This is a genomic window from Micromonospora sp. NPDC050200, from assembly GCF_040656135.1.
GTDB lineage: Bacteria > Actinomycetota > Actinomycetes > Mycobacteriales > Micromonosporaceae > Micromonospora.
This window is the reverse complement of the sequence record NZ_JBFALG010000011.1, coordinates 1-115,343: the sequence shown is the minus strand read 5'-3', so window position 1 is coordinate 115,343 and position 115,343 is coordinate 1. Positions and strand designations below refer to the sequence as shown.

Below are 115,343 nucleotides of genomic sequence, written 5' to 3'. Positions count from 1 at the left end.
TTCGTGCCCCGGGCCGGCTGTGAGGCCCGGGAGGGCCGGCAGTGAGGCCCGGGAGGGCCGGCAGTGAGGCCCGGGAGGGCCGGCAGTGAGGCCCGGGAGGGCCGTCTGTGGGGCCACCCGGCGGGCGGCGAACACCCGCGTCCGCCGAGCCGGCCGAGCAGCGCGTCGCCCCTGGCCTGCGGCCCGACCCGGGGCCGGGGGGCCGTACCGGCGGCCGGACCGGAACGCGAGTGTGTCACCGGTCACCGCGTATTGATCATCAGCAGCGGCGCCGGGCCGATCCGCGGCGTGCCCGCGTACGCTAGGAAGCCGACCAGCAACAGGGTCGCCTCGCCCGGCACCAGCAGACCGAAGATCACCGCGGTCTCCCCCGCGACGATGATCGCGGCGATCACATAGATCAGCAGGGACGGCAGGCCCTGCAGCGAGGTCAGCAGGTCATGCATCCGGTCCCCATGAACACCGGGGGCCAGCATGCCAGCCGCTGGAACGGTCGGAACAGCAGTTTCGGCAGAGATCCGGGCCATCCGGGGGTGACCCCGACGCGTGCCCCGGCAACCATGGACAGGAGTATGGAGGGTATGCAGCTTCGCACCGACCTCCGCAACGTCGCCATCATCGCCCACGTCGACCACGGCAAGACGACCTTGGTCGACGCCATGTTGCGGCAGGCCGGCGCCTACGGCGCCCGCGGCGAGGTAACCGAGCGGGTCATGGACTCGATGGACCTCGAACGGGAAAAGGGCATCACCATCCTCGCCAAGAACACCGGCGTGCGGTACATGCCGGCGGACGGCTCCGACCCGGTCACCATCAACATCATCGACACCCCCGGCCACGCCGACTTCGGCGGCGAGGTGGAGCGCGGCCTCACCATGGTCGACGGGGTGGTGCTGCTGGTCGACGCCAGCGAGGGCCCGCTGCCGCAGACCCGCTTCGTGCTCCGCAAGGCGCTCAAGGCGCGCATGCCGATCATCCTCGTGATCAACAAGGTGGACCGTCCGGACGCCCGGATCAAGGAGGTCGTGGACGACACCTACGAGCTCTTCCTCGACCTGGACGCCGACGAGGAGCAGATCGACTTCCCGATCGTCTACGCCTGCGCCCGCGACGGCATCGCCTCGCTGACCCAGCCGGCCGACGGCTCGGTGCCGGACGACAGCACCTCCCTGGAGCCGCTGTTCCGCACCCTGCTGGACACCATCCCGCCGCCCGCGTACGAGGAGGACGCGCCGCTGCAGGCGCACGTCACGAACCTCGACGCCTCCCCGTTCCTCGGCCGGCTGGCGCTGTGCCGGGTCCGGCAGGGCACCATCAGCAAGGGCCAGAGCGTCTCCTGGTGCCGCACCGACGGCAGCACCCAGCGGGTCCGCATCTCCGAGCTGCTGATGACCGAGGGCCTCGAGCGCAAGCCGGCCGACTCGGCCGGACCGGGCGACATCATCGCCGTCGCCGGCATCCCGGAGATCATGATCGGTGAGACGCTGGCCGACGCGGAGAACCCGATCCCGCTGCCGCTGATCACCGTCGACGAGCCGGCCATCTCGATGACCATCGGCACCAACACCTCGCCGCTGGTCGGCCGGGTCAAGGGCGCCAAGGTCACCGCCCGGATGGTCAAGGACCGGCTCGACAAGGAACTGGTCGGCAACGTCTCGCTGCGGGTGCTGCCGACCGAACGGCCGGACGCCTGGGAGGTGCAGGGCCGTGGTGAGCTGGCGCTGGCCATCCTGGTGGAGCAGATGCGCCGGGAGAACTTCGAGCTGACCGTCGGCAAGCCGCAGGTGGTCACCCGGGAGATCAACGGCCGGACCTGCGAGCCGGTGGAGCGGCTGACGATCGACGCCCCGGAGGAGTACCTGGGCGCGATCACCCAGCTGCTGGCCACCCGCAAGGGCCGGATGGAGCAGCTGGTCAACCACGGCACCGGCTGGATCCGGATGGAGTGGCTGGTCCCGGCGCGCGGCCTGATCGGCTTCCGCACCGAGTTCCTGACCGAGACCCGGGGCACCGGCATCCTGCACCACGTCTTCGAGTCGTACGAGCCGTGGTTCGGTGAGCTGCGGACCCGGCAGAACGGTTCGCTGGTCGCCGACCGGGCCGGCGCGGTCACCGCGTTCGCGATGACCAACCTCCAGGAGCGCGGCCAGCTCTTCGTCGAGCCGACCACCGAGGTGTACGAGGGCATGATCGTCGGGGAGAACTCCCGCTCCGACGACATGGACGTCAACATCACCAAGGAGAAGAAGCTCACCAACATGCGGGCCTCGACCTCCGACGAGACCGAGAAGCTGATCCCGCCGCGCAAGCTCTCCCTGGAGCAGGCGCTGGAGTTCTGCCGCGAGGACGAGTGCGTCGAGGTCACCCCGGCCGCGGTGCGGATCCGCAAGGTGGTGCTGGACCAGACGGTGCGCGGCCGGGCCGCCGCCCGCCGCAAGCACGCCGGCTGACCCACCGCACGGCACACCACCGGAGCCCGGACCGCCCCCAGCGGTCCGGGCTCCGCCCGTTCACGCCCCCTCACCTGCCGTCGATCGTGCGGTCGATGACGCCGTCCACCTCATGATCGACCGGGTTTGACGGCGTGCAGGGCGAAGAGATCCGGGATCGGACCGGAGCCGGACTCGGCGGTGCGGGTCAGGGTGAGGCCGGCGGCGGTGACCGCGTTGAGCAGGTCGGCGAGGGGTACGTGCCAGGCGCCGACCCGGGCCCGCACCCCGTGCGCGGACCAGACACGGAAGCTGCGCTCCCGCTCGGCGTAGCCGCCGTCGACGACGATCCGCCCGGGGTCGGACCGGTCGGCGAACGGGCCGATGAAGCACGGGTGCACGCCGACGTGGACGAAGCGACCGCCGGGCGCCAGCACCCGGGCCGCCTCGGCGATCACCGCCGGGTAGTCGGGCACGTCGGTGTGGGCGAGCACGCAGGCCACCGCGGGCAGCGCCGAGTCGGCGACCGGCAGCGCGGCCGCGTCGCCCCGGGCCACGGCCAGCCGCTGGCGGGCGTGCCGGAGCTGCCCGCCGGAGAGGTCGACGCCAACCGGGTCCCAGCCCAGCCGGCGCAGCTCGGCGGCGTGCGCCCCGGTGCCGCAGCACAGGTCGAGGCAGCGGCCGGGGCCGGGGCCGAGCAGGTCGGCGAGCTGCCGGCGGACCCGCGTCATGTAGTCGGCGGCGGTGTCGGAGGCGAACTCTTCATACCAGTCGGCGTGGGCGTCGTACGCGGCAACCGTCATGGCGGCACGTTAGGCGCTCCCGCCCGGGTCGCGCTGTCCCGCGCCGGCCGACGATCGGCTACGGTCACCGGCATGACCTGGGATGATCTCGACGCCCACCTGGACCGGGTGCCCGGCACCGTCTCGGCCTACGTGGGACGGCTGGGCGCGGCCCCGACCTGGACCCGCCAACCCGACGCCACCCACTATGCGGCCAGCACCATGAAGGTCGCCGTGCTGCTCGCGCTGCACCGGGCCGCCGAGGCGGGCGAGCTGGACCTCGACGCGCCGATCCCGGTGGTCAACGAGTTCGACTCGGCACAGCCCGGAGCACCCCGGTTCTCCTGCGCCCAGCACTACGACAACGACGACGCGGTGTGGGACCGAATGGGCGGGACCGCGCCGCTGCGCTGGCTCGCCGACCGGATGATCACCCGGTCCAGCAACCTGGCCACCAACATCGTGCTCGGCCGGGTGGGCCTGCCGGCGGTGGCCCGGGCCTGGGCGCTGGCCGGCGCCCGGCACGGCGTCACCGGCCGGGGCATCGAGGACTTCGCCGCCCGGGACGCCGGGATCACCAACCTGGTCACCGCCGCCGACCTGGCGGCGCTGCTCGGCGGGCTGGTCGCCGGGGCCGCGCGCCCCGGGCCGCTGGCCCCCCGCGCCGCCTGCGCGGCGATGGTGGACGTGCTGCTGGCCCAGGAACACCGCGAGGACCTGGCCGCCGGGCTGCCCGAGGGCACCCGGATCGCACACAAGAACGGCTGGGTACGGGGGGTCCGGCACGGCGCCGGCGTGGTCCTCCCGGAGGACGCCCCGCCGTACGTGATCGTCGTCTGCACCACCACGGGCCTGGCCGACGGCGGCGCGACCGGCGAGGAGGTCGAGGACGACGCCTGCCGGCTGATCGCGCACGTCTCGGCGACGGTCTGGGCGGCCCGGCACGAGCTGACCGGCTGAGCCGGCGCGTCACTCCAGCAGGGTGTCCCGCAGCGCGTCGCGCATCTCGTCGGTGACGCCCAGCCCGTCGCGCAGGTACGCGTCGAACGAGCCGTGCACCCGGCGCACCTCGTCGTACGCGGCGTCCAGGTACTCCGGGCGCACCTCCAGCACCGGGCGGACCGTTTCCGGGTCCAGTGCCGGCTGCCGCCGGACCATCGCCGCCAGCAGCACCTCGCGCAGGCTGACGGTCAGCTCGTTGTGGCACAGGTAGTCGGCCCGGATCGCCGCCGGGTCCACGCCCAGCGCGCTGAGCAGCACCACCGCCAGCCAGCCGGTGCGGTCCTTGCCGGCCGAGCAGTGGAACAGCAGCGGCAGATTGTCCACGCCGGCCGCCAGCCGCACCGCCGTGCCGAACCCCACCCGGGCGGACTCCCCGGTGACGAACCAGCGGTAGATCGCCGCCATCGCCGCCGGCGTACCCTCCCGGGCCAGCTCGTCGTACGCCTCCAGGTCGTGGCCGAGCAGCAGCGCCGAGACGTACGTGAAGACCGGGTGCGCCGGGTCGTGCACCGGCAGGTGCACCACCCGCGGCTCCCCCACCAGCCGGTCCTCCGGGGCGACCGACATCTCGGAGGCGTCCCGCAGGTCCACCACGCAGGCCGGGGCGAGCTTGCCCAGCACCGGCAGGTCGGCGTCGGTGAGCCGGCCCAGCGCCGGGGTGCGGATCAGCCGGCCGGCGCGTACCCGGCGCCCGTCGACGGCCGGTAGCCCGCCGAGGTCACGGGCGTTCGGCGCGCCCACCAGTTCCCAGTCCCGCCTGCCCATCCGGCCCTCCCCCTCAGCTGTCCGTCTGTATAGGGTGCCGCACATGACGATCGCCGCGGTACGCACCCACCGGCTTTCCGCTCCCCTCCACACCCCGTTCGTCACCGCGCTGCGCCGCACCACCACCGTGGACACCCTGGTGGTCGAGGTGATCGACTCGGACGGGCGGTCCGGCTTCGGCGAGGCGCCGCAGGTCTGGCAGGTGACCGGCGCGTCGGTCGCCGGGGCCGAGGCCTGCGTCCGCGACATGCTGGCCCCAGCGGTCGCCGGCCGCGACGCCGACGACCTGGTGGCCCGCTGCGCCGAGGTGCGCACGGCGGTGACCGGGAACGAGTCGGCCAAGGCGGCGCTCGACGTCGCGCTGCACGACCTGGCGGCGCGTCGGCTGGGCGTACCGCTGGCGCGGCTGCTCGGCGGCACCACGCTGCGCGTCCCGACGGACGTCACGCTGGCCGCCGGCGACGCGGTGGAGTTGGCGGCGGCGGCCAGGCAGCGCCGCGCCGAGGGTTTCGACGTGCTCAAGCTCAAGGTCGGCACGGACGCGGCGACCGACCTGGACCGGGTGCGCGCGGTCCGGGCGGCGGTCGGCCCCGGGGCGCGGATCCGGCTGGACGCCAACCAGGGCTGGACGCCGCGCGAGGCGGTGCGGGTGATCCGGGGCATCGCCGACGCCGGGCTCGACGTCGAACTGGTCGAGCAGCCGGTGCCCCGGTGGGACCTCGACGGTCTCGCCTGGGTCAGCGACCGGGTGGAGGTGCCGATCCTGGCCGACGAGTCCGTCTTCGGCGTCCGTGACCTGGTCGAGGTGATCCGCCGCCGGGCGGCCGACATGGTCAACGTCAAGCTGGCCAAGTGCGGGGGCCTGCACACCGCCCGCACCCTGCTCGACCTGGCCCGCGCCCACGACATGGGCACCATCGTCGGCTCCATGATGGAGAGCGCGATCGGCGTCGGGGCGGCCGCCAGCCTGGTCGCCGCGTACCGCACCACCGCCGTCTCCGACCTGGACGCCGCCTGGTGGCTGGCCTGGTCGCCGGTGCGGGGCGGGATCCGGTACGACGGCGCCATGCTCGTGCTGCCGGACGCGCCCGGGCTGGGCATCTCCTCGGTCACTGAAGCAAAGGTGCAGTCCCACGGTTGATGACCGTTGGTTTCTTTCATAGGGTCGCGATAGGCGCCCGCCCGAACCGGAGGTCGACATGAAGCTGCAACCGGGCCGCGAGGCCGTCGTCCGGGTCGCCGTCGCGACGCTCTGGGCCACCCCCGAGGCGGTACGCCCCGTCGACCGCCCCGCCCTCGCCCCACGCACCGACATCGCGGCCTGGATCGCCGGGATGGACACCGACCAGCGGGTCGGCGAGTGCGTGCTGAGCCAGCTGCTGCTCGGCGAGCGGGTGCTGGTCACCGAGCTGCGCCCGGACGGCTGGGCCCGGGTGGCCGCCGTCGAGCAGCCCGCGGCGGAGCTCGACGGGCGCGGCTACCCCGGCTGGCTGCCCACCGCCCACCTGGCCCCCGACGACCCGGTCACCCCCACCGGCGGGCCGCTGGTGGTCGACGCCGCGGTCAGCGCCCTGCATGCCGCGCCGGGCGGCCCGGTGGCCCTGCCCGGCGTCGTCCTCGGCACCCGGCTCTCCCCGGCCGGCAGCCCCGTCGACGGGTGGCGACCGGTCCACGCCCCCGGCCACCCCGGGCCGCTGTGGATCCCCGAGGCCGACGTGGTCCCGCTGCCCACCGGGCGGCCGCAGCCCGACGAGGTGCTGGCCGTCGCGGAGCGCCTGCGCGACGTGGCCTACATCTGGGGCGGGGTCTCCAGCCACGGCATCGACTGCTCGGGCCTGGTGCACCTGGCCTGGCGCCGGTTCGGGGTGACCCTGCCCCGGGACGCCGACGACCAGGCCGAGGCCACCGCGCCGGTGCCGCTGGGCGAGGAGCGCCCCGGCGACCTGTACTTCTTCGCCCGCCCCGGGCGCCCGATCCACCACGTCGGCATCGTCACCGCCGAGCCCGGTGGCGACCGCCGGATGCTGCACGCCTGCTACCGGCAACGGCGGGTGCTGGAGGAGCAGCTACCGGCCGAACGGGCCGCCACCCTGGTCGCAGTCCGCCGGGTCTGACCCGGTACGCGGGAAGGGGCACCCCGGCGGCCGAGGTGCCCCTTCTCGCGTACGCAGGTCGGTCAGCGCCGGGCCTCGGCCAACTCGCGGCGACGGTCCCGGGACGACTTGGCCAGGCTGGCGGCGGTGGCCGCGGCGAGGGTGCCGAGGATGACCGTCAGGGAGAGCCAGATCGGGATGTGCGGGGCCCAGGCGACGTGCTCGCCGCCGTTGATGAACGGCAGGTTGTTGTCGGCCAGGGCCTCCAGCACCAGCTTGACGCCGATGAAGCCGAGCACCGCCGCCAGGCCGTAGCTGAGGTAGATCAGCCGATCCAGCAGGCCACCGAGGAGGAAGTAGAGCTGCCGCAGCCCCATCAGCGCGAAGACGTTCGCGGTGAAGACGAGGTACGGCTCCTGGGTGATGCCGAAGATCGCCGGGATCGAGTCCAGCGCGAAGATCAGGTCGGTGGTGCCGATCGCGATCATCACGATCAGCATCGGGGTGAAGAGCCGCTTGCCGGCCTGGTACGTGGTCAGCTTCGCGCCGTCGTAGTCCTTGGAGATCGGCAACGCCTTGCGGCTCCACCGGATCAGCACGTTCTCGCTGAACTCGTCCTCGTCCGGCTCGCCCTGCCGGGCGAGGTTCACCGCGGTGTAGATCAGGAACGCGCCGAAGATGTAGAAGACCCAGGAGAACTGGGAGATCAGCGCCGCGCCGGCGGCGATGAAGCCGCCGCGCATGACCAGCGCCAGCACGATGCCGATGAGCAGCACCTTCTGCTGGTACTGCCGGGGCACCCCGAACCGGGCCATGATGATCACGAAAACGAAGAGGTTGTCCACCGAGAGGCTGTACTCGGTGAGCCAGCCCGTGTAGAACTGGCCGGCCACGCTCGCCCCGGAGGTGAGCCACAGCCCGGCGCCGAAGAGCAGGGCCAGGCCGACGTAGAGGCCGACCCACAGGCTCGACTCCCGGACACTGGGCTCGTGCGGTCGACGACCGATGATGAAGAGGTCGATGAGCAGGACCGCCGTCATCGCGACGAGGGTTGCGGCCCACACCAATCCGGACACGTTCAATCCATTCCTCCGGCAGACACGCCGCGTCGGGCACACCGTACGCCGAGTGACGGCGGGGTGGGCGACAACGCGAACTCTGGTGACTGTCGGAGGTCTCTTCCGCCAGCGACCCGCGAAGCGGGACGATGACCAACGGCGCCGGGTCGGGCCGCCGGGTTCGGCGGTCGACCGTGCTGACGACTCCGTCGCGGGGGAATACTCCCCTCCTCGGAGGCCATTGTTCCCCATCGAGGGCGGCCACCGCATCTCCAGGTACCGGGATTGCCGGCAGTATCACCTTCCGACACGGTGCGTGCCACATCCCGTAGAGCTGTCCTAGGAGGCTAGGTGCCAAGAATGATCTGATCGTGGGTCGCTGCCGGCCCGGTGGACGCGCCGGTCAGGCGGGCGGCACCAGCGGGTCGGCGAGCGGCCAGCCGGCGGCCAGCAGCGCGTCGCAGGTGGCCACCGCTCGGGCCAGCCGCTCCGGATGCGGCCCGGTGAGCTCCACCACCGGCACCCCGCAGCCGGCCAGCTCGGCCCGGAACCGGTCGGTCATCCAGGCCCGCAGGTGCGCGCCGTCCCGCGTCCACCGGGCGTCCGCCGAGCGCGGCCCGGAAGACCGCGCAGTGCGCGTCCCAGACCGCCGGGTCGGCGTAGTCCACCGGGTGGTCGTCGTAGCGGCCGACGAACCGGACCCAGGGGGTGTGCGCGTGCGCCTCGCGCAGCCAGTCCCGCCGCAGCTCCAGCGGGATGGACTCCCGGCGCGACGGCGCGACCACCACGGTGACGGCGGCGCAGCGGGCGGCGGCGGCCTCGATCAGGGCGTGGTGCCCGGCGTGCGGCGGATAGAACTTGCCGACCACCATGCCGTGCCGGAACTCCGGCCGGGCCGGGCCGGCGGTCCGGCCGCTCACGCGGTCGCCGGGGCCGGACCCGGCCACACCATCGTCGCGGTGCCCGCCCGCCGCAGGTCCGCCCGCCAGGCCCGCAGCCCGACCATGCAGAGCGCCAGGAAGACCAGGTAGAGCGCCCCGGTGAGCCAGAGCCCCTTGTACGCGTAGAGCGGGATGTAGACCAGGTCGGCGGCGATCCAGAGCCACCAGCTCTCCACCAGCTCGCGGGTCAGCCCGTACGTGGCCAGCAGCGACAGCGCGGTGGTGACCGCGTCACGGTCGAGTCGGTGGCCCGGCCCAGCAGGGCCCAGAGCCCGCCGGTGAGCAGCACCCCGGCCACCGCCAGCCCGGCCCACTCCCGCCCGCTCGTCCGGCTGACCGCGAGCCGGCTGCACCGCTCGCCGCCGAAGAGCCAGTGGTACCAGCCGTAGAGGCCGAGCAGCACGTAGACGACCTGGAGGCCGGCGTCGGCGTACAGGCCGGCGGTCCAGAACAGCAGCATCAGCAGCAGCACGTTGGCGATGCCGATCGGCCAGTTCACGATGTGCTGCCGGGCGACCAGCCAGACGTTGAGCACGCCGGTGGCGAAGCCGAGCAGTTCCGCCCAGGTCGTCCCGACACCCCCGACGGTGAACGCCGCGGTGGTCAACCAGTCCAGCATGATCCGCCCCTCCCCTGGCCCGAGCGATCACCCTGGGGCCGCGGAAGCCGGCGGACCAGACCCCGCCCCGCCGGTCCCACCGCCGGCCGTGCGAGGCTTCGGTCATGGTGCTTGAGGTCGCGCTCATCGACGTACTGCCCGGACACGAGGACGAATTCGCCGCCGCCTACGCGCAGGCGTACCGGATCATCACGGCAGCCGAGGGCTGCCGGTCGGCCCGGATGACCCGGGGCGTCGAGACCCCGACCCGGTTCGTGCTGCTCGTCGAGTGGGACTCGGTCGAGGCGCACGACCAGAACTTCCGGGCCACCGAGGCGTTCGGGAAGTGGCGGGCGCTGATCGGCCCGCACTTCGCCGGCCCGCCCCGGGTCGAGCACTTCGTCGACGTGCCGGCCTGAGCCGGCTGATCCACCCGCGTCGTTGTCGTACCCCCCGGTTACCGTGCGACGCACGCGCGGCACACCGGCCCCGACGCGTTCGGGGGCGCCGGGTCCGGTGAGCCGCGCGCCGAAAACCCTGGCGCCGGGTTGACTGTCGATCAGGCGGGTTGACTGTCGATCATGACCAATCGGGTCTTGGGCGGCTGGGTCACCGGCCAGGTGATCGACTCGGAGGGCGGCTTCCAGCGGCATCACTGAGCGCCCTCACCTCACCCGCCGCCGGCGTGACCCGCCGCGCCGGCTCCCCCTCGGCACCGGGCCCCGCGCCGTCGGCGGTCCCGGCGGCCCGTTGGCGCAGCAGTGCCCCGGTCTCCTCCGCGCCCAGCGCCACCGCCGACAGCCAACCGGTCATCCGCTCGTAGCGGGCGACGTCGGCGTCGCTCACCAGCCGCACGTCGCTGGTGAGCGTCTCCAGCATCACCGTGCGCGGGTCGGCCGGGTCGGGGAACGAGTAGCAGGAGTACCCGGTCAACGGGTGCACCGCGCCCGGCGGGCCGGCCGTGCCGGGAATGATCCGGATCGTCACGTTCGGCAGGTCGGCGACGGCGAGCAGGTGCGCCAACTGCTCCCGCCAGACCTCGACCGGGACGCCGGCCGGGTCGCAGACCCGCTCGTCGAGCAGCGCGGTGTAGCGCGGCGGGTCGGGGCGGCGCAGCACCTCCTGGCGGACGAGCCGGGCCCGCACGTCGGCCTCCACGTCGACGTCCGGGTGCAGCAACCGGCCCGCGAGGACCCGCAGCCGGGCGTACCCCGGCGCCTGGAGCAGACCGGGCACGACGGCTGGCTGGTATTCCACGATGGCCGCCGCCCCCGCCTCCAGTTCGGCGTAGGTGCGCTGCCGCTCGTGCATCTCGCCGAGCGCCTTCCACCAGCCACGGCTGGTCGCGGCGTCACGGGCGATGACGATCAGCGCGTCCCGCTGCGGCGACGGCACCTGGTAGACGTCCAACAGGTCGAGCACGTCGGCGAGATCCGGCCGGCTCTGCCCCAGCTCGATGCGGGACAGCTTCGAGGTGGACGCCCAACCGAGCAGCCCGCACACCTGTTCCAGGGTGAGCGCCTCCCGTCTGCGTAGCTGGCGCAACTCGGCGCCGAGTCGCGCACGTCGGATGACAGGACTCGATGGCAACGGCATCCCGGCCTCCCACGACGGAGGGTACGCAGGACCGTCACCCAGGGCAATACCTTGCTTGCGCACCGCAACCGCCCGGAGGTCGCCGGGGACAATTTCCCGCCCCCGCTGTCGAATCCGGCTGTCCCCGTTCGTCGGCGAGGCAGAGGCTGAACACCGATTCGAGGAGGACCTGATGCCCCAGTACGCGATCCTGATCCACTCGCCGGCGCCCGCCGACCCGATGGACCTCACGCCCGACTACGTGGCACTGCTGGAGCGGTACCCGGCCCAGGTGGAGGAGTTGGGCGGGCGCATCGTCACGGGGTTCGCGCTGCAGCCCAGCACCACCGCCACGTCGATCCGCGGCGATGTCGTCACGGACGGCCCGTTCGTCGAGGCCAAGGAGGTCGTCGCCGGGTTCTTCGTGCTGGAGGCGCCCGATCTGGACGTCGCCCTGCGGATCGCCAAGCTCAACCCGGCCACCCTGGACGGCGGCGTCGAGGTCCGGCCGCTGTTCGTGCCGCCGGCCGAGTGAGCGTCGGCGACCACGGCGGTACGGCCACGGTCGACGTCGCCGTGGCGGACGCCCACCGTCGCGAGTGGGCCTTCGTGCTCGCCGCGACGGCGCGCGTCGCCGGCGACCTCGACGTCGCCGAGGAGTGTGTCCAGGAGGCGTACGTCGCCGCGCTGGACGCCTGGGCCCGTGACGGCGTACCTCGCCGGCCCGGTGCCTGGCTCACCACCACCGCGAAACACAAGGCACTGGACGTCGTGCGCCGGGAACGCGTGTTCCGGTCGAAGATGCCCCTGCTCGTGGAACCGGACGAGGCCGAGATGGACGAGCCCGACGAGGACGCGATACCCGACGACCGGCTGCGCCTGATCTTCACCTGCTGCCATCCCGCGCTGGCCCGGGAGGCCCAGGTGGCGCTGACCCTGCGCCTGGTGTGCGGGGTGAACACCGGGGACATCGCCCGGGCGTTCCTCGTCTCCGAGCCGACGATGGCCGCGCGGCTCACCCGGGCCAAGAAGAAGATCTCCGCCGCCCGGATCCCGTACCGGGTGCCGGGCGCCGGCGAACTGCCCGAGCGGCTGGACGCGGTACTGACCGTCATCCACCTGCTCTACACGACCGGGCACACCGCGCCGTCCGGCACCGACCTGGTCCGCGCCGACCTGGTGGACCGCGCGTTGAGCCTGACCCGCATGCTGCTGGCCCTGATGCCCGACGAACCGGAACTGCGCGGGCTGCTCGCGCTGTTGCTGCTCACCGACGCCCGCCGGGCCACCCGGACCGACGCCGAGGGCCGGCTGCTGGTGCTCGAGGAGCAGGACCGCTCCGCCTGGGACCGGCCGCCATCGAGGAGGGTCGCCGGCTGACCGTCGAGGCGTTCCGCACCGGCCGGGTCGGCCGGTACGCGCTCCAGGCCGCCATCGCCTCCCTGCACGCCGTCGCCGGCAGCTACGCCGCCACCGACTGGCGGCAGGTGCTGCGGCTCTACGACGAGTTGCTGAAGGTCTGGCCCTCGCCGGTCGTCGCGCTCAACCGGGCCGTGGCGGTGTCGATGGTGCGCGGACCGCAGGCCGCCCTCGACGAGATCGAGGTCCTGGAACAGGACGGCCGGCCCGCCGGCTACCACTATCTGCCGGCCGTCCGAGCCGACCTGTGGCGCCGCCTCGGACGTTGGCGGGAGGCGGCGACCGCCTACCGCGCGGCGTTGGACCTCGCGGACAACGAGGCCGAGCGGGAATTCCTCACGGTCCGTCTCGCCGAGGCTGTCGACTCGGGACCCGGTCGCTCGTCGGAAAGGTAGCCGACGACACAACCGGAGGAGAACGACGATGGACACCACCCGCGCGGCCCGGCGGGAGTGACTGGGACTGGCGGTAATCGCGCTGCCCACCCTGCTGCTGTCCGTTGACGTCAGCGTGCTGTACCTGGCCCTGCCGCACCTGACCGTCTACCTGGGCGCGGACAGCGCCGAGCAGTTGTGGATCCTGGACATCTACTCGTTCATGCTGGCCTGTCTTCGTCGGCCTCGCCGTCTTCGTCGCGCTCACCTTCCGGCACGTGCCCCCCGCCGGGACGTCCCGGGACCAGGCCGACGCGGACCCAGCGCCGGCCGCGTCGACCGTGACGCCCTGACACCACCATGCCACACGTCCCGGCCCGGGGCCCGGTGCCGTACCGGGGCCGTGGCCGAGGGGTGGTCCTCCTCCCGGCCCGGCCGCCGGCCGTCGGGCGGTGACCCCGGTCAAGACGCGTCCGGGCCGGACCTGGCGGCGATCTTACCGTCGCCCGAGGTCAGGGCCGGTACGTGCCGAACGACCAGATGTTGCCGGCCAGGTCCCGGGCGGTGTAGTCGCGGGAGCCGTAGTCGGTGTCGAAGGGCTCCCGGACGATCTCCGCGCCGGCCGCCCTCGCCCGGTCGTGGTGGGCGTCGACATCGTCCACCGCCACGTAGACGACGTAGTCGTCGTCGGCCGGCCGGGCCCGGGGGCCACTGCCGGTGGCCAACATGATCAGATCGCCGCCGTAGCCGAGTTGCGCGTGCGCGACGGACCCGTCAGGCGCGTCGTGCACCTCGTGGACCTGGAAGCCGAACGCGGCGCAGAGCCAGTCGATGGCAGCACGGGCGTCGGGGTACCGGAAGACCGGGTAGATGCTTCGCATGAGGAGAGTCTGCCGCCGACCCGGTCAGCCGGGATTGGACGAAAGCGATCCGGACGAGGCCAGCAGGGCCGGGGTGGCGCCCGCGAACGCCCGGAAGTCCCGGATCAGGTGGGACTGGTCGTAGTAGCCGCAGCGCACGGCCAGCTCGGCCCAGCCGCCCGGCTCCCCGGCGGCGTCGGCGCCCGGGTGGGGGGCGAGGTCGCGGGCCAGCGTCGCGTACGCCCGCTGGAAGCGCAGCAGCCGGGCGGTGGCCTTCGGCGTCAGCCCGATCTCCGCGCGGAACCGGACGGCGAGATGTCGCCGGCTCCAGCCCAGCTCGTCGGCGAGCTCACCGACACCGATCCGCCCGCCGGTGCCGGCGAGCCGGCGCCAGGCCCGGACCAGCCGCGGGTCGATCGCGGCGGACCCGGCCAGCCGCGCGCCGACCGCCACGTCGAGCAGGGCGAACCGGCGCGACCAGTCCGGCGCGTCGGCCAGCCGGCACCGCAGCTGGTCCAGCCACGGATCGGGCAGGTCCCCGACCGCCACGGCCCGATTGGCCAGCTCGCCGAGCGGCAGGCCGAGGACCCGGCGGGCCGCCGGCGGGGTGAGCAGCAGCTGCACGCCGAGGCCCACCCCCACGGTCGAGGTGGTGCAGTAGCCGTCGAAGGGCCCGGCGACAAACGAATCCACCCCGTACGCACCGCGCCCCGCCGCGCGCGGGTCGACCACGTCGAGCGGGGCGCCCCAGCCGAGGACCAGCACCACGAAGGCGCCGGCCACCTCCCGGCGGATCAGCAGACGCGGCGCGGGCTCCCGGTAGCCGAGGTACCGGTCGACGAACGGGCGCAGGCGGGGGTCGGGCAGACCGACGACGACCTCGATCCCGCCCATCGCCCGGGCCCTACTTCACGCCTGCGGCGTCCATCCCGCGCAGCTCCTTCTTGAGGTCGGCGACCTCGTCCCGGATCCGGGCGGCCAACTCGAACTGCAGCTCCCGGGCGGCGGCCAGCATCTGGTCGTTGAGTTCCTGGATGAGCTGCGCCAGGTCGGCGCGGGCCATCCCCTCCCGGGACGGGCCGGCCGCGGTGGCCCGGCTGCGGCTGCGGGTCTCCTTGACCGGGGCCTTGCCCCGGGAGAGCTGGCGCACCGCCCCGCCGACCCGGCTGTTCTCGGTGTCCTCCGCCTCGCGGTAGATGTCGTCGAGGATGTCGTGGATCTTCTTGCGCAGCGGCTCCGGGCTGATGCCGTGCGCCTCGTTGTGCGCGATCTGCTTGGCCCGCCGCCGGTTGGTCTCGTCGATCGCGGCCGCCATCGACGGAGTGATCTTGTCGGCGTACATGTGGACCTGGCCGGAGACGTTCCGGGCGGCCCGGCCGATGGTCTGGATCAGCGACCGGCCGCTGCGCAGGAAGCCCTCCTTGTCGGCGTCGAGGATCGCCACCAGCGACACCTCGGGCAGGTCCAGGCCCTCCCGGAGCAGGTTGATGCCGACCAGCACGTCGTAGTCGCCCTTGCGCAGCTCGCGCAGCAGCTCCACCCGGCGCAGCGTGTCGACCTCGGAGTGCAGGTAGCGCACCCGGATGCCGTTCTCCAGGAGGTAGTCGGACAGGTCCTCGGCCATCTTCTTGGTCAGCGTGGTGACCAGCACCCGCTCGTCGCGCTCGGTGCGCAGCTTGATCTCGTGCATCAGGTCGTCGATCTGGCCCTTGGTGGGCTTGACGACGACCTCCGGGTCGATCAGGCCGGTCGGGCGGATCACCTGCTCGACGTACTCCCCCTGGGCCTGCTCCAGCTCCCACGGGCCCGGGGTGGCGGAGAGGTAGACCATCTGGCCGACCCGCTCCAGGAACTCGTCGAAGCGCAGCGGCCGGTTGTCGGCGGCGCTGGGCAGCCGGAAGCCGTGGTCGATCAGCATCCGCTTGCGGGACGCGTCGCCCTCGTACATGCCGCCGATCTGCGGGATGGTCACGTGCGACTCGTCGACCACGGTGAGGAAGTCGTCCGGGAAGTAGTCGAGCAGGCAGTGCGGCGGGCTGCCGGGCAGCCGGCCGTCGATGTGCATGGAGTAGTTCTCGATGCCGGAGCAGAAGCCGACCTGGCGCATCATCTCCAGGTCGTAGGTGGTGCGCATCCGCAGCCGCTGCGCCTCCAGCAGCTTGCCCTGCCGCTCCAGCTCGGCCAGCCGCTCGGCCAACTCGGTCTCGATGTCGCGGGTCGCCCGCTCCATCCGCTCCGGGCCCGCCGCGTAGTGGGTGGCCGGGAAGATCAGCAGGTGGTCGACCTCCTTGACCACGTCACCGGTGAGCGGGTTGAGGTAGTAGAGCTTCTCCACCTCGTCGCCGAAGAGCTCGATCCGAACCGCCAGCTCCTCGTACGCCGGGATGATCTCCAGCGTGTCGCCGCGGACCCGGAAGGTGCCCCGCTGGAAGGCCATGTCGTTGCGGGTGTACTGGATGTCGACCAGGCGGCGCAGCAGCTGGTCGCGGTCGAGCTCCTGCCCGACGGCGACCCGGACCGCGCGGTCCAGGTATTCCTCGGGGGTGCCCAGGCCGTAGATGGCGGAGACCGTGGCGACCACGATCACGTCGCGGCGGGTGAGCAGGGACATGGTGGCCGAGTGGCGCAGCCGCTCGACCTCCTCGTTGATCGAGGAGTCCTTCTCGATGTAGGTGTCGGTCTGCGGGATGTACGCCTCGGGCTGGTAGTAGTCGTAATACGAGACGAAGTACTCCACCGCGTTGTGCGGGAGCAGCTCGCTGAACTCCTTGGCCAGTTGGGCGCAGAGCGTCTTGTTGGGCGCGAGCACCAGCGTGGGGCGTTGCAGCCGCTCGACGAGCCACGCCGTGGTGGCGCTCTTGCCGGTGCCGGTCGCGCCGAGCAGCACGGTGTTGCGGTCGCCGCGCCGGACCCGACGCTCAAGCTCATCGATGGCCGCCGGCTGGTCGCCGGCCGGCTGGAACTCGCTGACGACCTGGAAGCGGCCGTCGAGCCGGGGAATGTCGAGCGCCATGACACCAACGGTACGCCGAGGGTCCGACACTCCGCCGCGACTACGGTCGGTCCGTGATCGGCTTCGATATTCCCATTGTGGGCCACATCTCGCCGCGCTAGCCTGGACACCGTAGGCCGCTCGCGGCGGCCGACCGGGCCGGTGGCCGGGCCCTCAGCGGGCTCCCACCCCCGGCACAGAAGGGTCGCAGCACCCGGACATCGCCGGCGTGCGCACCCGACGTGGTCGCGCCCAGGGCGCAGACCGGCCGCCGCGAGCGCCCCTATCTCGTCACCCTCTCCGCCACCAACCGTTCAACCACTCGTGGAGACCTCCCCCGACCGGCCGCCGCCGCCCGCCCCGACGGGCCCGCCCCCGGACCGCCCCGTCGACGCGCGGCCGGCGACGCACCCGTCCACCCGCACCCCCGCCCCCGGCGGCACCGGCGTCGGGCCCGGGTCCTGGCCGGCCGACCGGGCGGACCGGCGCCGCCGGCGGCCGGGCCGGCGACGGCGCGCACCCGCCCGGCACGCGCTCGCCCCCCCACCGGGCCTGATCGCCGTCATCACCTCCCCGGAGCAGCCCGCGCGTCGGCGCACCACCCTGGTCGCGCTCGGCGTGGTCGCCGCGGCCTCCGCCGCGGCCCTGGTCGCCGGCCTGCTGAGCTGGGGGCCCGCCGCCGGGGAACCGGCCCGGGCGCTGACCCAGGGCGAGGCCGAGCGGCTGGCCGCGACCCGGGTCACCAACTACCGCGACGTGCGCGCCGGGGTACGGGTCACCGTGGGGGCCGGCGCCACCCGCACCGACCTGGTCGGCTGGGTCGACTGGGCCCGGCCCCTGGCCTACCTCGACGTCGGCGGCCCGGGCGCGGGCGTCGACCGGGGGCTGGTGCAGGCGACGCACTCGGTCGTCGTGGTCCGCCCCGACCCCGCCGCGGTGCCCACGCCGGCGCCGCCGCCGCTGGTGCCGCCGACGGACCGCTGGCGGCTGCGCGACCTGCCCGCCGACCGGCCCCTCGCCGGGGTGCTCGACCTGCTCTTCGGACTGAGCGCGGACCGGGCGGAACCGGCCGACCCGCTGCGCCGCGGCGCGGGGCGGTGGGTGGGACGGGAGACGCTCGCCGGCGAGCCGGTGGACGTCCTCCAGGCCCCGCTGCCCGGGCCCACCGCCGCCGACCCCACCGCCAGCCCGCCCGCTCCGCCGGCTGCCGCTGACGGCGACCCCCGCTGGTGGGTCGACCGCGACGCCCGGCTGCGCCGGTGGGAGGGGCGGCTTCCCGGCGGGCAGGCGGTCGCCGTCGAGCTGCAACGCGGCAACCGGCCCACCATCTGGCCGGTCGACGCGCTGGGCGGCCGGCCCGGGCTGCCCCGCGCGCTCACCGACGCCGAGGCCGACCGGCTGGCCCAGGTCCCCGCCCGGCTGCGGGCCCAGCCCGGCGCCGCGGTCACCGTCGCGGTCCCGCTCGGCACCGCCGCCAACCTGCGCGGCTCGGGATGGCTGAGCTGGTCCGGCGGGGCCGCGTACCTGTCGGTGGCCGAGCTGGACACCCTCGGCCGGCGTACCCTGCTGCGGCACGATCGGGGCGGCTTCGCCCGCGCGGAGGTGCCGGTCGGGCCCGGCACCGACGGCGCCGGCGCCCCCACCGGCCCGCCGCTGCCACCGCCGGCCGGGGCCGGATGGCGGACCGGCGCACGCCCGCTGGACGACCTCGACCTGCTGGTCGATGCGGCGCTGCGGGCGGACACGACACCCGCCCGACCCCGCGCCGCCGTGCGCCTGCGCGCCGACCGGGTCGCCGGCCGGGTGGTGGACGTGGTCGAGCTGCGCGCCCAGGGCCTACGGCTGCGCTACTGGCTCGACCGCACGGGCCTGCCACGCCGGTTGGAGCTACGCACCCGGGCGGGCGCCTGGGCCCAGCTGGACCTCGCCCCCGGGCCGGTGCCGGCGGGGATCGTGCCGCCCCGACCCGGGCCGCCCACCCGCAAGGCGCCGGCGGCGCGGGCCGGCACGGCGGGGCGCCGCTGACCGGTCAGGGTCGCCAGCCGGTCTGCGCGGCCCACTCCTCGGCCCGCAGGTGCTCCTCGTCGAACCAGGGGTCCTTGGCCGTCGCGTACGCGCCGCTGTCCGGCGCCGCGGCCACCAGCTCCCGCTTCAGCAGCAGGTAGGCGGCCCGCTGGTCCGGGTCGGCGCGCAGGTGGTCGCGCATCAGCAGGGCGTACCGCCAGCCCGGCGAGTCGGCCACCCGCAGGTGGAGATGGACCGGGCGCCCCGGGTCGGCGCTGCCGTGCAGCCGCTTCTCCCACCGCCCGCTGCCGGCCGGACGCGGGTTGTCCCACCACTCGCCGGGCAACCGGGGGAAGCCCGCCCGGGCGAGCCGTTCGGCGAGCGGCCCGTCCGCCTCGTCCAACGACGGCACGGTCACCTGGACGTCGATCACGTCCTTGGCGGCCAGGCCGGGCACGGCGGTCGAGCCGATGTGGTCGATGCGCAGGTCCGCCGGGGCGACGGCGTGCCGGATCCGGGCGGCCACCCGGTCGTACTGCTGGGGCCAGGTCGGGTCCGGCTCGGTCAGCACCACCCGCTGCGGGCGGACCGCCCGCCGCTCGCGGACGTTGCGCTCATAGGGCAGCAGCCGGTCCCGCCAGAGGGCGTCCACGGCGGCGTGCAGCTGGTCGAGGGTGCCGTCGTTGGTGAGCACCACGTCCGCCGCCGCGCGCCGGCGGGCGTCGTCCGCCTGCGCGGCAATCCGCCGCTCCCCCTCCGCGCGGGGCATGCCCCGGTCGCGTTCCAGCCGCTCCAGCCGGGTGGCAACGGCCGCCTGCACGACAACCACCAGGTGGTACGTCGGCGCGAGCCCCACCTCGACCAGCAGCGGCACGTCGTTGACCACCACCGCGTCCGGGGGCGCCGCAGCGGCCAGCTCGGCGGTACGCGCCCGCACCCGGGGGTGGGTGATCGCCTCCAGCCGGCGGCGGGCCACCTCGTCGGCGAAGACCACCGCGCCCAGCGCCGCGCGGTCCAGCGCACCCCCGGCGTCGAGCACCCGGTCACCGAAGGCGGCGACGATCTCGGCCAGCCCCTCGGTGCCCGGGGCGACCACCTCGCGGGCGATCCGGTCGGCGTCGACGACCACCGCGCCCCGCTCGGCCAGCCGGGTCGTCACGGCGCTCTTGCCGGACCCGATCCCTCCGGTCAGTCCCACCATCAGCACCGGACCAGTCAACCGGATCTCCGCCCGCAGCACCAAACCGCTCGGGCGCCTCGGCGGCGGCACGGCGGGGCGGAGTCGCCCCGCCGGCGCCACAGGCCCGTCGGGCGTGGCCGGGGCCCGGGCCGGTGGGCGTGGGCCCGGGGACGGTGGCCGGACCGGAGACACGCGAGGGCCCCGCCCCCGACGACCCGGTGTCACACCGGATCGCGGGAACGGGGCCCGTCGTCGTCAGCGAGTCACTTGCCGCCGGCGAGCTTCTCCCGCAGAGCGGCGAGCGCCTCGTCGGTGGCCAGGGTGCCGGCCGGCTCCTCGGCCTGCCGGCTCGGGGCCGCGCTGGTCGAGGTGGTGGTGCCACCCGTGACGGCCGGAGCCGGGTTGGCAGCGGCCTCGGCGTCGGCGGCCCGGGAGGTCTGCACCTGCTTGGTGTGGGCCTCCCAGCGCTGACGCGCCTCGGCGTACTGGTTCTCCCAGGTCTCGCGCTGCTTGTCGTACCCCTCGAGCCACTCGCCCGTCTCCGGGTCGAAGCCCTCCGGGTAGATGTAGTTGCCCTCGGTGTCGTAGGTCGCGGCCATGCCGTAGAGGGTCGGGTCGAAGTGCTCCTCGCCCTCGACGAAGCCCTCGTTGGCCTGCTTGAGCGACAGCGAGATGCGGCGGCGCTCCAGGTCGATGTCGATGACCTTGACCATGACCTCGGAGCCGACCTGCACGACCTGCTCCGGGATCTCCACGTGGCGCTCGGCCAGCTCGGAGATGTGGACCAGGCCCTCGATGCCGTCGTCCACCCGGACGAAGGCGCCGAACGGCACCAGCTTGGTGACCTTACCCGGCACGATCTGCTGGATCGCGTGGGTGCGGGCGAACTGACGCCACGGGTCCTCCTGGGTCGCCTTCAGCGACAGCGAGACCCGCTCGCGGTCCAGGTCGACGTCCAGGACCTCGACCTCGACCTCCTGGCCCACCTCGACGACCTCGGACGGGTGGTCGATGTGCTTCCAGGACAGCTCGGAGACGTGCACCAGACCGTCCACGCCGCCGAGGTCGACGAACGCGCCGAAGTTGACGATCGAGGAGACGACGCCCTTGCGGACCTGGCCCTTCTGCAGCTTGTTGAGGAACTCGGTGCGCACCTCGGACTGCGTCTGCTCCAGCCACGCCCGACGGGACAGGACCACGTTGTTGCGGTTCTTGTCCAGCTCGATGATCTTGGCTTCGAGCTCGCGGCCGACGTACGGCTGCAGGTCACGCACCCGCCGCATCTCGACCAGGGAGGCGGGCAGGAAGCCGCGCAGCCCGATGTCGAGGATGAGGCCACCCTTGACCACCTCGATGACCGAACCGCGGACGACGCCGTCCTCGTCCTTGATCTTCTCGATCGTGCCCCAGGCCCGCTCGTACTGCGCCCGCTTCTTGGAGAGGATCAGACGACCCTCCTTGTCCTCCTTCTGGAGGACCAGGGCCTCGATGTGGTCACCGACCGAGACGACCTCGGCGGGGTCCACGTCGTGCTTGATCGACAACTCCCGAGAGGGGATGACGCCCTCGGTCTTGTAGCCGATGTCGAGCAGGACCTCGTCCCGATCGACCTTGACGACGGTGCCTTCGACAATGTCGCCGTCGTTGAAGTACTTGATGGTCTCGTCGATCGCGGCGAGGAAAGCCTCCTCGGAACCGAGATCGTCGTGGGTGACCCGGGTGGCGCTCGAGGGGGCCTCGATGCTGCTCGTCATGTGGGCGGTTGCTCCGGTCGGATGGGTTGTCACAGCAGGCGTGGTGTCGCGGTGACCATTTCGCGCCAGCGGATCCGCCGCCGGGCACACCGAACGATCGCCAAGTGAAGATCATTAGTGGCTCCGGTGACCGCGCACCTGCTCCCTGCCGAGGCACACGATCCGCGAGCGCATCGTCTAGCCTACCCGCTGCATTACCACAGCGTGCAAGGCCTCCCGGGTCCTCGCGACCTCATCAACTGCGAAAGCGGAGATTTCGGCGGTAAAGCGTCTCGCCTGTCTCCTGCGTCACACCCGCCCCACGTGCCGACAAGGTAGCGCATCGCCGGCCGGCCCGCCGACCGCCCTGCCCGTCCGCCACCGATCCCGCCGACGCTCCGTTCCGATCTCCGCCGTCCCGCCGGCCGGGCGCCGTCGTAGCCGACCGGGGCAGGGCCTAGCGTGAGCGGGTGGACGACGACAGGGTGACCCGACGGCGGGTCGGCGACGCGGAGACCCGCCGGGCCAACCGGGGCTGGTGGGACACCGACGCCGACGACTACCAGGCCGAGCACGGCGCGTTCCTCGGCGAGGTCGACTTCGTCTGGTGCCCGGAAGGGCTGCGCGAGGCCGACGCCCGGCTCCTCGGCGACGTCGCCGGGCGTCGGGTGCTGGAGGTCGGCTGCGGCGCGGCGGCCGGTGCCCGTTGGCTGGCCACCCAGGGCGCCCGGCCGGTCGCCTTCGACCTCTCCGCCGGCATGTTGCGGCACGCCGGGCACGCCGCCACCACCGGGGTACGCGTGCCGCTGGTACAGGCCGACGCGCTGGCGCTGCCCTTCGCCGACGGGGCGTTCGACATCGCCTGCACCGCCTTCGGCGCGATCCCCTTCGTCGACGACTCGGCCGCCCTGATGGCCGAGGTGGCGCGGGTGCTGCGCCCGGGCGGCCGCTGGGTGTTCTCGGTGACCCACCCGATGCGCTGGATCTTCCTCGACGACCCGGGCGAGGGTGGGCTCACCGCCGTGCACTCGTACTTCGACCGCTCCCCGTACGTCGAGCAGGACGAGCGCGGCGTGGCCACCTACGTCGAGCAGCACCGCACCCTGGGCGACCGGGTCCGCGAGCTGGTCGGGGCGGGGTTCCGCCTGGTCGACGTGGTGGAGCCGGAGTGGCCGGAGGGACACGAGGGGGTATGGGGGCAGTGGAGCCCGCTGCGCGGGCGGCTCTTCCCCGGCACCGCCATCTTCGTCGCCGAGAAGCCCGCCGAATGACCACGTCGCACTCGCGGTGCGGCCCCCACCCCATCGACGGGCGGTAGGCTCGCCCCATGAGCGCGGAGCCCATCCGAACACCACCTGGCCCCTGGTGTCCGGACCCGATGCGGCAGCAGCGCGCCGACTACACGGTCGAGGATCTGCTCAATCTGCCGGATGATGCCTCCCGCGTCGAACTCGTCGATGGAGTCATCCAGGTGACACCCTCCCCCACCCTGGGCCGCCAGGACATCTCCCTGCTACTCGCTCGCTGGCTGCTGCAGCACGCCCCCGGCGACCTCCGGGTCGCGCAAGCCATTGGTGTTGGGCTCAGCTTCAACACGAGCCGCCAGCCGGATGTCCTGTTGCGCCACGCCGAGGTGCCGTCCGATCGGTCCATGCTGCGGCCGGCGGACGTCGTCCTCGCCGTGGAGATCGTCTCGCCGGGCACCCGACGGATCGACCGCTTCGCCAAGCCCGGCGAGTACGCCGCCGCCGGCATCCCCTTCTACTGGCGGATCGAGCAGGACCCGGTGCACGTCTACGCGTACCGGATCGGCGACCGGGTGGGGCCCGGCGGTGAGCGCCAGTACGAGTTGGTGACCGACAGCGCCGACGTGATCGAGCTGTCCGAGCCCTTCGACATCAAGCTGCCAATCGGCGAGATCACCCCGTAGCGCCCTCCCCGGGGCCAGCCGTTTTGCCGAGGCAGGCACGGGTAGCCAGGGCGTATGGCCGAGCAGAGGGAATTCCGCGAGGGCGACCACGTCTCCTGGGCCAGTCACAGCGGCCGGGCACACGGCGTGGTCAAGGAGAAGATCACCGAGCGGACGCACGTACGCGGGCACGCCGTGAACGCGTCTCCGGACGACCCGCAGTACCGCATCCGCAACGACGACTCGGGGCGGGACGTCGCCCACCGGCCGGAGGCGCTGCGCCGTGAGTCGGAGTGAGGACCCGCAGCAGACCTACCGGGAGTTCACCGAGGCGGTGAACATGAAGCCCGGTGAGCTGTCCGGCTGGCTGCAGACCGACGAGTCCAAGCAGGTGGGCTGGCACAGGGGCGGCCGCTCCGGTGGTGGCGAGTCGGTCGGCCACGAGTCCGGCCGCAAGATCATCAGCCTGTTGCGGCGCAAGCGCTCCGAGCTCTCCGAGGGCGACTACAAGCACATGCGCAAGGTGGTCGGATACGTCCGCCGGCACCTGGCCCAGCGCCCCTCCGGCGACGTCCGCAGCACCAGGTGGCGCTGGTCGCTGATGAACTGGGGCCACGACCCCCTCAAGTAACCCGGCACGCCAACGAGATCAACAACAGAACAGCGCCGACCGCCCCGACCCGCGAGGGTTCCGGGGCAGCCCGACCCGCGCAGGGATCAAGCCTGACCGCCCGGAGCGGGTCGGGCTGCCCCGGAACCCCCACCACGAAGACAGCTCAGTGGTCGGCGCTGTTCCAGTCCCGACCTTCGCCCACCGAGACCTCCAGCGGCACCGACAGCGGGTACGCCCCACCCATCTCCCGGCGCACCAGCGCCTCCAGGGTCTCCCGCTCGCCCGGCGCCACCTCGAAGACCAGCTCGTCGTGCACCTGCAGCAGCATCCGGGAGCGCAGCCCGGCGTCGCGCAGCGCGGTGTCGACGTGCAGCATGGCCACCTTGATGATGTCGGCGGCGGAGCCCTGGATCGGGGCGTTGAGCGCCATCCGCTCGGCCATCTCCCGGCGCTGCCGGTTGTCGCTGACCAGGTCGGGCAGGTATCGCCGGCGGCCGAGGATGGTGGACGTGTAGCCGTCGTGCCGGGCCCGGGCCACCACCTCGTGCAGGTAGTCCCGGACCCCGCCGAACCCGGCGAAGTAGTTCTCCATCAACCCGCGCGCCTCCTCGGCGCTGATCCCGAGCTGCTGGGAGAGGCCGAACGCGCTCAGCCCGTACGCCAGGCCGTAGTTCATCGCCTTGATCTTGCGGCGCTGGTCGGGGGTGACCTCGGCGACTGGCACCGCGAAGACCGACGACGCGGTGGCGGCGTGGAAGTCGTGGCCGGAGTTGAACGCTTCGATCAGCGCGTCGTCCGACGACAGGTGCGCCATGATCCGCATCTCGATCTGGCTGTAGTCGGCGGTGAGCAGGCACTCGTAGCCCTCCCCCACCACGAAGGCCCGGCGGATCCGCCGCCCCTCCTCTGTGCGGATGGGGATGTTCTGCAGGTTGGGCTCGGTGGAGGAGAGCCGGCCGGTGGCGGCCACCGTCTGGTTGAAGGTGGTGTGGATCCGGCCGTCGTCGGAGACGGACTTGAGCAGGCCGTCCACCGTGGACTTGAGCTTGGCCACGTCCCGGTGGCGCAGCAGGTGCTCCAGCACCGGGTGCGGGTTCTGCGCGTAGAGCCACTGCAGGGCGTCGGCGTCCGTGGTGTAGCCGGTCTTGATCTTCTTGGTCTTGGGCAGGCCCAGCTCGCCGAAGAGGATCTCCTGCAGCTGCTTGGGCGAGCCGAGGTTGAACTCCCGGCCCACCGCCTCGTACGCGCCCTGCGCCGCGGCCTTCACCTCGGCGGCGAAGTGCGCCTCCAGCTCCGACAGGTATTGCGTGTCGGCGGCGATGCCGATCCGCTCCATGCTGGCGAGCACCCGCATCAGCGGCAACTCCACCCCGGCCATCAGCCGGGCGGACTGCTCGCCGTCACGGGACAGCTCCGCGTCGATCGCGTCGGCCAGGTCGAGGGTGGCCCGGGCCTGGAGCATGAGGTTCTGCTCGGCCTCGCCGTCGTTGCCCAGCCCGTCGAGGGTGAGCTGGCCGGTCTCCGGGGCGTCGACCCGCAGCTCCCGGTGCAGGTACCGCAGGGCCAGGTCGGTCAGGTCGTAGGAGCGCTGGTCGGGGCGGGCCAGGTAGGCGGCGATCTGGGTGTCCCGGACGATGCCGTCCAGCGACCAGCCGTGCGCGGCCAGCGCCAGCACCGCCGGCTTGCTGTCGTGCAGCACCTTGGGCCGCGCGGCGTCGGCCAGCCAGCCGGCCAGCGCCGTCTCGTCGGCCGGCTCCAGCCGGGCCGGGTCGCACCAGGCGGCGGCCCCGCCGGCGGTGGCCAGCGCCAGGCCGGTCACCGAGGCGGTGTGCCGGCGGTTGGGGCCCGTGTCGAGCTTGACCGCCAGGCCCACCGAAGTGCCGGCCGGGGCGTGCGTCTCCAGCCAGCCGGCCAGCGCGCCGGGCTCGGTCAGCACCTCGCCGGCCAGGTCGAACCCGGCCTCGGCCTCCGGCTCCACGGCCTCCAGGTACTGGTAGAGCCGGTCGCGCAGGATGCGGAACTGAAGGGTGTCGAAGACCTGGTGTACCGCTTCCCGGTCCCAGCCGGTCCAGCGGGCGTCCTCGGGGCGTACCGGCAGGTCGAGGTCGGAGACCAGGCAGTTGAGCTCGTAGTTGCGGATCACCCGGGACAGTTGGGCCCGCAGGTTGTCGCCGGCCTTGCCCTTGATCGCGTCGGCGTGCGCGATCACGCCCTCGACGCCGCCGTACAGGTTGATCCACTTGGCGGCGGTCTTGTCGCCGACTCCGTCGACGCCGATCAGGTTGTCGCTCTCCTCGCCCTTCAGCGCCGCCAGGTCGCGGTAGCGCTCCGGCCCCACGCCGTACTTGTCGAGGACGGCGGCGGGGTCCATCCGGGCCAGGTCGGAGACGCCCTTGCGCGGGTAGAGCACGGTGACCCGCTCGCCGACGAGCTGCAGGGCGTCCCGGTCGCCGCTGCTGATCAGCACCGACATGCCCTGCTCGGCGGCCTGACAGGCGAGAGTGGCGATGACGTCGTCGGCCTCGTACCCCTCCTTCTCGACCACCGGGACACGCAGCGCCGCCAGGACCTCCTTGATCAGGCTGACCTGGCCCTTGAAGTCGGCCGGGGTCTCCTTCCGGCCGCCCTTGTAGTCGGCGTACTTCTCGGTGCGGAAGGAGCGGCGGGAAACGTCGAAGGCGACGACGATGTGGGTGGGCTGCTCGTCGCGGAGCACGTTGATCAGCATCGAGGTGAAGCCGTAGACCGCGTTGGTCGGCTGCCCGGTCGTGGTGGAGAAGTTCTCCACCGGCAGGGCGTGGAACGCCCGGTATGCCATGGAATGTCCGTCGACGAGGAGCAGGCGCGGCATCGTAGCTGTCACGGCAGCGACTCTAGTCCGTACCGCCGACAACCCGGGGTGCCGGCACGGCCCAGGTCCCGGCCGGCCTGCCGCGGCAGGCCCGCGTACCCCTCGAAGACGCTCACCCCCGCCCGACCCCGGCGCGGCCACGCGGGCCGCGCCGGGGTCGCCGGTCAGAGCACCTTGGCGAGGAACGCCTTCGTCCGGTCGTGCCGCGGGTTCGCGATCACCTCGCGCGGGTCGCCGGACTCGACCACCACGCCGCCGTCCATGAAGACCAGCTTGTCGCCGACCTCCCGGGCGAAGCCGATCTCGTGGGTCACCACGATCATGGTCATGCCGTCGCGGGCCAGGTCCTTCATCACGTCGAGCACCTCGCCGACCAGCTCCGGGTCCAGCGCGCTGGTCGGCTCGTCGAAGAGCATCAACTTCGGCTGCATGGCCAGCGCCCGGGCGATCGCCACCCGCTGCTGCTGGCCCCCGGAGAGCTGCCCGGGGTACGCCCCGAGCTTGTCGCCGAGACCGACCCGCTCCAGCAGCTGCGCGGCCCGGTCCCGGGCCGCCGCCTTCTTCTCCCGGCCGAGCAGCACGGGCGCCTCGACGACGTTCTGCAGCACCGTCATGTGCGGGAAGAGGTTGAACCGCTGGAACACCATGCCGATCGCCCGGCGCTGCGCGGCCACCTCCTTCTCCCGCAGCTCGTGCAGCTTGCCGCCGCGCTCCCGGTAGCCGATCAGCTCGTCGTCGACCCAGATCCGACCGGCGTTGATCTTCTCCAGGTGGTTGATGCACCGCAGGAACGTCGACTTGCCGGAGCCGGACGGCCCCAGCAGGCAGCAGACCTCCCCGGCCCGGACCTCCAGGTCGATGCCCTTGAGCACCTCCAGCGGGCCGAACGACTTGTGCACCTGCTCGGCCCGGACCATCATTCCCGACTCGACCGTGGGTGGCTCGGCCTGGGCGGGAACGGTCAACTCGGTCATGGCGTCACCTTCCCCGCGTTGCCACCTGTTTCGGCGGTCATGCCACGCAGCCGCAGCCGGGCCCGCCCGGCCGGGCCGTACCCCTTGCCGAAATGCCGCTCCAGGAAGTACTGCCCGACCAGCAGGATGCTGGTCAGGAAGAGGTACCACAGGCACGCCGCGACGTACATCGGGAAGATCTGGAACGTACGCTTACCGACCGCGTCGAGCTGGAAGAAGAGCTCCACGCTCACCGGAACGTAGAGCAGCAGCGAGGTGTCCTTCAACATCGCGATGGTCTCGTTGCCGGTCGGCGGGATGATCACCCGCATCGCCTGCGGCAGCACCACCCTGCGCAACGTCTGGCCCCGGCTCAGGCCGAGCGCCTGGGCCGCCTCGGTCTGGCCGCCGTCCACCGACTGGATGCCGGCCCGGACGATCTCCGCCATGTACGCCGCCTCGGACAGCGCCAGACCGAGCAGACCAGCCATGAAGCCGGTCAGGAGGTCGCGCGAGGAGAAGCCGAACAGCCGCAGTTGCAGGTTGTCGATGCCGAACAGCTGACCGAGCTGGGTGTCGAACGGCACGCCGAACTCCACCCGGCTCCACAGGATGCCGATGTTGCCGAACACGGCCAGCAGCACCAACCGCGGCACCGCGCGGAAGAACCAGGTGAAGAGCCACGCCACACCGCGCAGGATCGGGTTGTCCGACAGCCGCATCACCGCGATCACCACGCCGAGCGTGACGCCGATGAGCATCGCGCTCACCGTCATCAGCACGGTGCCGCGCAGCAACCCCTCGATGATCGGCGGTCGGAACATGTTGTCGACCATGAACGCCCAGCCGAACGCGTCGTTCGTCACCAGCAGGTGCACGAACATCGCGGCGAGCACGGCGAGCACGGCCACGGCGAGCCAGCGGCCCGGGTGCCGTACGGGCACGGCCCGAATCGGTTCCGGCCGTGCCCGTACGGGGGTTGCTTCCTCGGTTGTCATGTCACGTTACGGGTTGATCGCGGGATCCGTGATCGCGCCGTCCCCAACCTTCCACTTGTCGAGCACCGTCTGGTACGACCCGTCCACGATGAGGGCCTTGGTGGCGTCCCGGATCGCCTCGGCGAACTGTGCCTGGTCCTTGGCCACCACGTAGCCGTACGGGGCCGCCTCGTACTGCTTCTCGAGCAGTTCCAGCGCGTCGTTGGACTGCGTCACCGCGTACACGCCGACCGGGTAGTCGGCGAGCATGGCGTCGTCCTTGCCGGACATCACCGCGGCGGTCGCCGCGTCCTGGCCGGGGAACTGCTCGACGGTGATCGCCGGCTTACCGGCGTCGGTGCACGCCTTGGACCGCTTGGTGATGTCCTCGACCTGGACGGTGTCCTTCTGCACGGCGATCTTCTTGCCGCAGGCGTTGTCCAGCGCCACCCCGGCCGGGTTGCCCTTCTTGGTCACCCACTGCGTACCGACCTGGAAGTAGCTGACCATGTTGGCCTGCGCCTTCCGCTCGTCGTTCACGGTGAACGAGGAGACGCCGATCTCGTACTTGCCGGAGTTGACGCCGGAGATGATGTCGCCGAACGGCGCGGAGACGAACTCGGCCTTCAGGCCGAGCTTGGCCGCCACCGCGTTGAACAGCTCGACGTCGAAACCGACGACCGTCTTGCCATCGTTGTCGAGGTACTCCGCCGGGGCGTACGTCGAATCGGTACCCACGACGATCTTGCCGTCGGACTTGATCGCATCCGGCACCTTCGCCGCCAGGCTGGTGTCCGCCGTGGCTGTCACGGAAGGGCCGGCACCGGGCTGGTCGGTGTTCTCCTTCTCGCCGCACGCGGTCAGCGAGAGGGCCAGCAGGCCCGCGCCGGCGGCGCCGAGCGCCGCCCGCCGGCCACCGTTGATGTTGAACATGTCGTGCACTCCTTGCGTGAGGGGGTGGCGGCCGGTCAGGCCACGCCGAGGTAGGCCTCTTTCACCGACGGGTCGTGCAGCAGCTCCGCACCGGTGCCGGTCTTGACGATGCGGCCGGTCTCCAGCACGTACGCGCGGTGCGCCCGGGCGAGGGCCTGCTGCGCGTTCTGCTCCACCAGCAGGATCGTGGTGCCCTGCTCGTTGATCTCGGTGATGATGTTGAAGATCTGCTGGATCAGCATCGGGGCCAGCCCCATCGACGGCTCGTCGAGCAGCAGCAGCTTGGGCCGGCTCATCAGCGCCCGGCCGACGGCGAGCATCTGCTGCTCACCGCCGGAAAGGGTGCCACCGGGCTGCTTGCGCCGCTCGGCCAGCCGGGGGAACAACTCCAGCACCCGGTTGAGGTCCTGGGCGATGCCGGCCCGGTCCCGCCGGGTGTAGGCGCCCATGTCGAGGTTCTCCAGCACGCTCATGCCCGGGAAGATGCCACGCCCCTCGGGGGCCTGGCACAGCCCGCGCCGGACCCGCAGGTCCGCCCGGAGCTTGGAGATGTCCTCCCCGTTGAACCGGATGCTGCCGGAGGCGATCGGCCGGATCCCGGAGATCGCCCGCATGGTGGTCGACTTGCCGGCGCCGTTGGCGCCGATCAGGGCGACGATCTCGCCCTCGTCCACGGTCAGGCTGATCCCGTGCAGCGCCTGGATGCGCCCGTACAGCAGGCTCACATCATCGATCTCAAGCAGCATCGTCCGGTACCCCCAGGTACGCCGCGATCACCTTCGGGTTGTCCCGCACCTCGGCGGGGAGCCCCTCGGCGATCTTCTTCCCGAACTCCAGCACCACGATCCGATCGGTGACGCCCATGACCAGCCGCATGTCGTGCTCGATCAGCAGCACGGTCACGCCGGTGTCCCGGATCTGCCGGATGAGCTGGAGCAGCTCCTCCTTCTCCGCCGGGTTGAACCCGGCGGCCGGCTCGTCCAGGCAGAGCAGCACCGGGTCGGTGGCGAGCGCCCGGGCGATCTCCAGCCGGCGCTGCTCGCCGTAGGAGAGGTTGCGGGCGAACTCGTGCAGCCGGTGCCGGATGCCGACGAACTCCAGCAGCCGCTCGGCCTTCTCCCGGCCCTCGCGCTCCTCGCGCCAGTGCCGGGGCAGCCGGAACAGCGCGGAGATCACGCTGGTCTTGTGGTGCGCGTCGGCACCGACCTGCACGTTCTCCAGCGCGGTCATCTCGGGGAAGAGGCGGATGTTCTGGAACGTCCGCGCCATGCCCATCCGGGTGATCTGGTGCCGCTTCCGGCCGCTGATCTTCTCGCCACGGAACCGGATCTGCCCCTCGCTGGGCTGGTAGATGCCGGTCATCGCGTTGAAGCAGGTGGTCTTGCCGGCACCGTTGGGGCCGATCAGGCCGAGGATCTCCCCCTTGTAGAGGGTGAAGTCCACGTCGTTCAGCGCCACCACGCCGCCGAAGCGCAGCGTGACGTGGTCGACCTCCAGCAGCGGCTCCCGCGTGGGCTCCGCCTCGAGGGCGGGCGCGCCCGCCTGGGCCGGTACGGCCGGCGTGGCCGGCGTCTGTTCGGTGTCACTCACCGACGATCACCTCCTTGCGACGGTCCTTGAACTCCGCCGCCCGTCGTCGGTTCGGGATCAGGCCCTGCGGCCGGAAGATCATCATCACCACGAGGACCAGGCCGAAGAAGAGGAACCGGTACTCGTACAGCTCCACGCCGAACAGCTCGATGCCGCGGAACCGCTCGATCATGTACGCCACCAGGCCACCGCCGACGATCGCGCCGACGATGTTGCCCGAACCGCCGAAGATGACCGCGGCCAGGATGATGATCGAGTTGAGCAGCTCGAAGTTCTGCGAGTTGACGAAGTTCTGCTTGCCGGCGAAGAGCGCGCCGGCCAGGCCGGCGATCGCCGCGCCCGAGGCGAACGCCCAGAGCTTGAACTTGAAGGTCGGCACGCCCATCAGCTGGGCGGCGTCCTCGTCCTCCCGGATCGAGATCCAGGCCCGGCCGACCCGGCTGTGGGTCAGGTTCCGCACCCCGAGCACCACCAGGATGATCAGCGTGAGCACCAGCCAGTAGTACGGGCGGGCGTCGAGCACCCCAAAGAACGGCTTGCCGTCGGCGTACTTGCCGGGCGGGTGCGGGATCTGGTTGAACCCGCGCTGTCCCTTGAGGAAGTCGGAGCTGACCGCCGCGATCCGGATCATCTCGGCGAAGCCGAGCGTCACCAGGGCCAGGTAGTCACCGCGCAGCCGCAGCGTCGGCGTGCCGAGCATGACGCCGGAGACCATGGTGAGCGCGATCGCGAGCGGCACCACCAGCAGCCAGGGCCAGAGCGTCTTGACGTTGCTGCTCGGCGAGGTCAGCACCGCCACGGTGTACGCGCCGACGGCGAAGAAGCCGAAGTAGCCGAGGTCGAGCAGGCCGGCGAAGCCGACCACGATGTTCAACCCGACCGCCAGCAGCACGTAAATCGAGACGGTGAAGAGCACCTGGGTGAAGTTCGCACCCGGGGTCGGGATCGGCCCCAGGTACTGGTAGAACTCCTTGTTCGGCAGCGCGTAGAAGAACACGATCAACGCGGCCAGCAGCGCCCAGCGCACCCAGCGCGGCGCCCCCCGCCAGCGCTCGCCGGCCGCCTCGCGGCCGCTGCGCACCCTTTCCAGGACGGTCGTCATGCCCGTGCCCTCCCCAGCGATTCACCCAGCAGACCGGTCGGCCGGAACATCAGCAGCACCACCAGCACGGCAAAGGCGGCAAAGTCCTTCCACTCGCTGCCGAACAGGCCGGACGCGTAGTTCTCCACCACGCCCAGCAGCAGGCCGCCCACCAGCGCTCCGCGCAGGTTGCCGATGCCGCCGAGCACCGCGGCGGTGAACGCCTTGAGGCCCAGCAGGAAGCCCACGCTGTAGGTCAGCGTCTGGATCCGCACGTCGTACAGCAGGCCGGCGACGCCGGCCATGCTGCCGCCGGCGATGAAGACCATCATGATGACCCGGTCCTTGTTCACGCCCATCAGCGCGGCGGTGTTGGGGTCCTGAGCGACCGCCCGGATACCCCGGCCGACCCGGCTGCGGTTGATGAACTGGTCCAGCGCGATCATCATCACCAGGGCGGCGCCGAGGGTGAGCAGTTGCACCCCGTCGATCGGCACACCGAAGAGGTGGAACACCGGCTTCTGGGTGACCAGCATCGGGGCGCCCTCCGGCCGCCGACGGGTGTAGATGCCGAACGCCTCGGAGATCGCGATCGAGGCGCCGATCGCGGTGATCAGGAAGGCCAGCGGCGGCGCGTTGCGCCTGCGCAGCGGCCGGTAGGCCACCCGCTCGATCACCGTCGCCGTGCCCGCCGAGGCGATAGCCGCGACGATCATGGCGACCAGCAGGTAGAACATGACCGAGCCGAGCCCGCTGACCGACGAGTCCTGGTCCAGGCCGAAGCCGTTCCAGGTCCAGATGGCGGCGAAGGCGCCGGCGATGAAAACCTCGGAGTGGGCGAAGTTGATGAGTCTGAGCACGCCGTAGACCAGCGTGTAGCCGAGCGCGACCAGGGCGTAGATCGCACCCTGTGTCAGGCCGGTCGTGGTGAGTTCCCCGAAGTTGGAGAACAGTCCATCGAAGTTCACGGGAGGGACGCTCCGTCAGGTCTGGAGAAAAAGGAGGTGCGGCCGGGAGCGAGCTCCCGGCCGCACCCGCGATCTGTCGTCAATCGCTCGCAGCGACCGTTGTCAGGGCTTCGGGATCTCCTGGTCCGGGACAACCTTGCCGCCCTGCACCTTGAACGCCCAGACCTTCACCTGGTCCGGGTCCAGCTCGCCGCCCTCGACGAACTTGTACTTGGACGCGACGCCCTCGCCGCTGTAGCCCTTCACGAACTCCAGCAGGTCGGCGCGGGTGGTCTTCTTGGCCTTGATGCCGGCGAGCAGGATGTTCGCGGCGTCGTAGGCGGTGTCGCTGTAGGTGCCCGGCTCGACGCCGTTGAGGGCCTTGTACTCCTCGACGAAGGTGCCCCGGGCCTCGGCGGCCGGCTGGCACGGGCAGGTCAGGATGGTGCCCTCGGCCGCGGCGGCGCCGGCGGAGGTGATGTAGGCGCCGTCGTTCACGCCGTCGCCGGCGACCAGCGGCGCGGTGACCCCGGCAGCGGTGAGCTGCTTACGGATCAGGCCGGCCTCCTGGTAGTAGCCGCCGTAGAAGATCGCCTTGACGTTGGCGGCCTTGGCCTTGGTCACCACGCCGGAGAACTCGGTCTGCTTGCCCTCACCCTGGACCTTGTCCGAGCCGACGACCGCGGAGCCGAGGACCTTCTTGACCTCGTCGGCCAGACCCGCGCCGTACGCGGACTGGTCGTCGATGACGAAGACCCGGTCGGCCTTCATCACGTTCTTGATGTAGTTGCCGGCCGCGGGGCCCTGGCTGAAGTCGTTGCCGACCGCGCGGAAGAAGGTCTTCCAGCCCTGCTTGGAGAGGCTGGGCCGGGTGGCGGAGGCGGTGATGTGCACCAGGCCGGCCTCGTTGAACAGCGGGCCGGCGGCCTCGGACTCGCCCGAGTACGCCGGGCCGACGATGCCCAGGATCTTGGTGTCGTCGATGGCCTTCTGGGCCAGACCGGGCGCCTGGTCCGGGCTGCCCTGCGAGTCGAGCTCGGCCAGCTCGACCTTGCAGTCGGCGTTCTCCTTGTTGTACTTCTCGACGGCGAGCTTGACGCCGTTCTTCTCGTTGATGCCCAGCGCCGCCGAGCTGCCGGTCAGCGCGCCGAAGAACGCGATCTTGCTGCCGCAGCCGTCCCCACCGGACGCCGTGTCGTCGCTGCCACTGGAGCAAGCGGTGCCGCCGGCGACGAGCGCCACCATGGCGACTCCACCGATCACGCGTGCGAGCTTCTGCCTCAAGGCCCGAACCCTCCTCCGTCGCATGGTCCGAACCACCCGCTGCCCATTGGCCCTTGCGGGGGGCGGACGAACCAGACCGTCGTCGCCGGTCTGGGCCGGGACGTTATCCCACGGGGGGCTGTGACGTAAGACCCAGAAAGCGGCGTTGACCGAACCGTTACACGCCGTGGCGGATTGGAAGCGATCGCTGTAAGAACCTTCGGGCACGAAGAACTTTCACCTTCTATTCGAAGGTAAGGGGCGCAACCGGGACCACCCGCTACCTATCGACCGTCGGCAACCTCCCCCACCAGGCACGGGACCCCCGACCGTCATCGGCCAGCAACAGTAATCGATCTTCCCCGGCAACCACCGTCAGCACCGTGTCACCACCGTCGGGAACCGCCACCGGCACCGTCACCGCCCGCCACGACGCGCCCCCGTCCGCCGACGCCCAGGCGCCGCGGACCGCCCCGTCGCCGGTCACCGCCACCAGCCAGCGCCCCGGCACCGCCAGACCCGCCACCGACAACACCCCCGGCCCGCCCGCGCCGAACCCCCCGGCCCGCCGCCACCCGGCGTCACCGTCGGCCCGCCACGCCGCGAAACCGTCCCGCACCGGGCCCACCGCCACCGCCACCCCGTCGAGCACGGCCACCCGCTCCGCCTGCCCCCGCCCGTCCGGGACCGGCAGCACCGCCCGCCGCCAGCTCCGCCCGTCCGCGGAGGTCCAGGCCAGCGGCGTCAAAGCGGTGCCGCCGGCCGGCAGCAACGCCCCCACCACCAGCCAGCCCGACCCCCGGGCCACCACGTCGTACGCCGCCGTGCGCCCCCGGGCGTCCCCGGCCAACTCCGCCGCGCCCGCCACCAGCGTGAAACCCTCCGCGTCCGGCGACGTCCAGACCGCCGCCCCGTCCACCCGCGCCCCGGCGATCAGCCAACCGCCCGGCCCCACCGCCAACCGGTTGACCGCCACCGCCCGCGGGCCACCGAACAGCTCGAACGCCGCCGGCACCTCGCGCAGCGCGCCGACGGCCCCCCGCACCCAGGTACCGGTACGCGGGTTGCCGTGCACCCCGCCGTTCTTCGCGCCCAGCGCCGCCATCCGACCGTCGACGCAGGCCACCGCGGAGAGCACGTGCTGCCGGCCGTAGAAGGTGCGCGCGTCGACCGGCACCGGCGCCCAGCTCTCGCCGTCCGCACTGGACCAGGCCGCCGGCCGGGTCGCCCCGAGGGCGCCGGCCACCGCGCCCACCAGGTACCACCGGTCACCGCAGAACGCCCCGGCGCGCAACACCAGCCGGCCCGGCGAACCGGGCGGTGCCGGCAGGCTCAGCTCCCGCCAGGCCGGGCGCAGCGGCTCCGACCGGGCATCCTCGCCCCTGGGGTCCATGCCCTGCCGGTCGGCGCCGCCCCGGGGGCCCGCGTCGGGCCGGTCGCCGCCGTCGCAGCCGGCGAGCAGCACGGCGAGCAGCCCGAGGACCGCGAGCGCACGCCGAGGGGACACGGATCCGATGCTATCGATCCCGCCCGGCCCGATGGGGAGTCCGACGCGCCGGCCGGCGTCGGCGGGTCCGGCGGCCCGGGGCGGCGGGCGCGCGGTCAGGCGGTCGGCTGGGCGACCTCGCCGCCGGCGGTCTCCGCGAGGATCCGCTCGGCGACCTCCTTCATGGTCATCCGGTGGTCCATCGCCGTGCGCTGGATCCACTTGAAAGCCTGCGGCTCGGTCATCCCGTACGTGGTCATCAGCGCGCCCTTGGCCCGCTCGACCGTCTTGCGGATCTCCAGCCGGTCGGTGAGCCCGGCGACCTCCGCCTCCAGGGCGGCGATCTCCGAGTAACGCGACAGGGCGATCTCCACCGCCGGCACCAGGTCGCTCTTCTGGAAGGGCTTCACCAGGTACGCCATCGCGCCCGCCGCCCGGGCCCGCTCCACCAGGTCACGCTGGCTGAACGCGGTCAGGATGATCACCGGGGCGATCCGGGCTCCGGCGATCCGCTCGGCGGCGGCCAGCCCGTCCATGATCGGCATCTTGATGTCGAGGATGACCAGGTCCGGCTTGAGCTCCTCGGCCAGCCGGACGGCGGTCTCGCCGTCGCCGGCCTCGCCGACGACCTCGTAGCCCTCCTCGACCAGCATCTCGGCCAGGTCCAGCCGGATGAGCGCCTCGTCCTCGGCGATCAGTACGCGCCTGCGCTCGGCATCCGTCTGCGTCTCGGCCACGAGCCACTCCCACCAGTCTGAGCCCGACACCCGCCGTCCCGGGTGTCGCCGGCCCTAGCCTAGTGGGTAGTCTGTCAAGGCCGAATTACGGAATCGCCCCCGTAGCCCAACTGGCATGAGGCAATGCACTCAAACTGCATAAAGTGTGGGTTCGAGTCCCACCGGGGGCACCGAAGATGTCGTACGAGTGTTCGAAGATGACGTCGTGCACCCGCTTGAGATCCGCTTCCGCGCTCGTCAGCAATACCTGGCAGGCAGCACTGTCGCGGAGGTCGCCCGCCACCTTGGTTTGCCCTATCCGACCGTTCGGCACTGGTGCAAGGACCGAACGGAGCCGAAGCAGCTCGGCAGCCAAGTGCGGTGCTTCCGTTGCCGGTCGGACGTCGACAATCCGACAGAACCAGCGGCCTACGCCTATCTCCTCGGCCTCTACCTGGGCGACGGCCATCTGGTCACTACCGCACGTGTCCCCGTCCTCCGCGTCTACTGCGCCGACGCATGGCCCAACCTGATCGAACTGTGCGACAAGGCGATGCGTGACGTCATGGCCAGTTCCGTCCAGCGGGTCCGAAAGCGCGGTTGCGTAGGAGTGCAGAGCTACGGGACCCACTGGCCCTGCCTGTTCCCTCAACACGGTCCGGGCAAGAAGCACGAGCGGCCAATCGTCCTCGCCGACTGGCAGCGCAAGATCGTCGAGCGCCATCCCGGTGACTTCCTGCGCGGCCTGTTCCACTCCGACGGGTGCCGGGTCAGCAACCGAGTCACGGTCCGCGGCAAGGGGTACGTCTATCCCCGCTACATGTTCACCAACGAGTCCGCCGACATCATGGGTCTCTGCCAGTGGGCGCTCGACGTGCTCGGCATCGCCTGGAAGATGAACCGCCACAACTCCCTGTCGGTCGCCCGCCGGGAGGCCGTCGCCGCCCTCGACCGCCACGTCGGCCCGAAGTCATGACACCCGTCGCACAGGCCGCCAGCAGGCGGCCGGAACCGCGGCCGTCGACAACGGCCACGACGAGCCGAAAGGCGAGGCCGGGTCAGATCGCGGCGAGCGCCCGCTCCAGATCCGCCCGCAGATCCTCCGGGTCCTCCAGCCCCACGGAGATCCGCAGCAGCCCGCCGCACGGCTTGGCCTCCCCCGCCACCGGTCGGTGGGTGAGCGAGGCCGGATGCTGGATCAGGGTGTCCACCCCGCCGAGCGACACCGCGTGGGTGATCAGCTGGCAGGCCGCGGCGACGGCCGCGGCGACGGGCGCGCCGCCGCGTACCTCGAAGGCGAGCAGGCTGCCGGTGCCGGACATCTGGCGGCCGACCAGGCCGGCCGGATCGTGGACCACGGGGTGGTGCACCCGGACGACGGCCGGGTGGCCGGCGAGCCAGCCGGCGAGCTTCTCCGCGCCGGCCTGCTGGGCGCGGACCCGCAGCGGCAGGGTCTGCAGGCCCCGGTGCAGCAGGTAGGCGCCGAGCGGGTGCAGGACGGCGCCGGTGACGGCGCGCACCTGGCGCAGCCGGGCGGCCCAGTCGGCGTCGCAGGCGACGACGCCGGCGAGCACGTCGCCGTGCCCGCCGATGCTCTTGGTGGCGCTGTGCAGCACGAGGGCGGCGCCGTGCCGGGCGGGCTGCTGGAGCACCGGGGTGGCGACGGTGTTGTCGACGAGCAGCGGGGCGTCGCCGGCGGCGGTGGCGAGCGCGGCGATGTCGACCAGGTCGAGGGTCGGGTTGGCGGGCGTCTCGACGATCACCAGGGCGGTGTCGGGGCGTACGGCGGCGGCGACCTCGTCGGGGCGGGCCCAGCTGACCTCGGTGCCGAGCAGCCCGGTGGCGAGGACGTGGTCGGTGCCGCCGTAGAGCGGGCGGACGGCGACGACGTGCCGCTTTCCGTCGCGGGTGGCGGCAAGGATGGTGGCGGTGAGGGCGGCCATGCCGCTGGCGAACGCGACCGCCGCAGCGGTGCCTTCGAGCTCGGCGAGGGCGGTCTCGAAGCGGGCCACCGTCGGGTTCCAGAGCCGCTGGTAGACGGCGCTGGCGCCGGGCGGGAGGGTGCCGCCGGTGGCGAGCAGCTCGTACGCGTCGCCGCCGCCCTCGACCGACGGCAGCGGGTTGGTGGTGGAGAGGTCGATCGGCGGCACGTGGACGCCGAGGGCTGCGAGGTCGTCGCGGCCGGCGTGCACGGCCCTGGTGTCCACGGTCGTCATGCCGGAAGCGTCGAACAATAGCCTGATCAAAGGCAAGGCTTCTGAAGATGATTCTGCATAAGTCGCTTTCGTTGTCGCAGAGTTCGCGGAAGGATGACCACATGCCCACTGCGCCGAATGATGTGCGGCCGTTCGCCGCGCTGGACGACGTCGACCGAGCGATCCTCACCGAGCTGGCCGCCGACGGCCGGCTGCCGAACAACGCCCTCGCCGAGCGGGTGGGGGTGGCCCCCTCGACCTGCCTGACGCGCACCCGGGCGCTGCGCGACTGCGGGGCGATCCGCGGTTTCCACGCCGAAGTGGACCCGGCGGCGGTGGGCTTGCCGTTGCAGGCCCTCGTGTCGGTCCGGCTGGCCGCGCACGAGCGGGCGGCGGTGGACGCCTTCCGGGCCCGGTCGGTGCGGCTGCCGGGGGTGGTGTCGGTGTTCCACGTGGCCGGCGCGGAGGACTACGTGCTGCACGTGCGGGCGGCGTCCGGGGACGCGCTGCGGGACTTCGTGCTCGACCATCTCGCGGTGGACCCGGCGGTGCAGCACACCCAGACCAGCCTGATCTTCGAGCAGGCTCGGGGCATGGGCTGACGGCTGGCCGGTAGGCAGGTCGGGTTCGGCCCCGCCCACCGGACGCCAGTCACGGTGCGTAGCGGTAGAGCTTGTGGTCGCTGTTGTAGTAGAGGTTGCCGTACTGGTCGACGGCGAGGTGGTCGACGGGGTGCTGCGTGTCGCCGGTGACCAGTCTCGTCACCTCCAGGGTCGTTTTGTTGATCTTGAACAACGTGTGGCCGATGACGCCGTACACGTTGGCCGTGTCCTGTGGGACGGTGGTGAGCTTGGCGTCCTCCCAGATGCCGTACTTGTAGTCGATCTCCAGGAACTTGTTGGTGGGGGGCGTGGTGAACTTCGCCGTGGCCGGGTCGAAGATGAACAGCTGCCCCTCGGCGAGGCCCCAGATCTTGCCGTCGACCACGGCGAGCGCGGTGAGGGCGGTGACGCCCGCCGGCATCGGGTACTCGGTCTTGGTGTTCGTGGCCGGGTCGTAGACGAAGAACCGCGCCTCGGTGGCGCGAGGGATGTTCTCCACCCCGAGGCCGCCCCGAATCGTGCTGCCGCCATAGAGCTTGCCGTTGTGGTACGCCAGCGCCACCACACCCTGGTCCTGGATGAAGTTCTGGTAGACCGTGGGCTCGCCCCTCGTGGTCAGGTCGTAGACGGAGAGGGCCCCGTTGAAGGCGCCGTACTTCGGCACCGTGCCGACGAAGAGCTTTCCGCCGCCGACGACGAGCGCGTACGGCCGGTCCTGGCCATACCCCGACAGGTAGAAGAGCCGGCTCGGGTTGACGCCCTTCTCCCAGGGAAGGGTCGGGTCGTACTCGTAGACCTGGGCGCTCGGGTAGGTGGCGAAGTAGGTCTTGCCGCCCTGAGTGGTGATGACCTCGGCCTGGGTGAGGCCCCACCGCACCGGCTCGTCCGGGACCGTGTCGTTGCCGTCGCCGCGCACCGGCTGGTACGCCCCGGTGCCGCCGACCAGGAACCCGCCGGTGTAGATCTTGCCGTCGGAGCCGGCGCCGATGGCGCTGATGTCCTGCGCGAGTCGGGGGGTGCCGGTGACCACCTTGGTCTCGCCCCGCCGGCCCGCCGTGTCGTACTTGAACAGGTAGGTGTCGCCGTCCGAGCCGTGGCCGACCATGACCAGCGTGGTGCCCGGCCAGGCGGCCTGGTCGGCGAGGTCCACCCAGCCGAAGCTGCTGGTGGTGATGGGGGTGGTGATGCCGAGCGGGGTGAACGTCTTCGCCGCGATGTCGTACTCCTGGAGCTGGCCGCGGCTCATCACGTAGACCTTGCCGTTGCGCTCGGGCGACACGGCGAGCGCGGACTTGTCCAGGTACGCCTCCTCGACCGCGGTCAGCGTGCCGTTGGAGCCCTCGACGATCCTGAGGACGGAGAGCGCCCCGCTGGCCATCACCATGAAGAGCCGACCGCCGGTCCAGGTGAGACCGCCGACCATGGTCTCCGGCGCGGTCGCGTACCGTGCCGGAAGGCCGATCTCCTGCTTCTTGGTCGTGATCCGGTTGTACGCGACGAGCGCGGCGCTGGTGCCCATGCCGAGGTACGTGGTCTCGGTCGCGGGGTCGAAGGCCAGGCTGCGCACGTACAGCTTGCCGGGCAGCATCGGCGCGCCGATGGTGACCACGTTGTACCCCGGCTGGTACGTGAAGTAGCCACCGCTGTCGTAGGTGCCGCCGTAGACCCGCCCGTTGAGGCCAGGGGTCAGATCCCAGACGACGGTGTCGCCGGCCACGGCCTGGCCCAGGTCGATGACGCCGGTGATGCCCGGGACGTGGCGGAACAGGTGGCCGTTCTGGGTGGTGCCGAAGTAGACCGAGCCGTCGGTGGCGGTGGTCGCGGCCCAGCCGACGGATGCGCCAGGCAGCTTGGTGGCGGAGCCGGTGACGACCGCGTTGGTGTCGACGTCGATCGTCGCGAACTGCGCGGGGTTGGCGACGACGTCGTTGGAGCTGGTGAAGACTCCGTACACCTTGTCCTGGTTGGCACCGAGGCCGAAGGTGCTGCCGTTGACCTGGGCGGAGTCGATCTGCTCACCCAGGTCGGTGAGCTGGGCGGAGACCGCGACCTCGTCGACGTAGAAGGAGCCGACGTTGTCCTTGGCAGAGTAGGGCAGCACGGTCATGCGGGTGGTGCCGGTCGGGGCCGACCCGCTGATCCGGACGTTGCTCCATGTCCCCGGTGCGCCGCTCGACACGGTGTAGAAGTTGCCGACCAGCGTGTTCGCCGCGTCGTAGAAACGCAGGTAGAGCGACGGCGTGCCGGACTCGGCGTAGAACCGGGCGAAGGCGGTGTAGCGGGTGCCCGCCTTCGCGGTCATCGAGCCGCTCTCCAGCCCGATGCTGCTGACGCCGCTGGAGTCGGTGATCCGAGCACTGCGCTGGCCGCTGGACACCGGGGCCGGGGACGTCGCCACCGTGGCGGTGGTGTTCGCGTCCCCGCCGAACTGCTTCCACCCGGCGAGATCGTTCTCGAAGCTGCCGTTGGTGAAGGCCAGGTCGGCGGCGTGCGCCGGCGACGAGGCCCCGGCCACCACCGCCAGCAGCAGCGCCGCGGCGGTCGCAACCGCCCGCCGGCCCAGATGAGGCCGACTTCGTACGTGACTCACTGCCATCACTGCCCCGTGTCACATTGATCGATGGACGGCTCACGATATGGCAGGATCGTCTTCCCCGCAGCCCCGCGACGGGGCTGCGCGCCGGCCGGGCCTGACCGGCGATGTGACGTGGATCAGGGCCGGAACAATCGGGGCCCGGGGTTGGTTGTTCACATCCGTGATCGACGTACCGGTGTCTGTTCTTGATCTTGCGCCCGTGGCCCGTGGGGCGTCCGCCGGGGAGGCCCTGCGGGCCACCACCGAGCTGGCGCGCCGCACCGAGGAGCTGGGCTACCGGCGGTTCTGGGTGGCCGAGCACCACAACATGCCGGCGATCGCCAGCTCCGCGCCGGCGGTGCTGCTGGCCCACCTGGCGGCGCACACCTCGACGATCCGGCTGGGCTCCGGTGGTGTGATGCTGCCCAACCACGCGCCGCTGGTGGTGGCCGAGCAGTTCGGCACGCTGGAGGCGCTGCACCCGGGCCGGATCGACCTGGGCATCGGCCGCGCGCCGGGCACCGACCAGGTGACCGCGCTGGCGCTGCGCCGCACCATGGAGGGGCTGTCGGCGGAGGGTTTCCCGCGCGAGCTGGCGGACCTGATGAACTACTTCAGCGGCGACGAGCCGGGGCAGATCACCGCCACCCCGGGGCTCGGCCAGTCCCCCTCGGTCTGGCTGCTCGGGTCCAGCGGCTTCAGCGCCCAGCTGGCCGGGCTGCTCGGGTTGCCGTTCTCGTTCGCGCACCACTTCAGCGCGCGGAACACGCTGCCCGCGTTGCAGCTGTACCGGCAGAACTTCCGCCCGTCGCGCTGGCTGGAGGAGCCGTACGCGATGGTCGCGGTCAACGTGGTCTGCGCGGAGACCGACGAGCGGGCCGAGTGGCTGGCCGGGCCGAGCGCGCTGTCGTTCCTCAAGCTGCGCTCCGGTCGGCCGGAGCCGCTCGCGACGCCCGAGGAGGCGGCGGCGTACCCGTACAACGAGTTCGAGCGCGAGTTCGTCCTGCAGCGCCGGGACGGGCAGGCGATGGGCTCGCCGGAGACGGTCCGCCGGCAGCTCGGCGACCTGGTGGCGCGCACCGGCGCGGACGAGCTGATGATCACGACCATGGTGTACGACGTGGCCGAGCGGGTGCGCTCGTTCGAGCTGGTCGCCGACGAGGTGGCCGGCGGGCTCACGCGGAATGCCTGAAACACGCTCTTCATGCCCACGTCACCCCACCGTCGCGCGGCGCCCCTAACTTGGTGACCGGTGGTGGTACGGCACTCCCGGTCGGGACGGGTCGGGGGTGCTGCGGTGTGGTGCACCGGGTCGCCAGCTGTGCGGATTCCGCGGCTGGCGACCCGGTGCCTGCTTTCCCGGCCCGCCCCGCGCGCAACGGCCGCCCGGCACCGAAGCCCCCTTGTCCGTACGGGATCGGTTTGGTCGACTCTTCGGATGGCTGAGCACATGGACCCGGAGGAGTTCCGCCGCGCCGGGTACGCCGTGGTGGACTGGATCGCCGACTACTGGACGACGCTCGGGAACCGACCGGTGACCTCGCAGGACCCGCCGGGCGCGGTGGCCGCGGCACTGCCCGCGGCCCCGCCCGAGCACGGCGAGCCGGTGGCGGCCGTGCTCGCCGACCTGGACACCCTGATCGCGCCCCGGCTGACCCACTGGCAGCACCCCGGGTTCTTCGGCTACTTCCCGGCCAACACCTCCGGCCCCAGCGTGCTCGGCGACCTGGTCAGCTCCGGGCTCGGCGTGCAGGGCATGCTCTGGGCCACCGGCCCGGCCTGCACCGAGCTGGAGACGGTGATGCTGGACTGGCTCGCCGGGCTGCTCGACCTGCCGGAGCGCTTCCGCTCGACCGGGCGGGGCGGCGGGGTGATCCAGGACTCCGCCTCCTCAGCCACCCTGGTCGCCACGCTGGGCGCGCTGCATCGGGCCGGCGGGGGCCGGTGGCGCACGGTGGGCGTCGACCGCCGGTACCGGGCGTACACGTCCACCCAGGGGCACTCGTCGATCGAGAAGGCGGCGCGGATCGCCGGGCTGGGCGAGGACGGGGTGCGCCCGATCGAGGTGGACCCGGAGACGCTGGCGATGCGCCCGGAGGCGCTGCGCGCGGCGATCGAGGCGGACCGGGCCGCCGGGGACGTACCGGCCATCGTGGTGGCCACCATCGGGACGACCTCCACGACCGCCGTCGACCCGCTGCCGGAGATCGGGGCCGTCTGCGCCGAGTACGGCGTCTGGCTGCACGTCGACGCCGCGTACGCGGGGGCGGCGGCGGTCTGCCCGGAGCTGCGCTGGTCGCACGCCGGGCTGGAGCACGCCGATTCGTACTGTTTCGATCCGCACAAGTGGCTGCTCACCGGCTTCGACTGCGACGCGTTCTGGGTGGCCGACCGGGGTGAGCTGATCGAGGCGTTGACGGTGATGCCGGAGTTCCTGCGCAACGCGGCGACCGAGTCCGGCGCGGTGATCGACTACCGGGACTGGCAGGTGCCGCTGGGGCGGCGCTTCCGCGCGCTGAAGCTCTGGTTCGTGCTGCGCTGGTACGGCGTCGAGGGGTTGCGGGCGCACATCCGTTCCGGCGTGGCGCTGGCCGACCGGTTCGCCGCCCGGGTGGCCGCCGACGAGCGCTTCGAGCTGGCCGCGCCGCACCCGTTCTCGCTGGTCTGCTTCCGGCTGGGAGCCGGCGACGAGGCGAGCGCCGCGCTGCTGGACCGGGTCAACGGCACCGGCCGGGTGCACCTGACGCACACCCGGATCGCCGGGCGGTACACGCTGCGGCTCGCGGTCGGCTCGCCGCTGACCGCCGAGGAGCACGTGGACGAGGCCTGGGAGCTGTTGGCGGCCGCGGCGACCGACCTCCTCGCCGGTTGACGCCGCCGGCCCCGCCTTCGCGGGGGCGCGGGTGACGCACGAGCGTGATACCTGAGAGGAATTTTGATGCCTCGGAGGTATCACGCTCATCGTGATGTCGCCTTGCCCGCCCCTCACGCTGCATCACGGCGAGGACGGCATCCGGCCGCCGGGGGCTCGGCGGGCATATCCCCGCCGGTGGTCAACGGTCGGCGGCGGCCAGCCGGGGCGCGGACCGGGCGGGCTCGGCGGTCGCGGGGTGGGCGGTCGCGGACAGGGCGGCGTCCACGGTGTCACGGGCCCGGCGGGTACGGCGCAGCGCGCGCACGGCCAGCGTCAGCGCGACCGCCCAGCCGACGGCGAGCAGTGCGTAGGCCGCCGGGCGGGCGGCGCCGCCCAGCTCGCCGGCGCGCAGCAGGGTGCGGGCGTTGGTCAGCACGATGACGCCGCCGATGGTCGCGCCGAGCAGTTGGGCCGGGACGACGCGGACCAGCCAGGCGGCGACCGGCGCGGCGATCAGGCCACCGACCAGCAGCGCGGCCACCGTGGGCAGCAGGAAGCCCTGGCTGCCCAGGCCGATCAGGAAGCCGATGCTGGCCGCGCCGGCGACCACGAACTCGGCGGTGTCGACGGAGCCGATCACCTTGCGCGGCTCCAGCCGGCCGGAGACCAGCAGCGCGGGCGTGGCGACCGGGCCCCATCCCCCGCCGCCGGTGGCGTCGACGAAGCCGGCGACCAGGCCGAGCGGGCCGAGGAACCGGCCGCGCAGCCGCCCGGCGGCCGGCCGGGGGCGCAGCGGCCGGGAGAAGCGGACCAGCAGGTACGCGCCGAGCACGAAGAGGATGCCCGCCATCCACGGCGCGGCCGACTCGGTGGAGATCGCGCTGAGGAAGGTGGCCCCGGCGAAGGCGCCGAGCGCGCCCGGCACGGCGATCCGGGCGACCACCCGCCAGTCGACGTTGCCGAAGCGCCAGTGCGCGACGCCGGCGGCGAGCGTGGTGCCGATCTCGGCCAGGTGCACCGAGGCGGAGGCGGCGGCCGGGGCGACCCCGGCGAAGAGCAGCAGGGTGGACGAGGTCAACCCGTACGCCATGCCGAGCGCCCCGTCGACGAGTTGGGCGGCCAGCCCGACCAGGGCGAGGACCAGAAGCTTGCGCACGCGCACCCCTCCGAACTTCTCGGCATCTCCTATCGACTTGGTCGACAATGCGGCACGACGGGGGCCGGGTCAAGTCCCCTGTCGGTGGGTGGGACGCGCCGGACGGGTGGGCCCGGGCTCAGCTCCAGGCGCGGGGGTCGGCGGCCAGCTCGGTGATCCGGTCCGGCAGCGCCCCGGCGGCGACGTCGCCGATGCTCACCTGCTCCAGGATCTCCCGCTCGCTGGCCCGCAGCGCGATCCAGACCTCCTGCAACGACCGGGCCGGGCCGTGGTAGCCGAGCTCCTCGGGGCGCTGCCCGCGCACGTGGGCCAGCGGCCCGTCGATGACCCGGATCACCTCCGCCAGCGAGATCTCGGCGGCGGGCCGGGCCAGCCAGTAGCCGCCCTCGGGCCCGCGCTGGGCGTGCACGATGCCACCCCGGCGCAGCTGGAGCAGGATGCTCTCCAGGAACTTCGGCGGGATTTCCTGGGCCCGGGCGATCTGCTCGGCGGTCACCGGGCGGGACCGCCCGGCACTCGCGCCGTCGGCGACCGAGGCCAGCTCGGCGGCCGCACGGAGGGCATAGTCGACCCGGGCGGAGAGGCGCATGACGGCAAGGCTAGTCGGCTGACCAGCCCGCCGGGTCGCCGCCCTCCACCGAACGGCCGACCGGTCCGGCGCCTCGCCGGCCGGCGCGCATCCCACAGTCGGCCGGGCGGCACCGCACGGTGGCGCGGCCATGGCACCATACCCGTGTCGCCGGCGTGGGTGCCGGAGGACCACCCACCCTCGCACACGCGAGCACCGCCGGCCGATAGGGGCAGCGACAGCGATGCCGGACGTAACGCCGCTGAATCCGCGGGACCCGCGGCAGGCCGGGCCGTACGAACTGCTCGGCCGGCTCGGCGCGGGCGGCCAGGGCGTGGTCTACCTGGGCCGCGACGCGCAGGGCCGGTGGGTCGCGGTCAAGGTGATCAACGTGGACCTGCACCAGCACCCGCGGGCAAAGTCCCAGTTCGCCAAGGAGATCGCCGCCGCCCGGCGGGTGGCGCCGTTCTGCACCGCGCAGATCCTCTTCGCCGACGTCGACGGCGACCTGCCGTACGTGGTGAGCGAGTTCATCGAGGGCGTCACCCTGCAACGGCACGTGCGGGAGCACGGCCCGGTCGCCGGGAACCCGCTGCACCGGCTGGCCGTGGGCACCGCCACCGCGCTCGCCGCGATCCACCAGTCCGACGTGGTGCACTGCGACCTCAAGCCGGACAACGTGATCCTCGGGGCCGACGGCCCCCGGGTGATCGACTTCGGCATCGCCCGGGCGCTCGACGTGACCGAGACGATGACCAGCCGAATCATGGGCACCGCCCCCTACATGGCGCCGGAGCGGTTCCGTGACGAGGAGGTCGGGCCGGCCAGCGACGTGTTCGCCTGGGCGGGCACCATCGCCTTCGCGGCGGCGGGGCGGCCGCCGTTCGGCACCGGGGCGGTGGCCGTGGTGATGCACCGGGTCCTGCACGACCCGCCCGAACTGACCGGGCTCTCCGGCCCGCTGGCCGACCTGATCGCGCAGTGCCTGGACAAGGACCACCGGGTCCGGCCCCGCGCCGAGGAGGTCCTGCTGCGGCTGCTCGGGGACGGCGCGCGCGCCGGGACGGACCTGCCGATCCAGTCCGTGCTGCGGGCCGGCAACGCCGCCGCCGCCACCCAGCCGGTGGCCCGCCCCCAACCGACACCGGCACCGGCACCGCCGGCGCCCACAGTGGTCGACCAGCCGCTCGCGCCGGCGCCCACAGTGGTCGACCAGCCGCTCGCACCGGCGCCGCGGCAGTCGGCGCCGGCCCCGAACCGCCCGCGGGACGGCCGGGCCGGGCCGGCCCGCCCGGACGGCTGGGCCCGGCGGCTGCGCCGGCAGTACGCCGACCCCTGGGGCGTCTCGACCGCGATCTTCCTCGGCTCGGTCGGCGCGGCCGCCGGGTACGTCGCGTCGACCGCCGTGGGCACCGCCACCGCCGTGGGCGCGGTCACCTTCGTCGTGGTCTACGGTGTCCGTCTGCTGGTCGCCGCCGCGCTGACCACAGCCGCCGAACCGGACGGTCCCCCGCCCGTCGCCACCGACCAGCCCGTGCCGGCACCCCGTACCGGCGCCTGACCCGCCGACCCCCCTGGAGGACCCGATGGTCACCGGTCAGCGTCCCGCCCGGCCGTGGCTGCCGTACGCGGCGGCCGTGGTCGCCGGACTCGCGGTCATCGCCGCGGCGTACCTGTTCGTCCGGCCGGCGCCCGACGCAAACCGGGCCGACTGCGTGGCGTTGGAGGTCAACTCCTCCACCGAGAAGAGCGAGCTGGTCGGGCGGCTCGCCGAGCGGTACAACGCCGCCGACCGGCGCTTCGGCGGACGCTGCGCCAAGGTGAGCGTGCACGGCCTGAACTCGGGCGAGGCGATGGAGGCGCTGGCCGGCGACTGGGCGCGCACCCGGTCGCAACTGCCGGCGCCGCAGGTGTGGCTGCCCACCTCGTCGCTGTGGACCGGGCAGCTGCGCATCCTCGACAAGGCGGCGGGCCGGGCCCCGCAGACTCCCGACCGGTACCCGTCGATCGCGAACAGTCCCCTGGTCATCGCCATGCCCCGGGACAAGGGCGAAGTGGTGCAGCAGCGCGGCCCGCTCGGCTGGGCGGACGTCCTCGGCCTCTCCGGCGACACCGGCTGGGCGGCGTTCGGGCGGCCCGAGTGGGGCCGGTTCACCTTCGGCAAGGACAACCCCCACCTGTCCACCTCGGGGCTGGCCGCCACCATCGCCACCTACTACGCGGCGGTCAACCGGACCAGCGACCTGATCGAGGAGGACCTCGCCCAGCCCGCGGTGACCCAGTTCGTCCGGCGGATCGAGGCCAACGTCTCGCACTACAGCGACGACTCGGTGGACCTGCTGCGCGACCTCGCCGAGGCGGACGCCGCCGCCACCACCGGCGGCGCCCCGGCCACCGACATGAGCGCGATCGTCCTCCAGGAGGAACTGGTCTACCTGTACAACCAGGGCCAGCTCAGCCCCACCCCGGGGCGCAAGCCCCGGGTTCCCCTGGTGGCGATCCACCCGAAGGAGGGGACGTTCAACCTCGACCACCCGTACGTGGTGCTGCCCTCGGCCGACCCGGCGCAGCGCGAGGCCGCCAAGGACTTCCTCGCCTTCCTCCAGGACGCCCCGCAGCAGCGCAGCTTCGCCGAGCTGGGCTTCCGGGACAAGGAACGCCGCCCCGCCGATTCGCTCCTGGCCGCGGTGCCCGGGCCGGGCGCCGACCCGCTCAACTACTTCGACCCGCCGGAGCCGGAGGTGGTCGACGCGATCCTCGACGGGTGGGACACCCTGCGCAAGAAGGCCAACATCCTGCTCGCCGTGGACACCTCGGGCTCGATGAAGGCCAGCGTCGGCGACCAGACCCGGTTCAAGGTGGCGACCGGCGCCGCCGGGAAGGCGATCGGCCTGCTGAACTCCGCCGACCAGGTGGCGCTCTGGTCGTTCTCCAGCGAGACCCCGCAGCGGCCGAAGAAGCCGTACAGCGAGGAGGTGCGGCTCTCGCCGCTCGACCGGGCGGCGTTCACCCGCAAGCTCGCCGGGCTGCGGATCGCGGGCAACACCGCCCTGTACGCGACGGTCCGCGCGGCGCACCGCAACCTGCTCGACAACTACGACCCGAACCGGATCAACGCGGTGGTCGTGCTCACCGACGGCAAGAACGAGTACCCGAAGGACAGCGACCTCGACCGGCTGCTGCGGGACATCGCGCTGGACCCGGAGCGGCCGGTCAAGGTCTTCTGCGTCGCCTTCGACCAGCAGTCCGACCTCGCCTCCCTCGACCGGATCGCCAAGGCGTCCGCCGGCAAGGCGTTCGACGCCAAGGACCCCGCCACGATCGACGAGGCGTTGGTGAAGGTGGTCAGCAGCTTCTGATCACGCGCCGACGCGGCGCAGCAGACCCTCCTGCACGGCGCTGGCGATGTGCCGGCCCTCGGTGGTGAACATCCGGCCGGTGGCCAGCCCCCGTGCGCCGGAGGCCGACGGGCTCCAGCAGTCGTAGAGGAACCACTCGTCGGCCCGGAACGACCGGTGGAACCACAGCGCGTGGTCGAGGCTCGCTCCGACCACGCCACCGGGACCCCAGACCTCGCCGTGCACCGAGAGCACCGAGTCGAGCAGGGTCAGGTCGGAGGCGTACGTGAGGGCGCACGCGTGCAGCAGCGGATCGTCCGGCAGCTTGCCGTCGATGCGCATCCAGACCCGCTGGTACGGGTCGGCGGGGCGGTCGCCGGGGCGTACCCAGCCGGGCTCGCCGACGTAGCGCACGTCGATGGGGCGCGGGATCTGCCCCCAGATGCCGAGCCGCTCCGGGTAGCGGGAGAGCCGGTCGGTCATGGTGGGCACGTCTTCCGGCCCGGGCACGTCCGGCGGCGTCGGGGCCTGGTGGTCCAGGCCCTCCTCCTGCCGCTGGAACGAGGCCGACATGAAGAAGATCGGCTTGCCGTGCTGGAGGGCGACCGAGCGGCGCACCGAGAAGGACCGGCCGTCGCGGACGTTCTCCACCTGGTACTCGATCGGCTCCGCCGGGTCGCCGGGGCGCACGAAGTAGCCGTGCAGCGAGTGCACGAAACGTTCGGGGTCGACGCTGCGTCCGGCGGCCACCAGGGCCTGGCCGGCGACCTGCCCGCCGTACACCCGCTGCGGACCGACCGGGGGGCTCATCCCCCGGAAGGTCATCTCGCCGGTGTGGTCGAGGTCGAGGACCTCCAGCAGCTGGTCGACCGCGGCCTGGCCGGCCGCCGGACGCTCGGTCACTGCAGGGCCCGCGCGGAGGCCGCGTCGACCAGCGAGCCGAGCTGGTGCACCCGCAGCGTGTTGGTGGAGCCCGGGGTGCCGGGCGGGCTGCCCGCCACGATCACCACGTAGTCGCCGGGATTGGCCCGGTTGAGGCCGAGCAGTGCCTGGTCGACCTGGCGGAACATGTCGTCGGTGTGCTCCACGAACGGCATCAGGAAGGTCTCCACGCCCCAGCAGAGGGCGAGCTGGTTGCGCACCTCGGGCACCGGGGTGAAGGCCAGCAGCGGCAGGTCGCAGTGCAGCCGGGAGAGCCGCTTTACGGTGTCGCCGGTCTGCGAGAAGGCGACCAGTGCCTTGGCGCCGATGGCCCGCGCGATCGAGGAGGCGGCGACGGTGAGCGCGCCGCCGTGGGTACGCGGGTCGTGCTGGAGCCGGGGCACCCCGATCGAGCCGGACTCGGTGGTGGTGACGATCTTCGCCATGGTGCTGACGGTGAGCACCGGGTACTTGCCGACGCTGGTCTCGCCGGAGAGCATCACCGCGTCCGCGCCGTCGAGCACCGCGTTGGCGACGTCCGAGGCCTCGGCGCGGGTCGGGCGGGAATTCTCGATCATGGAGTCGAGCATCTGGGTGGCCACGATGACCGGCTTGGCGTTCTCCCGGCAGAGCTGCACGGCGCGCTTCTGCACCAGCGGCACCTGGTCCAGCGGGAGCTCGACGCCCAGGTCGCCGCGGGCGACCATGACGCCGTCGAAGGACAGCACGATGGCCTCGAGGTGGTCGACCGCCTCGGGCTTCTCCACCTTGGCCAGCACCGGGCGGTGCACGCCCTCCTCGGCCATGATCGCGTGCACGAGCTTGATGTCCTCCGCCGAGCGGACGAAGGAGAGCGCGATCATGTCGACGCCGAGGCCGAGGGCGAAGCGCAGGTCCTCGGCGTCCTTCTCGGACAGGGCCGGGACGCTGACCGCCACGTTGGGCAGCGAGACGCCCTTGTTGTTGGAGACCGGGCCGCCCTCGGTGACCAGGCAACGAATGTCGTTGCCGGTGACGTCGCTGACCTCGACGGCGACCCGGCCGTCGTCGATCAGCAGCCGGTCGCCCGGCTTCACCTCCTGCGGCAACTTGCGGTAGGTGCAGGAGACCCGCTCCTTGGAGCCCAGGATGTCGTCGCCGGTGATCACCACGGAGTCGCCGGTGCGCCACTCGTGCGGGCCGTCGGCGAACCGGCCGAGGCGGATCTTGGGGCCCTGGAGGTCGGCCAGGACGGCGACCGGGTGCCCGGAGGCGTCGGCCGCCTCCCGCACCAGCCGGTACACCGACGCGTGGTCGGCGTGACTGCCGTGGCTGAAGTTGAGCCTGGCCACGTTCATGCCCGCCTCGACGAGCCCCCGGATCCGCTCGGGAGACGAGGTGGCAGGGCCAAGAGTGCAGACGATCTTCGCGCGGCGGTTCACGCCCATCAGGCTAGTCTCTCCTCCGGGTCGACCGGCGGGCCGACCCCTTTCGGACTTGCGGAACAGTTGTCCATCGACGCGCCGCCGGGGCGCGGGGCCGGTGGGCACGGGGCCGCACCGGGGGACGTCGGGAGTGGCGGGCATCGGCGACCGCGCGCCGGGAATCGTACCGCTCGTGCGCACCCGCCGCCGGGGGCGCTCCCGCGCCCGCGAGGCACGCCCGCCGGGGCGCCGCCCACCCCACGCCGATGGCCTCCGGCAGCGTGGGTACGGCGGAGCAGATCGCCTCTGGTCGTCGCGGCAGCGGGCGACCAGCGCGGGAGCGCGGGCCCTCCCAGCGGGCACCCGCCCGGCGACCACCGCCGCCACCCGGGCGACAGTCGCCTAGCTCTGCGCCTTGGCCAGCGGAAACTCCAGCGAGCCGGCCGGGCAGAGGAAGGTCATCACGTCGACCTGGTAGAGCCCCGCCTGCACGGCCGGGTCGGCCTCCATCACGCTGCGCACGTCGTCGACCGAGCCGGTACGGGCCAGCCCGAAGCCGATCGGCGGCGCCGGCTCCCGGGCAGGGCCGTCGACCGACCCGGCGACCAGCACGATCCCCCGCCGCTGCAACGCCTGCATGTGCTCGAAGTGCTCGGCCTGCAAGCGCTGCACGGTCTCGTCCGGCAGCGCCCGACCGGCGGCCCCCGGGTAGAGCACGATGCACTCGTACGTGTCGAGCGCGAAGTCCAGCTGCGGCGTACCCGTCATGGCGCCCCCTCCCGCGCTGCCGGCGTCGCCCCGCGCCGGTCATCCCGACTGGGCACAGCGTCCCACGCGGGGGCGGCGCGCAGCGGCCGCTCCGGCCAACTGCCCCGCCGGCGTACCCGGTTGCCGACCCGCTGGGCCGTTCGTCCGCGGACCTCCACAACCTGGCCGACGCAGTGCGAGGACGTCCTCGACCACTGCGAGCGCGACGACCTGTCGTTCATCCCCGTGATTCCCGATCGCCACCGGCAACCTGACGAAGCCGGGCGGCCCCCTGGACGCCATCGCCACCGGCCACGACGCGACGCCCGCGCAACTCGCGCTCGCCTGGCTGTCGCGCCGATCGCCGGTCATGCTTCCCATCCCGGGTACGTCCTCCGTGGACCATCTGGCGGAGAGCGTGGCCGCCGCCGAGGTGCGGCTCACCGACGACGAGTACGAGGCACCGGCGAAGGCGGCCCGACCGTCGTGCCGAACGGGCGGGCCTCTCCCGTCCGCCCGTTCGCCGGTTCACAGGGCGAAACAGTTGGGCCGGACGGCCGCGTCGGTGAGCACCTGCCGGACCACGGTGTAGGTGGTCCCGTCGAGGACCAGGCCGAGGTGGCCGACCACCCGCAGCGGGCACCAGCTCTGGATCAGCACGTTGGTCGCCCCGTCCGCGAGCGAGGCGTTGTCGATCGGCCAGACCAGCTCGTCCTGCCAGGTCCGTACGGTGGCCCAGCGGAGGGCGCCGGGGGTGTCGTCCCCGTCGTTGAGGGCGGTGAGCAGGTCGGAGCCGATCGACATCTGTTGGCAGGCGACGATGCCGGCGCAGCTGCCGAGGCCGACGAACTTCAGGATGTTGGCGGCGTAGGTGCCCTGCTGCGGGCTGCCCAGGCTGACATAGCGGCCGACGACGTCGGCGCCGCCGAGGAACCTGACGTACCAGCGGGAGACGAGGCCGCCCTCGGAGTGGGCGACGAGGTCCACCTTGGCCGCCCCGGTACTGGCGCGCACCTGGTCGACGTACGTCTTGAAGTCGCGAGCGGACTCGCGAATGTCGCCGAAGCCCAGCCCGGGGAGCTGGTATATGGACACCCGGAAGCCGTCGGCGCGCAGCCGGGCGGCGATCGGCTCGTACGCGATGGAGACGCCGATCAGCCCGCCGATGACGATAACGGGATTGGCGCTCACGGTGGTGGTGGTGGACGTGGCCACGGTGCCGGCGCCGGTGGTCCGGTCGGGGGCGGCCGCGGCGGCGGTGGCCGGGACGAGCAGTGCGGCGACGGCGGTGGTGGCGGCGAGGATCGTTCGGAGCAGCATGGCTGCACCTCCGGTGGGAGGTACCCGGGGAGCCGGGACGGCGGGTGGGGGGGGATCCGATCGATCGTGGGAAGATAATGCGGGTCACAATTCGCACACGTCAATAACAAGTTACGGGCCGGTAACGTGATCTCCCGAGGGGAGTGTGAAGCGGCCTATCGGACGCGGCACCGGAAGGTCCACAAGACATCCACAGTGGTGCGTTTCAGGCGTGTGTCCATGCTGTGACGCGGATACCCGACGGCGTAGCCACCAAGGCAATCTCGCCGCCCCCGATCATCGCCGGCGGCTACGTTCACGTCGGCTCGGAGACCGGCATACTCTGGGCGGTCGATCCGGCCGCCTGGTCCACCCGGGCCGGCACGTCGATTTACCCACCGAACGAAGGCGGTGGTTCCCCGGACCGGGATGGGGGCAGTCAGGGGCGGCTAATCGTCCCGGCGGCCAACGTCCTGATCAGCTACGGACGCTGACCGGGCGCGGCGTCGGGTGTGTCCGCGTGCGGGCCCACCCGACCCGTGCGGGCCTATGGCTCGAACCGTCTCCCAGTGGTGGAGACGAGGCCCCAACCCAGGCAGGCCGGTGGCGTCAGGCTCGGCCAAGAACTCGGTCACGGGCTGCGCGGCCGAACCTTCGCTGAGCAGCGCCAGCCTCAACGGGCATCACGTCGCTTCCTCTAAAAGGCCGCGGGACAACGCGTCCGCCCGAATGTCGAATAGTGGTGTCAATTTGCCCTGCCGAGGAACCTTCCAGGCACTCCAGCCGTTCATCGTCGGCTTGCCCGTCACGGTGGAACCGGCCGGCGATGGCGACTCGAACGTCTCGCCACTGGCCAGCTCAATCTGACCGGCGCTGTTGATGCGGGCCGTGTAACTGGTCTGCTTGTAGGTGAGCGCGAGCTGCTCCCCCGACGCAAGGGCGCCAACCTCGACCAGGCGGGCCACGGTGACTCCCCCGAAGTGCGCTCGGGTCCGCCGAGCCACCGTCTTTGGGACGGGCGGCGCGGTCACGGCGGCAGTCGGTGGCAGGAAGAGACCCAGCCGCCTCGGCTCCCAGATGATGTCACAGAGCCGCTCGTAGAGCTGTTGCCGCATTTCGATCGCCGCGAGGTCGAAGCGGGCGACCGCATGAAACAGCTTCTCCAGGCCGCGCCTCTTGACCAGCCCGTCCGTGAACGGCTTGTTGCGCTGGTGGGTGACCGGATGCAGAGCTGCGGCGAGGTGGTTCTGGCCGCGGTACCACTCCACCTTCTGTTCGAAGGGCGCGTCCTGGTAGCTGGCGTTGTGCGACTTCTGCAGCAGTAGCAGGGCGCCGAGGCGGTTGCGGTACATCCGGAAGTTGGCCTCGTTCTTCACCTCTGCTTGGTGCCGGTCGAACTTGTTCGCCCATACGTGCTCGACCTCGAAGGGCTCACCGCTGTCGAGATACCGGACGATCTCGTCGGATCTACCACACTCGGTTTCGACGAACGCCGTCAGTCGGGCCAGCAGGTATCGAACCTGGCCGAGGTTGTCAGGCCGTAGACCGTACCGCTTCACGCCGGTGAAGTCGATGTCCAACTCGGCGACACGGCACCCCAACACCTTGGAGACCTCGTCGATGTCCCGTGCACGCCGCAGCTCCTGGATGGCCGGAAAGACCTCCGCGTACAGATCCTCCGGCTTGCGGAACCGGTTGTTGACGACCATGCGGACGAAGACCAAGTCCAGGAAGCCGGCCACCCGCCGAGCCTTGTCACGGAACTGGGCGACGGTGTCGTCAGGATCCAGCGCCGCCAGCAGGAACGGCATCTGGTCGATCTCGTTGCGGGCGTTGTAGAAGACCGGTTCGAGGCCCGGCTCGAGCACCTGCGCCGCCGCGTTCAGCGTGCTGAAGCGCTCGGAGAAGTGTACGAGATCCCGCTCGATGAAGCGGGCGAAGTCGGGCGCGTGCACCAGGTTCATGCGTCCCTCGGCGTTGTCCTGAACCCAGCCGTGGAAGGAAACGCCGATGTCTCTCGCTTCGGCCAGATCTTCGGCGTACCGACCGATCAGCAACGCTTGGAGGAACTTCGTCGGCGCCTGTTGAACGCGGGCGCCGAGGGTGGTCAGCACCCTGCTCCAGGCCTCCCCCAGCCGAGGAAGGTTGTCATGGTTCCTGGCTTTCCGGAGCAGGAAGCTCTTCAATAGGTCGGCGGGGCCGAGTTGTACGCCCCGGTCGTTCATGGTCTCGAAGATCTCCCAGCCCTGCCGACGGTCGTTCGCATTGATGCCGACCAGACAGACCCGGTTCAGCAGCCAGTGGATGAACAGCGGTAGGGCCTCGTCCCGAATGTCCTCCGGCAGGATTTCGTTGATCTCCTGGCTACGTTCGTACAGGTTGACGACCGAAGGGCCGGCGTCCGGCGGCAATGTGAACTGCTTGTCATCGAAGATCGCCTCCAGCACCACCGCGCGCTCGTCGGAGCGGATGACATAGGCACGTTCGCCGTAGGAGGTTCCGGCGATCAGCGGTTCGAGAGCGGCGATGTCGTTCTGGTACTCGGGGCGGTCCGCCTCGATCGCCAGCCGTCGCAGGTGGATGAGCAGCAGGTGCAGCGTGGTAATGCGTTGCTGCCCGTCGACGAGCGCCGCCAGATCGTCGTCGCGGTAGTAGACGAACGGTCCGAGAAAGTAGGGCTTGTAGTTGCGCACCTCCCGCCGCTCGTGCCCCGGCGTCCAATCCCCTCTGAAGTGATGGGTGAGGTCATCGATGAGCGCCTTGACGTCCTTCCGGCCCCAGCTGTACTCGCGCTGGTACGGATCGAGCCGGAACTGGAACTGGCTGAACAGCAACTGGATCGTAAAGCCGTCTCCTCGGATGGGAGCGTCGGGCATGTCTGCACCTCCACCAAGTCGGGATCTCGCGATCGAGGGCCGCTCAGGCCGGTTTCGAGTCGGATGCGCCAAGCGCCTCAGCGATGGCGGCAAACTCGCGCAGCGCCGCCTGGAGGTCCTCGACGATCTCCTGGGCGATCACCTCGGGCGGCAGCAGCGCGTCGGCGTCTTCGAGAGAGGCGTCCTTGAGCCAGGTGATGTCGAGGTTCACCTTGTCGCGGGCGATGAGCTCGTCGTAGCCGAAGGCGCGGAACCGCTCGGTCTCCACCCGCTCGGCGCGGTCCTTGCCAGGCAGGTAGCAGTCGACGAAGTCCTGGAGGTGTTCCCGGCGCAGCGGGTTCTGCTTCAGGGTGAAGTGTTGGTTAGTCCGGAAGTCGTACACCCAGAGCTTCTGGGTCCACAGCTCCTCGCGGGCGCGCTTGCGCTCGAAGAAGAGCACGTTGGCCTTCACCCCGCCTGCGTAAAAGATGCCGGTGGGCAGGCGCAGCATGGTGTGCAGGTCATACTGCTTGAGCAGCCGGCGGCGGATGGCCTCCCCCGCGCCGCCCTCGAAGAGCACATTGTCCGGCAGGACGACGGCGGCCCGCCCCTCGATCTCCAGCAGTGAGGCGATGTGCTGCACGAAGTTGAGCTGCTTGTTGGCAGTGGTGGCCCAGAAGTCGGGGCGGTTGATCTCGCCGTCTCCCCGGGAGGAGGCTCGCCCGTCCTCGCCCACCATCCGGATCGAGGAGCTGCGCCCGAAGGGCGGGTTGGCGAGCACCAGACTGTACCGCCGGTCGGGCTCCCTGCCGAGCGCGTCCCTGATCGCGATCAGGGAGTCGCCACCCGGGGTGCCGATGCCGTGCAGCAGCATGTTCATCGCGGCGAGCCGCGCGGTGCCGTCGACCAGCTCAGTGCCGGTTATCGCCCCGTTGGCGAGCCGTCGCCGCTGGTCGGGGGTGAGCGCGCTGCCGTGGTGCCGCTGGATGTGGTCGAACGCGGCGAGCAGGAAGCCGCCGGTGCCGCACGCCGGGTCGGTGATGGTGTCATCGGGGGTGGGCAGCATGCAGTCGACCATCGCGACGGTCAGTGCCCGCGGGGTGAAGTACTGCCCGGCACCGGACTTCGCGTCCTCGGCCCCCTTGGCGAGCAGTTCCTCGTAGGCGTCGCCCTTGACGTCCACGCCCGTGCTCGACCACTCCTCCTTGTCGATCAGGTCGACGATGAGCCGCTTGAGCTTCGACGGGTCCTGGATCTTGTTCTGCGCCTTGCGGAAGATGGTGCCGAGGGTGCCGCCCTCCCGGGCCAGCCCGGTAAGGATGTGCCGGTACTGCACCTCCAGCGCGTCGCCGTCGGCGTCGAGCAGGGTCTGCCAGCTCAGCTCGTCGGGCACAATCTTCTCGGGCTTGATCTTTCGGTCGGCCCGCTCGTCGGCCATCTTGAGGAAGAGCAGGAAGGTCAACTGCTCGACGTAGTCGATGGTCGAAACGCCGTCGTCGCGCAGCACATCGCAGTAGTTCCAGAGCTTCTGCACCAGCCGGCGCGAATCCACAGTGCTCACAGCGGCAAAACCTCCTGCTGGTAGTCGTCGCCGGTCACCCTGGTCGCCGGAGCCGGCAGCTCCTTGCGGGTACGACGTGAGCCCGTCTTCTGCTTCGGCGCGGCGGATGCCCGCTCGGCCTTGATTCGAGCGAGCAACTCCGACGCCGGCTCATCGTTCGGATCCTGCGGTACGAGCCGACCGGCGAACGCCTCCGCCAGCAGCGCGGCTCGCAGCTGATCTGCTTTGCGGCGGGCCGAAGCCACAGCGCCTTCCATACTGTCCAGCAGTGACAGGTACTCCTCGGCCACCTGCACAAGCTTGTCTTGCTCCGACGCCGGCGGGATGGGCACGGGGAACTTCTTCATCTTCCCGAGGCTGATCGAGGCCAGGTTGACGCTCTGAAGTCCGTTGACCTCGAACCAGCGCCGACCGAAGCCGTTGGCGTGCCAGGCCAGCAGCTTGGGGTGCAGCACGTCATCCTTGATGCGGGCACGGAAGACATGGTTCTGATGGATGCAATCCGGCACCTGTCCTTCCCAGATCCAGCCCCTGCCGAGCTTGTCACGGTCGCCGCCCTCGTTCAGGAGTACGTCACCTACGCGCAGCCTTAACTGCTCGGCCTTCTTCGGCGAAACCTTAATGCGGGCGATCTCCGAAAGATCGAGGCGCGCGCGCTGCACGTTTGCAACCCGCAGGTATGGAACTTCAACGAAGTCAGGATCTGATTGCCGCTTGCTGTCTTTGGTCACTCCACCGACGACGTCAGCGAACTCTTCCAGTCGCCTCCATTGCCAAGAATCAGGAATCGTCGGCAACTCGCCGTCCTGCACCCCTGCCGGTTCTAGAGCAAGAGCGGTCCCATGCGCCTTACGGCCCGTCAAATGACCGACCGAGGCCAACAGCATAACCTGATCTCGGAATCGGTTGATGCGACGCTGGAGCTGGGCCAGTTGGGAATTTCCCGCCGCCCAGTTTGAAAGCTGACATTCAAGGGCCGCTACAATCCGGCGCTGCTCGTCGAGGGGCGGGACGGGCACGGGCAACTGAGAAAGGGCTCGCTCATTGATCTTAGGTAGCACGGTGCGAGCTTGGTGGCCGGCTGCCGCAGCCGTAAAGGCACGGCTCAGCATCCAACGAAGAAGAAACCGGCGATCAATATAGCAATCGATTGGATACATGTCGGCGCTACAGAGGCCGTCGAAGCCGACATCGACAACCTTCGCCAGGTACGGGCGAATCTTTGAGTAAACGAGCTGACCAGCACGAAAAAGGTGCTTAGGACTCGTTACTCCATCCTCTGCGATCGTGCGATAAGGCAGAAGCCGCCCAGTACCTGATTCAACATGGTTAGGGGCGACGTGCGGCCAATCCATGAAATCCCGTGGGTCAACGAGGTTGGAGGCCACGCGGGCTACCTCACCAAAGCTAGCCCACCTCCAAGTTGCTGGAATCCCGGACGGGTCGATCATGCGGGAAGCTCCTGGTTCAACTCGTCCAGCAGCGGTTCGGCGCGGTTGCCGAAGGCGTGGGCGTACCCGTCGATGCCGCCGCGCTCGGTGAACGGCGCGCCTTCCAGGTCGTCGGTGGTGATCTCCACGCTGACCGCTATCACATCCTTGATCCTCTCCAGCCACCACTCCTGATCGGCAGTGAAGGTAGCGCCCCCTTGCTCCTGCCGGAGCAGCCACCCACGGAAGCGCTCCTCGACGACGCTGCGGTAGGGGCGCAGCTCCCGATCGAGTCCCAATTCATACCGGATCAGGCTGACGAGGTCCGTCACTCCCCTTCCGCCCGACGCAGCCGAGGTGCGCCCGAGCAGCACGTACGACTTCCACAGCGACTCCGGGGTCCAGGCCTGCGGCGGCCGGGCGATCCGCGCCGCCAACTCCTTGAGCTGGTCATAGCCGGCCCGTCCCCGGCCCTCGAAGAAGACCTGGAGGGCGGTGATCTCGTCGCGGTGCTCTTCCAGGTAGTCGTGCCAGCTCTTCACGGTGGCCTGGGCGCGTTCCTCCGCCGGCACCCCGGCCGCCGAGAGCAGGGTGTCGACGTTCACCTCGTCGATGGTGATGTCGTGGGCGCGACGGATCTCCAAGATGCGTTCGCGCAGTGCCGGGTTCGCCGCCAGTGGCCGCAGCGCCGTGGTCATTAGCTCGCGGACGGCCTCCGGCCCGGCTTCCTTGGCAGGGTTCAACTGCTCGGGGGCCACCGCATCGACCAGCCCCCGCACGATCCGGGTCAGCGGCTGCTGGGCGAGGGCGGTCAGCTCGTCGCGCTCGGCGTCGGTGAGCTGCTGGTTGAGCCGGGACAGCCGGGAGGCGAGGGTGGCCACCTCGTCCGGGCTGACGGTCAACGCGCCGGCCTTCTTGAGCAGGTCCCGCAGCGAAATCTGCTTCTCGGTGTGCCGTTGCAGCGGCACCGCCTCGTCCAGGTCGGCCTCGGTGACGCCGACCGCGTCCACGATGACGAACCGGTCCTTGATCTCGGCGTCCGGAGTCACCGACTGGAACTCGGCCGGGGCGATGACCCGCGCCCCGCGGCCCTTCATCTGCTCGAAGTAGGTCGCGCTGCGCACCGGGCGTAGGAAGAACACGCACTCCAGCGGCCGCACGTCGGTGCCGGTGGCGATCATGTCGACGGTGACCGCGACCCGCAGCTCGGGACTGTTGCGGAACGCCTGGATGAGGGTATCGGGATTGTCGCCGTCCCGCCGCGATGAGTAGGTGATCTTCTTGACGAAGTCGTTGCCCCGGGCGAACACGCTACGGACCATCTGCACGATCTCCTCGGCGTGGTTGTCGTCCCGCGCGAAGATCAGCGTCTTGGGCACCGTGCGGCGGCCAGGGAAGATCTCGGTGAACAGCCGGTCCCGGAACGTCTCCAGGATCAGCTTGAGCTGCCCCTTCGAGATCACCGACCGGCCCACCTGACTGCCGGCGTACGTAAAGTCGTCCTCCAGCTCCTGATAGCGCTCGGCCCGGGTCCGGCGGTCGCGCAGCGGCACGACGGTTCCGGCCTCGATCTTCTCCCCGGCCTCGGTGATCTGCGTCTTGATCCGGTACACGTCGAAGTTGACGTTCACCCCGTCGGCGACGGCCTGCTCGTAGGTGTATTCCGAGACCAGGTTCTGCTGGAAGAAGCCGAGGGTCTGCTTGACCGGTGTCGCGGTCAACCCGACCACGAAAGCGTCGAAGTATTCGATGACCCCCCGCCACTTGCCGTAGATCGAGCGGTGACACTCGTCCACCACGATCAGGTCGAAGGTCTCTGGCGGGATCTGCGAGTTGTAGCCGACCTGGGCCGGCTCGTCCAGGTCGTAGCTGTCGTACTCACGGTCGTCGAGGTCGACGTCGGGCAACTCGTTGCCACGCAGGGCGCCGTAGAGCCGCTGGATGGTGGAGATGACCACCGCCGACGAGTCGAGCATCCCGGCGCCGGAGAGCCGGTCGACGTTGTGCAGGTCGGTGAACTTCCGTCCGTCGTCCGGCGTCTGGTAGCCGGCGTACTCCCGCAGGGTCTGCTTTCCCAGGTTGTTGCGGTCGACCAGGAAGAGGATCCGGCCGGCGCGGGCGTGCTTGAGCAGCCGGTAGCTTGCCGTCACCGCCGTGAAGGTCTTGCCGGCACCGGTCGCCATCTGGATCAGCGCGCGGAGGCGATCCTCGGCCAGCGACCGTTCCAGCCCGGTGATCGCGTCGGCCTGCGCCGGCCGCAGGCCGGACGAATCCAACGCCGGCATCCGCCGCAGCCGGGCCCGCAGCGTCGGCGCGGCCCGATCGTCGTCCGCCTCCCGCATCCACCGCGCGATCGTCTCGGGCCGATGAAAGGCGAAGACCTCCCGCGTACGGGGCACCGGGTCGAGCAGGTTGACGAACGCGGTCTCGGTTCCGGTGGCGACGTACCCGAAGGGCAGCGGCTGGTCCCGGCGCCACGCGGCGAACTTCTGCGCGTTGGTGAGCCCGTTGAGGTACCGGTCGAGCTGGCCCTCGACGCCACGCGGCGCGGTTCCCTCCCGCTTCGCCTCGACCACACCGACCAGGCGCTGGTTGACGTAGAGCAGGTAGTCGGCCCGACCGGTCGCCAGCGTCACCTCACGCACCGCCACGCCGGTCCCGGCGAACGGGTCCATCCGGCTGGCGTTCTGGAGCACCCAGCCGGACTCGACAAGTTGGCGGTCGATCTCGACCCGGGTCTGCGCCTCGTTCAACGGCTCGTGCGAGGCCCGCCGCGCCCGGGCAATAAAGTCTTCCCGCTTAGCGGTGGACACCTTGGCCGTCGTGGCGCTGTCGAACGCCTGCTGAGCCACCTCCGCCGCCGGTGCGAGGCTCGCCACCAGCGCGGCGGCTTCGTCTCGACGGGCGTCGGCCTCACGGACCGCCCGCTCGGCGGCTACCGCCGCGTCGGCCTCGGCCTGTGCCCGCGACGGCTGCCCGGCCAGCAGCAGCTTGCTCTCCACGAGCGCCTGCTTGTACCGCGCGATCTCGGCCTGGAGGCCGTCCACCACCGTCGCGGGCACCTGGCGGGGCGGCGGCGTGGGAGGCACGAAGCCGATCGCCGAACGGTCGTTGGTCAACGCGCGGTGGAACCACAGCCCCAGCTCGAAGCAGGTCCGCAGTAGCTCCAGCGCCTCGCGTACCTCGCTGAGGTGACCGTGCACCGCCTCGTTGCCGACGCTGCGCAGGCGCTCGAACGCCGTGTAGATGCGCGGGACGAGCGTGCCGTCCGCGTTCAACGCCTGCACCTGGTGGACGAACTTGCTGCTGACCGGCTTGGCGCCGGTCCGGCGCACCAGATCGTGGGCCAGCACCTCGCCGAAGCTGCGGGTCTTGACCATCGCCGCCTGGGCGTCGACGTAGACGAGGGATTCCGCGCCCGCGCCGTACCAGACCAGCAGTGGGTGGTCCTTCAAGAACCCGAAGTTGGCGGACTGCTCCGCCAAACGACGCACCTGTCTCGGATCCACGACTCTCCACGCGGTAGCCCAGCAATGAACACGTCAGGATATGGATGTTCGCCGGTATCGGCGAGCCTGACGGCAGCGAGTATCAGGAATCCGACATCACCGATCGCTGAGACAAGCAAGACCCTTAGCCCAGAGCGATGATCGATTCCGCGATCGTCAGCGGGGTTGCCGTGTCGAACCGCTCGGGGTCCACCCGCAGGTCGACGGCGACACCGGGCTCGACGAGCCAGAACGCCTCACTGCCATCAGTGAGGCCTTCCGCGTCGCCGTGCCGGAACGCGGTCAGCGCCCAGTCTGCCGGACGCTCGTCGTACTCAACGAGGAAGTCGCGGACGTCCGCGAGCGTCCCCAACCGTCCTCCCCGGAGCACATGCACCCGCACGTCGACCCGGTAGCCCTCATCAACCGGGCTCTCCCAGACCCGGGTGGTGAACCGGACGTCCTCCCACTCGGTGACGAAGTCCGAGATCAGCTCCCCGACGCCGGGCGGCAGATAGCCGATCCGGAACCCGTCCAGCTCGTCACGCCCTAGGCCCGACGATTCCTGTCCCGTCGTCATTCCGCCGCCTCCGTCGCCGCCTCCATCCGGGCTCAATTTCCGAGCGCCTGGACCTTGGCGATCGTCTCCTGGACGTGCTGCTTGGCCGGCTCGCCACCCTGGGTCGCCTGCGCTAGCGCCTGCCGGTACGCGTCGATCATGCCGATCAGCGGGCCGGCGGCCACGCCCTCCAACGCACCGGCGACCAGCGCCCGCGCCTCGGCGGCGTCCTGCGCCGCGGCGGCGGTCTTGGCCTTCGCCTCGTCGAGCTTCTGTGCCGCTGCTGCCAGCCTGGCGATCATCTGCGCTGCGCTCACGCGCCCTCCCCCTGGTCGCCCCGCGTCGATCGGTCACGCCACCGCATCGGCATTGACCACAAGGGAGAGTACGAGATCGGCACTCACCGCGACAATGCGATGACGTACGAGTTATCGACTACCGCTCGGCCACGAACACGCCGACGCCACCGACGCCCTCGACGAGCCCCTCGATCTTGAGCGCGTTGATCGCCTGCCGGACGACGATGGCCGACACGTTGTGCTGACGGCACAACTCGGACGTCGATGGCAACTTTTCTCCCGGCGCGAGTTCACCGGACCGGATCTCGGCGCGGATGCCATCGGCTATCTGCGCCCATTTGGCTTTGGCGGGCATTGGTGTCTCCCAGGTCTGCACCGCCATTTGATCACGTGAAACTTTGTATAGCAAGCAATGCACGCTCAGTGCTTGCGCGTGCATGACCTGTTATATACGCTCTTCCTCAACCGGCTCCCAGGTCTGCAAACCCGGAGTTGGTCCTTCCCCACCGCGCAGAGCGCCCGGTCGGCCGGTCCCCTGGACGGCCGGGCGTGCCGGGGCGGCCCCCACGCCACCCCTGCCTGACTGACGCACCAGCACAACAGCACCGCGCCCGAGGAGACCCACCCGACGGGAGACATACCCGTGGACGACGACTCACCCGACCAGTCGGACTTCGTGTCCGCGCAGGACCTCGCCGACGCCGACGACATCCTCTTCGCCCATCCCCCGCGCCGGGTCAGCCGCTGGCTCTGCGGCTGCGGCGAGGACTACCCCTGCCCGGAGGTGAGCTTCGCCCTCCTGATCAGACACGCCCGGGTCGGGGCCGCACGGGCGACCGGCGCCGACGACGAACCGCCACGATGAACGCCGCCGCGTACCGGGCGTACGCCGCGCAACGGATCGCCGAGGCACGTCGGACGATCGACGAGCACACCGTCGAGGCGTACACCGGGGTGTGCCGCGGCTGCGGACGGCCCGGGCCGTGCGACGAGCAGCGGGCCGCGCGGACCCGGCTGACGCACCACACCGACAGGGCGGCGGCGTTGGCGGCCAAGAATCAGCGGAGGAAGCGGACGAGCAGCAGGCTGGCGCAGTACGCGGTCGGCACCAGCGCGACGCAGATGACGAAGCCGAGCGGGACGAACCGCGGCGGCTCCACCGTGCCCAGGGCGGGCCGCCCCCAACGCCCGAGGATCAGCCAGCCGGCGGCGAAGGAGAGCACCGGCAGCCCGGCGCAGATCCACGCGCCCAGGGTGAAGCCGCTGACCAGTCCCACCCCGGAGGCGACCACCAGGACCAGCATGAGCAGCACCCCGGCGGCGGCGCAGGCGACGTAGACGGCCACCGCCCGGGCCGCCGGTGACCAGGTCGGCAGCAACTCCGGCCGGGCGGCGAGGGCCTCGACCTGCCGGGTCCGCAGGTCGGCCTCGTCGACCAGGCGGCGCGCCTCATCCAGGACGGCCGCCGGGTCGGCGTCCGGGAGCTGGTCGGCGTTCTCCGGGGCGGTGGGGACGGACTCGACGCCGATCGCCTCGCCGAGCTGGTCCAGCCGCTGGCCCTGGGCGGCGAGCCGCTGACCCAGCTGCGCCACCCCGCCGTGCAGCCGCCGCCGGCGCTCCGCCTCGGCGGCGGCGCCCCGCTCGCCGTCGCGGACCTGCGCGGAGAGCTGGCGCACTGCGGCGGCGTACTCCTCGAAGGTGGACACTCAGCGCTCCTCGTCCTCGGGCCGGTGCCCCGGGCGGACGAACGGCACGATCAGCGCGGTCCGCTGCGCGTGCCGGTCCACCAGCAGCGCCCGGTCGGGCCGGGGCGCGTACGCCAGGTCGGTGACGCCGAGGTGCAGGCCGAGGTCGGCGGCCGGCACGTTGAGCGCCACCAGGCAGGCCACGTCGTCGCGGTTCTGCGAGCCGCCGAGGTCGTCGGCGAGCCGGCGCAGCCCGCGCCACCAGCCGAGCAGGTGCACCCCGTGACCGGGCCCCTGGCGCAGCAGCGCCCGCAGGTCGTCGTGCCCGGAGCGGAAGGTGCCCGGGTCGGTCCGGGCGAGGGTGGCGCCGGCCGCGTCCACCCCGAAGACCACCAGGTACGTCCGGCCCCGCTGCCCCGGGTCGGCGGCCAGCTCGCCGATCTGCTGGCGCAGCCCCGCCGCGTCGACCTGGCTGACCGGGTGCCCAGCCGCCTTGATCCCGGCGGTGGTGTCGTCGGCCATCTCGTCGGCGGCCTCGACCAGCGGCGCGATCACGAACTCCGCCTCGCCCGGGGCGTGCTGGCGGGCCAGGCTCAGCGCGGCGGCCCGCAGCACGTGCGCCCCGGTCGCCGCGGTGCCCACCACGGCCAGGTGCCGCCCGGGGGCGGCGTCCAGGGCGAACCGGGCGGGGGTGCCCGCCACGTCGACCGTCCGGCCGACCAGCGCCGACGGGCGCCGCCCGCCGGGGCGCAGGGCGGCGGCGGCCGGCTCGTCCTCCAGGTGCGCGGCCTCGTAGCCGCGGAAGACCGACGGCGGCGGCGAGCCCTCCGGCCGCTCGTCCCAGAGTTCGTAGCGCAGCCGGGCGACCTGCCGGGCGTCGGCGTGCGCGTCGGGGAAGCGGACCAGCAGGTCCGCGCCGGGCGCGCCGGCGGCGGTGTTCACCACGGCGGTGCCGACCGCGCCGGCGGTGGCGGTCGCGGCGCGCGGGCCGAGCACGGCCTCGCCGCCGGGCAGCGCCACCCGCAGCGCGAACTGCCCGAAGAGCGTGTCCGCGCGGCCGTACAGGGCCTCGATGCCCGTGGTGCTCTGGCTGGCCAGCACCAGGTGCACGCCGTACGAGCGGCCCTTGCGGGCCAGCTCCTCCAGCAGGTCGACGGCTTCCCGGGCCAGCCGGTCGTTGCCGGCGAGCAGCACGTGGAACTCGTCCACCACGGTCACGATCCGGGGCACCGCCGCGTCCGCCGGCAGGTCGGCGAGCTTGGTGACCCCGTGCCGCTTGAACTCCTCGGCCCGGCGGCCCAGCTCCCGGCGCAGCTCGCGGAGCACGGCGAGGCCGTACTCGCGGTCGGACTCGACGCCGACGGTACGGGCGTGCGGCAGGAACGACGGGTCCCGTTCGGTGGGGACGAACTCGGTGAAGCTGACGCCCTCCTTGAAGTCGAGCAGCCAGAGCTGGAGTTCGGCCGGGGAGTAGCGGGCGGCGAGTCCGTAGAGGACGTCGACGAGGAAGACGGTCTTGCCGGCGCCGGTGCGCCCGCCGACCAGCCAGTGCGGGGTGGCGTCGTCGAAGGCGAGGGTGACCGGCTCGCGCCCGGCCCGGCCCACCACCGTGCGCAGGCCGGCCCGCGCGGACTCCGTCCAGCGCCGCTCGGGCAGCAGGTCCGCGACGTGCAGCGCCGCGTCGCGCCGCACGGCCGCGGCCAGCCGCCCGGCGAGCGAGCGTACGGCCTCCTGCGGCGGGTCGCCGTCGAGCAGCACGGGTACGGCCAGCCCGGCGCCGTCGTCACCGAACGGGTGCCCGGGCGGGTCGCCGACCCAGGCGTACCGCTCGTCGAGCCGCAGCGTGGTGGTGGCACCCAGCGGCGGGGCCGGCCCGGGCGGCGCCGCCGGGTGGCCGGCGAGCAGCACGCAGACCGCGGCACTCGGCCCGGCGTGGGTGAGCGCGGCGAGCCGGGCCAGCTCGCGCGGGGCCGGCGCGGAGGCGGCCACCACCAGCAGCAGCTCGTGGTCGTCCCGGCCGGCCTGCTGGGCGGCGCGGGCGTGCGCCTCGGCGGCGTCGAGCAGCGCGCCGATCTCGGCCTCGGTGGTGGCCGTCGCGCCGAGCACGCCGGCGTCGCGCAGCGGCCGCAGCGGCAGGAAGGTGGCGCCCAGCGCGGCCGGGTCGACGCCGACCACCCGGACGGCGCCGGGCGTGGTGGTGGCGAGCAGCCGCAGCACCAGCACCCGCAGCAGCACCGCCACCCGGGGGTCGCGGGCGTCGGCGTTGATCGCGAGGTGCCGGCCGGCGCCCAGCGGCAGCAGCAGCGGGAACCGGCCGTCGGCGGTGGTGGCCTCGCCGACGCGTACCGGCGCGGGCTCGCCGGCCGGGCGGGTCGCCGGGGCGGTGGGGGCGGTCAGGTCGGTGGCGAGCCGGCCGAGCCGGGCGACGAGGTCGACGGTGCGTTCCGGCACGGGCTGCCCGGCCAGCCGGTCGAGCAGCGCCCGGGCCCGGGCCCACCGGTCGCGGGCCTGCCGGTGGGCGGTGACCGCCTGCCCGTACGTCGCCGCGAGCCTGCCCACCGTCTGCTCCCCCACGACGTCCGTCCGGTCGAGGGAACCCTAACGGAGCCGGGCCGGCGACGCACGAGACGGCGCCGCCACAGGCGTTGGCCCAGTGTTCACCTGTCGGTCTCCCATCGCGCCGGTCGTGTTCCATCGATACGGCTTGCCTGCTGGCGGACGACACCGTGAACGATCTGGAAGGTGACCACGTGACCTCTTCCCCCATCTCCCGCCGCAACCTGCTGCGCAGCGGCGCGGCCGGCGGCCTCGGTATCGTGGTGGCCGGCAGCCTGGACGCGATCGCCGGACCGGCCGCGGCCCGGGCCGCCTGCCGCCCGGCCGTCGGCTACGGCGAGCTGGTGCCGGACCCGGCCGGCCTGCTGGCGCTGCCGCCCGGCTTCTCGTACACGATCGTGGCGCAGGCCGGCAGCACGCTGCTGGAGAGTGGCCACCCGACGCCCAGCGACGCCGACGGCACCGGCTGCTTCCGGTCCCCCACCGGTTCGGTGCTGGTCAACAACCACGAGATCGGCGGCAGCGAGCCGTACCCGGTGCCGGCGCTGCCCGGCCTCACCTACGACCCGGGCGCCCGCGGCGGGACCACCACCATCGAGGTGGACGGGGCGGGACGGCGGCTGCGCGAGTACGTCAGCGTGGCCGGCACCCACAACAACTGCGCCGGTGGGATCACCCCGTGGGGCACCTGGCTGACCTGTGAGGAGACCGAGCAGCGGGCCGGCGGGAAGTACCTCAAGGACCACGGGTACGTCTTCGAGGTCGACCCGCACGACCGGGAGCAGAACCTCGACCCGGTGGCGCTGAGGTTCCTCGGCCGCTACGCCCACGAGGCGGTGGCGGTCGACCCGTACACCCACTCGATCTTCCTGACCGAGGACGCGGGCGGCCCGAACGGCCTCTACTTCCGCTGGACGCCGCCGTCGGGCTTCCGGGGCGGCAAGGGCGCGCTGCGGGCGCTGGCCCTGCGCCCGGACGGCGGCACCGCCGGCGAGCTGGCGGCGATGAGCTGCTTCCTCGGTGACCAGCACGTCGCCGACCTGTCGGAGGCGACCCGCCCGGGCACCCGGTACAGGGTGGAGTGGGTCGACGTGCCCGACCGGGACGCGCGGACCGTCTCGGTGCGCAAGCAGTTCACCGACGCGCAGGTGACCCGCAGCCGCAAGCTGGAGGGCGCCTGGTGGGCCGACGGCGGCGCCTACTTCGTGGCCAGCTTCGCCCGGCACGGCGACGGCAGCGTCAACGAGCACGACGGCCAGGTCTGGTTCTACGACCCGCGCTCCGAGACGGTCACCCTGAAGACCATCTTCGGCGTCAACCCGAACCCGGACCAGGAGGGCGGTTACGACGGCCCGGACAACATCACCGTCTCGCCGTACGGCGGGGTGATCCTGGCCGAGGACGGCGAGGGCCTGTCCCACCTGGTCGGGGTGACCGCGGAGGGCAAGGCGTACCCGCTGGCCCGCAACGAGCTCAACGAGAGCGAGTTCACCGGCCCGACGTTCAGCGCGGACGGCACGGTCCTGTTCGCCAACATCCAGTCCCCCGGCTACGTCTTCGCGATCACCGGGCCGTGGGGGCGGCCGAGCAACGCCGACCCGGCCTGATCCGCCGGCGGGTGCGGCCGGCGTCCCCGCCTGGAACGCCGGCCGCCCGGCCCTCGGTCGGGACGGCACGCCGGGTCGGGCGGGCCGTCGGCGGCGCCGCAGCACCTCGGCGGGCACCCCGGCCGGGTAGACCGCACGCGGCTCCCAGCGCCGGGGTCGGCGTGGCGCAGCCGGGCGGCGAGGCTCTTGAGCGCCCCGGGGGCCGGGAACTGTGCCCGGACGCTACAGAGCTGATGTCGTGGACGATTCATGCCGCCCGGGGCGGCGTCAGTTTGCCGGCGCCGCCACCGACGACTCCGACGGCACGCCGGCGGCGGCCTCGATCGCCCGGATGTGCCGGTAGGCGAACCAGAGCGGCGGGAAGGCGCCGACGGCGAAGGAGAGGTCGACCAGCGTCCAGAACCAGGGGATGTCCCGGATCGGCCCACAGATCAGCGCCAGCGGCACGATCCCGGCGCAGGCGATCATGCCGAGCTGCACCACCCAGACGTTGCGCACCGGGTCCCGCAGCGGTCCCCAGAAGGCCACCGCCAGCACCAGGTGGGCGAAGGCGAGCCAGTCGGTGCCGTAGAGCATGAACGGGTACCGGTCGCCGGTCTCCACCAGTCCGGTGTGCACCCGGTCGATCCAGCCGACCAGGGCCGGCAGGTCGTCGGCGAACGGGTCGAGCGCCCGCAGCAGCCAGCGCACCTCGATCTCCAGCGGGAACGCGGTCACTCCACTCAGGAACAGACCCACCAGCACGATCCACAGCCACCGGCGGACCCGCCGCAGCCGCTCCTCGGTATCCATGATCGCAGCGTAACGATGGCGGCGGGTCCCGGAAATGGTCGGACCCGGGCTCTCCACCCGCCCGGCCAACGCGGGGCCGACGGCCCAGGACGTCGGCCGACGCAGGGGCTACCGCAGCGGGTCAGCCCGCGCGGGGGCAGTCGGCCAGGTGGGCGTCGGGTCGGACGGTATCCGTCAGCCGGGAGCGACGGCGGTGCGGTGCGCAAGTCGCGCACTCGTGTTTCGCGGGCAGCCGGCCGGACGGCCGGGAAGGTGCGGGCCTCGTGACGGGTACGGCGCCCGCCGCCCGTCGGGCGGTCCGGGCCGCGACCGAGCCGGGCCGAACGGCCCGGGCCAAGGCCGCCGACGCGGGTCGGGAGACGCGGGCGGCTGCCGAGGCGACCCGGCGCGCGGGGTGGCGCACGAGGGGCACGGCCAGCACCCGCGTGACCCGGCGGCGCAGCCGCCGCTCGCGCAGCCGGTCGAGCGTCACCCCGGCGGCGGCGGTGGCGACCGCCGTGGTCGCCCCGGCCAGTACCAGGGTCGGCCGGGGGCCGACGTGCTCGGAGAGCCAGCCGAGCAGGGGCGCGCCGACCGCGACGGAGACCGAGCCGGTGACCGCCAACGCGGCCAGCACCCGGCCGCGCATGACGTAGTCGGTGTCGAGCTGGGCCCGGGCGCCGACGGTGGTGTCGATGACCACGGCTGCGGCGGCGACGGGCAGGATCACCGCGGCGAAGCTCATGGTGCCCGGGGCCAGGCCGGCGACGATCTGCAGGCCGCTGGCCAGCAGGCCGGCGCCAACCAGCAGGCCGTAGCCCAGTTCGCGCCGGCGGGCGGCGACGAGGGCGCCGAGCACCGTGCCGACCGCGAAGACGGTGGAGAGGACGCCGTAGCCGGCCGCGCCGCCGTGCAGCGGGCCGTCGCTCATCGCCGCCATGGTCACCTGGTAGTTGCGGCCGAGGCTGCCCAGCACGAACGACAGGGCGAGCGCGACCAGCACCACCGGCTGGCGCAGGAGGTAGCGGAAGCCGGCCCGGATGCCGCCGTCCGCCGATGCCGCGTCGGTCGCCGCCGGCTCGCCGGCGTGCAGGTCCCGCTCGCGTACGGCGAACAGGGCCGCGACCACCGCGACGAAGCTGACGGCGTTGATGGCGAAGAGTGGCGCGGGGCCGACGGCGGCGACCACGACGGCGCCGGCGCTCATGCCGAGGATGCGACCGGCGGAGTTGGTCAGCGAGCCGAGGGCGAGGGCGTTACCGAGGCTGTCCCGGTCCACCAGGGTGGAGCACCAGCGACCCATCACCGGGCCCTCGATGGCGGAGACCGCGCCGGTGACCAGGGAGATCGCGTAGATCGCCGGGAGGCCGCCGGTGCCGGTGACGGCAACCACGGCCAGCCCGGCCGCGAGGGCGGCGTGGGCCGCCTGGGCGGTGATCAGCAGCGGCTTCGCGGGGACCCGGTCGGCCAGCGCGCCGCCCCAGACGCTGAGCAGCAGCGTGGGCAGGGCCTGGAGCAGGACGGCGAGGCCCATCGAGGTCGCCGAGCGGGTCTCGGCCAGCACGAACCAGTTGACCCCCAGGACCTGCATCCAGGTCCCGATCACGGATACGAAACCGGCGGCGGCCCAGATCCGGTAGTTGCGGTGGCGTAGCGCGTTGAACGTGACGCCCACGGCCACGACCTTTCCGTCCAGACGACGACATGACGAAGCCGAACCGCAGGACGGTTCGGCAGCCGACAAGTCTGGCCGCAATTGAACCTATATGCCGGTGTTAGTGAGCGACCTCACCACCCGGAGCACGGCGAGGCCGACGCTTCGGGCGGATCGGCTCGGGTGGTGCGTCCGGTGGATGGACCGGACGCACCACCCGTCAGCGGGCGGCGAGCGGCTGCAGCGCCGGGTCCACCGGGGCCGGCAGGGCGGCGACCCCGCCCAGGTAGCGGTGGATCGCCGCGGCGGCGGCCCGCCCCTCGGCGATGGCCCAGACGATCAGCGAGGCACCCCGGTGCATGTCACCGGCGACGAAGACGCCGTCGGCGTCGGTCTGCCAGTCGGGCCGGGCGTCGACCGCGCCCCGGGCGTTGCGGGTCACCCCGAACTGGTCCAGCAGCGGCTGCTGCTCGGTGCCATCGAAGCCGATGGCCAGCAGCACCAGGTCGGCCGGGAGTTCGCGCTCGGAGCCGGGCAGCGGGGTGACGATCCGCCGGCCGTCCCGCTTCTCGACCGTGACCTCGGCGATCCGCACGCCCTTGACCTGGCCGGTGCCGTCGTCGACGAACTCCTGCACCGCGACGGCGAAGACCCGCTCGCCGCCCTCCTCGTGCGCCGGGTAGTTGCGCAGCACCCATGGCCAGGTCGGCCACGGGTCCCGGGCGGCGTCCCGGGTCTGCGGGGGCTCCGGGTAGAGGTCGAGCTGGTGTACGCCGGCCGCGCCCTGCCGGTGGGCCACGCCCAGGCAGTCCGCGGCGGTGTCACCGCCACCGATGATCACGACGTGCTTGCCGGCGGCGTCGATCGGGGTGCCGTCGGGCAGCACGGCGAGGCGGGGCTGCGCCGCGCCGACGCGGTGCGGGACGGCGGCCGCCCGGGCGACCACGCGGTTCGCGGCGACCAGGTGCGCCATCGCCTGGTGCACGCCGCGCAGCTGCCGGCCGGGGGTCTCCGGGGTGTCCCGGCCCTGCAGCGCGCCGCAGGCCAGCAGCACCGCGTCGTGCTCGGCGCGCAGCTGCTCGGCGGTGACGTCCACGCCGACGGCCACCCCGGTGCGGAACCGGACGCCCTCGGCGGCGAGCTGGGCCAGCCGCCGGTCGATGTGCTGCTTCTCCAGCTTGAAGTCGGGGATGCCGTACCGGAGCAGGCCGCCGATCGCGTCGTCGCGCTCGTACACGGTCACCGCGTGACCGGCACGGGCGAGCTGCTGCGCGGCGGCGAGGCCGGCGGGGCCGGAGCCGACCACGGCGACCGACCGGCCGGTCGGCGCCGGCACCGGGCGTGGGCGCAGCCCGCCCCGGGTTACCGCCGCGTCGGCGATCTCCACCTCGACCTGCTTGATGGTGACCGGCTGCCCGCCGCCGATGCCGAGCACGCAGGCGGCCTCGCACGGCGCCGGACAGAGCCGGCCGGTGAACTCCGGGAAGTTGTTGGTGGCGTGCAGCGACTCCACCGCGGCGTCCCAGTTGCCGGTGCGGACCAGGTCGTTCCAGTCCGGGATGCGGTTGCCGAGAGGACAGCCGGCAGTGTCGCTGTGGCAGAACGGGATGCCGCAGTCCATGCACCGGGTGGCCTGCTCGCGGATCAGCTCCTCGCCGGCCGGCGGGTAGACCTCGCGCCAGTCGCTGATCCGCACCGACACCGGGCGGCGCGCCGGCAGCCGCCGGTCGTAGCGCAGGAAACCGTTCGGGTCAGGCACGAGCCACCTCCTGGGCAGCCACCCGCGGGGCGGGCGGCACCGGCGCGGTCAACGCAGACATGACCGCGTCGTCGACGTCACGGCCGGCGGCTTCGGCGGCCCGCATGATCTCCATCACCCGGCGGTAGTCCCGGGGCACCACCGCGGTGAACTCCTCCACCGCCTCCGGCCAGCGCTTGAGCAGTTCCGCGCCGAGGTGCGAGTCGGTCTCCGCGACGTGCCGCTGCACCAGCTCGTGCAGCAGCTCGCGCTCCTCGTCACGCAGCGGCGTCAGGTCCACCAGCTCGGCGTTGACCCGACCCCGGTCCAGCCGGTGCACGTACGCCGTCCCGCCGGACATGCCGGCGGCGAAGTTGCGGCCGGTCTCGCCGAGCACCACCACGGTGCCACCGGTCATGTACTCGCAGCCGTGGTCGCCCACGCCCTCGACGACGGCCACCGCGCCGGAGTTGCGCACCGCGAACCGCTCCCCCACCCGGCCGCGCAGGAACAGCTCGCCGCCGGTGGCCCCGTACAGGATGGTGTTGCCGGCGATGATCTGGTCCTCGGCCCGCGCTCCGGCGGCGGCCTCCGGGTCGACGAACGGCGCGGCGGCGTCCGGGCGGACGACGATCCGCCCGCCGGACAGCCCCTTGCCGACGTAGTCGTTGGCGTCGCCGTGCAGCCGCAGGGTGACCCCGCGCGGCAGGAACGCGCCGAAGGACTGGCCGGCGGTGCCGCGCAGCACGAACTCGATCGTGTCGTCGGGCAGGCCGGCGCCGCCGAAGCGGCGGGTGACCTCGCCGCCGAGCATCGCGCCGACGCTGCGGTGCTCGTTGCGCACCGCCACCTCGACCCGGACCGGGTTGCCGTCGCGCAGCGCCGGCTGCGCCAGCGCGATCAGCTCGTTGTCCAGGGCCAGCTCCAGGCCGTGGTCCTGGGCCCGCACGCCGCGCCGCGCGGCGTCCGCGGGCAGCTCCGGCAGGTGCAGTACGCGCCCCAGGTCCAGCCCGTGCGCCTTCCAGTGCTCCACCGCCGGGGCGACGTCGAGCAGCTCGGTGTGCCCGATCGCCTCGTCGATGCTGCGGAAGCCCAGCTCGGCGAGGTAGCCGCGGACCTCCTCGGCGAGAAAGAGGAAGAAGTTCTCCACGAACTCCGGCCTGCCGGTGAACCGCTCGCGCAGCACCGGGTTCTGGGTGGCGATGCCGACCGGACAGGTGTCCAGGTGGCAGACCCGCATCATCACGCAGCCCTCGACGATCAGCGGGGCGGTGGCGAAGCCGAACTCCTCGGCGCCGAGCAGCGCCGCGACGAGCACGTCCCGGCCGGTCTTGAGCTGGCCGTCGACCTGCACGGTGACCCGGTCGCGGAGCTTGTTGAGCAGCAGGGTCTGCTGCGCCTCGGCCAGGCCCAGCTCCCACGGGGTGCCGGCGTGCTTGAGCGAGTTGAGCGGGGACGCGCCGGTGCCGCCGTCGTGGCCGGAGATCAGGATGACGTCGGCCTTGAGCTTGGCGACGCCGGCCGCGACGGTGCCCACGCCGACCTCGCTGACCAGCTTGACGTGCACCCGGGCGGCCGGGTTGACGCACTTGAGGTCGTGCACCAGTTGGGCGAGGTCCTCGATGGAGTAGATGTCGTGGTGCGGCGGCGGGGAGATCAGGCCGACGCCCGGCGTGGCGTGCCGGGTGCGGGCGATCCACGGCCAGACCTTGTTGCCGGGCAGTTGACCGCCCTCGCCGGGCTTGGCCCCCTGGGCCATCTTGATCTGGAGGTCGTCGGCGTTGACCAGGTATTCGCTGGTCACGCCGAAGCGGCCGCTGGCGATCTGCTTGACCGCGGAGCGGCGGGCCGGGTCGTACAGCCGCTCGACGTCCTCGCCGCCCTCGCCGGTGTTGGACCTGGCACCGAGCCTGTTCATCGCGACGGCCAGGGTCTCGTGCGCCTCCGCCGAGATCGACCCGTACGACATGGCGCCGGTGGCGAACCGCTTGACGATCTCGGTGGCCGGCTCGACCTCCTCGACCGGCACGGGCGGGCGCACCCCGGTACGCAGGGTGAACAGCCCGCGCAGCGAGCCGGCCCGCGCGGCCAACTCGTCGACCTTGGCGGTGTACTGCCGGAAGACGTCGTACTGGCCGCTGCGGGTGGCGTGCTGGAGCAGGAACACCGTCTCCGGGTTGAACAGGTGCAGCTCGCCCTCGCGGCGCCACTGGTACTCGCCACCGACCTCCAGCCGGTCGGAGGTCTGCGCGCCCTCCGCCGGCCAGGCCAGCGCGTGCCGGGCGGCCACCTCGGCGTGGATCTCGTTCAGCCCGATCCCGCTGATGGTGCTGGGGGTGCCGCGGAAGTAGCGCTCCACGAGCCGGGTGTGCAGCCCGACCGCCTCGAAGACCTGCGCGCCGCAGTACGACGACACCGTCGAGATGCCCATCTTGGACATGATCTTCAGGACACCCTTGCCGAGCGCCTTGACGTAGTTGCGCACCGCCTTTCCCGGGTCGACGCCGACCAGCGCCCCGGTGGAGATCATGTCCTCGACCGACTCGAAGGCCAGGTACGGGTTGACCGCCGCCGCGCCGTACCCGACGAGCATGGCCGCGTGGTGCACCTCGCGGCAGTCGCCGGACTCGACGATCAGCGCCACCTGGGTGCGGGTCTGCTCGCGGACCAGGTGCTGGTGCACCGCCGCGGTGAGCAGCAGCGACGGGATCGGCGCCAGGTCGGCGTTGGAGTCCCGGTCGGACAGCACCAGGATCCGGACGCCGTCCTCGATCGCCTCGGAGACGTGCCGGCAGATCTCGGTCAGCCGGGCCCTGATGCCGGCGCCGCCGTCGCGGACCCGGTAGAGCCCGGAGACCCGGACCGCCTTGAAGCCGGGCAGGTCGCCGTCCTCGTCGATGGAGAGGATCTTGGCCAGCTCGTCGTTGTCGATCACCGGGTACGGCAGCACGATCTGCCGGCAGCTCGCCGGGCCCGGGTCGAGCAGGTTGCCCTCCGGGCCGATGGTCGACGTCAGGCTGGTCACCAACTCCTCCCGGATGGCGTCCAGCGGCGGGTTGGTGACCTGGGCGAAGAGCTGGTGGAAGTAGTCGTAGAGCAGCCGTGGCCGGGTGGACAGCGGCGCGATCGGGGTGTCGGTGCCCATCGAGCCGATCGGCTCGGCGCCGAGGCGGGCCATCGGCGCGAGCAGGATCTTCAGCTCCTCCTCGGTGTAGCCGAAGGTCTGCTGGCGGCGGCGGACCGAGTCGTGGGTGTAGACGATGTGCTCGCGCGGCGGCAGATCGGTCAGGTCGATCAGCCCGGCGTGCAGCCACTCGCCGTACGGCTGGGCGGCGGCGAGCTCGGCCTTGATCTCGTCGTCCTGCACGATCCGCCCGTTGACGGTGTCGACCAGGAACATCCGCCCCGGCTGGAGCCGTCCCTTGGCGACCACGGTGGCCGGGTCGAGGGCGAGCACGCCCGCCTCGCTGCCGAGCACCACCAGTCCGTCGGAGGTCCGCCACCAGCGGCCCGGGCGCAGCCCGTTGCGGTCCAGCACCGCGCCGACGATCTCGCCGTCGGTGAAGGCGACCGAGGCGGGCCCGTCCCACGGCTCCATCAGGCTGGCGTGGAACCGGTAGAAGGCCGCCTTGTCCGCCCGCATGCCCGGGTCGTTCTCCCAGGCCTCCGGGATCATCATCAGCACCGCGTGCGGCAGGCTCCGCCCGGCCAGGTGCAGCAGTTCGAGGACCTCGTCGAAGTTGGCCGAGTCGGAGGCGCCCGGGGTGCAGACCGGGAAGATCCGCCGGATGGCGCCGGGGAGGTCGGGGCTGCGCAGCAGCGCCTCCCGGGCCTGCATCCAGTTCCGGTTGCCGCGGATGGTGTTGATCTCACCGTTGTGGGCGATGAACCGGTACGGGTGGGCCAGCGGCCAGGACGGGAAGGTGTTGGTGGAGAAGCGGGAGTGGACCAGCGCGATCGCGCTCTCGACCCGCTCGTCGGTCAGCTCCGGGAAGTACGCCGGCAGCTGGTCCGGGGTGAGCATGCCCTTCCAGGTCATGGTCCGCGAGGACAGCGACGGGAAGTATGCCGGCACGCCCCGCTCGGCGCTCTCCCGCTCGGCCTGCTTGCGGACACAGAACGCCACCCGGTCCAGGTCGAGGCCGACCAGCGGGGAGCCGGCCGGGCCGGCCGGGGTGTCGGTGAGTCGGTGCGCGGCGAGGAAGATCTGGCGGATCCGGGGCATCGCCGCGAGCGCGGTCTCGCCCAGCCCGCTCGGGTCGACCGGCACGTCCCGCCAGCCGAGCAGGTCGGCCCCCTCGACCAGGGCGTACTTCTCCACCACCTGCCGGGCGCGGACCTCCCCGGCGTCGTCGTCGGGGAGGAAGACCAGGCCGGTGGCGTACTGGCCGGCCGGCGGCAGCGGGAAGTCCACCACCGCGCGCAGGAACGCGTCCGGGACCTGGATCATGATCCCGGCGCCGTCGCCGGTGTTGTGCTCCGCGCCCCGGGCGCCGCGATGGTCCAGGCGGCAGAGCGCGCCGAGGCCGCCCGCCACCACCGCGTGGGAGCGCCGGCCGTGCAGGTCCGCCACGAAGGCCACGCCGCACGCGTCGTGCTCGTTCGCCGGGTCGTAGAGACCGGCCGCGGGCGGGGCCGACTGCGGGCTGTGAGGGTACGGAAGGGCCACCGGGCCTCCTGTCGTCACTCAGGATGGATCATGGTCGGGACGACGTCGGCCCTTGGCGGTCTATTGAGTCTACGTTAGGGCGACCCCCGCAGGGCCAGTGCAGATTGATCACACCTTCCAGACTCTGGGACATGTAGTCTCGCGCGGTGGATCCCCTGCACAGCGAACTCGTCGCCCGGCTGGAACGCTTCTACGACGCGGTGCCCCGGAACGCCGCGCGCGTGGAGGAGTACGGCGCGCTCGTGCTCTTCGTCCGGGAAGGAGCGGGTTGGCCGTTCTACGCCCGACCCCGCCTGGACGCCACCGAGCCCCCGACGCTGGCCGACGTGACGGCGGTCCGTGAGCGGCAGCGGGAGCTGGGCCTGCCGGAGGCCCTGGAGTGGGTGCACGAGACCACCCCGGATCTGCTCGCGGTGGCCCGCGCGGCGGGGCTGAGCGTGCTGGAGGCGCCGCTGATGGTGCTCGACCCGGCCGCCCTGCCCGACCCGGCGACGCTCACCGCCGTACCGGTGCGGATGCTGGACCCGGACGCGCCCGGCTTCGCCGCGGACGTGGCCGCCCGCCGCGCGGTCGCCGCGGTCGGCTTCGCCGCCGCCGGCACCGCCCGGGGCGACGTCGGCCCGGCACAACGGGACGCCACGGTCACCGAGCTGGACGAGGCGGCGCTGGACGAGGAGCGGGCCCGCATCGCCGACGGCCGCCGGTTGTCGGTGCTGGCCGGCACGCCCGAGGAGGGGGCGCTGGCCAGCGGGATGGCGATGCGGGTCGGCGACGTGGCCGAGATCGCCGGGGTGGCCACCCTGCCGGCCGCGCGCCGCCGGGGGCTGGGCGCGGCGGTCACCGCCGCGATCGCCCGCGAGCTGCTGGCCGCCGGCACCGACCTGGTCTTCCTCTCCGCCGGCAGTGAGGAGATCGCCCGCGTCTACCTCCGGGTCGGCTTCCGCCGCATCGGCACCGCCTGCATCGCCGAACCCACCGCCCTCATCTGATCCCCACACCCCGGCTCCCGGCTCCCGGCTCCCGGCGATCATGAAGTTGGCGGTGTCCGCGTCGGTGTCGTGCCGCCAACATCATGATCAACGCGGAAGCGCGCGGAGGCGGCGGGCGCGCGGGCGGTGCGGCGAGCGGGGGTCAGGGGGTTGGGGGGCGCCACTGGGCGGCCGCGGAGGCGGCGCTGGAGAGCAGTCGGGGGCTGATCGTGCCGAGGGCGGCGTCGCGGGCCCGCAGGGCCAGCCGGCCCCGGGCCTGGAGGACCGCCGACATCCGGCGGGTCTGCCGTACCACCGTCGCCGCGCGGGGGCGGCGCAACCGGTCGTACGTCTGCACGGCGTCGGGCAGCCGGGACTCGCGCAGCAGCGAGGACAGGGTGGCCGCGTCCTCGAAGGCGAGACAGGCGCCCTGCCCGAGGTGCGGCGGCATGGCGTGCGCCGCGTCGCCGAGCAGCACCACGCCGCCGGGGCCGGCCGGGAAGCCGTACGCCCGGGGCAGCGGGCGCAGCTCGCGGACCTCCTGCTGCACCAGGTCCGCCGGGTCGGTGGCGTCGAGCAGCTCGCCGATCGGGGCGGGCCAGCCGGCGTACCAGCGCTTGAGCAGGGCGAGCTGGGTCTCCGGCGGCTCCGGCCGGGGCGCTCCGGCGGCGGTGGCGACCCAGTAGATGCCACCCCGGCGGGAGGCGCCGGAAGAGCCGCGCTCGCCCAGCGAGGCGGCCACGAAGCGGTAGCCCGCGCCCAGCACCTCCCCGCCGACCGGCTGGTCGCCCGGCAGCCGGGGCGCCCGGTACCAGGGAATCACCGCGCGCCAGGCCGCGCAGCCGGAGCTGACCACGGCCGAGGACGGGGCGAGCTGGCGACGTACCGCGCTGTCGGTGCCGTCGGCGGCGACCACCAGGTCCGCCTCGACCAGGTGCGCGCCGGCGCCGACCGCCGACCGCTGCCCGGGGCGGACCCGGACGGTGTCCACGGTCACGCCGGTGCGCAGCTCCACCCGGTCGCCGAGCCCGGCGATCAGCGCGTCGTGCAGGTCCTCCCGGTGCACCACCACCGGCATCCGGTCGGCCGGCGTGGGGCGCGGCTGCACCAGCCAGTGGCCGTCCGGCCGACGCACCCCGGCGTCGGGCAGCGGGGTGGCGATCGCGTCCAGTCCGGCGCCGAGGCCGAGCGCGTGCAGCGCGCGTACCCCGTTGGGCCAGAGCACCACGGCCGTGGCTTCCGGGCGGACCCGGTCCGCCCGTTCCAGCAGGGTGACCTGCCAGCCGGAGCGGGCCAGCGTGCCGGCCACCGCCAGCCCGCCGAGCCCGGCGCCGACCACCACCGCGGTGCGCATCCCCGCCCCGCTCAGCTGTCCCGGTCGGTGGGCCGGCCGCCGGCGGCGCCCGCCCGGTCGTCCCGCTCCGGCGCGTCGCCGTCACCGTCGCGCTCGGGCGCCGTCCCGGCGTCGGCCGGGGGCTCGTCGTCGGTCGCCGTGGTCACCTCGGCGGCGGGTTCGTCGGGGACCTCACCGGTCTCCCGGTACGCCCGGAACTGCTCCTCGCTGACCGTCCGGTAGCCCTCCGGGGCGACCGCCCGCGGCCCGTTCTCGGTGCGGGAGAGGTCGACCTGGGAGACGTCGCCACCGGTCGGCGGGGCCGGGGTGGCCGGCACGCCCACCGGGATCAGGTACTCGCGGGGGCCGCGGACCCGCACGAAGTAGATCAGGCCGCCGAGGAAGACCAGGGCGGCGGTCCAGACGTTGAGGCGGACCCCGAGGATCTGGTTCGCCTCGTCGGTGCGCATCAGCTCGATCCAGAACCGGCCGGCGGTGTAGCCCATCACGTAGAGCGCGAACGCCCGGCCCTTACCCAGCTTGAGCCGGCGGTCGAGGGCGAACACCAGGGCGGCGACGCCGACGTTCCAGAGCGCCTCGTAGAGGAACGTCGGGTGGTAGAGCCCCGGCTCCAGGATCGGCCGGCCGGCCTCGTCGCGCAGCGCGTGGCCGGGGTGCACAGAGTCCATCTTGTGGATCTCCAGCCCCCAGGGCAGCGTGGTGCGGCCGCCGTAGAGCTCGTTGTTGAACCAGTTGCCGAACCGGCCGACCGCCTGGGCCAGCGGCAGGCCGGGGGCGAGCGCGTCGGCCACCACCGCGAACGGGATGCCGAGCTGCCGGGCGGCGATCCAGGCGCCGACCGCGCCGCCGGCCACCGCGCCCCAGATACCCAGACCGCCCTCCCAGATGGCGAACGCCTTCAGCGGCTCGCCACCGGCGCCGAAGTACTTCTCCGGCGAGGTGATGACGTGGTAGATCCGGGCGCCGACGATGCCGGTCGGCACCGCCCAGACCGCGATGTCGAGCACCGCGCCGGGAGCCACGCCGCGCTGGCGCAGCCGGCGCTCGGTGACCCAGCAGGCCAGCACGATGCCGAGGATGATGCAGAGCGCGTAGGCCCGGATCGGCACCGGCCCGAGCTGCCAGACCGCGGTGGTCGGGCTCGGGAGGGCAGCCTGGGGGCTCAACGAGGCGAGGGTCACGGGTGCAAAGGCTACCGCTGCGCACCGCATCCGCGGCACCCCGGTCCGGCGCGCTTCGTGTGCCGGATGACTTCCGGTTTGCCGGCCCGTACGCTCTTTGTCCATGAGCACGCTCACCTGCGCGGTCGCCGCGGTCCTGACCGACGAGGCCGGTCGGGTGCTGCTGTGCCGGGGCGACCGGGGCGGGCGGTGGGCGCTGCCCGGCGGGCGGCTGCGCCGACCCGGGTGCCCGACCGGCGCGGTGGCGGGCGAGGTCCGGCGAGAGACCGGGTGGTCGGTCGACGTGATCGACCTGGTCGGCCTCTACCACCTCACCTGCTCGTGCGATGGGCCGCCGGCGCCCGATCCCCTGCCCGACGTGCTGGTGCACGTGTTCCGGGCCCGTACCCGGCAGGGTACGGCCGACGAGCCGCCGGCCGGGTGCACTCTCGCCTGGCACCTGCCGGACCGGCTGCCCACCGAGGTCACCCCGGTCACCCGGGCCGCCCTCGCCGACGCCCGGGCCGGGCGCTCAGGGGTGCTGCGCGACCTGCGCCCCGACGGTGCGGCGGGGGCCGCGGTCCCGCCCGACGTGCCGACGAGGCCCGCGACCCCGGTGGGCGGAGGCTCGCAGTCCCGGGCGGGCGATCCCGGGCCTCCTGCGCCGCGCGCCGCGTCGGCCGTCCGACCCAGTCCCTGACCGAGGCGCCCCCGCGCCCCACGCCGCACTCACGGCACGGACCGAGGCGCCCCCGCGCCCCACGCCGCAAACGGAGTCGACCACGCCGGCGCGGTCGCGGGGCACCGGGCGGGCGGCAACGACCGGGCCGCCGGAGTCAGCGGGCGGGGTGGCGGACGCCCTCGGCGAGTTCGGCGCTGAGCGTGCGCAGGGCGGTCAGCCCGGCGGCGGAGTCCGGGGCGTCGAGCAGGCAGCGGACCAGGGCGCTGCCCACGATCACGCCGTCGGCGTACCCGGCGACGGTGGCCGCCTGGGCGCCGGTGCCCACGCCGAGGCCGACGCCGACCGGCAGGTCGGTGACCTCGCGGAGCCGGGAGACCAGGATCGGCGCGGCGTCCGAGGTCTGCGCCCGGGCGCCGGTGACCCCCATGATCGCGGTGGCGTAGACGAAGCCACGGCAGTGCTCGACGGTCATCTTCAGCCGCGCGTCGGTGGACGAGGGCGACACCAGGAACGTGCGGTCCAGGCCGTGCTCGTCCGAGGCGGCCAGCCACTCGCCGGCCTCGTCGGGGATCAGGTCCGGGGTGATCAGGCCGGTGCCGCCGGCGGCGGCGAGGTCGCGGGCGAACGCGTCGACGCCGTACTGCTCGATCGGGTTCCAGTAGGTCATGGTGACCACCGACGCGCCGGTGGCCGCGACCGCCTCGACGATCCGCAGGGTGTCCGCCGTGCGGACCCCGCCGGCCAGGGCGATGTCGCTGGCCTTCTGGATCACCGGCCCGTCCATCACCGGGTCGGAGTACGGGATCTCCACCTCGATGACGTCGACGCCCGCCTCGACCATGGCGGTCATCGCGGCGATGCTGCCCTCGACGGTCGGGAAGCCGGCCGGCATGCAGCCGACCAGCAGGGCCCGCCCGTCGGCGCGGGCCTTGTCGAAGGCCACCCCGATCCGACTCACGCTGTCACTCCTTGTCGAGGATGCCGAAGTACTCGCCGGCGGTGTGCACGTCCTTGTCACCCCGACCGGACAGGTTGACCACGATGACCGGTTCCCGGCCGAGTTCGGCGGTGAGCCGGGGGGCGATCTTCAGCGCGCCGGCCAGCGCGTGCGAGCTCTCGATCGCCGGGATGATCCCCTCGGTACGGCAGAGCAGCTCGAACGCGGCCATCGCCTCGGCGTCGGTCACCGGCTCGTACGTGGCCCGGCCGCTGTCGTGCAGCCAGGCGTGCTCCGGCCCGACGCCCGGGTAGTCCAGCCCCGCGGAGATCGAGTGCGACTCGACGGTCTGGCCGTCGGCGTCCTGCAGCACGTACGTGCGGGTGCCGTGCAGCACCCCGGAGGTGCCGCCGGTGATGCTGGCCGCGTGCCGGCCGGTCTCCACCCCGTCGCCGCCGGCCTCGAAGCCGTACAGGCGCACGTCGGCGTCGCCGACGAAGGCGTGGAAGATGCCCAGCGCGTTGGAGCCGCCGCCGACGCAGGCGGCGACCGCGTCCGGCAGCGCGCCGGTCAGGTCGAGGCACTGCTGGCGGGCCTCCTCGCCGATGCCCCGGACGAAGTCGCGGACCATCTCGGGGAACGGGTGCGGGCCGGCGGCGGTGCCGATCAGGTAGTGGGTCTCGTCGACGTTGGCGACCCAGTCCCGCATCGCCTCGTTCATCGCGTCCTTCAGGGTGCGCGAACCGGCGGTGACCGGGACGACGGTGGCGCCGAGCATCCGCATCCGGGCCACGTTGAGCGCCTGCCGCCGGGTGTCGACCTCGCCCATGTAGACCACGCAGTCGAGGTCGAACAGGGCGGCCGCGGTGGCGGTGGCCACCCCGTGCTGGCCGGCGCCGGTCTCGGCGATCACCCTGGTCTTGCCCATCCGCTTGGTGAGCAGCGCCTGGCCCAGCACGTTGCGCACCTTGTGCGCCCCGGTGTGGTTGAGGTCCTCCCGCTTGAGCAGCACCCGGGCGCCGACCTTGGCGGAGAACCGCTCGGCGGAGTACAGCAGCGACGGGGTGCCGGCGTAGTCGCGCAGCAGGGCGTCGAACTCGGCGAGGAAGGCCTCGTCGGTCATCGCCTTGCGATACGCGGCGTCCAGCTCGTCCAGCGCCGCGACCAGCGCCTCCGGCACGAACCGGCCGCCGAAGCGGCCGAAGTGACCGGCGGCGTCGGGAAGCTGGCCGGCCGGGGCCGACGCGTTGGCGCTCATGACGGTGTCCTCTCCCTGGTGCGGGTGCCGGCGCTCGGGTCAGCGCACCGGGCGGGGCGTTGCCGGGTGGTTGCCGGCGTTGACCAGCTCGGCGACCGCCTCGCGGGGGCTCTTCTGGGTGACCAGGCCCTCCCCCACCAGCACGGCGTCGGCGCCGGCCGAGGCGTACCGGATGAGGTCGTGCGGGCCGCGCACGCCGGACTCGGCGATCTTGACGACGCTGCTGGGCAGGCCGGGCGCGATCCGCTCGAAGACCGAGCGGTCGACCTCAAGGGTACGCAGGTCGCGGGCGTTGACCCCGATCACCTGCGCGCCGGCCTCCAGGGCGCGGTCGGCCTCCTCCTCGTCGTGCACCTCGACCAGCGCGGTCATGCCGAGCGACTCGATCCGCTCCAGCAGCCCCACCAGCGCGTTCTGTTCGAGCGCGGCGACGATCAGCAGCACCAGGTCGGCGCCGTGCGCGCGGGCCTCGTGCACCTGGTAGCTGGAGACCACGAAGTCCTTGCGCAGGACCGGGACCTGCACGGCGGCCCGGACGGCGGCCAGGTCGTCGAGCGACCCGCCGAACCAGCGCCCCTCGGTCAGCACGCTGATGGCCCGGGCGCCGCCGGAGGCGTACTGCCCGGCCAGGTCGGCCGGGTCGGCGATCTCGGCCAGCCGACCCTTGGACGGTGAGGAACGCTTGACCTCGGCGATCACCGCCACGCCGGGCCGGCGCAGGGCCGCGTACGCGTCCAGCGGTGGCGGCGCGGCGGCGGCCAGCTCGCGGATCCGCTCCAGCGAAACCTGCTCCTGCCGCCGCGCCACGTCCTCGCGGACGCCGGCCAGGATCTCGTCGAGCACGCTTTCGGACGCCGCCGAACCGGCCCCGTCCCCCTCCGCGTGCGCATGCTCAGCAGTCACCAACGGACTCCCCTCTCCGGGTGTCATGGGCCGATGCTAGGGGGCGCCAGCTGGCGACGGCTGCCGGGGGTATGGCGCTCCTCACGAAATGGGCTGTGGCATGATGGCCGACGTTCCGGTGAACGTGATGTCACACAGCGCCACCGCGCCCATCGACCGGTGTCATCCGCACCCGCCGCCGGGCCGGCGCGCGACAATCGAACGTTGCCCATGGACAATGAGAGCACGGCGGCCCGGTCCGCGCAGCACGGCGACGCCCGTCGATGCTGTGACGAAGCTCAAGGAAGAACGACCCTACCCAGGTCGTTCGCCCCGACGGACAGTTGATCCGCCCGTCACCGCGGTGAAACGTGAGCGGGGCAGCCTGTCCACCAGGCAGACTCGATGACGCGCCTGCCGAGAAGTAGGACTCCTCCTGCGGGGTGACCACATGAGCACGACCGGGCCGAACTCCACCGCCCTCGGACTGACCACCATCTCCCGCACCGTCGCCTCGCTGGCCGTCGGCGTGGTGCACACCCTCGAACGTGCCGTGGTCGGCGAGGGCCGGATGCGTACCGCGCGCGGCAACGCCTGGGAGGCCGTCTGCGCCGACCGCGCCCGCGCCGACCAGCGGGCCGAACTGGACCGCCTGGTGGCCGAACTGGCCGCCGCCCGGGCCACGGTCCGGGACCGCCGCGAGGTCCGCGAGTCCCAGCCGGTCAGCTGACCGTCGGATCCTCGCCCCGGTCCAGCGCGTCCCACGCCTCCCGGGTGCCGCGCTCGGTGGCCGGGTGCCCGTCGGCCCCGGACGGCGCGCCGGCGCCGGACCGGCGCTCGTACCGGGCGCCCATCGCCGGCCAGCGCTGACCGCGCGCCGCGGTGAGGGCGCCGCCGAGCGCCGCCAGCACCCCGCCGAGCAGGCAGAGCGCCGGCCACTGCCGGCTCACCTCGCCGCCGAACGTGGCGACCGATCCGTACCCGCCGCCGGCCGCCACCGCCGCGCCGAGCAGCGCCAGCAGCCCGCCCAGCAGGCGGCGGACCTTTCCCCGGGTGGCCAGCACCGCGCCGCCCCCGGCCAGCCCGACCAGCGCCAGCGCCGACAGCCAGGGCAGCAGGTCGGCGCCCGAACGGCCCTGCCGCGCCGACGGCAGCGACCCGCGGCCGGCCAGCTCCACCGACCAGGTCCGGGTCGCCGCCCAGCAGGCCAGGCCCGCCCCGGCCAGGCAGAGCAGCACCGCGTACGTCAGCTCGCGCCGGCCCGGCGCGGACGGCGCGGCGGGCGTGTCCGGGCCGCTCATCGGGCCGGCCGGAGGGTCTCGGCGGCGGCGATGGCGGCGAGCACCGCGGCGGCCTTGTTCCGGGTCTCCTGGTCCTCGGCGGCGGGATCGGAATCGGCCACCACCCCGGCTCCCGCCTGCACGTACGCCCGCCCGTCGCGGATCAGCGCGGTGCGGATGGCGATCGCCATGTCCAGGTCGCCGCCGAAGCCGAAGTAGCCCACGGTGCCGCCGTAGAGGCCCCGCCGGACCGGCTCCAGCTCCTCGATGATCTCCATGGCGCGCACCTTCGGGGCGCCGGAGAGGGTGCCGGCCGGGAAGGTCGCCGCGAGCGCGTCGAAGGCCGTCCGGTCCTCGCGCAGCGTGCCCACCACGGTCGAGACGATGTGCATCACGTGGCTGTACCGCTCGATGGTGGCGAACTCCGGCACCTCCACGGTGCCCGGGCGGCACACCCGACCCAGGTCGTTGCGGCCCAGGTCGACCAGCATCACGTGCTCGGCCCGCTCCTTGGGGTCGGCGAGCAGCTCCGCGGCGAGCCGGGCGTCGGCGTCCGCCGTGGCGCCGCGCGGACGGGTGCCGGCGATCGGGTGCAGCAGCGCGCGCCGCTGCCCGTCCGCCCCGGCGTTGACCTTCAGGTGCGCCTCGGGTGACGAGCCGACGATGTCGAAACCGTCGAAGCGCAGCAGGTACATGTACGGGCTGGGGTTGGTGGTACGCAGCACCCGGTAGACGTCCAGCGGGTCGGCGTGGGTGTCCCGCTCGAAGCGCTGGGCGAGCACGATCTGGAAGCACTCGCCGGCCCGGATCGCCTCCTTGGCCGCCTCGACCGCCTTCGGATAGCCCCCGTCGGGGGTACGGCTGACCACCTCGCCGGCCGGCGGCCGGCCCACGGTGGAGATCATGGGCGGAATCGGTCGGGACAGCGCGGTGGTCATCGCGTCGAGCCGCCCCACCGCCTGGTGGTACGCCGCCGCGACCAGCGCCTCCCGGTCCGGCACGTCCATCGGCGGCAGCACCGCGTTGGCGACCAGGATCGCCGAGCCGTCGTAGTGGTCGAGGACCACCAGGTCGGTGGCGAGCATCATGCCCAGCTCCGGCACCCCGAGGTCGTCCTCGGTCAGCTCGGGCAGCCGCTCGAAGCGCCGGATCAGGTCGTAGCCCAGGTAGCCGACCATGCCGCCGGTCAGCGGCGGCATGTCGCTGGCCGGGTCCCAGACCGGGCCGGCGAGGGCCTCGACGGTCTCGCGCAGCACCCGGACCGGGTCGCCGGAGGACGGCACACCGGCCGGGGGCCGGCCGGTCCAGACCGCGACGCCGTCCCGCTCGACCAGGGTCGCGCCGCTGCGCACGCCGATGAACGAGTACCGGGACCAGGCCATGCCGGCCGAGCCGACGCCCTGCTCGGCGGATTCCAGCAGGAAGGTGCCCGGACCGCCGGCCAGCTTGCGGTAGACGCCCACCGGGGTCTCCGCGTCGGCCAGCAGCCGCCGGGTCACCGGCACCACCCGCCAGCTGGCGGCCAGCTCGGTGAAGCTGCCCAGGTCGGGGCTCAGCGTACCGTCGGTCATCGCCGGGACTGCCTCTCGTCCGCGCCGGCGCGGTCCGGCCGCGCCCCGCTCCTCGCGCTCACCGGTCGCTCCCCGCGCCGGTCACCGGCAGGTCGGTGAAGAAGCACGTGCGGTGCCCGGTGTGGCAGGCCGCCCCGACCTGGTCGACGCTGACCAGCAGCGCGTCGCCGTCGCAGTCCAGCGCCACCGAGCGGACGTACTGGTGGTGGCCGGAGGTGGCCCCCTTGACCCAGTACTCCTGCCGGCTGCGCGACCAGTAGGTGGCCCGGCCGGTGGTCAGCGTGCGGTGCAGCGCCTCGTCGTCCATCCACGCGACCATCAGCACCTCGCCGGTGTCGTACTGGCGCACCACGGCGGCGACCAGGCCGTCGGGGGTGCGGCGCAGCCGGGTGGCGATGGCCGGGTCGAGGCGGGACGAACCTACCGCGCCGGCAGCGGCGTCGGCGTCGCTCGGGGAAGAGTCAGTCACGGGCACAGTGACCCATTGTCCCGCACGCGGCGCGGGGACCTGCGGGGCGTACCCGCCCCGGCGGGCCGCCCGGGCGAGCTGGGCGACGTAGCGGTCCAGCCGGCCGTCGGCCAGCGCTGCGGCGAGGTCCGCCCCGGCCACCTCGGCGACGCGGTCGGCGTACGGGCGGACCAGCGGAACGACCCCGGCGACCAGGCGCGCCGCGGCGGCCCCGAGCTGGCCGGTGGAGCCGGGGCGCAGCCCGAGGCAGAGCAGCATGTCGTCGCGGTAGCCCGGCGGGGCGACCGGCAGGGCGAGCACGGCGGCGAAGGCGGCCCGCCGGGACACCACCCGGACGCTCGGGTTGGCCAGCCGCAGCACCGAGGGGCAGAGCCGGGCCAGGTCGGCGGCGGCCAGCCGCACCCCGAGGTGGTCGCCGGCGGCGCGGGCGGCGGCCACCTTGCCCAGCGTCGCCACCAGCTCCTCGAGCCGGGGCTGGTCGGCGGGCTGGCAGAGCACCGGCAGGTCGAGCCGGGGTCGCCAGTCCTCCTCGGCCCAGAGCAGCCGGACCGGCGCGGTGACCGGCAGGCCGAACGCCCAGTCGGCTGGTTCGCCGAGCCGGTCGACCCAGGAGCGGACGTCCCAGGCGGCCACCGAGACGTGCAGCAGCCGCCCGCCGACCTCGACGAGGTACGCGTGCCGGGCGGCGTACGGGGTGCGGCCGGTGCCGGCGGACCGGCCCGTCGCGCCCGGGGTGGGCGGGACGGGCCGGTCGTCGTCGGAGACGAGCACGTCGAGGTCGACGTCGCTGTGTTCGGTGGCGGCCCGTCGGGCGTGGCTGCCGCGCAGCAGGATCCCGACGACGCGGCGCTCGGCGCCCTCGCGCAGCCGGGTCGCCCAGTCGTCGAGGAAGGCGCCCGCCAACAACGGAGCGTGATCCACCGCGCCATCGTGCCGTACGCCCGATCAGGCCGCAATGCCCGTTGACGGACCCAGTGTCCGATCAGGAGGCTAGTGCCCCACGGTTCGCATTGATGCCTCGGGATACCTTTCGCCGGCGACCACGTCTGCGGGAACCGCCGCGCAGAGCCGGCCCCCTGCTCGAAGGCAACCGTTGCGGCCGGCAGGTATCTCATCTAGCGTTGAGTTCAACGGATGATGAGTTTTTGGGAGGTGGGCGGTGGAGGACGCGATCACGGTCCGCGACCTGGTCGTCGACCGGGGGCGGCGGAGGGTGCTGCACGGCATCGGCTGCACCGTCCCCCGCGGCTCGGTGACCGGGCTGCTCGGCCCCAGCGGCAGCGGCAAGACCACCCTGATGCGGGCGGTCGTGGGGGTGCAGGTGATCAGCTCGGGCACGGTCACCGTGCTGGGCCGGCCGGCCGGCACGACCGGGCTGCGCCGCCGGGTCGGCTACCTCACCCAGGCGCCCAGCGTCTACGCCGACCTGACCGTGCGGGAGAACGCCCGCTACTTCGCGGCGTTGCAGGGCCGGCACGCGGGCGACGCCGACCGGGCGGTGGCCGACGTCGGGCTGGCCGACGCGGCCACCCAGCTGGTCGGCACCCTCTCCGGCGGGCAGCGCAGCCGCGCCTCGCTGGCCTGCGCCCTGGTCGGCGAGCCCGAGCTGGTCATCCTCGACGAGCCGACGGTCGGTCAGGACCCGGTGCTCCGGGCCGACCTGTGGGCCCGGTTCCACGAGATGGCGGCGGCCGGCACGACGCTGCTGGTGTCCAGCCACGTGATGGACGAGGCGGCCCGCTGCGACCGGCTGCTGCTGATCCGGGAGGGCCGGCTGGTCGCCGACGACACCCCGGACGCGGTCCGGGAGCGCACCGGGGTCGACGACCTGGAGGAGGCGTTCCTGCGGTTGATCCGGTCGAGTGAGGCGGGCCAGCGGCACGCCGGTGAGGAGTTGTCGTGAGCGCGAGGATCCTGGCCGTGACGACCGGGCGGATCCTGCGCCAGCTGCGGCACGACAAGCGCACGGTGGCGCTGCTGGTGCTGGTGCCGACGGTGCTGCTGACCCTGGTCTACTACATGTACGCCGACCAGCCCACCGCGCCCGGGCAGCCGTCGGCCTTCGACCAGATCGCCCTGATCATGCTGGGCTTCTTCCCGTTCATCGTGATGTTCCTGGTGACCAGCATCGCGATGCTGCGCGAGCGCACCACCGGCACGCTGGAACGGCTGCTCACCACCCCGCTGCACAAGCTCGACCTGCTCTTCGGCTACGGCATCGCGTTCGGGCTGGCCGGGGTGGTGCAGTCGACCATCGCCGCGGCGGTGGCCTACCGGGTGTTCGGGATGGAGACGGCCGGCAGCGCCGGGCTGGTCATCCTGGTCGCGGCGGTGAACGCCGTGCTGGCCGTGGCGCTCGGGCTGTTCTGCAGCGCCTTCGCCCGCACCGAGTTCCAGGCGGTGCAGTTCATGCCGGTGGTGGTCGCCCCGCAGCTGCTGCTCTGCGGGCTCTTCGTGCCGCGCGGGCAGATGGCCGGCTGGCTCCAGGCGGTCAGCGACGCGCTCCCCCTGTCGTACTCGGTCGAGGCCCTGCAGGAGGTCGGCGCGCACACCGAGCCGACCGGCCTGATGTGGCGGGACGTGGCGATCGTCGCGGGCGCGGCGGTGGTGGCCCTGGTGCTCGCGGCGGCGACCCTGCGTCGGCGCAGCGGATGACGGCGCGACGCACCGGCCGGCGCCCCGGCAATCCCGACACCCGTCAGGTCATCCTCGCGGCGGCCCGGACGGCCTTCGCCGAACGCGGCTTCGACGCGGCCTCCATCCGGGCGATCGCCACCGCCGCCGGCGTCGACCCGGCGCTGGTGCACCACTACTTCGGCACCAAGGAGGAGCTCTTCCGGGCCACCGTCGACATCCCGGTGGACCCGGCGGAGCTGCTCCCCGCCGTGCTGGCCGGCGGCGTGGACGGCGTGGGCGAGCGGCTGGTCCGAATGTTCCTCGGGATCTGGGACTCCCCGGCCGGCGCGGCAGCGGTGGCCCTGCTCCGCTCGGCGGTCAACAACGAGTGGACCGCCCGGCTGCTGCGCGAGTTCCTGGTCACCCAGGTGCTGCGCCGGGTGCTCGACCACCTCGATCTCCCCGCGGCGGAGTTGGCGCTGCGCGGCTCGCTGGTGGCCACCCAGATGATCGGCCTGGCCATGATGCGGTACGTCATCCGGCTGGAACCGGTGGCCTCCGCCGACGCGGAGACCCTGGTGGCGGTGCTCGGCCCGACCGTGCAGCGCTACCTCACCGGCGACCTCGACACCTGACCCGCCGGTCGGGCGGCGCGGGTCGGCGACGGGGGCGACGAAACGGCCGTCACTGACGGTCACGGGACCGGCGGGCAACGTCCTGACGAGCGATATGCCCCAGGGTCATAAATGTGCCTCTCAGGCATATCGCTCACCGGACATGCGACCTCCGGACGCGGGCGCGGCACGTCCCGCCCACCCGGAGCACGCCTACCGGGTCTGCTCCAGCCAGGACGCGAAGAGCAGGCCGTAGACCGACTCCGGGTCACGGACCAGCTTCTCGTGCGGGCCGCGCTGCACGATCCGGCCCCGGTCCACCACGATCACCTCGTCGGCCGCCTGCGCGGTGGAGAGCCGGTGCGCGATGGCGAGGGTGGTCCGGCCCCGGGTGACCGCGTCCAGGGTGCGTTGCAGGCGTACCTCGGTGGCCGGGTCGACGGCGCTGGTGGCCTCGTCGAGCACCAGCAGGTCCGGGTCGGCCACGTACGCCCGGGCGAGCGCGACCAGCTGCCGCTCCCCCACGCTCAGCGCCTCCCCCCGCTCGCCGACCGGGGTGGCCAGGCCCGACGGCAGGCCGTCCAGCCAGTCGGCCAGCCCCAGCTCGGTGAAGGCGGCGGTGAGCTGCGCGTCGGTCAGCTCGGGGCGGGCGAAGCGGACGTTGTCGCCGACCGTGGCGTCGAAGAGGAAGCCGTCCTGCGGCACCATCACCACCCGCGCGCGCAGCGAGTCGAACCGCACCCGGTCCAGCGGCACCCCGGAGAGCAGCACCTGCCCGGCGGTCGGGTCCATCAGCCGGGTGAGCAGCTTGGCGAAGGTGGTCTTGCCGCTGCCGGTCTCGCCGACCACCGCCACCCGGCTCTTCGCCGGGATGTCCAGGGTGACGTCGTGCAGCACCGGCGGGCCGCCCGGGTAGGCGAAGGTCACCCCGGCGAAGCGGATGTCCAGCGGGCCCGGCGGCAGTTCCCGCCCCTGCTCGCCCGGGTCGGCCACGTCGGGGGCGACGTCGAGCACGTCGAGCACCCGACGCCAGCCGGCGATGGCGTTCTGCGCCTCGTTGAGCACCTCGGTGGCGATCTGCACCGGCTGGATGAAGAGCGTGACCAGGAACAGGAACGCGGTGAGCTGGCCGATGGAGAGGGTGCGGTCCGCGCCGAGGGTGACCCCGACGACCACCACCCCGGCCAGCGCGACGCCGGCCGCCAGCTCCCCGACCGAGCTGCCCAGGATGCTGATCCGGATGGCCCGCTGCTGGGCCCGCTGCTGCCCCTCGATCGCCGTGTCGAGCCGCCGGGCAGTGCGCCCCGCGATGCCGTACGCCCGGATCACCGGCGCCCCGACGACGCTCTCGGCGATCGTGCCGAGCAGGGTGCCCATCCGCTGCCGGACCACGCCGTAGGCGGCGCCGAGCCGGCGCTGGAGCAACCGGATCACCAGCACGGCCGGCGCGAAGGCGGCGAGCACCACGAGGGTCAACTGCCAGGAGTACGCCAGCATCACGGCCGTGGTGACCACCAGCTGGCCGAGGTTGACGATCAGGATCACGCCGCCCCACTGGAGGAACTGGGTGATCTGGTCGACGTCGCTGGTCACCCGGGAGACCAGCGACCCGCGCCGCTCGGACTGCTGGTGCAGCATCGACAGGTCGTGCACGTGCCGGAACGCCCGGGTCCGGACGTTGGCCAGCGCGGTCTCGCTGACCGTGAACAGCCGGCGCATCATCAGGTAGCCGCAGGTGGTGGTGACCACCAGCACCGCAGCGGCGACGGCGACCACCGTCCACACCACGCCCAGGTCCAGGCCGCCGACGATGCCGCCGTCGATGCCGCGCTGCACCGCGACCGGCACGGCCACCCGGCCGACCATGTACACCAGGGCCAGCGCGAGGGTGCCGGCCAGCCCGGTCCGCAGCTCCGGGGAGAGCGCCAGCCCACGCCGCAGCGTCCGCCAGGTCGACTCGGGCCGCTCCTCCGGTTCCTCCCGCCGCTCCGGCTCCACGGTCGTCGCGCTCACCGGGCCGGCCTTTCGTTCGCGACTGCGGGGCTCCGCTCCGCTGCACTCCTCGCGCTCACCGGTCCACCTCGATCTCCAGGCCCGAGGTCAGCGGGGTGACCTCGTCGTACGTGCGGTTCTGCTCGCGTTCCTGCTCGGCCTGCTCGTACGCGGTGACCAGGTCGGCGTAGCCGGGCACGGTGGCGAGCAGTTCGCTGTGCGTGCCCCGGGCCACCACCCGCCCCTGCTCCAGGTAGACCACCTCGTCGGCGAGCGCGATGGTCGCCCGCCGGTACGCGACCACCAGGATCGACGCGGCTGCGCCCGACCCGCCGGTCGGGGCGCGCAGCCCGGCCAGGATGGCCGCCTCCACCCTCGGGTCGACGGCGCTGGTCGCGTCGTCGAGCACCAGCAGCCGGGGCCGGCCGGCGAGCGCCCGGGCCAGGGTGAGCCGCTGCCGCTGCCCGCCGGAGAGCGAGGTGCCCCGCTCGCCGACCATGGTGTCCAGCCCGTCGGGGAGCGCGGCGACGAAGCCGTCCGCCTCAGCCAGCCGCAGCGCGGCCCACACGTCCTCGTCGCCGATGCCCGGCCGGTCCAGGGTGACGTTGGCGCGCACGGTGTCGTCGAAGACGAACGGCACCTGGGCGACCAGGGCGACCGTCCGCGCCAGCGAGTCCGCGGCCAGCTCGCGCACGTCGACGCCGTCCAGGGTCACCGTGCCGGCGCGCGGGTCGACCATGCGCACGGCCAGCGAGGCGATGGTGGACTTGCCGGCGCCGGTCGGCCCGACCAGGGCGATCGTCTTCCCGGCCGGCACGGTGAAGGTGACCTCGCCGAGCACCTCCGCGCCGGGCAGGTGCGCCTCGGCCGGCTCGTACGCGAAGCAGACGTCGGCGAAGGCGAGCGTGGCGGGCGTCGGCTCGGCCGGGTCGAGCCGGCGCTCGCCGTACGGCATCTCGCCGGTGGCGTCCAGCACCCGGCGGACCCGGTCCCAGCCGGCGACGCTGCGCGGCAGCTCGGCGAGGACCCAGCCGATGGCCCGCACCGGGAAGGCCAGCACGGTGAAGAGGAAGGCGACGCTGACCAGCTCGGCGACGCTGATCGCGCCTTCCCGCAGCCGGAACACCCCCACCACCAGCACCGCGAGGGTGCCGAGGCTGGGCAGGGTCTCCAGCATCGGGTCGAAGACGCCACGCAGCCGGCCGACGGCGATGAGCGCGTCGCGCAGCTCACCGGCGCGGGCGGAGAACCGGGCGGTCTCCTGGGCCTCGCGGCCCATCGTCTTGACCACCAGGGCGCCGTCGAAGCTCTCGTGGGCGATGCCGCTGACCTCGGCGCGCAGCCGCTGGGCGCGGGCCTGCCGGGGCGCCATCCGCCGGGAGTAGACCACGTTGAGCGCGAAGAGCGCGGGGAAGACGGCGAGGCCGACCAGGGCCAGCGCCCAGTCGGTGAGGAAGAGCGAGACGACCGCCCCGACCAGCATGACCAGGGTGCCGACCGCGAAGGGCAGCGGGGCGATCGGGTACCAGGCCGCCTCCACGTCGGAGTTGGCGTTGGACAGCAGGGTGCCGGTGGCGTTGCGCTGGTGCCAGGCCAACGGCAGGTCGAGGTAGCGGCGGGTCACCCGGCGCCGGTAGGCGGCCTGGAGACGGAACTGCATGTAGCCGGCGCCGAGCCGGCGGCCGAAGATGCCCACCACCCGCAGCACGCTGATGCCGAACAGCGCCGTCGCGGCCAGGGCCAGCGCGCCGGTCCCGACGGAGCCGCGGGCGACGGCCGGCACCACCACCTCGCCGACCACCCCGCCCACCACGTACGCGCTGGCGATCACCATGAGGCCGAAGAGCACACTGCCGCTCACCGCCACCGCGAAGATCCGCGGTTGTTCCCGGATCGCCCGGCCGAGGACCGACAGCCCCCTGCGGAGCACGTCCCGACTTGTCCCGCTCGCCACGCTGTCCCCCGCCGTAAGCCACCTCGTTCTCCCTCATCCTTACCGGTCCCGGCCAGCTCCGCCGACCCGGAGCCGGTATGTCGGCCGTCACGTGCCCGCCGGCGTGCCCCGGCCGCCGCCGGGGACACGCTCCGGCGCGCCGACACCGGCCGGCGGGCCTACGATCTCCCTCATGCCGCGGTACGCCCGATCGGAGCGCGAGGCGCTCGCCGATCTCATGCTGGAGCTGGGGCCGGACGCACCGACCATCGACGAGGGATGGACGACCCGCGACCTCGCCGCCCACCTGGTGGTGCGGGAACGCCGCCCGGACGCCGCCGGCGGCATCGTGCTGCCGCCGCTGCGCGGGTACGCCGAGCGGGTGCGCCGGCAGATCGCCGTCCGCCCCTGGGCGGAGCTGGTCGGGCTGGTGCGCCGCCCACCGGTGTGGAGCCCGGTGAGCAACCCGCTCACCGACGAACTGGCCAACACCCTGGAGTTCTTCATCCACCACGAGGACGTCCGGCGGGCCGGGGCGGGGTGGCAGCCGCGCGACCTGCCGGCCGGCCTGCGGGCGCGGCTGTGGAAGCGGGCCTCCCTGCTGGCCCGCACGGCGCTGCGCCGGTTCCCGGCCGACCTGCTGGTGCAGGCGCCCGGTCACGGCGAGCTGTCGGTGGGGCGGGGCGGCGAACGGGTCCGGCTGGTCGGGTCGCCGGGCGAGCTGGCGCTCTTCCTCTCCGGCCGCCAGCGGGTGGCCCGGGTCCAGGTCGACGGCCCCGCCCCCCTTGCCGACCGGATCCGGCACGCTCCCCTCGGCCGCTGACTCGCCCCGGGCCCGGCGCGGCCCCGGACCGTCGACGGTGATCAGGAAGTTCCGGCCGGCGACGTGGGTCGGATCCGACCGGACCTGCTGATCACGGCCGACGACGGGCACGGATGTGCGGAATCGGTCAGCGGCCGGGTTTCCCACCATGCGCAACCAGCGAGCCCCGCCAATGTGAAAATGTCGTATTCTGCTGCCCGCCGGCCCCGTCCGGGGCTGCGGACAGGGGGCGCCATGCGCGGCATCACCGGGTCAGGACTGCACGAGCCTCCCTTCCTCGGCCAGCGGCACCCCGCCACCGGCCGGGTCGCCGGGGAGAGCCTGGCCTGGGCCCGCGGCCTCGGGCTGGTCGAAGACGGACCGCGGTGGCACCGGCTGCGGGCCGCCGACGCCGCCGAACTCGCCGGCCGGGCCTGCCCGCGAGCGCCGGTCGGCCGGCTGCGGCTGCTCACCGACCTGATCAACTGGCTGTTCGTGGTGGACGACAGCTGCGACGAGGACGAGCTCGGCGCGGAGCCGGGCCGGCTCGCGCCGACCGTCGCCACCCTGCTGGACGTGCTCGACCAGCACGGTACGACCGGGGCGGCGGCGCCGGCCGGCGGGCCGCTGGGCGTCGCGCTGGCCGACATCTGCCGGCGGGTACACCATCACCGCCCGGCGCTGCTGCTGCGGCTGGTCGCCCAGCTGCGCGAGTACCTGCTCGCCCTGCTCTGGGAGGCGGCCAACCGGGAGCACCAGCGGGTGCCGGAGCTGACCGAGTACCTCCAGATGCGCCGGCACACCGGCGGGGTACGCCCCAGCCTCGCCCTCACCGACCTGGCGTACGACGTCCGGCCCGGGCCGGGACGGCGCACCGACCCGGCGGTGCTCGCCCTCGACAACCTCACCGTCGACCTGGTCTGCTGGTGCAACGACCTCTTCTCCCACCGCAAGGAACTCCGCGCCGCACCGGACCCGCACAACCTGGTCACCGTCATCGCGACGCACACCGGGCAGGAGATCGACGCCGCCGTTTGCACGGCGGCCGGGCTGTTCAACGACGGGCTGGACCGCTTCCTCGTCGGCGAGGCGGCGCTGGCCGGGGATCCGACCCTCGCGCCCTTCCTCGACGTGCGCCGGTCCTGGATCCGGGCCACCTACGACTGGTCGCTGCGGGCCGGCCGGTACGCCTGAGCGGTCCACCTCGCGGGGCTCAGCCGGCTGTCACCTTCCGGGGCTAGCCGATGCCCGGGTGCAGGCAATACCCTTCGGTAACCGCAGACCGGCGTGACCCCCGTCACGCCATCCACCCCCTGAAGGCGGCTGCAGCGATGGCTCTCGATGTACCGTACCGTTCCATCCCCGACATGTTCCTCAAGCGCGTGGCCGCCACCCCCGACCGGCACGCGTTCGCCCACCCGGCGCCGGACGACTCCGGCCCCGTCTGGCTGACGTGGGAGCAGGTCGGACAACGGGCCAGGGCGGTCGCCGCCGGCCTGCACGGCCTGGGCGTCGGCCAGGAGAACCCGGTGGCGATCCTGGCCAACACCCGACTGGACTGGGTGATCGCCGATTTCGGCATCATGTGTGCCGGCGGCGCGACCACCACCGTCTACCCCACCACCGAGCCCGAGGACGCGGTCTACATCATCGCCGACTCCGGCTCCCGGGTGCTCTTCGCGGAGAACCCGGCCCAGGCCGCCAAGATCGCCGGGGCGGAGCTGCCGGCGCTCACCCACGTGGTGCTCTTCGACGGCGCCGCCGACCCGGCCGCGGCCGTCCCCCAGCTCACCCTCGCGGAGCTGGAGGAGCGGGGGGCGCGGGCGCTGGAGGCCGAGCCGGACCTGATCGACATGCTGGTCGCCGGGATCGGCCCAGAGCACCTGGCCACCCTGATCTACACCTCGGGCACCACCGGGCGGCCGAAGGGCGTCGAGCTGCTGCACGGCGGCTGGTGCTGGGAGGCCGTGGCGCAGGCCGAGGTGGGGCTGCTCCGCGACGACGACACGCACTACCTGTGGCTGCCGCTGTCGCACTCGTTCGGCAAGACCCTGCTCTGCGGGTCGACCCACGTCGGCCTGCCGACATACGTCGACGGGCGGGTGGACAAGCTGGTCGACATGCTCGCGGTAATCAAGCCGACGCTGATGTGCGGCGCGCCCCGGGTGTTCGAGAAGGTCTACAACAAGGCCGTCACCACGGCCCAGGGCGCCGGCGGCGCCAAGGCGAAGATCTTCGCCTGGGGGGTCCGCACCGGCAAGGAGAAGGTCGCCCTGGAGCAGGCCGGCCAGCCGGTCCCGGCCGGGCTGAAGCTGAAGTACGCGCTGGCCGAGACGCTGGTGTTCAGCAAGCTCCAGGCCCGCCTCGGCGGCCGGATCCGGGTGCTGGTCTCCGGCGCGGCGCCGCTGAGCAAGGAGATCGCCACCTTCTTCGCGGCGGCGAACCTGCCCATCTCCGAGGGGTACGGCCTCACCGAGACCAGCGCCGGCAACTTCGTCAACCCGCCGGATGGGCTGCGCATCGGCACCGTCGGCAAGGCGATGGGCGACCTGGAGTGCCGGATCGACACCGACGGCGAGATCCTCGTCCGGGGCAGGCCGGTGATGCGCGGCTACCACAACCTGCCCGAGGAGACCGCCGCCGCGTTCACCTCCGACGGCTTCTTCCGCACCGGTGACATCGGCAGCCTGGACGACGACGGCTACCTGCGGATCACCGACCGGAAGAAGGACCTGGTCAAGACCTCCGGCGGGAAGTACATCGCGCCGTCGCACCTCGAGGGCATGTTCAAGGCGATCTGCCCGTACACCTCGCAGGCGATCGTGATCGGGCAGGCCCGCAACTACTGCACCATGCTGGTCACCCTCGACCCGGACGCGATCAAGGGCTGGGCGGCCGGCGGCCCCCTGGAGGGCCGCGAGTACGCCGAGATCGTCGCCTCCGCCGAGGCGCAGGCGATGGTCGAGGGGTACGTGGCCGAGCTCAACGGCAAGCTGAACCGCTGGGAGACGATCAAGAAGGTCACCGTCCTCCCCCGCGACCTGACCATCGAGCACGGTGAGATCACCCCGTCGCTGAAGATCAAGCGCCGGGGCGTGGAGAGCAACTTCGCCGCCGAGATCGACAAGATGTACTCCGGCACCCTCGCCGAGCTCTGACCCACCCGTTACCCGCCGGCGGCCGTGCCCCCTCCGTCCCGGGGCACGGCCGCCGGTCCGTCCGCCGGGCGACCCCGGCGGGTCGTCGGCGGCGGGCGGCGGTCACAGGTGTCGCCGGCGCCAATCGCTCTGCGCCGCCTCGACGGCGAGCTGCTCCTCCAACGCGAGCTGCCGGACCTGACGCCGCCGCCCGTCCTCGCTGAGCGTCTCGGCGACGGTGGCGGCGACGCAGAGCACCGACAGCAGCGCCACCGCCACCAGCTCCGGCAGCCGGGCCGCCACCAGGGCGACCAGGGCGACCAGGGCGATCATCACCACCGCCGCCAGCAACGGCCAGTGCACGGTGCGCAGCACCAGCAACGCGCAGCCGGCGAGGCTCAGCAGGTAGAGGCCGACGCCCCCGTACAGGACGGTGATCCAGAAGCCGCCGAGCGGCTCACCCCAGGACGGCGTGGCGGGCGACGCCGCCTCGGCGAGCAGATCCTTGACCCCGAGGGCGAAGAAGATGATCCCGACGACCATCGGCAGGTGCAGGTACGTGTACGCGTTGCGCGCCAGCCGGGCCCGTGCGGCCGGCTCCCGGGCATGGTGCAGCGCCTGCTCGACCCCGAAGGCCAAGGTGTCGAAGTACGCCCACCAGAGCACCGCGGCGATCCCGACACCGAACACCGCGGCGGTCATCACCGGCCCGGTCAGCGGCAGGGCGCTGATGGACTTCCCACCGAGCCCGAGCGCGATGATCGACTCGCCGAGCGCGATCAGGATCATCAGGGCATGCCGTTCCGCCCAGTGCCCGGCGGAGATCACCACCCAGTACGAGCCGCCCAGCGCGATCCCCGCCCCGTACTCCACCAGCACCGCCGCCGTCCAGAACCCGAGCTGCAGCGCTGTCGACAGGGGCCGCTCGGCGAGCCGGTACGGCACCAGCCCGGCGGCGACCAGCAGCGCCGTGGCGACCACCGGCAGGGCGGCGAGCAGCAGCCAGCGCCGGAATCGGGCCGGATCGGGGCGGGCCACCCAGCCGAAGATCGCGAGCTGCGCGGCACGGACCAGGAAGTAGCAGAAGGCGAAGACGAGCGGGCCGTTCAGCCCGCCAGGCTGGTCGACGAACGCGGCCGGCATGCTCAGCACCAGCAGGAAGGTGGCGGCCACGGTGACGAAGCCGACCACCGGCAGCACGCCCCGGTCGGCGCGGACCATGTTGCCGAGGCCGGCGAATCCGGTCCAACACCACCAGAGCAGTGCCAGCACCAGCAGGCCCTGGAACAGGCCGACCCCGGTGGGGCGGTTCACGGTCAGGCCGGTGACGTTGAGGAACGCGAAGACGAAGACCAGGTCGTAGAAGAGCTCCAGCCGGGTGGCCCGGGTGCCCGGACCGCCCCAGCTGATCAGTCGGGACCCGGTGTCTGTGCCCACCCGCGCAGTGTCCCAGCGCCGGGTCGGCGCCGGATGCCGATCGATCGATCGGCATCCGAAGGGGTCGCTCGCCAGCCTCAGGCGATCACGGAGTGCTCCCGCCACTGCGGACGCCCGGCCCGGTCCAGGTCGTAGCGGACCGCGGCGAGCCGGCCCACCGCCTCCACCAGGTCGGCGGCGGGCAGGGTGAAGGGCAGCCGCAGGAAGCGTTCCAGCGTCCCGTCCAGGCCGAACCGGGGACCGGGCGCCAGTCGTACGCCGACCTCCTCGGCGGCCCGGGCCAGCGCGCTGGAGATCGGGCCGTCCAGCTCCGCCCACAGGGTCACCCCGCCGTGCGGCGCGGCGACCCGCCAGTCCGGCAGGCGCTGCGCGAGCGCGTCGAGCAGGGCATCGCGCTGCGCGGCGAGCTGGGCCCGGCGGGCGGCGACGATGGCCGGCGCGGCGACGAGCAGGTGGACCGCGACCAGCTGGTCCAGCACCGGGCTGGCCATGTCGACGCCGACCCGGGCGGCGGCCAGCCGCTGCACCTGCGGGGCGGAGGCGCGCACCCAGCCGATCCGCAGCCCGCCCCAGTACGGCTTGCTCATCCCGCCGATGCTGATCACCCGGCTGTGCCGGTCGAAGGTGGCCGTCGGCGGGGGCAGCACGGTGCCGTCCAGCGGCAGGTCCACGAAGGACTCGTCGACGACCAGGTCGGTGCCGGCGGTGTGGGCGGCGGCGACCACCCGTTCGCGCAGCTCGGCAGACATCAGGTGACCGGTCGGGTTCTGGAAGTCGGGGATCAGGTAGGCCAGCTTGGGGCGGGCCTGGCGGATGCTGCCCAGCAGCAGGTCGGCGTCCCAGCCGGCCCCGTCGACGGCCAGCCCGTGGGTGGTGATCCGGGCCCGGCGGGCGGACAGGGCGGCCAGCGCGTTCGGGTAGGTCGGCGACTCGACCAGCACGCTGCCGCCGGGCGCCAGCGCCAGCCGGAGCACGAGGTCCAGCGCGTGCTGGGTGCCGCTGGTCACCATGACCTGCTCGGCGCTGGTGGGCAACCCCCGTTCGGTGTACGACCGGGCCACCGCCTCGCGCAGCTCGATGATGCCGGTCGGGTGGTAGCCGGCGCCGCCGAGGTAGCGGGGCAGGTCCTCGGCGGCGGCACGGGCGGCCGGGACGAGCTGCGGCGGGGCGGCCAGCGCGGCGACGCCCAGGTCGATCATGTCGCGGTCGTCCAGCGGGGTCCAGAGCCCGGTGCTGGCCACCCGGTGGGTGCCGGGCAGCATCGTCCAGCTGCCCGCGCCGCGCCGGCTCGCCAGGTGCCCGCTCTCCCGCAGCTGCCGGTACGCGGCGGTGACCGTGGTCCGGCTGATCCGCAGCGCCTCGGCCAGTTCCCGCTCGGCCGGCAGGCGTACCCCCAGGGGGAGCCGGCCGTCGGCGAGCAGGCCACGGACCGCGGCCGCGAGCGCGGCGTAGTCCGGGCTGCGACGGCGGCCCGGGAGCGCATGCCACTGACCCAGCAACCGGGCCAATTGGGCTCCCCGCACCTGGCTGGTCACGGCCACCCCTCCTAAATTGGCTCTTCTATCGCCACGATTGGCACCTAGGGTGGCACGCATGGCAGTGATTGGCAATCTACGGCACCGGCCGGTCCGCCGGCTCACCCAGCTCTACGTCGGGCTGGTCCTCTACGGCGTCAGCATGGCGCTGATGATCCGCTCCGAGCTCGGGTTGAACCCGTGGGACGTCTTCCACCAGGGCCTGTCCCGGCAGACCGGCATCTCGGTCGGCACGGCGAGCATCCTGGTCGGCGCGGTGGTGCTGCTGCTCTGGATCCCGCTGCGGCAGCGACCCGGGCTCGGCACGGTCAGCAACGTCGTGGTGATCGGCCTGGCCGTGGACGCCACCGTGGCCCTGCTCCCCGAGGACCTGCCACTGCTCGCGCGGATCTGCATGCTGGTCACCGGCATCGTCGCCAACGGCGTCGCGACCGGCCTCTACCTCGGCGCCGATCTGGGCCCCGGCCCGCGGGACGGGTTGATGACCGGGCTGGTCGCCCGCCGTCCCACCAGCTCGGTCCGGCTGGTCCGCACCGGCATCGAGGTGACCGTGCTGGCCCTGGGCTGGCTACTCGGCGGCACGGCGGGCATCGGCACCGTCGCGTACGCCCTCGCGATCGGCCCGCTGGCGCAGCTGTTCACCCCGCTCTTCACCGTCCCGCCACGATCCACCCCCGACACCCCGGTGGTCACCCTCGCTGAGCTGCGCTGACGTCCCGGTCGGAAAGTCGGTGTTTCCTCCGTCGGCACCGCCGGGCATCATTCCTGCATGGGGGAGAGCGGATGGCGCTGGACGGACGCGTGGATCTTCGTGTCACTGGTGATCGCGAGCGGGGCCGGGCGGCACCGCCGCGCGGCCGACAGCCGACGCCCGGAGGGCGTCCGGCTGACCGACGTCATCTCCACAGCGGACCACCTCAACCAGGCGATCCCCGAGCGGCAGGACGTCGAGGCGGCGGTACGCCGCTTGGTCGGCGCGGGCCTGGTCAGCGTCTCCGACGGCTGGTTCCGGATCACCCCCGACGGGGAGCGGCTCTGGCGCACCCGACCGAGCGCCGGCGTGGGGACCACCGTGGACACGGTGCAGGGGGTGCTGGTCCGACGGCACACCCCCGGTAGCGCGGACTGGCACCTGCCCGAGGAGGACCATGCCGCAGCCGTGCAGGAGTACATCGTCCGGTCGATCCCGGCCCCGCGCCGCTCGCCCGAGGGACGGACCGGCCGCTGAGCCAGGGCCGGACGCGGACAGCGCGCCGAGCGCGGCCCGGCGCGGCCCGGCGCGCCACCCGGCCCGGACAGCGCGGCGCAGCGCGGCAGCCCCATGCGAGGGCAACACCCCAGAGAGCAATATGCCTGTGAGGCATAAATGTGCCTCACAGGCATGTCACTCACTGAACACCTGCCCCCCAGGGGGCGCCACGCCAAGGGACCATGGAGCACGCCAAGGGACCAGGAAACAAGCCCGCAGCGACACCCGAACCGACCGGGAGCACGGCCTCCAGCGGCCGCGAATCAGGTTCGGCGGGCCGGTCAGCGGGTGGGGTGGCCGGCGGCGCGCAGCGCGTCCTTGACCTCGCCGACGGTCAGCTCGCCGAAGTGGAAGACGCTCGCTGCCAGCACCGCGTCGGCGCCCGCGCCGATCGCCGGCGGGAAGTGCGCCACCTCGCCGGCGCCGCCGCTGGCCACCACCGGCACGTCCACCACCGCGCGGACCGCCTGGATCAGGGCGAGGTCGAAGCCGGCCTTGGTACCGTCGGCGTCCATCGAGTTGAGCAGGATCTCGCCCGCCCCCAGCTCGGCGCCGCGCCGGGCCCACTCGACGGCGTCCAGGCCGGTGCCGCGGCGACCGCCGTGGGTGGTCACCTCGAACCCGCTGGGCGTGGTGGCGGCGGGAGCCCGGCGCACGTCCAGCGAGAGCACCAGCACCTGCCGGCCGAACCGGTCGGCGATCTCGGCGATCAGCTCGGGACGGGCGATCGCGGCGGTGTTCACCCCGACCTTGTCCGCGCCGGCGCGCAGCAGCGTGTCGACGTCGGCGACCTGCCGTACGCCGCCGCCGACGGTAAGCGGGATGAAGACCGACTCCGCCGTGCGGCGGACCACGTCGAGCATGGTGCCCCGGTCGCTGGAGGAGGCGGTGACGTCGAGGAAGGTCAGCTCGTCCGCGCCGGCCCGGTCGTACGCCGCGGCCAGCTCCACCGGGTCACCGGCGTCCCGCAGGTCGAGGAAGTTGACCCCCTTGACCACCCGCCCGGCGTCCACGTCCAGACACGGGATCACTCGTACCGCCACCGTCATGTCGCGAGCCTATCCAACGGAAACGGCACGGCGGCCGACCCGTTCCGGTCGGCCGCTGTGAACGAGGCCCGGGTCACACCCGGACCAGCGTTCTGCGAACCGGCACCAGCCGGCCGGACCGGACGCCGCAGCCGGGCTCAGCGGTCGCCGAGGTACGCCTCCAGCTCCACCTCGACCAGGTGGTCGGGGTCCAGCAGGCCGGCCACCACCACCATCGTGGCGGCCGGGCGGACCGCGCCGAACACCGCGTTGTGCGCCCGACCCACCTCGTCGGCGTACGCGCGGTCGGTGACGTACATCCGGGTGCGGACCACGTCGCCGGGCTCCGCGCCCACCTCGGCCAGCGCGTCCAGCGCGATCCGCAGGGCCTGCGCGGTCTGCGCCGCCGCGTCCCCGACGTGGGTGACCACCCCGTCCACGGTGGCGGTGCAGCCGGCGGTCAGGGCCAGGTCGCCGGCCCGGACGACCCGGGAGTAGCCGTACAACGACTCCCACGGGCCGCCCGAGCCGAGCCTCGTGACGGTCACGCCTCCGCCAGGGTTTCCAGCGCCTGCGCCACGGTGAACGCGCCCGCGTACAGCGCCTTGCCGGTGATCACGCCCGCCACCCCGATCGGCTCGAGGGTGGCCAGCGCCCGCAGGTCGTCCAGCGTGGAGACGCCGCCGGAGGCGATCACCGGGGCGTCGGTGCGGGCGCAGACCTCGCGCAGCAGGTCCAGGTTCGGCCCGCGCATGGTGCCGTCCTTGGTGATGTCGGTGACCACGTACCGCGCCGCGCCGGCCTTGTCCAGCCGCTCCAGCACCTCCCACAGGTCACCGCCGTCGCGGGTCCAGCCCCGGGCGGAGAGGGTACGACCGCGCACGTCCAGCCCGATCGCCACCCGGTCGCCGTACTCGCCGCAGACCCGGTCGCACCAGACCGGGTCCTCCAGCGCGGCGGTGCCGATGTTCACCCGGGCCGCGCCGGTGCCCAGCGCCGCCTGCAACGACTCGTCGTCCCGGATACCGCCGGAGAGCTCCACCTTCACGTCGAGCTGACGCACCACCTCGGCGAGCAGGTGCGCGTTGGAGCCCCGGCCGAACGCCGCGTCCAGGTCGACCAGGTGGATCCACTCAGCGCCGTCGGACTGCCAGGCCAGCGCGGCCTCCAGCGGGTCGCCGTACCCGGTCTCGCTTCCGGCGGCGCCCTGCACGAGCCGGACGGCCTGGCCGTCGGCTACGTCCACGGCAGGCAACAGGGTGAGGCTCAACTTCTCTCTCCTCGCATCAGATCCGACGGTCCAGGGCGATCACCACGATCGCCGGCAGGACCAGCAGCAGCAGGACGACCAGCACCAGGCGCAGCGCCAGGTCGTCCACGAACGTCCAGATGCCGAACAGCGCGGCCAGGCTCAGCCCCACGATCGCGGCCCGCTCCCCCCGGCTGCGGCGGCCCAGCCGGCCGGTACGGCCCCGCCGCCACTGCGGCGTCAGCCGGCGTACCAGGGCGCGCGTCCGCTGCCGGCGGGCCAGCCTGCGCTGGCGCACGACGCGTTCCCGGGCGGCCTCGGCCTCCCGGACGGCGCGCCGGCGGGCCCGCTCCTTGCTCACGCCGTGCCCCGCACGGCCCCGGTCGCCGACACGCCCCGCGCCGGGCCGGCCGGCTCAGCCAACCGTGGCCAGCCAGTTGCGCAGCAGTGCGGCCCCGGTGTCGGCGGACTTCTCCGGGTGGAACTGGGCGGCCGACAGCACGCCCCGCTCCACCGCGGCGACGAAGTCCGTGCCGTGGTGCGCGGTGGTGACGGTGGCGCCCGCGGCGGCCAGCCCCGCGGTGTCGTTCACCCCGTACGAGTGGACGAAGTAGAACCGGCTGTCGGCGGGCAGACCGGCGAAGAGCACCGAACCGGCCGGCGCCTGCACGGTGTTCCAGCCCATGTGCGGCAGCCGGTCGGCGGGCAGCTTCGTCACCCCGCCGGGCAGCAGCCCGAGCCCCTTGGTGACCACGCCGTGCTCGTCACCGTGCTCGAAGAGCACCTGCATGCCGACGCAGATGCCGAGCACCGGCCGGCCGGCGGCGACCCGCTCGGCGACCACCGGGCCGGCGCCGAGCGCCTCGATCCCCGCCATGCAGGCGGCGAAGGCGCCCACGCCCGGCACCACCAGGCCGTCCGCCTCGGCGGCCGCGGTCAGGTCGTCGGTGACGGTCACCTCGGCGCCGGCACGCTCCAACGCGCGCTCGGCGGAGCGCAGGTTGCCCGAGCCGTAGTCCAGCACCACGATCCGCCTGGTCATCAGCCCTCCCCGGGCAGCAGCCAGAGCACCCCGCCGACGGTGGCGAGCGTGGCGAGCAGCGCGGTGACGACCACCGCGCCGCGCGGCGCGCCCTGCCGGTGCAACGACCACGCCCCGCCGACGAGCACACCGGCCAGGATCAGCAGCAGGGTCGGCAGCATCGCGCTCATCAGTGTCCTCCTTCATTCGCGACTGCGGGGCTCCGCTGCGCTGCACTCCTCGCGCTCATCGGCGTCCTCCTTCATTCGCGACCGCGGGGCTCCGCTGCGCTGCACTCCTCGCGCTCATCGGCGTCCTCCTTCATTCGCGACCGCGGGGCTCCGCCACGCCGCACTCCGCACGCTCGTCACAGCGCGCCCTTCGTGCTGGGGATCGCGCCCGCGGCGCGCGGGTCGATCGCGGTGGCCTCACGCAGCGCCCGGGAGACCGCCTTGAACTGCGCCTCGACCACGTGGTGGGCGTCCGGGTGGCCGCCGGGGCGGGCCGCCCGCAGCACGTCCACGTGCAGGGTGATCCGGGCCGACTGGCCGAAGGACTCCCAGATGTGCCGGGTCATGCTGGTCGGGTAGACCGGGCCGATGTACGGCGCGAGCGCCGGCTCGTCGTGCACCACGTACGGGCGGCCGGAGAGGTCCACCGCGGCCCGGACCAGCACCTCGTCCATGGGGACGGTGGCCGAGCCGTACCGCCGGATGCCGGCCTTGTCCCCCAGCGCCTGGTCGAAGGCGGCGCCCAGGGCCAGCGCGGTGTCCTCCATGGTGTGGTGGGCGTCGATCTCCAGGTCGCCGACGGTGCGCACGGTCAGGTCGAAGCCGCCGTGCCGGGCGATCTGATTGAGCATGTGGTCGTAGAAGCCGACGCCGGTGCTGATCTCGGCCTGGCCGGTGCCGTCGAGGTCGAGCTCGACGAGGACCTTGGTCTCCTTGGTGATCCGCTCCACCCGGGCGGTGCGACTCATGAGAGCTTCTCCATTGCGGCGAGGAAGGCGTCGGTCTCGGTCGGGGTGCCGGCGGTGACCCGCAGCCAGCCGGGCAGGCCGACGTCGCGGACCAGGACGCCGGCGTCGAGCAGGGTACGCCAGGCGACGGCCTGGTCGCCGTCGACGGAGAAGAGCACGAAGTTGGCGTCGCTGTCGGCGACCCGGTGGCCGCGGGCGCGCAGCTCGGCGACGATCCGGTCCCGCTGGACCATGATCGCGTCGACGGTGCCGAGCAGGGCGTCGCGGTGCGCCAGCGCCGCCCGGGCGGCGGCCTGGGTGAGCGCCGAGAGGTGGTACGGCAGCCGGACCAGCTGCACGGCGGCCACCACCGCCGGGTCGGCGGCCAGGTAGCCGAGCCGGCCGCCGGCGAAGCCGAACGCCTTGCTCATCGTGCGGGTGACCACCAGCCGCGGGTGCCCGGGCAGCACCGCCAGGGCGCTGACCGTGCCGGGGCGGGCGAACTCGGCGTACGCCTCGTCGACCACCACCATGCCTGGCGCCTCGGCCAGCACCGCCGCGACCACCGCCGGGTCGAGGGCCGTGCCGGTGGGGTTGTTCGGCGAGCAGAGGAAGACCACGTCCGGCCGGTGCTCGCGGACCTGGGCGACCGCCTCGTCGGCGGTGAGCCCGAAGTCGACGCCGCGCCGGGCGGGGATCCACCGGGTGCCGGTGCCGAGCGCCAGCAGCGGGTGCATCGAGTACGCGGGCACGAAGCCCAGCGCGCTCCGCCCCGGGCCGCCGAACGCCTGGAGCAGCTGCTGCTGGATCTCGTTGGAGCCGTTGGCCGCCCAGACCTGCTCGCCGGTGAGCCGGTGGCCCAGGTAGGCCGCCAGGTCGGCGCGGAGCGCCACCGCGTCCCGGTCCGGGTAGCGGTTGAGGTCGCGCAGCTCCGCCGCGAGGGCCTTGCCGATCGCGTCGACCACCGGCTCGGGCACCGGGTACGAGTTCTCGTTGGTGTTCAGCCGTATCGCCACGTCCAGCTGCGGCGCCCCGTACGGCGTCAGGCCCCGCAGGTCGTCGCGGATCGGCAGGTCGTCCAGGCTGGTCACGAGACGCCCCCGGGGAAGCGGACACCGACCGCCTGGCCGTGTGCCGGCAGGTCCTCCACGTTCGCCAGGGTCACCACGTGCGGGGCCACCTCGCGCAGCGCGTCCTGGCTGTATTCGACCAGGTGGACGCCGCGCAGGAAGGACTGCACGGACAGCCCGGAGGAGTGCCGGGCGCAGCCGCCGGTGGGGAGCACGTGGTTGGAGCCGGCGCAGTAGTCGCCGAGCGACACCGGCGACCAGGCGCCGACGAAGATCGCCCCGGCGTTGCGCACCCGCATCGCCCACTCCCGGGCGTCGACGGTCTGGATCTCCAGGTGCTCGGCCGCGTACGCGTCGACCACCCGCAGCCCGGCGTCGAGGTCGTCGACCAGGACGACGCCGCTCTGCTCGCCGCTGAGCGCGGTGGTGACCCGCTCGACGTGCTTGGTGGCCGGCACCTGCCGGGCCAGCTCCCGCTCCACCGCGTCGGCCAGCGCGACCGACGGGGTGACCAGCACGCTGGCCGCGAGCGGGTCGTGCTCGGCCTGGCTGATCAGGTCGGCGGCGACGTGCGCCGGGTCGGCGGTGTCGTCGGCCAGGATGGCGATCTCGGTCGGGCCGGCCTCGGCGTCAATGCCGACCACCCCGCGCAGCAGCCGCTTGGCGGCGGTGACCCAGATGTTGCCCGGGCCGGTGATCATGTCGACCGGGTCGCAGTGAGCGCTGCCCTCGGCGTCGACGGCGGCGCCGTACGCCAGCATCGCCACCGCCTGGGCGCCGCCGACGGCGTACACCTCGTCGACGCCGAGCAGCGCACAGGCCGCGAGCACCCGCGCGTCGGGCAGGCCGCCGTTGTCCTGCTGGGGCGGGCTGACCACCACCAGCGAGCGCACCCCGGCCGCCTGGGCGGGGACCACGTTCATCACCACGGTCGACGGGTACATCGCCAGGCCGCCGGGGACGTAGAGCCCCACCCGGTCGACCGGCACCCAGCGCTCGGTCACCGTGCCGCCGGGGACGACCTGGGTGGTGTGGTCGCGGCGCCGCTGGTCGGCGTGCACTCTGCGGGCCCGGGCGATCGACTCCAGCAGCGCGGCGCGCACCTCGGGGTCGAGCGTCCCCTCGGCCTCGGCGATCGCCTCGGCCGGCACCCGCAGCACCTCCGGGGACACCCCGTCGAACCGCTCGCTGGCCTCCCGGATCGCCCGGTACCCATGCTCCCGGACCGCCGCCACGAGCGGGCGGATCCGCTCGACGGCCACGGAGACGTCGAGCTGGGCACGGGGCAGCAGGCGGCGCGGGTCACGGACCCCGCCGCGCAGGTCGATCCGATTCAACACCCCTGCGAGTCTAGGCGGCCCCGCCGCGGTGGGTCCGCGCTGCCCGTACCGCGGGAGGCGTGAGCCGAGCCACGCCGGGCGCGCCCGGTCGGGCTAGGCTCGACGAGTGACCGCACGGCTGCCGGTGTTTCCGCTCGGAACGGTGCTCTTTCCCGGGCTCGTGCTGCCGCTGCACATATTCGAGGAGCGCTACCGCGCGCTGGTGCGCCACCTGGTCGGGCTGCCCGAGGGGGCATCGCGCGAGTTCGGCGTGGTGGCGATCCAGGCCGGCTGGGAGGTCGCCCCGGGCCCGGGCCGGCCGACCCCGGGCGGCGGCGACGTGACCCTGCACGAGGTGGGCTGCACCGCCGAGCTGCGGCAGGTCACCGAGCTCGACGACGGCGGCTTCGACATCGTCACGGTGGGCCGGCGGCGGTTCCGGATCGCCGACGTGGACCGCTCCGCCGCGCCGTACCTGACCGCCGAGGTGGAGTGGCTGCCCGAGCCGGGCGGCACCGACGAGGTCGCCGAGTTGCTCGCGGCCCGGGTGATCGCGGTCTTCCGGCAGTACCTCGGGCTGATCCGGCCCGATCCGGAGGAGATCTCCGAGCAGCTGCCGGAGGACCCGACCGTCCTGTCCCACCTGGTCGCGGCGACCGCCGCGCTCACCGTGGCCGACCGGCAGCGGCTGCTCGCCATCGACGACACCGCCGCCCGGCTCCGTGCCGAGCTGCGGCTGCTCAACCGCGAGGCGGCTCTGCTGCGCCAGGTGCGGGCGGTTCCGGTGCCGTTGTCGGAGCTGGCGTCGCCCCCGGCCCCCAACTGAGGCCGCCGGCGTCGCCGGGCTCGGGCTCCGGGCGCAGCGACGGCCAGCGCGACCAGCCGGCCAGCAGGGTGTACGTCACGGCCACGGCGAACGCCGGCAGCAGCAGGTCACCGAAGGGCACCGGCAGCAGCCCGAACAGCCACTCGATCCCCCCGGCGCGCAGGTCGGCCGGCTTGGTGAAGGCGGTGCCGTCCGGAGCGTGCGCCAGCAGCCGCTGGTAGCCGGCGAGCCCGACCCGGCGGCCGACCTGCCAGGCGACCAGCGCGGCGCCGAGCGCGCCGAGGGCCGACCCGGCCAGCACGGCGGGGCCCCGGCGGCGGCGCAGCACGACCCAGAGCCCGATGGCGGCGAGCACCCCGAAGCCGAGCCCGAGCAGGCTGAACCAGCCGTCGGCGGCGATCGGCTGCTCCGGCTGCGGTTGGGCGTAGACGGCGCCCGCGGCGGTCTTGACCACCGGGGTGTCCGGGGCCACGGCGGCCCAGAGCAGCCCGAGCGGCACGCCCAGGACGGTCAGCGCGAGCACGATGGCCCCCGTCGCCGCGAGGGGGCGGCGGGGCCGGTCGCCGGAGGGCTCCGGGAAGCCGGCGTACGCCGGGGGCCACGGCGCGGCCGGGCCCGGCCCGGCGTCGGGGTACGGGGCGCTTCCGGGGTACGGCACCGCAGCGTCGGGGGACGGAGCGCTTCCGGGGTGCGGCGAACCGGCGTCGGGCGCGCCGGAGGGTGGGGTCCAGCCGCCGTGCGGGGCGGCCGGCCCGTCCGCCGGCGGGCGGGGCGGCGTGGCGGGGCCGGCGGGCGGGGCGGCGGCGAGGTCCGGCTCGTCGGGACGGTCGACGGGCCGGTACGGATCGGGGGTGTCCGGGCTCACCCGATGATCCTCTCAGTCGGGGCGACGACGCGGGGCGCCGGTGGCCGGACACCCCCTCAGCGGGCGAACGGCTCCAGCATCATCGCGGCGGCGCGCAGCCACGCCTGCCGGGTCTCCGACTGGAGCTGGTGGTACTCGATCGAGGAGCCGGTCTCCAGCGCCGGGTCGTACGGCACCACGGCGACGCCGCGGGTCCGGGTGGCGAAGTGCCGCTCCAGGTCGTCCTGGAGCTGGGATCGGCCCGGCGTCGGGCAGGAGATCAGGGTGACCGCGTTGTCGGCCAGCTCCCCCATCCCCTCCTCGTGCAGCAGGTCCAGCATCCAGTCCGCGCTGAACGCGGCGTCCTCGCGCGGCACGGTGGTCACCACGAGCTGGTCGGCGGCGTGCATGACGGTGCGCCAGTTGGGGCTCTCCACGTTGTTGCCGGTGTCCACGCAGACCACGTCGTGGGTGCGGCGCAGCAGCTCCAGCACCCGCTTGACGGTGAACTGGTCCAGCCGCTGGGCGAACCGGGGGCTCTCCTCGCCGGCCAGCACGTCGTAGGAGCCGTCGGAGGCGTGCCGCAGGTAGTCGTCCAGGGACTCCAGCAGGTCGGCGCCCTCGCGGATCTCGATGTGCGCCAGGTCGCTGATCAGGTGGCGGATGGTCCGGGCGTGCCGGGCGCTGCCGGCGCGCAGCCCGAGGGTGCCGCGCAGTTCGTTGTCGTCCCAGGCCAGCACGCCCCGCCCGCGGACGCTGCCGACGGTGGCCGCGGCGAGCACGGTCGCGGTGGTCTTGTGCACCCCGCCCTTGGGGTTGGCGAAGGCGAGCACCCGGGGCGTGCCCAGGTCGCGGCGCAGCACGCCGGCGGCGCGTTCCTGCTCGTCCTGCGGAGCCTGCGGGCGCCACTCGATCCGGGCCGGCTCGATCCGGGCCGGCTCGACCCGCGCCGGCTCGACCCGCGCCGACTCGACCCGCGCCGACTCGGTCCGCGCCGGCGGGTAGCCCCGGTCGGCGGTCACCGCGGGCGGATACGCCGGCTCGGGGGGACGGGTCGGCTCCGGCGGGTGGGCCGGTCCGGGCCGGTACGACGGCTGCTGCGGGTGCGCCGGCTCGGCCGGGGCATAGCCGGGCCGGTAGCCGTTGTCCAGCAGCGGGGCGTACCGCGACTCGGCCTGCGGCTGCTCGTGCCGGTAGCCGTTGTCCAGCAGCGCGTAGCGGGACTCCGCCGCCGGCTCCGGCGGATAGCCGGGCTCGGCCCGGTAGGCCGGCTCCGGCGGGTACGGCGGCTCGCTCCGGTAGGCCGGCTCCGGCGGGTAGGACGGTTCCGGCGGGAAGGACGGCTCCAGCCGGTACGCCGGGTCGACCCGGTAGGTCGCCTCAGCCCGGTACCCGGGGTCGGCACCGTACCCGGGCTCCACGGGCGGCACGGGCGGCACGGCGGCCGAGGCGCGCCCGGACCAGCCGGCGCCCGACCCGCGCCGCGGCAGCGGCTCGC

95 protein-coding genes, 1 tRNA gene and 7 pseudogenes (1 of these 103 running past the window's edge) are annotated in these 115,343 nt (G+C 73.0%); 35 read left to right on the top strand and 68 right to left on the bottom strand.

The window, feature by feature from the left end; all coding sequences use genetic code 11:
- Positions 1-9 (top strand): annotated as a pseudogene (locus tag AB0I41_RS10495) (hypothetical protein); its annotated part reaches 179 nt to the left of the window's first position; the annotation flags it as partial.
- 59 nt (positions 10-68) lie between these two features.
- Here the strand turns inward: AB0I41_RS10495 and AB0I41_RS10490 are convergent.
- Positions 69-446 (bottom strand): annotated as a pseudogene (locus AB0I41_RS10490) (hypothetical protein); the annotation flags it as partial.
- 135 nt (positions 447-581) lie between these two features.
- Here AB0I41_RS10490 and typA point away from each other — a divergent pair.
- Entirely contained in the window at positions 582-2,450 is a 1,869-nt protein-coding gene (typA, locus tag AB0I41_RS10485; RefSeq protein ID WP_357104541.1) for a translational GTPase TypA, read from the top strand.
- Between the two features lie 110 nt (positions 2,451-2,560).
- Here typA and AB0I41_RS10480 read toward each other — a convergent pair whose 3' ends face one another.
- Positions 2,561-3,232 carry a methyltransferase domain-containing protein gene (locus tag AB0I41_RS10480; protein WP_357104538.1) on the bottom strand — a complete coding sequence of 224 codons (672 nt, stop codon included), beginning with the start codon at positions 3,230-3,232 and terminating at the stop codon, positions 2,561-2,563.
- Positions 3,233-3,304: 72 nt separating this feature from the next.
- Between AB0I41_RS10480 and AB0I41_RS10475 the strand changes: the two genes are divergently transcribed.
- Positions 3,305-4,171, top strand: coding sequence for a serine hydrolase (locus AB0I41_RS10475; protein WP_357104535.1), 867 nt, complete (start codon positions 3,305-3,307; stop codon positions 4,169-4,171).
- 9 nt (positions 4,172-4,180) lie between these two features.
- Here AB0I41_RS10475 and AB0I41_RS10470 read toward each other — a convergent pair whose 3' ends face one another.
- Positions 4,181-4,978: a tyrosine-protein phosphatase gene (locus AB0I41_RS10470; RefSeq protein ID WP_357104532.1), complete on the bottom strand. Its 798-nt coding sequence runs from the start codon at positions 4,976-4,978 to the stop codon at positions 4,181-4,183.
- Between the two features lie 43 nt (positions 4,979-5,021).
- On the opposite strand from AB0I41_RS10470, the gene AB0I41_RS10465 reads away from it, so the two are divergent.
- Together AB0I41_RS10465 and AB0I41_RS10460 are read left to right on the top strand one after the other, a co-directional pair.
- Positions 5,022-6,119, top strand: coding sequence for a dipeptide epimerase (locus AB0I41_RS10465; protein ID WP_357104530.1), 1,098 nt, complete (start codon positions 5,022-5,024; stop codon positions 6,117-6,119).
- Positions 6,120-6,177: 58 nt separating this feature from the next.
- On the top strand, positions 6,178-7,092 hold the full coding sequence (locus tag AB0I41_RS10460; RefSeq protein WP_357104527.1) for a C40 family peptidase: 915 nt from the start codon (positions 6,178-6,180) through the stop codon (positions 7,090-7,092).
- 62 nt (positions 7,093-7,154) lie between these two features.
- On the opposite strand, the gene AB0I41_RS10455 is transcribed toward AB0I41_RS10460, so the two are convergent.
- From AB0I41_RS10455 to pnuC, 3 genes and pseudogenes are all read right to left on the bottom strand, one after another.
- Positions 7,155-8,153 (bottom strand): TerC family protein, encoded by a 999-nt coding sequence (locus AB0I41_RS10455; protein ID WP_357104524.1) that lies wholly within the window; start codon positions 8,151-8,153, stop codon positions 7,155-7,157.
- Between the two features lie 323 nt (positions 8,154-8,476).
- Positions 8,477-9,049 carry an adenylyltransferase/cytidyltransferase family protein gene (locus tag AB0I41_RS10450; protein ID WP_357104521.1) on the bottom strand — a complete coding sequence of 191 codons (573 nt, stop codon included), beginning with the start codon at positions 9,047-9,049 and terminating at the stop codon, positions 8,477-8,479.
- A pseudogene (pnuC, locus tag AB0I41_RS10445) lies at positions 9,046-9,689 on the bottom strand (nicotinamide riboside transporter PnuC). The gene AB0I41_RS10450 and the pseudogene pnuC overlap by 4 nt, the downstream one beginning before the upstream one ends.
- Positions 9,690-9,793: 104 nt before the next feature.
- Here pnuC and AB0I41_RS10440 point away from each other — a divergent pair.
- Positions 9,794-10,087: an antibiotic biosynthesis monooxygenase family protein gene (locus AB0I41_RS10440; RefSeq protein WP_357104518.1), complete on the top strand. Its 294-nt coding sequence runs from the start codon at positions 9,794-9,796 to the stop codon at positions 10,085-10,087.
- A 190-nt stretch (positions 10,088-10,277) separates the two neighbouring features.
- Here the strand turns inward: AB0I41_RS10440 and AB0I41_RS10435 are convergent, their stop codons facing one another.
- Complete coding sequence (locus AB0I41_RS10435) at positions 10,278-11,264, bottom strand: helix-turn-helix transcriptional regulator (RefSeq protein ID WP_357104516.1); 987 nt, start codon at positions 11,262-11,264, stop codon at positions 10,278-10,280.
- Between the two features lie 172 nt (positions 11,265-11,436).
- Between AB0I41_RS10435 and AB0I41_RS10430 the strand changes: the two genes are divergently transcribed.
- Together AB0I41_RS10430 and AB0I41_RS10425 are read left to right on the top strand one after the other, a co-directional pair.
- Entirely contained in the window at positions 11,437-11,778 is a 342-nt protein-coding gene (locus AB0I41_RS10430) for a YciI family protein (RefSeq protein ID WP_357104514.1), read from the top strand.
- Positions 11,779-11,852: 74 nt separating this feature from the next.
- Positions 11,853-13,057, top strand: a pseudogene (locus AB0I41_RS10425) (DUF6596 domain-containing protein).
- 491 nt (positions 13,058-13,548) lie between these two features.
- On the opposite strand, the gene AB0I41_RS10420 reads toward AB0I41_RS10425, so the two are convergent.
- From AB0I41_RS10420 to uvrB, 3 genes are read right to left on the bottom strand one after another with little or no spacing between them, the layout of a single operon-like run.
- Entirely contained in the window at positions 13,549-13,917 is a 369-nt protein-coding gene (locus AB0I41_RS10420) for a VOC family protein (protein ID WP_357104511.1), read from the bottom strand.
- A 24-nt stretch (positions 13,918-13,941) separates the two neighbouring features.
- The gene (locus tag AB0I41_RS10415) at positions 13,942-14,790 is read right to left on the bottom strand and encodes a helix-turn-helix domain-containing protein (RefSeq protein ID WP_357104508.1); all 849 of its coding nucleotides are present in this window, start codon (positions 14,788-14,790) and stop codon (positions 13,942-13,944) included.
- 10 nt (positions 14,791-14,800) lie between these two features.
- Positions 14,801-16,909, bottom strand: coding sequence for an excinuclease ABC subunit UvrB (gene uvrB, locus AB0I41_RS10410; protein WP_357104506.1), 2,109 nt, complete (start codon positions 16,907-16,909; stop codon positions 14,801-14,803).
- Positions 16,910-17,212: 303 nt separating this feature from the next.
- On the opposite strand from uvrB, the gene AB0I41_RS10405 reads away from it, so the two are divergent.
- Positions 17,213-18,913, top strand: a complete 1,701-nt coding sequence (locus tag AB0I41_RS10405) for a hypothetical protein (RefSeq protein WP_357104503.1) — start codon at positions 17,213-17,215, stop codon at positions 18,911-18,913.
- Between the two features lie 4 nt (positions 18,914-18,917).
- Here AB0I41_RS10405 and coaE read toward each other — a convergent pair whose 3' ends face one another.
- Positions 18,918-20,099: a dephospho-CoA kinase gene (gene coaE, locus AB0I41_RS10400; RefSeq protein WP_357104601.1), complete on the bottom strand. Its 1,182-nt coding sequence runs from the start codon at positions 20,097-20,099 to the stop codon at positions 18,918-18,920.
- Between the two features lie 236 nt (positions 20,100-20,335).
- Complete coding sequence (gene rpsA / locus AB0I41_RS10395) at positions 20,336-21,826, bottom strand: 30S ribosomal protein S1 (protein WP_357104501.1); 1,491 nt, start codon at positions 21,824-21,826, stop codon at positions 20,336-20,338.
- A gap of 449 nt (positions 21,827-22,275) precedes the next feature.
- Between rpsA and AB0I41_RS10390 the strand changes: the two genes are divergently transcribed.
- The 4 genes from AB0I41_RS10390 to AB0I41_RS10375 are packed head-to-tail and all read left to right on the top strand — an operon-like array spanning position 22,276 to position 24,345.
- Entirely contained in the window at positions 22,276-23,076 is an 801-nt protein-coding gene (locus tag AB0I41_RS10390; protein ID WP_357104498.1) for a class I SAM-dependent methyltransferase, read from the top strand.
- A 56-nt stretch (positions 23,077-23,132) separates the two neighbouring features.
- Positions 23,133-23,735, top strand: coding sequence for a Uma2 family endonuclease (locus AB0I41_RS10385; RefSeq protein WP_357104495.1), 603 nt, complete (start codon positions 23,133-23,135; stop codon positions 23,733-23,735).
- A gap of 54 nt (positions 23,736-23,789) precedes the next feature.
- Positions 23,790-24,011, top strand: coding sequence for a DUF2945 domain-containing protein (locus tag AB0I41_RS10380; protein ID WP_357104492.1), 222 nt, complete (start codon positions 23,790-23,792; stop codon positions 24,009-24,011).
- A complete protein-coding gene (locus tag AB0I41_RS10375) occupies positions 23,998-24,345 on the top strand; it encodes a DUF3140 domain-containing protein (protein ID WP_357104490.1) in 348 nt (115 codons plus the stop codon). Before AB0I41_RS10380 ends, AB0I41_RS10375 begins: the two co-directional genes overlap by 14 nt.
- A gap of 145 nt (positions 24,346-24,490) precedes the next feature.
- Here the strand turns inward: AB0I41_RS10375 and polA are convergent, their stop codons facing one another.
- The 11 genes from polA to AB0I41_RS10320 form a co-directional block, all read right to left on the bottom strand.
- On the bottom strand, positions 24,491-27,190 hold the full coding sequence (gene polA, locus AB0I41_RS10370; RefSeq protein ID WP_357104487.1) for a DNA polymerase I: 2,700 nt from the start codon (positions 27,188-27,190) through the stop codon (positions 24,491-24,493).
- A gap of 152 nt (positions 27,191-27,342) precedes the next feature.
- Positions 27,343-28,152, bottom strand: a complete 810-nt coding sequence (locus tag AB0I41_RS10365; RefSeq protein WP_357104485.1) for an amino acid ABC transporter ATP-binding protein — start codon at positions 28,150-28,152, stop codon at positions 27,343-27,345.
- Positions 28,149-29,129, bottom strand: a complete 981-nt coding sequence (locus AB0I41_RS10360) for an amino acid ABC transporter permease (protein WP_357104482.1) — start codon at positions 29,127-29,129, stop codon at positions 28,149-28,151. Before AB0I41_RS10360 ends, AB0I41_RS10365 begins: the two co-directional genes overlap by 4 nt.
- 6 nt (positions 29,130-29,135) lie before the next feature.
- A complete protein-coding gene (locus AB0I41_RS10355; RefSeq protein WP_357104480.1) occupies positions 29,136-30,041 on the bottom strand; it encodes an ABC transporter substrate-binding protein in 906 nt (301 codons plus the stop codon).
- 35 nt (positions 30,042-30,076) lie between these two features.
- On the bottom strand, positions 30,077-30,787 hold the full coding sequence (locus AB0I41_RS10350; RefSeq protein ID WP_357104477.1) for an ABC transporter ATP-binding protein: 711 nt from the start codon (positions 30,785-30,787) through the stop codon (positions 30,077-30,079).
- Entirely contained in the window at positions 30,777-31,541 is a 765-nt protein-coding gene (locus AB0I41_RS10345; protein WP_357104598.1) for an ABC transporter ATP-binding protein, read from the bottom strand. The genes AB0I41_RS10350 and AB0I41_RS10345 overlap by 11 nt, the downstream gene beginning before the upstream one ends.
- An 82-nt stretch (positions 31,542-31,623) precedes the next feature.
- Positions 31,624-32,733, bottom strand: coding sequence for a branched-chain amino acid ABC transporter permease (locus tag AB0I41_RS10340; RefSeq protein ID WP_357104474.1), 1,110 nt, complete (start codon positions 32,731-32,733; stop codon positions 31,624-31,626).
- Positions 32,730-33,680 (bottom strand): branched-chain amino acid ABC transporter permease, encoded by a 951-nt coding sequence (locus AB0I41_RS10335; RefSeq protein ID WP_357104472.1) that lies wholly within the window; start codon positions 33,678-33,680, stop codon positions 32,730-32,732. Before AB0I41_RS10335 ends, AB0I41_RS10340 begins: the two co-directional genes overlap by 4 nt.
- 102 nt (positions 33,681-33,782) lie before the next feature.
- Positions 33,783-34,943: a branched-chain amino acid ABC transporter substrate-binding protein gene (locus AB0I41_RS10330; protein WP_357104470.1), complete on the bottom strand. Its 1,161-nt coding sequence runs from the start codon at positions 34,941-34,943 to the stop codon at positions 33,783-33,785.
- A 259-nt stretch (positions 34,944-35,202) separates the two neighbouring features.
- Positions 35,203-36,429, bottom strand: coding sequence for a hypothetical protein (locus AB0I41_RS10325; RefSeq protein ID WP_357104469.1), 1,227 nt, complete (start codon positions 36,427-36,429; stop codon positions 35,203-35,205).
- A gap of 95 nt (positions 36,430-36,524) precedes the next feature.
- Positions 36,525-37,145 (bottom strand): response regulator, encoded by a 621-nt coding sequence (locus tag AB0I41_RS10320; RefSeq protein ID WP_088972284.1) that lies wholly within the window; start codon positions 37,143-37,145, stop codon positions 36,525-36,527.
- A gap of 95 nt (positions 37,146-37,240) precedes the next feature.
- On the opposite strand from AB0I41_RS10320, the gene AB0I41_RS10315 reads away from it, so the two are divergent.
- A tRNA-Leu gene (locus AB0I41_RS10315) sits at positions 37,241-37,315 on the top strand.
- Between the two features lie 17 nt (positions 37,316-37,332).
- The gene (locus AB0I41_RS10310) at positions 37,333-38,100 is read left to right on the top strand and encodes a transcriptional regulator (RefSeq protein WP_357104465.1); all 768 of its coding nucleotides are present in this window, start codon (positions 37,333-37,335) and stop codon (positions 38,098-38,100) included.
- A gap of 82 nt (positions 38,101-38,182) precedes the next feature.
- On the opposite strand, the gene AB0I41_RS10305 is transcribed toward AB0I41_RS10310, so the two are convergent.
- Entirely contained in the window at positions 38,183-39,358 is a 1,176-nt protein-coding gene (locus AB0I41_RS10305; RefSeq protein WP_357104462.1) for an aminotransferase class I/II-fold pyridoxal phosphate-dependent enzyme, read from the bottom strand.
- Positions 39,359-39,441: 83 nt separating this feature from the next.
- Here AB0I41_RS10305 and AB0I41_RS10300 point away from each other — a divergent pair, with 83 nt between their 5' ends.
- Positions 39,442-39,921, top strand: a complete 480-nt coding sequence (locus AB0I41_RS10300; protein WP_357104460.1) for an Lrp/AsnC family transcriptional regulator — start codon at positions 39,442-39,444, stop codon at positions 39,919-39,921.
- Positions 39,922-39,970: 49 nt separating this feature from the next.
- On the opposite strand, the gene AB0I41_RS10295 is transcribed toward AB0I41_RS10300, so the two are convergent.
- Positions 39,971-42,511: a hypothetical protein gene (locus AB0I41_RS10295; protein ID WP_357104457.1), complete on the bottom strand. Its 2,541-nt coding sequence runs from the start codon at positions 42,509-42,511 to the stop codon at positions 39,971-39,973.
- A gap of 154 nt (positions 42,512-42,665) precedes the next feature.
- On the opposite strand from AB0I41_RS10295, the gene AB0I41_RS10290 reads away from it, so the two are divergent.
- Both AB0I41_RS10290 and AB0I41_RS10285 read left to right on the top strand, forming a co-directional pair.
- Positions 42,666-43,688 carry an LLM class flavin-dependent oxidoreductase gene (locus tag AB0I41_RS10290; RefSeq protein WP_357104455.1) on the top strand — a complete coding sequence of 341 codons (1,023 nt, stop codon included), beginning with the start codon at positions 42,666-42,668 and terminating at the stop codon, positions 43,686-43,688.
- Between the two features lie 246 nt (positions 43,689-43,934).
- Positions 43,935-45,368, top strand: coding sequence for a pyridoxal-dependent decarboxylase (locus tag AB0I41_RS10285; protein WP_357104452.1), 1,434 nt, complete (start codon positions 43,935-43,937; stop codon positions 45,366-45,368).
- Between the two features lie 181 nt (positions 45,369-45,549).
- Here the strand turns inward: AB0I41_RS10285 and AB0I41_RS10280 are convergent, their stop codons facing one another.
- Positions 45,550-46,506, bottom strand: a complete 957-nt coding sequence (locus AB0I41_RS10280) for a sulfite exporter TauE/SafE family protein (protein ID WP_357104450.1) — start codon at positions 46,504-46,506, stop codon at positions 45,550-45,552.
- 118 nt (positions 46,507-46,624) lie between these two features.
- A complete protein-coding gene (locus AB0I41_RS10275) occupies positions 46,625-47,095 on the bottom strand; it encodes an Rrf2 family transcriptional regulator (RefSeq protein ID WP_357104447.1) in 471 nt (156 codons plus the stop codon).
- 223 nt (positions 47,096-47,318) lie between these two features.
- Here AB0I41_RS10275 and AB0I41_RS10270 point away from each other — a divergent pair, with 223 nt between their 5' ends.
- Together AB0I41_RS10270 and AB0I41_RS10265 are read left to right on the top strand one after the other, a co-directional pair.
- Positions 47,319-48,635 (top strand): serine/threonine-protein kinase, encoded by a 1,317-nt coding sequence (locus AB0I41_RS10270; RefSeq protein WP_357104444.1) that lies wholly within the window; start codon positions 47,319-47,321, stop codon positions 48,633-48,635.
- 25 nt (positions 48,636-48,660) lie between these two features.
- A complete protein-coding gene (locus AB0I41_RS10265; protein ID WP_357104441.1) occupies positions 48,661-50,433 on the top strand; it encodes an extracellular solute-binding protein in 1,773 nt (590 codons plus the stop codon).
- On the opposite strand, the gene AB0I41_RS10260 is transcribed toward AB0I41_RS10265, so the two are convergent.
- The 3 genes from AB0I41_RS10260 to AB0I41_RS10250 all read right to left on the bottom strand — a co-directional run bounded on the left by AB0I41_RS10260 (position 50,434) and on the right by AB0I41_RS10250 (position 53,504).
- Positions 50,434-51,315: an acyl-CoA thioesterase II gene (locus AB0I41_RS10260; RefSeq protein WP_357104438.1), complete on the bottom strand. Its 882-nt coding sequence runs from the start codon at positions 51,313-51,315 to the stop codon at positions 50,434-50,436.
- Entirely contained in the window at positions 51,312-52,760 is a 1,449-nt protein-coding gene (gene pyk / locus AB0I41_RS10255) for a pyruvate kinase (protein WP_357104436.1), read from the bottom strand. The genes AB0I41_RS10260 and pyk overlap by 4 nt, the downstream gene beginning before the upstream one ends.
- A 378-nt stretch (positions 52,761-53,138) precedes the next feature.
- A complete protein-coding gene (locus AB0I41_RS10250) occupies positions 53,139-53,504 on the bottom strand; it encodes a YciI family protein (protein WP_357104434.1) in 366 nt (121 codons plus the stop codon).
- Between the two features lie 177 nt (positions 53,505-53,681).
- Between AB0I41_RS10250 and AB0I41_RS10245 the strand changes: the two are divergent.
- A pseudogene (locus AB0I41_RS10245) lies at positions 53,682-53,958 on the top strand (aldo/keto reductase); the annotation flags it as partial.
- 53 nt (positions 53,959-54,011) lie between these two features.
- On the opposite strand, the gene AB0I41_RS10240 reads toward AB0I41_RS10245, so the two are convergent.
- The 8 genes from AB0I41_RS10240 to AB0I41_RS10205 all read right to left on the bottom strand — a co-directional run bounded on the left by AB0I41_RS10240 (position 54,012) and on the right by AB0I41_RS10205 (position 65,356).
- Positions 54,012-54,803, bottom strand: a complete 792-nt coding sequence (locus AB0I41_RS10240; protein WP_357104431.1) for an alpha/beta fold hydrolase — start codon at positions 54,801-54,803, stop codon at positions 54,012-54,014.
- A 662-nt stretch (positions 54,804-55,465) separates the two neighbouring features.
- A complete protein-coding gene (locus AB0I41_RS10235; protein WP_357104428.1) occupies positions 55,466-57,658 on the bottom strand; it encodes a DUF262 domain-containing protein in 2,193 nt (730 codons plus the stop codon).
- Positions 57,659-57,701: 43 nt separating this feature from the next.
- Positions 57,702-59,198, bottom strand: coding sequence for a class I SAM-dependent DNA methyltransferase (locus tag AB0I41_RS10230; RefSeq protein WP_357104425.1), 1,497 nt, complete (start codon positions 59,196-59,198; stop codon positions 57,702-57,704).
- The gene (locus tag AB0I41_RS10225) at positions 59,195-60,586 is read right to left on the bottom strand and encodes a hypothetical protein (RefSeq protein ID WP_357104423.1); all 1,392 of its coding nucleotides are present in this window, start codon (positions 60,584-60,586) and stop codon (positions 59,195-59,197) included. Before AB0I41_RS10225 ends, AB0I41_RS10230 begins: the two co-directional genes overlap by 4 nt.
- 59 nt (positions 60,587-60,645) lie before the next feature.
- Entirely contained in the window at positions 60,646-64,113 is a 3,468-nt protein-coding gene (locus AB0I41_RS10220) for a DEAD/DEAH box helicase family protein (RefSeq protein WP_357104421.1), read from the bottom strand.
- 148 nt (positions 64,114-64,261) lie between these two features.
- Positions 64,262-64,696, bottom strand: coding sequence for a hypothetical protein (locus AB0I41_RS10215; protein WP_357104419.1), 435 nt, complete (start codon positions 64,694-64,696; stop codon positions 64,262-64,264).
- Between the two features lie 32 nt (positions 64,697-64,728).
- The gene (locus AB0I41_RS10210; protein ID WP_357104417.1) at positions 64,729-64,992 is read right to left on the bottom strand and encodes a DUF6244 family protein; all 264 of its coding nucleotides are present in this window, start codon (positions 64,990-64,992) and stop codon (positions 64,729-64,731) included.
- A gap of 118 nt (positions 64,993-65,110) precedes the next feature.
- Positions 65,111-65,356: a winged helix-turn-helix domain-containing protein gene (locus AB0I41_RS10205; RefSeq protein WP_357104414.1), complete on the bottom strand. Its 246-nt coding sequence runs from the start codon at positions 65,354-65,356 to the stop codon at positions 65,111-65,113.
- A 261-nt stretch (positions 65,357-65,617) separates the two neighbouring features.
- On the opposite strand from AB0I41_RS10205, the gene AB0I41_RS10200 reads away from it, so the two are divergent.
- A complete protein-coding gene (locus tag AB0I41_RS10200; RefSeq protein WP_357104412.1) occupies positions 65,618-65,839 on the top strand; it encodes a hypothetical protein in 222 nt (73 codons plus the stop codon).
- A 193-nt stretch (positions 65,840-66,032) separates the two neighbouring features.
- Here AB0I41_RS10200 and AB0I41_RS10195 read toward each other — a convergent pair whose 3' ends face one another.
- Positions 66,033-66,680 carry a hypothetical protein gene (locus AB0I41_RS10195; RefSeq protein WP_357104409.1) on the bottom strand — a complete coding sequence of 216 codons (648 nt, stop codon included), beginning with the start codon at positions 66,678-66,680 and terminating at the stop codon, positions 66,033-66,035.
- A complete protein-coding gene (locus AB0I41_RS10190; RefSeq protein ID WP_357104407.1) occupies positions 66,681-69,218 on the bottom strand; it encodes an FtsK/SpoIIIE domain-containing protein in 2,538 nt (845 codons plus the stop codon).
- 191 nt (positions 69,219-69,409) lie between these two features.
- Here AB0I41_RS10190 and AB0I41_RS10185 point away from each other — a divergent pair, with 191 nt between their 5' ends.
- Positions 69,410-70,822, top strand: coding sequence for an alkaline phosphatase PhoX (locus tag AB0I41_RS10185; RefSeq protein WP_357104404.1), 1,413 nt, complete (start codon positions 69,410-69,412; stop codon positions 70,820-70,822).
- Between the two features lie 267 nt (positions 70,823-71,089).
- Here the strand turns inward: AB0I41_RS10185 and AB0I41_RS10180 are convergent, their stop codons facing one another.
- From AB0I41_RS10180 to gltB, 4 genes are all read right to left on the bottom strand, one after another.
- Positions 71,090-71,614: a hypothetical protein gene (locus AB0I41_RS10180; RefSeq protein ID WP_357104401.1), complete on the bottom strand. Its 525-nt coding sequence runs from the start codon at positions 71,612-71,614 to the stop codon at positions 71,090-71,092.
- 121 nt (positions 71,615-71,735) lie between these two features.
- Positions 71,736-73,268: an MFS transporter gene (locus AB0I41_RS10175; protein ID WP_357104398.1), complete on the bottom strand. Its 1,533-nt coding sequence runs from the start codon at positions 73,266-73,268 to the stop codon at positions 71,736-71,738.
- Between the two features lie 199 nt (positions 73,269-73,467).
- Positions 73,468-75,006 (bottom strand): glutamate synthase subunit beta, encoded by a 1,539-nt coding sequence (locus tag AB0I41_RS10170; protein WP_357104396.1) that lies wholly within the window; start codon positions 75,004-75,006, stop codon positions 73,468-73,470.
- Positions 74,999-79,654, bottom strand: coding sequence for a glutamate synthase large subunit (gltB, locus tag AB0I41_RS10165; protein WP_357104393.1), 4,656 nt, complete (start codon positions 79,652-79,654; stop codon positions 74,999-75,001). The genes AB0I41_RS10170 and gltB overlap by 8 nt, the downstream gene beginning before the upstream one ends.
- 146 nt (positions 79,655-79,800) lie before the next feature.
- Here gltB and AB0I41_RS10160 point away from each other — a divergent pair, with 146 nt between their 5' ends.
- Entirely contained in the window at positions 79,801-80,643 is an 843-nt protein-coding gene (locus tag AB0I41_RS10160; RefSeq protein ID WP_357104391.1) for a GNAT family N-acetyltransferase, read from the top strand.
- A 142-nt stretch (positions 80,644-80,785) separates the two neighbouring features.
- On the opposite strand, the gene AB0I41_RS10155 is transcribed toward AB0I41_RS10160, so the two are convergent.
- Positions 80,786-81,976, bottom strand: coding sequence for an NAD(P)/FAD-dependent oxidoreductase (locus AB0I41_RS10155; protein WP_357104388.1), 1,191 nt, complete (start codon positions 81,974-81,976; stop codon positions 80,786-80,788).
- An 11-nt stretch (positions 81,977-81,987) separates the two neighbouring features.
- A complete protein-coding gene (gene lgt, locus AB0I41_RS10150) occupies positions 81,988-83,157 on the bottom strand; it encodes a prolipoprotein diacylglyceryl transferase (protein ID WP_357104386.1) in 1,170 nt (389 codons plus the stop codon).
- 103 nt (positions 83,158-83,260) lie between these two features.
- Between lgt and AB0I41_RS10145 the strand changes: the two genes are divergently transcribed.
- Positions 83,261-83,836: an NUDIX domain-containing protein gene (locus AB0I41_RS10145; RefSeq protein WP_357104384.1), complete on the top strand. Its 576-nt coding sequence runs from the start codon at positions 83,261-83,263 to the stop codon at positions 83,834-83,836.
- 136 nt (positions 83,837-83,972) lie between these two features.
- Here the strand turns inward: AB0I41_RS10145 and trpA are convergent, their stop codons facing one another.
- Genes trpA through trpC form a run of 3 tightly spaced genes read right to left on the bottom strand, consistent with a single transcriptional unit; the run spans position 83,973 to position 86,856 of the window.
- Positions 83,973-84,776: a tryptophan synthase subunit alpha gene (gene trpA / locus AB0I41_RS10140; RefSeq protein ID WP_357104381.1), complete on the bottom strand. Its 804-nt coding sequence runs from the start codon at positions 84,774-84,776 to the stop codon at positions 83,973-83,975.
- A gap of 4 nt (positions 84,777-84,780) precedes the next feature.
- Positions 84,781-86,013 (bottom strand): tryptophan synthase subunit beta, encoded by a 1,233-nt coding sequence (trpB, locus tag AB0I41_RS10135; RefSeq protein ID WP_357104379.1) that lies wholly within the window; start codon positions 86,011-86,013, stop codon positions 84,781-84,783.
- Between the two features lie 39 nt (positions 86,014-86,052).
- Complete coding sequence (trpC, locus tag AB0I41_RS10130; RefSeq protein WP_357104595.1) at positions 86,053-86,856, bottom strand: indole-3-glycerol phosphate synthase TrpC; 804 nt, start codon at positions 86,854-86,856, stop codon at positions 86,053-86,055.
- A 490-nt stretch (positions 86,857-87,346) separates the two neighbouring features.
- On the opposite strand from trpC, the gene AB0I41_RS10125 reads away from it, so the two are divergent.
- Positions 87,347-87,625: a hypothetical protein gene (locus AB0I41_RS10125; RefSeq protein ID WP_357104376.1), complete on the top strand. Its 279-nt coding sequence runs from the start codon at positions 87,347-87,349 to the stop codon at positions 87,623-87,625.
- On the opposite strand, the gene AB0I41_RS10120 is transcribed toward AB0I41_RS10125, so the two are convergent.
- The 4 genes and pseudogenes from AB0I41_RS10120 to AB0I41_RS10105 form a co-directional block, all read right to left on the bottom strand.
- Complete coding sequence (locus tag AB0I41_RS10120) at positions 87,618-88,196, bottom strand: Trp biosynthesis-associated membrane protein (protein ID WP_357104373.1); 579 nt, start codon at positions 88,194-88,196, stop codon at positions 87,618-87,620. The genes AB0I41_RS10125 and AB0I41_RS10120 overlap by 8 nt on opposite strands.
- Positions 88,193-89,746, bottom strand: a complete 1,554-nt coding sequence (locus tag AB0I41_RS10115; protein WP_357104370.1) for an anthranilate synthase component I — start codon at positions 89,744-89,746, stop codon at positions 88,193-88,195. The genes AB0I41_RS10120 and AB0I41_RS10115 overlap by 4 nt, the downstream gene beginning before the upstream one ends.
- A gap of 58 nt (positions 89,747-89,804) precedes the next feature.
- Positions 89,805-90,161: pseudogene (hisI, locus tag AB0I41_RS10110) on the bottom strand (phosphoribosyl-AMP cyclohydrolase); the annotation flags it as partial.
- A gap of 228 nt (positions 90,162-90,389) precedes the next feature.
- Positions 90,390-90,713, bottom strand: a pseudogene (locus AB0I41_RS10105) (phosphoribosyl-AMP cyclohydrolase); the annotation flags it as partial.
- Between the two features lie 661 nt (positions 90,714-91,374).
- Here AB0I41_RS10105 and AB0I41_RS10100 point away from each other — a divergent pair.
- From AB0I41_RS10100 to AB0I41_RS10090, 3 genes are read left to right on the top strand one after another with little or no spacing between them, the layout of a single operon-like run.
- Positions 91,375-92,118, top strand: coding sequence for an ABC transporter ATP-binding protein (locus AB0I41_RS10100; RefSeq protein WP_357104367.1), 744 nt, complete (start codon positions 91,375-91,377; stop codon positions 92,116-92,118).
- A complete protein-coding gene (locus AB0I41_RS10095; protein WP_357104364.1) occupies positions 92,115-92,870 on the top strand; it encodes an ABC transporter permease in 756 nt (251 codons plus the stop codon). The genes AB0I41_RS10100 and AB0I41_RS10095 overlap by 4 nt, the downstream gene beginning before the upstream one ends.
- The gene (locus tag AB0I41_RS10090; RefSeq protein ID WP_357104361.1) at positions 92,867-93,466 is read left to right on the top strand and encodes a TetR family transcriptional regulator; all 600 of its coding nucleotides are present in this window, start codon (positions 92,867-92,869) and stop codon (positions 93,464-93,466) included. The genes AB0I41_RS10095 and AB0I41_RS10090 overlap by 4 nt, the downstream gene beginning before the upstream one ends.
- 192 nt (positions 93,467-93,658) lie before the next feature.
- On the opposite strand, the gene AB0I41_RS10085 is transcribed toward AB0I41_RS10090, so the two are convergent.
- Positions 93,659-95,458 (bottom strand): ABC transporter ATP-binding protein, encoded by a 1,800-nt coding sequence (locus AB0I41_RS10085; protein WP_357104359.1) that lies wholly within the window; start codon positions 95,456-95,458, stop codon positions 93,659-93,661.
- A gap of 55 nt (positions 95,459-95,513) precedes the next feature.
- The gene (locus tag AB0I41_RS10080; protein ID WP_357104356.1) at positions 95,514-97,391 is read right to left on the bottom strand and encodes an ABC transporter ATP-binding protein; all 1,878 of its coding nucleotides are present in this window, start codon (positions 97,389-97,391) and stop codon (positions 95,514-95,516) included.
- Between the two features lie 172 nt (positions 97,392-97,563).
- Between AB0I41_RS10080 and AB0I41_RS10075 the strand changes: the two genes are divergently transcribed.
- From AB0I41_RS10075 to AB0I41_RS10065, 3 genes are all read left to right on the top strand, one after another.
- Positions 97,564-98,193, top strand: a complete 630-nt coding sequence (locus AB0I41_RS10075; protein WP_357104353.1) for a TIGR03085 family metal-binding protein — start codon at positions 97,564-97,566, stop codon at positions 98,191-98,193.
- A 234-nt stretch (positions 98,194-98,427) separates the two neighbouring features.
- Positions 98,428-99,366, top strand: coding sequence for a terpene synthase (locus AB0I41_RS10070; RefSeq protein ID WP_357104351.1), 939 nt, complete (start codon positions 98,428-98,430; stop codon positions 99,364-99,366).
- A gap of 137 nt (positions 99,367-99,503) precedes the next feature.
- The gene (locus tag AB0I41_RS10065) at positions 99,504-101,330 is read left to right on the top strand and encodes a long-chain fatty acid--CoA ligase (RefSeq protein ID WP_357104348.1); all 1,827 of its coding nucleotides are present in this window, start codon (positions 99,504-99,506) and stop codon (positions 101,328-101,330) included.
- Between the two features lie 102 nt (positions 101,331-101,432).
- Here the strand turns inward: AB0I41_RS10065 and AB0I41_RS10060 are convergent, their stop codons facing one another.
- Positions 101,433-102,746, bottom strand: a complete 1,314-nt coding sequence (locus AB0I41_RS10060) for a low temperature requirement protein A (RefSeq protein ID WP_357104346.1) — start codon at positions 102,744-102,746, stop codon at positions 101,433-101,435.
- Between the two features lie 77 nt (positions 102,747-102,823).
- Positions 102,824-104,281: a PLP-dependent aminotransferase family protein gene (locus AB0I41_RS10055; protein WP_357104343.1), complete on the bottom strand. Its 1,458-nt coding sequence runs from the start codon at positions 104,279-104,281 to the stop codon at positions 102,824-102,826.
- 58 nt (positions 104,282-104,339) lie between these two features.
- Between AB0I41_RS10055 and AB0I41_RS10050 the strand changes: the two genes are divergently transcribed.
- Both AB0I41_RS10050 and AB0I41_RS10045 read left to right on the top strand, forming a co-directional pair.
- Positions 104,340-104,993, top strand: coding sequence for a hypothetical protein (locus AB0I41_RS10050; RefSeq protein WP_357104340.1), 654 nt, complete (start codon positions 104,340-104,342; stop codon positions 104,991-104,993).
- Between the two features lie 57 nt (positions 104,994-105,050).
- The gene (locus AB0I41_RS10045; RefSeq protein WP_357104337.1) at positions 105,051-105,509 is read left to right on the top strand and encodes a hypothetical protein; all 459 of its coding nucleotides are present in this window, start codon (positions 105,051-105,053) and stop codon (positions 105,507-105,509) included.
- Between the two features lie 302 nt (positions 105,510-105,811).
- On the opposite strand, the gene hisF is transcribed toward AB0I41_RS10045, so the two are convergent.
- The 9 genes from hisF to hisD form a co-directional block, all read right to left on the bottom strand.
- Complete coding sequence (gene hisF, locus AB0I41_RS10040) at positions 105,812-106,579, bottom strand: imidazole glycerol phosphate synthase subunit HisF (protein WP_357104334.1); 768 nt, start codon at positions 106,577-106,579, stop codon at positions 105,812-105,814.
- Between the two features lie 137 nt (positions 106,580-106,716).
- Positions 106,717-107,106 carry a RidA family protein gene (locus AB0I41_RS10035; RefSeq protein WP_357104332.1) on the bottom strand — a complete coding sequence of 130 codons (390 nt, stop codon included), beginning with the start codon at positions 107,104-107,106 and terminating at the stop codon, positions 106,717-106,719.
- Entirely contained in the window at positions 107,103-107,828 is a 726-nt protein-coding gene (priA, locus tag AB0I41_RS10030) for a bifunctional 1-(5-phosphoribosyl)-5-((5-phosphoribosylamino)methylideneamino)imidazole-4-carboxamide isomerase/phosphoribosylanthranilate isomerase PriA (protein WP_357104329.1), read from the bottom strand. The genes AB0I41_RS10035 and priA overlap by 4 nt, the downstream gene beginning before the upstream one ends.
- A 16-nt stretch (positions 107,829-107,844) precedes the next feature.
- Complete coding sequence (locus tag AB0I41_RS10025) at positions 107,845-108,168, bottom strand: hypothetical protein (RefSeq protein ID WP_357104326.1); 324 nt, start codon at positions 108,166-108,168, stop codon at positions 107,845-107,847.
- Positions 108,169-108,222: 54 nt separating this feature from the next.
- Positions 108,223-108,849 (bottom strand): imidazole glycerol phosphate synthase subunit HisH, encoded by a 627-nt coding sequence (gene hisH / locus AB0I41_RS10020; RefSeq protein WP_357104324.1) that lies wholly within the window; start codon positions 108,847-108,849, stop codon positions 108,223-108,225.
- Positions 108,849-109,019 carry a hypothetical protein gene (locus AB0I41_RS10015; RefSeq protein WP_357104322.1) on the bottom strand — a complete coding sequence of 57 codons (171 nt, stop codon included), beginning with the start codon at positions 109,017-109,019 and terminating at the stop codon, positions 108,849-108,851. Before AB0I41_RS10015 ends, hisH begins: the two co-directional genes overlap by 1 nt.
- A gap of 176 nt (positions 109,020-109,195) precedes the next feature.
- A complete protein-coding gene (gene hisB / locus AB0I41_RS10010) occupies positions 109,196-109,807 on the bottom strand; it encodes an imidazoleglycerol-phosphate dehydratase HisB (RefSeq protein ID WP_357104319.1) in 612 nt (203 codons plus the stop codon).
- A complete protein-coding gene (locus tag AB0I41_RS10005) occupies positions 109,804-110,877 on the bottom strand; it encodes a histidinol-phosphate transaminase (RefSeq protein ID WP_357104316.1) in 1,074 nt (357 codons plus the stop codon). Before AB0I41_RS10005 ends, hisB begins: the two co-directional genes overlap by 4 nt.
- Positions 110,874-112,196, bottom strand: coding sequence for a histidinol dehydrogenase (hisD, locus tag AB0I41_RS10000; RefSeq protein ID WP_357104314.1), 1,323 nt, complete (start codon positions 112,194-112,196; stop codon positions 110,874-110,876). Before hisD ends, AB0I41_RS10005 begins: the two co-directional genes overlap by 4 nt.
- Before the next feature lie 106 nt (positions 112,197-112,302).
- Here hisD and AB0I41_RS09995 point away from each other — a divergent pair, with 106 nt between their 5' ends.
- A complete protein-coding gene (locus AB0I41_RS09995) occupies positions 112,303-113,001 on the top strand; it encodes an LON peptidase substrate-binding domain-containing protein (protein WP_357104311.1) in 699 nt (232 codons plus the stop codon).
- On the opposite strand, the gene AB0I41_RS09990 is transcribed toward AB0I41_RS09995, so the two are convergent.
- Positions 112,916-113,866, bottom strand: a complete 951-nt coding sequence (locus AB0I41_RS09990) for a DUF2567 domain-containing protein (protein WP_357104308.1) — start codon at positions 113,864-113,866, stop codon at positions 112,916-112,918. The two genes, AB0I41_RS09995 and AB0I41_RS09990, sit on opposite strands and share 86 nt — an antisense overlap.
- A gap of 56 nt (positions 113,867-113,922) precedes the next feature.
- Positions 113,923-115,343: AAA family ATPase (locus AB0I41_RS09985; RefSeq protein ID WP_357104305.1), on the bottom strand; the 1,421-nt coding region annotated here is incomplete at its 5' end.

Bases quoted from the DNA above. Each gene is read 5' to 3' on its own strand.
- typA (WP_357104541.1), top strand. From the start codon at position 582: ATGCAGCTTCGCACCGACCTCCGCAACGTCGCCATCATCGCCCACGTC.
- AB0I41_RS10480 (WP_357104538.1), bottom strand. From the start codon at position 3,232: ATGACGGTTGCCGCGTACGACGCCCACGCCGACTGGTATGAAGAGTTC.
- AB0I41_RS10475 (WP_357104535.1), top strand. From the start codon at position 3,305: ATGACCTGGGATGATCTCGACGCCCACCTGGACCGGGTGCCCGGCACC.
- AB0I41_RS10470 (WP_357104532.1), bottom strand. From the start codon at position 4,978: ATGGGCAGGCGGGACTGGGAACTGGTGGGCGCGCCGAACGCCCGTGAC.
- AB0I41_RS10465 (WP_357104530.1), top strand. From the start codon at position 5,022: ATGACGATCGCCGCGGTACGCACCCACCGGCTTTCCGCTCCCCTCCAC.
- AB0I41_RS10460 (WP_357104527.1), top strand. From the start codon at position 6,178: ATGAAGCTGCAACCGGGCCGCGAGGCCGTCGTCCGGGTCGCCGTCGCG.
- AB0I41_RS10440 (WP_357104518.1), top strand. From the start codon at position 9,794: ATGGTGCTTGAGGTCGCGCTCATCGACGTACTGCCCGGACACGAGGAC.
- AB0I41_RS10435 (WP_357104516.1), bottom strand. From the start codon at position 11,264: ATGCCGTTGCCATCGAGTCCTGTCATCCGACGTGCGCGACTCGGCGCC.
- AB0I41_RS10430 (WP_357104514.1), top strand. From the start codon at position 11,437: ATGCCCCAGTACGCGATCCTGATCCACTCGCCGGCGCCCGCCGACCCG.
- AB0I41_RS10420 (WP_357104511.1), bottom strand. From the start codon at position 13,917: ATGCGAAGCATCTACCCGGTCTTCCGGTACCCCGACGCCCGTGCTGCC.
- AB0I41_RS10415 (WP_357104508.1), bottom strand. From the start codon at position 14,790: ATGGGCGGGATCGAGGTCGTCGTCGGTCTGCCCGACCCCCGCCTGCGC.
- uvrB (WP_357104506.1), bottom strand. From the start codon at position 16,909: ATGGCGCTCGACATTCCCCGGCTCGACGGCCGCTTCCAGGTCGTCAGC.
- rpsA (WP_357104501.1), bottom strand. From the start codon at position 21,826: ATGACGAGCAGCATCGAGGCCCCCTCGAGCGCCACCCGGGTCACCCAC.
- AB0I41_RS10385 (WP_357104495.1), top strand. From the start codon at position 23,133: ATGAGCGCGGAGCCCATCCGAACACCACCTGGCCCCTGGTGTCCGGAC.
- AB0I41_RS10380 (WP_357104492.1), top strand. From the start codon at position 23,790: ATGGCCGAGCAGAGGGAATTCCGCGAGGGCGACCACGTCTCCTGGGCC.
- AB0I41_RS10365 (WP_357104485.1), bottom strand. From the start codon at position 28,152: ATGACCGAGTTGACCGTTCCCGCCCAGGCCGAGCCACCCACGGTCGAG.
- AB0I41_RS10360 (WP_357104482.1), bottom strand. From the start codon at position 29,129: ATGACAACCGAGGAAGCAACCCCCGTACGGGCACGGCCGGAACCGATT.
- AB0I41_RS10355 (WP_357104480.1), bottom strand. From the start codon at position 30,041: ATGTTCAACATCAACGGTGGCCGGCGGGCGGCGCTCGGCGCCGCCGGC.
- AB0I41_RS10350 (WP_357104477.1), bottom strand. From the start codon at position 30,787: ATGCTGCTTGAGATCGATGATGTGAGCCTGCTGTACGGGCGCATCCAG.
- AB0I41_RS10340 (WP_357104474.1), bottom strand. From the start codon at position 32,733: ATGACGACCGTCCTGGAAAGGGTGCGCAGCGGCCGCGAGGCGGCCGGC.
- AB0I41_RS10300 (WP_357104460.1), top strand. From the start codon at position 39,442: ATGCCCACTGCGCCGAATGATGTGCGGCCGTTCGCCGCGCTGGACGAC.
- AB0I41_RS10285 (WP_357104452.1), top strand. From the start codon at position 43,935: ATGGCTGAGCACATGGACCCGGAGGAGTTCCGCCGCGCCGGGTACGCC.
- AB0I41_RS10275 (WP_357104447.1), bottom strand. From the start codon at position 47,095: ATGCGCCTCTCCGCCCGGGTCGACTATGCCCTCCGTGCGGCCGCCGAG.
- AB0I41_RS10270 (WP_357104444.1), top strand. From the start codon at position 47,319: ATGCCGGACGTAACGCCGCTGAATCCGCGGGACCCGCGGCAGGCCGGG.
- AB0I41_RS10265 (WP_357104441.1), top strand. From the start codon at position 48,661: ATGGTCACCGGTCAGCGTCCCGCCCGGCCGTGGCTGCCGTACGCGGCG.
- pyk (WP_357104436.1), bottom strand. From the start codon at position 52,760: ATGGGCGTGAACCGCCGCGCGAAGATCGTCTGCACTCTTGGCCCTGCC.
- AB0I41_RS10250 (WP_357104434.1), bottom strand. From the start codon at position 53,504: ATGACGGGTACGCCGCAGCTGGACTTCGCGCTCGACACGTACGAGTGC.
- AB0I41_RS10240 (WP_357104431.1), bottom strand. From the start codon at position 54,803: ATGCTGCTCCGAACGATCCTCGCCGCCACCACCGCCGTCGCCGCACTG.
- AB0I41_RS10235 (WP_357104428.1), bottom strand. From the start codon at position 57,658: ATGCCCGACGCTCCCATCCGAGGAGACGGCTTTACGATCCAGTTGCTG.
- AB0I41_RS10215 (WP_357104419.1), bottom strand. From the start codon at position 64,696: ATGACGACGGGACAGGAATCGTCGGGCCTAGGGCGTGACGAGCTGGAC.
- AB0I41_RS10205 (WP_357104414.1), bottom strand. From the start codon at position 65,356: ATGGCGGTGCAGACCTGGGAGACACCAATGCCCGCCAAAGCCAAATGG.
- AB0I41_RS10180 (WP_357104401.1), bottom strand. From the start codon at position 71,614: ATGGATACCGAGGAGCGGCTGCGGCGGGTCCGCCGGTGGCTGTGGATC.
- AB0I41_RS10155 (WP_357104388.1), bottom strand. From the start codon at position 81,976: ATGCGCACCGCGGTGGTGGTCGGCGCCGGGCTCGGCGGGCTGGCGGTG.
- AB0I41_RS10145 (WP_357104384.1), top strand. From the start codon at position 83,261: ATGAGCACGCTCACCTGCGCGGTCGCCGCGGTCCTGACCGACGAGGCC.
- trpB (WP_357104379.1), bottom strand. From the start codon at position 86,013: ATGAGCGCCAACGCGTCGGCCCCGGCCGGCCAGCTTCCCGACGCCGCC.
- AB0I41_RS10125 (WP_357104376.1), top strand. From the start codon at position 87,347: ATGAGCACGACCGGGCCGAACTCCACCGCCCTCGGACTGACCACCATC.
- AB0I41_RS10120 (WP_357104373.1), bottom strand. From the start codon at position 88,196: ATGAGCGGCCCGGACACGCCCGCCGCGCCGTCCGCGCCGGGCCGGCGC.
- AB0I41_RS10115 (WP_357104370.1), bottom strand. From the start codon at position 89,746: ATGACCGACGGTACGCTGAGCCCCGACCTGGGCAGCTTCACCGAGCTG.
- AB0I41_RS10090 (WP_357104361.1), top strand. From the start codon at position 92,867: ATGACGGCGCGACGCACCGGCCGGCGCCCCGGCAATCCCGACACCCGT.
- AB0I41_RS10075 (WP_357104353.1), top strand. From the start codon at position 97,564: ATGCCGCGGTACGCCCGATCGGAGCGCGAGGCGCTCGCCGATCTCATG.
- AB0I41_RS10070 (WP_357104351.1), top strand. From the start codon at position 98,428: ATGCGCGGCATCACCGGGTCAGGACTGCACGAGCCTCCCTTCCTCGGC.
- AB0I41_RS10065 (WP_357104348.1), top strand. From the start codon at position 99,504: ATGGCTCTCGATGTACCGTACCGTTCCATCCCCGACATGTTCCTCAAG.
- AB0I41_RS10050 (WP_357104340.1), top strand. From the start codon at position 104,340: ATGGCAGTGATTGGCAATCTACGGCACCGGCCGGTCCGCCGGCTCACC.
- AB0I41_RS10045 (WP_357104337.1), top strand. From the start codon at position 105,051: ATGGGGGAGAGCGGATGGCGCTGGACGGACGCGTGGATCTTCGTGTCA.
- hisF (WP_357104334.1), bottom strand. From the start codon at position 106,579: ATGACGGTGGCGGTACGAGTGATCCCGTGTCTGGACGTGGACGCCGGG.
- hisH (WP_357104324.1), bottom strand. From the start codon at position 108,849: ATGACCAGGCGGATCGTGGTGCTGGACTACGGCTCGGGCAACCTGCGC.
- AB0I41_RS10015 (WP_357104322.1), bottom strand. From the start codon at position 109,019: ATGAGCGCGATGCTGCCGACCCTGCTGCTGATCCTGGCCGGTGTGCTC.
- hisB (WP_357104319.1), bottom strand. From the start codon at position 109,807: ATGAGTCGCACCGCCCGGGTGGAGCGGATCACCAAGGAGACCAAGGTC.